A 112,196-nucleotide genomic window follows, 5' to 3' on the forward strand; every position below is an offset into this window, starting at 1 on the left:
AACCAGAGGAAAATTTTCCAGAACAGGCTGGGACGAACTAAGTTACGAATCCAGGGCAACATATTGATAGCCAACACCGCGTACGGTTTTGATGCGTTCTTCACCTTTGGAGTCAGGACCTAATTTTCGTCTTAGATTACTAATATGCATATCAATACTGCGGTCATATGCTTCCAGAGTACGGCCAAGACAACTTTCTGACAGGTCATCGCGACTGACCAGAGTGCCTGCGTTATTCATTAGTAAATATAAAATATCGAATTCGGTTGCGGTTAATTTAACCACTTCATTATTCAACAACACTTCACGTGAGGCTGGGTTGATATAAACATCGCCAAGATGGACTGACTGTAGTTTCTTTTGTTTGGAGCTGTAGACATTCTCTGTACGACGCAGGATAGTACGGATGCGGGCAGTCAATTCTCTGGGGTTGCAGGGCTTAGCGATGTAGTCGTCGGCACCGAGTTCGAGGCCTACAATGCGATCGATTTCATCGCCACGAGCAGTCAGCATCAGAATAGGCACTTGCGATTCTTTGCGTACCGTTTTCAAGACATCAAAGCCATTTAAATTCGGCAACATAACGTCTAGCACCATCAGATCAAAACTATGGTCAAGAATCATTTTGGCAGCAGTTGCCCCGTCATGGGCTAGTGCCACGTCAAAGCTTTCTTGAGTGAGATACTCCTGAAGCAATTGACATAGTTCAATATCATCATCAGCAAGTAGTAGTTTTGGCATAGTATTGATAACCGTATGGTACGAAAGGCAAGTTTAGCATGGACCAACAGTTAAAGTGTAAAGATTGGTCAGCAAGTTTTACATAAGCTTTACGCGCGGAACGTTATATATTTAAACTTTTAATGTTAAAAAGAGTCTATAGTGGATAACAAAAGCTTGCAAAGCATTCTTCATTGCAAGGATTCAGCAACCAGGAAATTTAGAAATAGGTTAGGAGTAAATTATGTTATTCAATAAAGCACTATCTGCATTAGCAATCGGAGCATCATTGATGATGTTTAACGTCAGTGCTGATGCTCGAAATCATGGTGAAATGCATGACAATCATTCCATGAAGCAGCATCATATGATGATGGAAAAGTTAGGCGTCAATGATGAGCAGCGTACAAAAATTGACAAACTCTATGAGCAACGAAAGGAAACGTTTAAAGCACATCAGGAGCAGATGCAGGAATTAATGCAGCAACAGCGCCATATGATGCAGCAAGATACTTTGGATAAAGCCAAGTTGCAAAATAACTTGCGTAAACAGGCTGACATCAAAGCTGAAATGATGGCAGGAAGACATCAACACTATATGGAAGTGCAGAAACACCTTAATGAAGAACAGCGTGCCAAAATGAAAGAGCTTAGAGAAGAAATGTATGAGATGCGTGAAGATATGCGTGAAAAGGCTCGGGAACGCGGAAAAGATAATCGTGGCTAATGTATAAACCTCTCCCCCTTAGTGTTTAAGAGCTAGCGTTTTGCCCCCTTAAGAAAGTTAATGCTAGTTTATCAACACTAACTTTATTTCAGAACTTCTCTGAAATGTTGCCACCTTCGGGTGGCTTTTTTTTGTTATCATGAAACTCCTTTCAATAAACATAAAAGCAAATGCAGGACAAAAGGCGAATTCAATCCGACTTAAATTGGCTCAAGGAAAGCCCTGATTTTCTATCGGTGGCGATTGTGAATGCCTTGCATGACTGTCAATTGCTGGATGCTAATGAACTGTTAGAAAAAGCGGTGATAGAAAGTGAAACATTTACTTTTGAACCCACTCATCGGCTGGGTGTTTATTTTGAGCAGTTGTGGCATCATCTGGTTCGCTCGAACTTATCGCTTAGCCTGCTACGTTCCAATCAGCAGGTAATTATTGATAAGCAGACGTTGGGTGAATTCGATTCCATTATCCAACGTTTAAACTCAAAGCAGGTTGTTCATTGCGAACTGGCGGTAAAGTTCTATTTGCAAATTGGCATTGGACAGCAAATGGCTGATTGGGTTGGGCCCAATTTGCGCGATCGTTTTGACCGAAAATTTCAGCGCTTGATGACTCATCAATTGGCTCTATCGACAAAGGCAGAAGTTAAGGATTGGCTGGAACAGGAACAACTGTTTATTGATCATATAGGTTTGCTAACTCGTGGCCGTTTATTCTATTCGATAGACAACTTTTCAGACCAAAGCTTCAAGCACCCAGCAGAGGTCGACCCGCAGCATTTAAAAGGCTTCTGGGCAACGCATCGTGAGTTTAAGGAATATCAAAGCCAGTCTGACTATGACTGGTATCAACTGCCACGAATGTATTGGTTATCAGAGCTGACAGCTGATGACTATTCGCAGGTGGACAAGCTTGGGCATTTAAATGAGCAACAGCTGTCAATGGTAGTTGCCATGAACAATGAGCGTGAGTTGATGCGTGGTTTTGTGGTCACTGATGAGTGGCTGGAAAGAGCTCGGCAAAGAGTTAAAGATTAGACTGAAAAATAAAAAAGCCCTGATGAGTTACCAGGGCTTTTGATAGACAATCAGCGCAGTCGATTATCAATCAGATGTTGCACGACCGATGGATCGGCAAGCGTTGAAGTATCACCAATACTGTCCACTTGGTTTTCTGCAATTTTACGCAGAATGCGGCGCATGATTTTTCCAGAGCGTGTTTTCGGCAAGTCAGGGGCCCATTGAATTTTATCCGGCTTAGCAATTGGACCAATTTCTTCAGTGATGATATCGATTAATTGTTGCTTAATTTCATCATTATACTCTACACCTTTTTTGAAGATAACGAAGGCATAGATCCCCTGGCCTTTAATATCGTGCGGATAGCCTACTACGGCAGACTCCGCAACTAACGGGTGCAGATCTAACGCGTTCTCAACTTCTGCAGTGCCCATGCGATGGCCGGATACATTAAGCACATCATCGACACGACCAGTAATCCAGTAGTAGCCATCTTCATCTCTATTAGCGCCGTCGCCAGTAAAGTAATAGCCTGAATATTGCGAGAAGTAAGTCTGGAAGAAGCGGTCATGGTCGCCATAAACGCTGCGCATTTGTCCAGGCCATGAGTCTTTCATGACCAGATAGCCGCTGGCTTTGCCTTCCAGTTCATTGCCATCCTGATCGAGGATAGCGGGCTGCACACCAAAGAATGGACGAGTGGCTGAGCCGGGTTTTAACGGAGTGGCACCAGGAAGCGGAGAAATCAAAATACCACCAGTTTCGGTTTGCCACCAAGTATCGACAATTGGGCAGCGCTCGTTGCCAACTACCTTGTAATACCATTCCCAGGCTTCTACATTGATTGGTTCACCGACACTGCCTAACAAACGCAATGATTTGCGTGACGTTGAGGTTACGGCATCATCGCCGACCGCCATCAGGGCGCGAATGGCGGTTGGAGCTGTGTAGAAGATATTAACCTTATGCTTATCAATAACCTGCCAGAACCGAGAAGGGCTTGGGTAGCTTGGCACACCTTCAAAAACTAACGTAGTAGCGCCGTTGGCCAGTGGTCCATAGAAGATGTAGGAATGACCAGTAATCCAGCCAGCATCGGCGGTACACCAGTAAATATCGCCTTCATGGTAATCAAAGATGTATTTGTGGGTCATGGCTACATGGAGCAAATAACCACCGGTCGTATGTAAAACCCCTTTGGGTGTGCCAGTAGAACCTGAGGTGTAAAGAATGAATAGTGGGTCTTCGGCGTCCATGGTTTCTACCTGGCATTCCGGCTCCATATCTTTCTTTAGCTCGTTATAATCAATATCGCGTTGATCATTCCATTGAATATCGGCCAGACGGTGTTTGATGACAAACACACTGTGTACGTCAGGACAATGCTGCAATGCTTTATCAGTATTCGCTTTCAAAGGAACTGTTTTACCGCCACGGACACCAGCATCAGCAGTGATCACCACGCGACAATCACTGTCTAAAATACGGCTCTTTAAAGCTTCAGGAGAAAAGCCACCGAAGACCACCGAATGAACTGCGCCAATACGCGCGCAAGCTAACATGGCAAAACCGACCTCGGGAATCATCGGCATATAGATACAGACTCGATCGCCTTTTTTAACGCCTCGACTCTTGAGTGCATTAGCCATTTTACAGACTTCATCGTGTAGTTCCTGATAGCTGATATAGCGCTGCTGATCAGGTTCGTCGCCTTCCCATATGATCGCCGTGTGGTCGGCTTTATCATTTAAATGGCGGTCAATACAGTTGTAGCTAACGTTTAATTTGCCACCTTCAAACCATTTTATTGACGCGGTTTTATAATCGACATTTTTAACGGTTTTCCATGGCTCAAACCAGTCAATGAATTCATGCGCCATGCGCGACCAGAACTTCTCCGGTTCTTGAACCGACTGTTGGTACATGCGCAAATATTGTGCTTCATCAATGTGTGGGGTATGAGTGCTGAATTGTTTTATTGGATAGGTTTTTGATTCAGACATAAGTGACTCCTAATGACATATCAGCTCAGCATAAAACAAAAATCCAAGGCAATAAAGTCTTTGACAGGAATAGTGATTATTAGTTGTTGTTATTAACTATAACTGATTGAAAAACAATAACTAACAAATAAAGTTGAGCCATTTTGGGTTGATTAAAGTGGTGCTAAATATTACTTGAGAGCAATGATTTAAAGAATAAGAGTGATATTGTCAATCAAACGAACTTTGTCCATAAATGCTGCAATCAGTATCACTAATTCTTTATCATCTTCCTGAGCGAGTTCAAGGTTATCCTGGCGAGCGATGTGCACATAGTCTGGTTTGAAGTTTTGCTCTTTTAAACGCTTGATTGCCGCTTGCTCTAGTGAACGATAATCGCGCTCACCATGGTCTATTTGCTGTTTCATCCAGCCCAGCGTTTGGTAGATAAAGGACGCCTGCTGTTTTTGTTCTGTGCTTAAATATCCGTTGCGTGAGCTCATGGCAAGACCATTATCTTCGCGGACAATCGGTGCAGCGATAATCTTAATATCGAAGTTTAGATCACTGGTCATACGGCGGATAATGGCCAGTTGCTGAAAGTCTTTTTGGCCGAATACTGCGCAATCTGGGCGCACCATATTAAAGAGTTTACTAACTACTGTGGTGACACCATCAAAATGGCCAGGACGAGATGCCCCGCAGTGATTGTTTCCTAATTCCGCTACCTGAACCTTGGTTAGGTTGGGCCACTGTGGGTAGACTTCTTTGACCTCCGGAGCAAATATAATATCCGCTCCTTCTGCTTCGAGTAATGCTTGATCTTGCTCGAAAGTGCGAGGGTAAGAATCAAAATCCTCGTTGGGCCCAAACTGAGTCGGGTTAACGAAAATACTGACCACTACAATGTCGGCATTTTGTTTAGCGGTTTGCACCAGGCTCAAATGGCCAGCATGCAAATTACCCATGGTCGGTACAAAGCCAATACGATGGCCCATGTCTCGGTGCGTTTGAATCAGGCGGCGCAGAGTTTCAACAGAGTTAACAACGATCATGTGTAACGCTCGCCTTTAATCAAAAGAGTGTTCAGCAGCTGGAAAGTTTTTCGCGCGAACTTCGCTGTGAAATAGCTCAAAAGCAGCTTTGATATCGCCTTTGGCATCGGCCATAAAATTGCGCACAAATTTGGCCTGGAAGGGCGAAATACCCAGCATGTCATGCAGTACCAGAACCTGGCCGTCAACATCAACGCCAGCACCAATGCCCATGACAGGGATGGTGAGTGATTCGGTGATTTGTTTGGCCAGACTTTGCGGCACGCACTCGAGCACTAACATGCGTGCGCCAGCGTCTTCCAGAGCTTTAGCATCAGCCAGCATTTGCTTGGCTTGTGCTGAATCACGCCCTTGAACCTTAAAGCCACCCAATGCATCCACCGATTGCGGTGTTAAGCCGAGGTGGGCACAGACCGGAATGCCACGTTCGGTTAGACCGGCAATAGTGTCGTGTAGCCAATCACCACCTTCCAACTTCACCATGTGAGCGCCAGCCTGCATAATCAGAGCTCCCGTATGGTAAGCCTGTTCTGGAGTGGCATAGCTCATATAGGGCATGTCACCAATTAACAGGCAGCGCTTGTTGCCGCGCGCTACACAGGCGATATGGTATTCCATGTCTTCAAGGGTCACCGGGACGGTGGTCTTTTGACCTTGAATCACGTTGCCCAATGAGTCGCCTATCAGAATGACATCGACACCGGCATCCGAAATGACGCCAGCAAAAGTGGCATCATAAGCCGTAATACAGCTGAATTTCTCGCCTTGTCGTTTCAATTGTTCGATATCGCTAATGGTCAGGGTTTTCATGATTCAATCTCGACTTACAGAGGATGAGGATTAAAATAATTGCGGCCAGTGGTGGTACTTTTTATTTGATCAAGCAACATATTAAAGTCTGCTTCATTTTCTACCAGATCGATGCCTGAAGCATTCACAATCAACAATGGCGATTCATCATAATAATAAAAGAAATCAGTATAAGCTTCGCATATGGTTTGCAAATAGTCTTTGGTTACAGGACTTTCTGAAGCGCGACCACGCTTTTTAATGCGCTCCAGCAGCACCGGTACAGAAGCCTGTAAATAAATGACCAGATCCGGCTTCGGCGCATCAATAGTGAGGTTCTGATAGACCTGTTCATATAATCTGAGCTCGTCCTGATCCAGCGTGGAACGGGCAAATAGACGATCTTTTTCCATCAAGTAGTCAGCTACACGAACTGGGCTGAACATGTCTGATTGGCGCACTTCCTGCAATTGACGCACACGCTGGAACAGGAAATACAGCTGCGTCGGCAGGGCGCCAGACTTAGGATCCTGGTAAAAGCGCTCAAGAAATGGATTCTCTTCCGCCTGCTCGAGAATTAAGTCGCTGCTTAATGCTTCGGACAGTCTGCGAGCCAGTGTGGTTTTGCCTACACCAATCGGGCCTTCGACGGCAATAAAGTTGTGTGGTATGGATAAAGTTACACTCACTCAAATACTCCTGGCTCAGGCATGTCTTTTTCAGAGATGCCAATGGTGATTCTTGTCATAGTTCAAGGCCACTAAATCATATTGTGGGCAATGGTCTAGTAATTCACTGACTATACTACCATCGGGAAGCGTCATTTCAGGACTTAGTTCAGCCAATGGTTTTAATACAAAATCCCTGTCTTTAATACCGTAGTGGGGCAGGGTTAAGCGGTCTGATTGCATGATTGTATGATCGTAGAGCAAGAGATCCAAATCTAATGTGCGGGCCCCCCAGCGTTCTTGGCGAACTCGCCCCTGTTGGTTTTCAATAGCTTGTAGCTGGTCGAGTAACTCTAATGGGGCAAAGCTGGTGACTAGCTTGGCTACGGCATTGATGAAAGGGGGTTGATCCTGGGGACCCATCGGAGCACTTTGATAGAGGCTCGAGTAACCCAGCAGATAACTATTGGGCAGTTGATCGAGCGCCAGCAAGGCTTGCTCAATTTGCTGAACTGGGTGGTTTAAATTGCTGCCAAGACCAATGTATGCAATAGAGCGTCTTGTCATAGAGTGACTTGCCATGGCTGTAATGACTTAATGCTTATTTTTGTTAGCGGGCTGACGCTTCTGATTGCGTGGCTTGCGTCGTCTGCGTTTTTTGCCGCTACCGGTTTTCTGTACCATCTGACGGCGGTCGTTGGCATCGGCTTCTTGAAACTTGGTCCACCAATCGGCCAGTTCTTTCTGGCGCGGATCGGATTGTGAACGCAGTAGCAAGAAGTCGTAAGCTGCTCGGAAGCGCGGATGCTCAAAAATACTCCAGGCTTTTTTGCCATGATGGGCAGGCAACCGCAATTGCATACTCCAGATATCTCGAATCACCAGGGAATAGCGGCGTGGGATAGAAATATGCTGGCTTTGTGCATTCAGCACGCGTGCCATGCTTTTGAAAAAGGCATCGTTAAAGTTGGTGCCTTTCTGCTGCAGAGCTTCAGTGCTTTCGAGCAGAGGCTGCCATAACATGACCGCCATTAAAAAGGCGGGATTGACGGTTTGCTCAGTGGCAATTCGTGTGTCGGTATTTTCCAGCGCATCAAGCAGCAATTGTTCTGTCGCTTGTGTTTGTGTCGAATCGTCATGCTTTAGAGCACGGTCAGTAGCTGGGAAGAGTGCGTGAAACAAACCGTATTCCCGCAATTTCTGGAAGGTCAGTTTGGCGGCACCGGCCAAGAACAGTTTGCGATACTCTTCCCATAGGCGAGCAGCTGGAACCTGTTCTAAAAAATGGGAAAGTTCAGCAACCGGTTTAAGCGTTTGCTGTTCGATGGTCAGATCAAGCTTGCAGGCCAGTCGAACCACACGCAACATGCGCACTGGATCTTCACGATAGCGCGTTTCCGGATCGCCTATCATGCGTAGCTGTCGCTTGCGCAGGTCAGCTAAGCCACCGCAAAAATCATGCACTGAGAAATCTTTAATATTGTAGTAAAGCGCATTGATGGTGAAATCGCGACGAATGGCATCTTCTTCAATATCGCCATAGACATTATCGCGCAGGATCATGCCTTCTTTGGCCTGTTGAATATTGTCATCACAATGGGCGCGGAAAGTGGCCACTTCAATCACATCGCGGCCAAACAGAATATGGGCCAATCTAAAACGACGGCCAACAATTCGGCAGTTGCGGAAAAGCTCTTTAACTTGTTCCGGCGTTGCATTAGTTGCAATATCAAAGTCTTTCGGGTGCAGTCCAAGTAATATATCGCGCACGCCACCGCCGACCAGAAAGGATTCAAAGCCAGCATTGCTCAAGCGGTATAAAACCTTTAAAGCATTGTCGCTGATATCTTTGCGTGAGATCGAATGTTGATCGCGCGAGATGATTTGGGTGTTGGCGCCTGCGCCAGGCGTTTCTGTAGCCGGGCTAGCAAACCAACGTTTAACAGACTTGATTATTGAACTCATAAAGTGTGAATTTGATAGTATGGGGCGATCATAGCACAAGCGCCTATCTAATTAATCTAAATAAAGAATTTGTTGGCTGGCGGGGATTTGGTCAATCCTGAACTGATTAACAGCATAATCCATAATTATAGCGGGCGCTTCCTGCTGCAATTCTTCTGGAATCGGCTGGCCCAGAAACCCCAGCGCACGACACAGAAGGTGTGAGGCCTGCTGACTATTGATGGCAGGAGCATGATTCTGTTTGGATAATTTATTGCCATCAGAGTTTATGGCTAATGGTAAATGATACCAATCGGGTGTTTTGGCCTGGAGTACTTCGTATAAACGCAGCTGTCGTGGGGTTGAATCCAGCAGGTCGCAACCGCGTACCACATGATCAATCTCTTGTTCGATATCATCGACGACGACTGCCAGTTGATAGGCGATGAGTCTATCCTTGCGGCGAATAGTAAAATCCTCACGATAAAGGGAATCATCAAACTGACATGCGCCCTGAATCTGGTCTTTGAAACTATAATCACCCAGTCCATGGCGAAGCCGAATCGAGACTTCATCCTCAAAGCTTAGACTTTTAGTGGCACAGATATTGGGATAATAGCCGTTACTGCTCAGTGACTTAATTTTTTTGCGAGTACAGTTGCAGGCATAGATGAGATCTTGCGATTGTAATTGCTCAATAATCTCTGCATAGCGATCCAGCTGTTGGCTCTGATAACTGATGTCGCCATCCCAGTACAAACCAAATGCTTCTAGCTGGTGCAAAATCATATCACTGGCACCGGCAACTTCGCGCGGCGGATCAATATCTTCAATACGCACTAACCATTGAGTGCTGCGAGATTTTGCGATCAGATAGCTACCGACGGCTGCTATCAGCGAGCCAAAGTGCAAGGGGCCAGAAGGAGAGGGTGCGAAACGTCCTGCCATAGCTAGGAGACAGTTAATGGCTTACAGTAGAAATGGGCAGACTAGAATACCTGCCCATGTCAATTAACTACCGTATTGTTTTTCTTTGATTTCTGCCAACGTTTTGCAGTCGATACAAAGCTCAGCAGTAGGACGCGCTTCAAGGCGACGAATACCGATTTCGATACCGCATGATTCGCAGTAACCATATTCATCATCATCGATCTTGTTCAGCGACTGAATAATTTTCTTCAGCAATTTGCGTTCGCGGTCACGGGTACGTAACTCAAGAGAGAATTCTTCTTCTTGTGCAGCACGGTCAACAGGATCCGGGAAGTTTGCTGCTTCGTCCTGCATGTGGTGCACAGTCCGATCAACCTCTTCCATCAATTGTTTTTTCCATGCCGACAGAATGTTACGAAAATGCTCATATTGAGCATCGTTCATATATTCTTCGCCTTTCTTCTCTTTATAGGGTTTAAGACCTAATTTCTCGAGGGTGCTATTTGTAACTGATTGTTTACGTGGCATCTAAGCAACGCTCCATTTCATATTAAAACCAGACGCCTCACGGCGCGCACTTGGCAAAAAAGCGAGCTGTAATAGGGCTCACTTTGAAAAAGTGAAACAGGGATATTATCCCTATGACTGACAATTGAAAAGCCTATTCTTTGTAAAAAGTGCAAAAAATAGCCTTTTATGGCCTAACTGACTGCATAACTCTATGAAAAATCAGGAATAATGACAGGCAGTTCTTTGTTTAAATAAATACTGGCGGGGCTGATATGGGTGTTATAGGCGATGATTTCAACCCCAGCCTTTGCAGCCTGATCTAATAACTTAGCATATTGTGGATCAATATGCGCAGCGGGGCTGACAGTTTTTATGCCCGTATGTTGTACCAGAAAGAAAAGTACTGCACGATGTCCTTGCTCAACCATAGCCATCAACTCACGCAGGTGCTTTTGTCCACGTGTGCTTATTGCATCGGGAAAGAAACCAGCACCGGTTTTAAAGTCGTTCCCTTGTTCGAGTAAAGTGACGGTTTTAATTTCCACATAGCAGTCAGCCTTGTCACTGGTCTCAAGCAGCAGATCGATACGACTATTTTCATCACCGTATTTCACTTCCTGTCTGACAGAGTCATAGCCGCTGAGCTGTTTGACGGTGTTGTCCGCAATCCCTTCCATCACAATTTGATTGGCCAGATGAGTATTAATGCAAATTATATGGCCAGCGGTCGTTTCATCTAAGACCCAGGTGTATTGATATTTGCGTTTTGGTTTTTTGGAATCAAGCAACCAAACGGTATCACCTTCTTGCCAGCAGTTTTTCATCGAGCCGGTATTGGGACAGTGAGCAATAAAGTCACCGTGTTTAGTGTTATGAACATCTGCAAGGAATCGTTTGTAGCGCTTTTTTAGAATGGCTTTTTCGAGTGGTGGTGAAAAATGCATGTCGGTTTGTTATTGGCGATTTTCAGCCCATTCTATCAGTTCTTTAATCGGGATGGGGCGACAGAATAAATAGCCTTGCATAAAGCCACATTTGTGTTTAAGCAGGTATTGATATTCTTCATTGGTTTCAACGCCTTCGGCGACCACTTCTATGTCCATCTCGGAGGTCATGCCTAATATACCGCGCGTAATAGCGGCGTTATGAGCATTCTGATGAATGTTACCAGTAAAAGTGCGGTCAATTTTGAGCTTATTAACCGGAAGCATGTTGAGATAACGCAAACTGGCAAAGCCGCTACCAAAATCATCAATGGCGACATCAAGCCCTAGCCGACGCAGTTCATGAAGCAGTTCATTAATATGGTCTGTATCATGTACCAATACATTTTCAGTAATCTCTACCGTGATTTCGCTGGGTCGAATCTTATAAGTCTTCAGTGTTTGAGCAATCTTTTCAATGAAGTCTTCGCGATAGAACTGAATGGGTGAAAAGTTAACGGAGACCGAATTAATGCCATAACGTTTGAGCTTAGCAACATCTTGGCAGGCTTGATCTAAAACCCACTCACTGATCGGGATAATCTGTCCTGTTCTTTCGGCGACCGGAATGAATTCCGCCGGAGAAATATAGCCCTTGGTAGGATGCTTCCAGCGGATCAGCGCTTCAACTCCTCCGATGCTGTTGTCGTGACTCATAATCGGCTGATAGAAAAGCTCAAACTGGTTCTGCAGAGTAGCCTCCTGCAGTTGGGCGCGAACGGCGACCTGTTGATCCACGTTAGTATTCAGTTCCGTGGTATGCCAGAAGATGTAGCTACCCCCGCGCTTTTTCGCCTCATACATGGCAATGTCTGCGCGCTGGATCAGTTCCATTGGGTGTTTGAATTCCTCCTCGCTGGTTGCAATACCAATGGCAGCGGAGAGTGAGACCTCAATATCATCTACCTTATAAGATTCGCCAATGCGGTCCAGTAATTTTCTGGCTAAGGCTTCAACTTGCTGACGATCAGAAAAGTCTTTAACGACCACCACAAATTCATCGCCACCAAAACGAGCCAGTAAATTGGGTTTGAGAATTTCGGAGTTAAGGCGCTCTGCAGTTTCAACCAGAACCTGATCACCAAACTCATGCCCTAAGCTGTCGTTAATGGGTTTAAAACCGTCAAGATCAATGAATAAGATATAGGCAATAGTAGAAGGGTCTTTATCTTTTACCAGCTCAATCAAATAACGTTCTAATGCCGAACGGTTTTTTAAATGAGTTAATGCATCATGCGAGGCATGAAACTCAAGCATTTCCTGGCGTTGGATGCGATCAGTGATATCGTTTTGTAGCCCAATAAAGTGGCTTACACTGCCGTTATTGTCTTTAACTGGCGAGATCAGAAGTTCGTTCCAGAATGGGGTGCCATCTTTTTTATAATTCTTAATAACCGTAGAGATTTCTTCCTGTTGTCGTAAAGCTTTACGAATCGCTTGTCGGGTTTCTTGATCGGTTTCCGGACCCTGTAAGAATCGGCAGTTTCTGCCAATGACTTCGTCTTGGCTGTAGCCTGTGATTTTCTCAAAGGCAGAGTTTATATAGATTGCTGGAAAGTCATCTGCACGGGCATCACTGATGAGAACACCATGGGTGCTTGATTCTACACTGCGCTCCAATATTTTGAGGCGCTCCTCGTTCTGTCTTTTTCGAGTCCAGTCAAGGGCAATACCATGCACACCTGTCACTTCGCCATCGACGATAATAGGCATGTTGGTGACATAAAGATGCAGTAGTTCACCTAAGCTGTTATGGCCCCTGATTTCATAGCGCTGTGGTATGCCTCGTCGAGCGGCTTCAAAGTGCTCGCGCGTTCTGGCGCGATCCTCTTCGACAACAGCCAGGTTGTAGTGATTTCCTATGAGCTCCTGCTCGTTAAGCTGCATCAGTTCGCAGCCTGCTTTATTGATACTGGTAAAGTTACCTTCCAAATCTAAAGTAAACACAGCTTCTGGATTATGGATAAATAAAGAGCGATTTTGTTGTTCAAAACGTTCACGCCTGATGCGATGTTGATGTTGTTCAATGATCAGTGCGGCCAGGTCGCGGCTACGCAATATCAGATCAAGTTCACTGTCTTTGGGCTCGCGGACTTTTCTGAAATAGACAGCGAAAGTACCAGCGGCTTTCTTATTTTCGCCAGTGAAAATGGGATGGGACCAACAGGCACGTAAATCATAGGCATGTATCAAGTCATGAAACTGATCAAAGCGACTATCAGCAAGCATATCGGGAACAACGACTGCTTTGCCCGTGGCGGCGGCTGTGCCACACCCACCAACGCCTTCTGCCACAGGTAGACCATCAAGTGCCTTTAAGAAACTTTGTGGGAGTTGGGGGGAAGCCAGGGAGATTAATGCTTGGCCTGTTTGATCGACCATCATTACTGAGCAAAGGGCATCGTCAATCTGGCTTTCAATCAGAGAGCAAATATCGTCGAGTTTATCTTCCAGGGATTTAAACTTTACGACTGAGTTTAAGGTTCTATATTGGGCGTTAAGCTGATTTCTGGTTAAGCTGGCTTCTTCGCTGGCTTTTTGCCAAAGGTAGATAGCGAGGATTAATCCGATGGATAATATAATGATGAGGATCAGCGGTAACCAAGCTGAAGAGAAACTGGATGTGAATGCCAAAACAGCAATTATCATTAATAATTATTCCCAACAATGCATTTTGTGAAGCGTCTCACAAAATCAGTATTAAGAATATTAGTTCAAAAAGCAATAGCTCTATTGCTAAATTAGAGGTTTGTTGGCTAGATGAGCGTTAGATGGCTCACAGAATGACTATTCAGCTAAATAGACTTTGCCGTTCTCCACTTCCAGCGGAACTTCACCAAGATGAGCCCCTGCACAGGGGCCTGCAACGCACTTGCCTGTCTCTGGTTCAAACAAGGCTCCGTGAGTAAAACACATTAAATATTGCTCATCGTCAGTCATAAACTGGTCATCCTGCCAGTTCAAATCGGTACCCGCGTGTGGGCAGCGATTAACGTAACCATAAACATTGAGGCCTCGGCGCACTACAATCAGATCACGGTCCTTATAAGGGAAGGCTTTCGCCTGACCATCTCGGATATCGGTAACTAAGCAAATGTGTGACATATCAGTAGTACTCGGAACCTTATGCTGTAATTGGATCAAAAGATTCTAAACAATGTTAGAATGAACTGATTCTAACAGTATACAAAACAGACGCAATAAAAAGCTTATTGGAGCTCTATGACAACGTTACTCTGGCTGATTGCCATTCCTCTTTTTGCTTATCTACTGTATCTAGTCGCCTTTTATTTTATCCAGCATCGGATGCTGTTTCCGCTACATGAACTTCCCCCGTCTGATCCAAACTTGATCAAGGATGTTGGTGGTGAACTGGTGCGGTTGTCTTTTTCAGCGGGGGAATTTGAGCTGGCATACTTGCCTCCGTTACAAAAGTTTAAGCAGCCTTTTCCAGTACTTATGATCGCCCATGGTAATGGTAATATTATTGATGATTGGGCACCGCGAGTCGATCATATGCGTGAACAGGGCTATGCAGTGGTGTTGGTGGAATATCCTGGTTATGGCCGTTGCGACGGTACTCCCAGCTTTGACAGCATCTCAGAAACCATGAACCTTGCCTATGAGTGGGTTGAGCAACAGGAACAGCTGGATAAAGATCGCATTGTATTATTGGGACGCTCAATGGGAGGAGGGGCAGTATTAACCTTAGTGCCAAAGCATAAGCCGATAGCGATTGTACTGATGTCCACTTACGCCAGCATTGTTGATCTGGCGTATAAGCGTTTGCTACCAGCTTTTTTAGTGCAACACCCTTTCGACAACGTAAAAGCTTTGTCCGAATATCAGGGCATGGTCTATTTGATTCACGGTAAAGCTGACAAAACAGTACCGATAGATGCGCTGCACAAACTTCTTACTGTGAAAGAAGATGCCACGCACCAGATTTATGAAACTGCACACGCCGATACACCAGGAGACTGGGATAAGTTCTGGCAAGAGTTGGAGCAGTTTTTGAAGCCGGTGGTTTTTAAAGAAAGAAAAGAGTAGTTCTTATTGTGTGGGGAGCATTGGCTTGATTTTGATCATTCGCCAATGAAACGTTTAAGCCTAAAATAGCAAAGAAAAATAGAGACAGTGATTGGGTGAGCTTCATCATATGTCCTCGTATTATAGTAGCCATCGAACATTATCATGCTGTTTCTGCTTTTAACATGGTGTAAAATAACCTATTCATTCAATTAAATACCCCGGAAAACGGTTTAATGACGCATAAAGATAGCCTGAGTGCACGCCTACCTACGCCTTGGGGCGACTTCATGATTCACGCGCTTGAGGCTGATGATGGGAAAGAGCATGTGGCTTTAACATTCGGCGACTGGAACAGTAAATCCCCAGTGTTAGCGCGCATCCATTCAGAATGTTTAACTGGCGATGCCTTGTTTAGCTTGCGTTGTGATTGCGGCTTTCAATTAAAAGCCGCCCTGCAAAAGATCGCGGAAGAGGGCGCTGGCGTATTACTGTATTTGCGTCAGGAAGGCCGTGGTATCGGCTTAACCAATAAAATTCGTGCCTACTCGTTACAAGATCAGGGCATGGATACGGTGCAGGCCAATGAGCATTTAGGCTTTGGTGCCGATGAGCGTGATTTTAAAGTCGCCTCAGATGCACTGGACCAGTTAGGCATCCAAAAAATCCGCTTGATGACCAATAACCCACGCAAAGTCAGCTCAATGATTGACGCGGGAATTGATGTGGTTGAGCGGGTCCCACTGAAATATGGTCATAATCCACATAATGAAGGTTATCTATCGACAAAACAGTCGAAACTGGGGCATTTGTTCTAGACACACAATTTAATAAGGATCGGTATGACACTTAGAGTTTTGTTATCAAAGGATAGCGCGCCTGCGCAATGGGGCGAGGGTGCTTTATTAAGCTACAAAGAAGATGCAGTCACTATTCACGCTGAAGGCTCCGACTTGGTACAAATGGCGGCCAGAAAATTGGTAAGCCAGGGCTTGTCCTTTTTTGCTTTAGAAGGTAATTGGGAACTAGAACAGCAATGGGCATTTTTTCAAGGTGCTTACGATCCTAAAATTGATGTGCAAATTGATTTTGCTGAATTATCTGATGACGACAACAAAGAGTTGGAAGCCCGCATTCAAGCCAGTCGCTGGATGCGTTCGATCGTTAATGAAACTCCTGAAGTGTTAGCGCCGCAAGTGTTAGCCCAAGAAGCTGCGGACTTTATCCAAAGTTTGGCGCCGGACAATGTTCGCTATCAAATCGTTTCTGGACAGGATCTTGAGAAACAAGGACATGTTGGTACTTGGGAAGTGGGACGTGGTAGCACCAGACCACCTGCCATACTAAAGCTTGAGTTTGACCCTAAAAACGATAGCTCGGCACCCGTAGCTGCATTAGTAGGCAAAGGAATCACCTTTGACAGCGGTGGTTATAGCATCAAGCAAAGTGCCGGAATGGTACATATGAAAGCCGATATGGGTGGTGCAGCGACAGTCACAGCGGGCTTAGCACTAGCGATTATGCGCGGCCTGGACAAGCCAGTTCACCTCTACCTGTGTTGTGCGGAAAACCTGATCAGTGGGCATGCCTACAAGCTAGGCGATATCATCTCATATCCAAATGGCGTTTCGGTTGAAATTCATAACACCGATGCTGAAGGCCGTTTGGTATTAGCCGATGGTCTATTGCTAGCCGGACAAACGGGCGCGCCATTAATTATTGATGCCGCAACGCTCACCGGAGCCGCAGTAACCGCAGTTGGTGAAGATTATAATGCGGTTTTTGCACTGGATGAGGATGAGCGCAATGATTACCTCAATGTTGCGCAAAGCGAAAATGAACGCCACTGGCCATTACCGCTGGAACCATTCCATGCCGCCAAATGCCCATCCAACTTTGCTGATACTGCCAATAGCCGTGCAGTAAAAGGTGGTGGACCAGGTGGCGCCAGCAATGCAGCCGGCTTCTTATCAAGGTTCGTGCCAAATGACGGTAAAGGCTGGGTTCACGTCGACCTTGCCGGAGCCTATAACGACAGCCCGACCGCTTATTTTTCCGCAGGCGGTACCGGTCATGGTTTCAGAACCATAGCTGGGAAGCTGTTGAAGTAATTCTGTGAGGTAATTATTTAGTCAGCTTTGTAAATAACATAAAGGGGAGTATCTATTTGCTCCCCTTTTATCGTTAAGTGACTTTTGAGAACGGTTTCTTTTTTAAACCCTGCCTTTTCCAGCATTTTTATTGAGGCGATATTGTTGGATGATGGCGGTCCAATGAGTTTATCGTAGCCTAGCTTATTAAAGCAGTAGTTCACCAGAGCATTTAAGGCTTCTGTCCCAGCCCCTTTCCCGATTGCTTCTTCCTTCATCATAACTCCTATTTCTCCTATCTTGAGCCGAGAAGCCCTTTCATTCATTTTTGCATTGACACCACAAAAGCCTAAAAGATTCAAAGTGGTTGTGTCTTCTATAGCAAATAGATAGTGTTTTTGGTCACTGCTATCATTAAGCCGTAAAAAGCGATCAAAGAGCGACACTGCCTCTGCTTCTGAAATTGGGTCAGAAATATGCTGCATTAGAATGTCATTAGTATAAATTCTAATAAACTCTTCCGAATCACTGGGTGAAATGAGTCGATAGTTAAAATGAGGACTGTTAAACAGGTATTCCATGGTATAAGGTTTGCAACGATAAAAAGAAATCATACTGGTGGTGACCTTTGAATACAATTGGGCAAAATATGGAGCAAAAAAAAACTCAGGGCCGTTTGGTTTGTGTCGGTCTTGGTATGACTTTAGGTGCGCATATCACTCCTGCTTCTTTGAAACAGATAGAGTCCGCAGATGTAGTGTTTATAGGAGCTTCAACAGGTATTGTCGAGGAGTGGGTGAAGTCTATCAATCCTAATACTATCAGCCTTCAGCCTTTTTATCAGGGCAGAAATTCTCGCAAAGAAACCTATGCCCAAATGATTGAAGCAATACTGGAGCAAGTTCGCTTAGGCAAGAATGTGTGCGGAGCATTCTACGGCCATCCGGGTGTTTTCGCCTTGGCACCAAGAAAGGCAATTAAGCAAGCCAGAGAGGAAGGCTATGACGCTTATATGGAGCCCGGAATCTCTGCAGAAGCCTGTTTATATGCGGATTTGGGCCTCGATCCAGGGGCAACAGGTTGCCAGCAATTTGAAACCAATCAATTTATGTTCTATAACAGACAAGTCGATACAGCGTCATTGCTGATATTATGGCAGGTGGGACTGGCGGGAGATAAGGAGTCAAGCAACTTCTCAACAACAAGAGAGAGCTTGCAACAACTGGTCGATAAGCTAGTTGAATACTACCCTCCTACTCATAGAATCATAGTATATGAAGCTAAGTTACTGGCAATAGATACTATTCGACAGGAAGAAATTGAATTAAGGAACTTACCAAAAGCAGAATTGAATATGAACTCAACACTGGTTATACCTGCGTACAAAAGATTAATTGACTTAAAACTATAACTTACTGTTAAATATGGGAAAATAACGAAGGAGTAACACATGAATAATATTGTAAACTTTTTATCTCAATTGGGGGCAAGCTCACAGTCATTAACTCAGGATGAAATCATTGAGTTAGCGGGAGAGCATCAACTAAGCGAACAGGAAATCCATGCCGTTCTGGAGCGCGATCATCAGAAGATCGCAGAGTTGCTTGATGCTCGGACTAATGTTTGTGGTCTTTTGCTTCCAGCAGAAGATGATGAAGATTCCGAGGATGACTCAAGCCGAGAAGAAGAAATAGCCGCTTGATATAAATTTTGAATAAAGGGATTTTTACATCGAACCTGATAAAGACTCTTTGCATCATTGCACTGAGTCTTTTCTTCTATTCTACCTCTGAAGCCAGCACTGCTCAGGTAACTAGTCTTGAGGAGCTGTTTAAAGCTGCTGATACCACTCGAAGCTCCGACCCTAAAGCATTTAATCAATATCTAGGTGAAATCAAACGTAGTTCTGATTCATTGACTCAGCAGCAGCAGGAGCTTTTATGGTTTTATGAAAGCTATGCAAAGGCTTATTCCGGCAACTATGAAGGAGCCATTAACGACTTAAAATCCTTAATTGAAAGCTCTAACAGTAAGCTAATGAAGTTTAGGGTAAGGACTTCGCTAGTAAACATTTTCTATATCACACGTAATTACCAAGAGTCTATCAGCAATGTGCAGACTTTAATTCAACAACTCCCCGAAATTGAAGATGCTGAGATTAGGCAGTTGGGCTTGATGGCAATAATCATGACCTATAAAGGTTTTAAGAAACATGAGCTTGCCTCAGAGTATGCTGATAAGTTAATGAAAGAAAAGCCTCAGGGTCGTAATCTCTGCTTTGCTAAGCAATTAAAGATTGAGTCCACCCAACAGATACAGCCTAAAAATATTAGCGAACACATGGTTCAGGAAGCTATTACTCAATGTGAAGCTGTTAATGAAATGATTGCTACTAGCCTGCTAAGAATAAGCTTTGCAAGATTATGGTTAGAAACAGACCCTGAAAAATCGATTAGTTATCTTAAGAAATATTCACAGCACGTAGAAAGCACTAAGTATCCTAGAGTCATTGCGGAATACTTTATTGTTCATGCAAGAGCCTTATGGAGCGCAAAGCAAACAGAAGAGGCTGTAAATAAAGCCACTCAAGCTTTAACTATCTCTCAAAATGAGGCGTTTATTCAACCCAAAGTGATGGCTTATGCATTGCTCTACGAAATAGAGAAAGCTGCGGGTAACTTTAAAATGGCGCTTGAATTTTATGAAAAATATTCTGAGGCCGATAAGGCTCAGATAAATGAAATCTTGGCGCAAGAAATGGCATATCAAATTGTTGAGCATCAAACTGCTGAAAAAGAACAAGAGATTAAATTATTGAACGAACAGAATAAAGTGCTCCAGCTTGAGCAAGATTTAGCAAAGAAAGACGCCACTAATAATCGTTTAGTATTAGCTTTGGTTATTGTGTTATTGGCAACTCTGGCTTTCTGGACATACCGCATCAAACGCCATCAAATTCGTTTGCGGAAACAGTCGCAAACGGACCAGCTAACGGGGCTAAGTTCACGCCATCATTTTTACGAAACTGCTAAAGCTATTTTGCATCGCAGTGAGCAGGAGAAACAGGATGTCGGGTTTATCCTGTTTGATATGGATTATTTTAAATCGGTCAATGATAAGTATGGACACTTAGTGGGTGATTGGGTGCTACAAAAAACTGCAGAAGTGGTTAAGGCCAGCTGTCGTCAGAATGACTTGGCGGGGCGTTTAGGCGGTGAGGAGTTTGCGATATTTTTACCAGCATGCAATCTTAGAAAAGCTGAGCAACTGGCTGAAATCTGTCGTAAGGCTGTGTCGCAAATAGACACCTCTGAAACAGGATATCGTTTTGACGTTTCTTCCAGTTTTGGAGTTACCAGTACCGAGCTGTCCGGTTATGACTTTATGGATTTAATTGCCGATGCTGATAAGGCCATGTATAGCGCTAAGAGCAAAGGACGAAACCAAATCGTGGTGGTGGATGGGTTTGTCAAAGACTTTGAGAAACTGATTTCATAATTAACTTTTTTCGTTACTTGAGCCTCAATCTTTAATCCCAAAAAATTGTTCTTTTATGGTCGGCTCATAAGTCGGCCACTCTTCAATCACTTCATAGTAAACTCCTTTCTGATTAAACTGGGATTCCATCAAGCAAAAATGATCAACCTTAAGTTGGTGGTGAACTGACTCAGTAATTTCTGACTGAATGGTGGCATCTCGATAGAGCGTAATGTGCGGACGGAAAGGTTTGGTCGATTGTTTGATATGGATACCCGCCTGTTTGAGGTTGCGGCTAATGTGTTGGTGCAACGCTGTAAGCTGGTCGTTTGGTATGACTTCGAGACACCCAACTTCGGCTTTGGGATAATAGGCAAACTGGTTCAATTCAATATCAAACGGCTTTATGGCCGGAATTTCAATAGTTTCCAGAATATCATCCAGTTGATTACGCGGGAGCTCACCTAAAAACAGTAGTGTAATGTGGAAATTATGAGGGCTCACGGGGCGCCCAGCAAACGGGCACTGCTTTTGTAATAGCTCCAGCTGGTTCTTGAGTTCCTGGGGAAGTTCTATGGCGAAAAAGAGACGTGTCATATTTTTGTCAGATTTTGTTAGAGATGGCATAACATTAGTGCTCTTGAATTTGCTACTATCATAGTCATGAGATTGATACCGATAAAGTGAAATGGCTAAAAAACCTGTTAAGAAAAGCGCAAAAACGTCTAAAAAGAAGCAACCGAAGAAAGTTAATCAGTCCTTCTGGCGCAGAATCCCTTGGAAAAAGGTGATTTGGCGAGGTGGTTTGATTTTCACAGCCTTATTTATTGCCTTTGTTATTTACTGCGACATGGTGATCAAGCGCCAGTTCGATGATAACCGTTGGCAGCTTCCGGCCAAAGTCTATGCTCAGCCCCTGGAGCTGATGAACGGCAAATCGTTGACGCCAACTCGTTTGGAGCAGGAATTGGAATTGTTGGGCTACCGTAAGGCAATTAAGGCTACGCGTGCTGGTGACTATGAAAAGTACGGTGATTACTACTATATTCATGTGCGCCCCTTTGCCTTTTGGGATGAGTCACAGGCAGCTCGTCAAATCGCTTTTAGTTTGCGTAACGGGCGCGTCAGCCAGTTGAAAGACCATGTGCTGGGTGAACCATTGCAAATGGCACGTCTGGACCCTTTGTTGATCGGGCAAATTTACCCCAATCGATTGGAGGATCGCATTCTGGTTAAGCTGGAACAGATCCCCGAGCATCTGATCAGAGCTTTAATCATTACTGAAGATCGCGATTTTTATGAGCATAGTGGTGTCTCGCCGAAAGCGATTGCACGTGCCCTATGGCATAACGTAACTTCTGATGGCGGTACACAGGGAGGCAGCACCATTACCCAGCAATTGGTTAAGAATTATTTCCTGACCAATGAGCGAAGCTTATGGCGCAAATTTCGTGAGGCGGTTATGTCGGTGCTGCTGGAAGTCCATTACGAAAAAGATGACATCCTCGAAGCCTATTTCAATGAAGTCTATTTTGGTCAGGATGGACCAAGAGCCATTCATGGGGTTGGCCTTGCCAGTAAGTTTTATTTTGATAAAGAAGTTGAGAATCTGACGCCAGCACAATCGGCATTACTGGTTGCTATCTTGAAGGGGCCGTCGGTTTATGACCCCAGACGTCATCCTGAGAATGCCATGAAGCGTCGAAATCTGGTTTTAGGCTTGATGCAACAGACGGGTGTGCTTAGCGAGCAGGAACTCAAGCAAGAAAAGCAAACCACCTTATCCCTGGTCAGAAAACCAAGCATTCATTTATCCAAAGTACCGGCCTTTATGGATTTGGTGCGTCGTCAATTGCAAGATTCCTATTCCGATGATGAATTAAACTCAGAAGGTCTAAATATTTTCACGACGCTTGATCCTGTAATCCAGATGTATAGTGAGCGCACGGTTGAAGAGTCAATTAATACTATTGAGAAACAAAGGCAACAGGAAGAAGGCACCCTGCAGGCAGCGGCAATAATCAGTGATAGCCAAAGTGGACACATTTTAGCGGTGATAGGTGACCGCAAAGCGGGTTACGCCGGTTACAACCGCGCGATTGATGCCAGACGGCAGATTGGTTCGGTAATCAAACCTTTTGTATTGCTGGCAGCATTGGAGCAGAACTCCAGTTATCACTTATCTTCCAGCGTTAGTGACTTCCCGCTGTCATTGAAACAACGTGACGGCAGTACTTGGCAGCCGAGAAACTTCGACCGTAACTTCCATGGTATGGTGCCGCTCTATCGTGCTCTCAGTGAGTCTTACAATGTGGCCATGGCACGATTAGGTCAGGAGGTAGGCGTACAGCGTCTGGCGGACTTTATTGAGCGCTCAGGGGTAGAGAAAGATGTTCGCCCACTGGATGCTTTGCCATTGGGCGTCTTAGAGCTAACTCCATTGGAGTTGCTGCAACTGTACCAATCAATTGCCAGCAACGGATTGCGTATTAAGCCATCTTCGATTGTCGCAGTCACTGACAACTCGGGCGGGTTGCTTGAGCGTTATCCTGTGGACTCCGAAAGAGTCGCCAGCGAAATCAATGTGTATCTGGTCAAGGCTGCCATGCAGTTAGCAGTAGAGCAGGGCACGGCCAAATATTTACAAAAGTCCAATCCGTTTACTTCCTTTGCTGGAAAAACAGGAACGACCAATGATCTTAAAGACTCCTGGTTTGTCGGTTTGTCTGGCGATCATTTGGCGGTAGTCTGGGTCGGACGTGATGATAATCAGGATGCGAATATCACCGGTTCAACCGCTGCATTACCAGTGTTCTCAGACATATTTGCTGGCATCAACACATCGCCCATAGACATGGGTTATCATGATAACATTGAGTGGAAGTTGGTGGATTACCGTAGCGGCTTGCTGGCAACCGATGACTGTCGAAATTCTGTCAGCGTACCCTACATCCGTGGGACAGCGCCAAAGGCTACGGCGGATTGCCAAAAAGACTTAAGTTTAGAAGTGAATAGTCTGGAAGAAACAAATCAGTGATAGAAAGTCTAGAATAGACGAATAGACAATAAGGAATTTTAATGAGTTTTATATTGAATGAGACTTTAGCAAAAGACGCGGTCGAGCTGGGTAATTTCAATTTATGTAAATTGTTGTGGATGAATGACAAGCAGTATCCATGGGCAATTCTGGTTCCACGCGTGAATGATATTCAAGAGCTGTATCAGTTAACCATTGCGCAACAAATTAATGCCATGGAAGAATCTAATTTTCTACTGCAAACCATGGCCAAAGTTTTCAAGGCCGATAAGATGAACGTAGCGGCACTGGGCAACATGGTGCCGCAGCTGCACATTCACCATATTGCGCGCTATAAAGATGATCCCGCCTGGCCAAGCCCAGTATGGGGTGTCAAGAAGGCGATTCACTATGGTGAGAATGAAATGATTAAAGAAGTCAGTCCATTATTAGCCAAACTGAAAGATAATTTTGGTTTTAGAGAAGTCTAATCGAAGTTTATTAGTGAACGAGGAGTTGGGTTACGAAGCATAGCTTCTAACCCAACCTATAAACGTAAAATAACTTAAGGATGAGAAAACTCAAGGACGTGAAAATTTAAAGTGCGGATTCTCTTTCCATACAACCTTGGTATCAACAGGTAAATCAGCAATCGCTTGAGCAATCACTTCTGAAAGCGAAACCAGATTCGGTACATCAATAATTTCTGCCTCATCATGAACCTGATGATAATGATCCTGGCCGCGCCACACCGAAATTGCATGCATTGGAATTCCGGTAATATCAGCCTGTTGACCGTGCTTAAAAACCTGCTCCACTTTTTGCTGGGTGAGATCCATTAAGGCAAAAGGCGCATTGTCGGAACGCATGAATAAACCCATCTGCGCAAAAGGATCGGCATCCAGTGACCAGCCTGCTTTAGCAAAATCATCCTGTAATAGCGCGAACAAATTGGAATACTGATTACCCGTCATCCAGGCGCTTTGTGGGTGTTCTTCGACTGGGGTTCCCACCAACTCAAACATAATACCCGTTTCAACTTTATTTAATGGCACCAGTGGGTTTTCGGCGAAATGCTTTGAACCTAACAGACCCATTTCTTCAGCATCCCAGGCAGCGATAATAATATTGAAAGGCAGTTTTTCTTTTTGGGTTAACAACTCGGCAATAACTAAACTGGCCACTACACCACTGGCATCATCATCGGCACCATTAAAAGTGATATCGCCTTCCAGCGCCGGGTTTTGACCAACGTGATCATAATGCGCACCGACCATGATGTACTTATCATTGTCGCATTGGCAATCAATGTAGCCGATGTAATTAACCGCATCGATTGAATTCCCTTTATGTTCAAAAGAAAACTCCTGGCGATAAGAATCGGTTTCTGGCAAAGGCTTCAGGCCGATAGCTTTAAAGCGCTGTTCAAGCCATGCATGAACCTGTTTCATTTCAGGAGTGCCCGTTTTGCGGCCTTTGAGCTCATCGCTGGCCAGAAAGTTGATCCATTGCTGAGCATGCTCCACTCTAGCTTCTTTGGCAGACTGCGGAACATTGTTAGCGCTGGCCGTTCTTGATAGAGAGAAGACTGCTAGCGTCAGGCTTAACAGCACAGCAAGGCTGGAGACAAAAACTGATTTCATTGTAGGTAATCCTTCGGTAATACGGATAACTGGTCTTGTACCAATTGAGTAGCGAGTGTCCAGTCTACCTGATCCGGGCTCTCAATATCCTTAGCAAGTTGTTGCAAAATGTTAGCCTGGACTGCACCACGACTTTGTGCCTGAGCATAAGGTATGTGATGGAACATGACCATTGAGTAGCGTGGAATAAATTGCTCAGGAAAGCGTTTCTCTAATTCAAAAGCGAGGGATTTCTTGAGGTGGAACTTGGGATCACGCACCGAATCACGCATCTCAATATAATTATCCAGCGCCATATCGGCAATCGCATTGGCGTTATCGCGACGTGCTTCATTAAAAGCTGGGAAAACTTTTTCCCAATCGTCGTCAAATTGATTCAATAAGGTGTTCAACTCTGCACAATCTTCAAAGCCGCAGTTCATGCCTTGTCCGTGGAAGGGCACGATGGCATGCGCCGCATCACCAAAAATCATGGCGTTACCATGGAACCATTTTTCGCTACGCACCGTACCCAGAACGCCTGTAGGATTATCAAAAAATAGATCCTTCAGGTTGGGCATTAAGTCATAAGCATCTTTGAAATATTTCTTGAAGAAGCTATCGACTTTTTCAGCTGTATTAAGATTGGCAAAACTGGCTTCGCCATTCTCTGTTGGCATAAACAGCGTGACAGTGAAGGAACCATCAAGGTTAGGCAACGCAATCACCATATAACCACCACGAGGCCAGATATGCAGGGCTTCCTTTTCAATCTGGAAGTGGCCAGCTTGATCGGCAGGAATGGTTAACTCTTTATAGTTATGTTCAAGTAGCTCGGAACTGAACTGACCAACCTTGGCTGCTTCCATAAATTGGCGTACTGGAGAACCAGCGCCATCGGTGGCCAGCAAAATGTCATAGCTTAAAGTTTGCTGTTGGCCGGTCATGGCATCTTCAAGGGTAAACATCTGCTTGTCGAAATCAATGTCGACCAAAGGGTGCTTGAAGTGGAAAGTGACATTACCAGTGGCTTCGGCTTCGTCGCGTAACAAGCTGACTAAGCCGGCACGGGACACCGAATAAATGACTTCTTCCGGACGCTGCCCATAAGCCTGGAATTGCAGTTCGCCTGCTTCGTCATGGAGCATGCGACCTTTCATGGGGATCAGTAGTTTTTCAACCTGGTCCATGATGCCAACTTGCTGCAAAGGACGTATACCACGATTGGCCAGCGCTAAATTGATCGAGCGGCCAGCCGGAATATCTTCCAGACGGATATCCGGCAGTTTTTCGTAAACATCGACTTTGTAACCACGTAGTCCCAAATAGATACTGGCCAGCGAACCAACCAGCCCCGCGCCTATGAGCGTGATGTGTTTATCTTGAGTTACTGACATGTCAACCTCACTGCAAACTATCTTTTAAGATAGCGACGAATCGGTACGCATCTTCGAAAGAATTATATAAAGGTACTGGTGCTACGCGAATGACATTCGGATGACGGAAATCGCAAGTAACGCCTGCCGCTTCGATACGATCAAATACGGTTTTACCATCAAGGCCATGCAAGTTCACAGTTAAGGATAACTGGCAACCGGAAGCACTTTCATCGGCAGGGGTTAAGATATTAATTTCATCCGCCAGTTCTTGTGCTAATAAGTCTCGCAGATAACGAGTCAGCTTTAATGACTTTTCGCGTAGGGCGTGAATGCCACCCGCTTCTTTGACTGTGTCCAATGATGCGCGAATGGCAGCTAAAGACAGAATAGGGGGGTTGGATACTTGCCACGCTTCTGCGCTCTGCATTGGCACAAACCGATTTTCCATTCTAAAACGAGACTCTTTGTCGTGTCCCCACCAGCCAGCAAATCGAGGTAGCTCTAAATTGGCGTGATGCTTTTCATGCACGAAACAACCGGCCACAGAACCCGGACCAGAGTTTAAGTATTTATAAGAACACCAGGCTGCAAAGTCCACATCCCAGTCATGCAAGCTCATCGGAATGTTGCCGGTAGCATGAGCCAAATCGAAACCCACCATACAGCCCTTGGCATGACCAGCTGCGGTAATGGCTTTCATGTCCAGAACCTGCCCTGTGTAATACTGAACGCCGGGCAACATGATTAGCGCAATCTCGTCACCGTGCAGTTCAATCAGGTTGAGCAGGTCTTCAGTCCGTAAAGTCTCTTCGCCTTCGCGTGGTTTTGCCAGAAGCATAGATTGGTCAGGATCAAAACCATGGAATCGGATCTGTGATTCAACCGCATAATGATCCGAAGGGAAGGCATGATCTTCAATCAGGATTTTATTGCGCGTTTGAGTAGGGCGATAAAAGCTGACCATCATGAAGTGCAAGTTTGCTGTCAAAGAATTCATGCAAACCACTTCTGTGTTTTTAGCACCGACTAATTTAGCTGACTCTTCGGTTAAAAACTCATGGTAGGGCATCCACGGGAAGTCACCGGAAAAGTGACCTTTAACGCCCAGCTTTTGCCACTGGCTTAGCTCATAGTTCAAGTATTCCTGTGTGCGCTTTGGCTGTAAGCCAAGCGAGTTACCGCACAAATAAATTTCATCATCACCATTGTCTTGCTTAGGAATATGAAATTGTTCGCGCATATGCTTTAACGGATCCTGCTGATCGAGGTGTTGCGCATGCTCAAGTGAAAAAATAGTGCTCATAATGGTTTCTTCTTAATGCTTTATTGTTCTTGTTCTGAATGTGTTTCAGAACATTCAATTAATGGGTAAAGAATCGGGCGGCTTGGTGCAGCGTCTAATTCAAATGCGGGTATTTGCAGGTTTAAGCAATAGATGCCATCAGTAATATCGTCTGGCACAAATATCATTTCGGTAATGGTTCTATCGCAACGTGCGGTGTCCGTCAGCTGATGACTATCAGCTTCCAAGTTCCAGTAAATATGATGATTGGTGAGATGACCTTTATCATACATTTTGTCCACTGAGGGGAAGTCTACCAATAAGTGCTTTATAGGACTGTCTGCCAGCCACTGCATCGCTTCTTGTGTGAAGAATGGTGGCTGATTGGTATCATCGTACCGGTATGACTTTTTAACATCATGATTGGGAACACAGCGAACGACTAAGCTCTCAATATTATTTAGAGTGTCTTTTTTGATAGCCTGCTGCAGTTGTGCCGTATCAATGACTCGATCAGCATCTTCAAGAGTTGGTCGATAGCTATCGTTAGTGGCTTCTGCCAACTTTGGCTCAATGCTGATCACGCAGGCTACAGATAGGCTATTATTAAAAATGGCGCCGACCGAGACCTTTTGGTCGCTGATATGATGAATCGATTCAGTATGGGTGCCATTGCAATGGGGAACCAATTGAATCGAGTCAACATTACAGCTTCCGCCCTTGGTGGTGTCGCCAATAAAACTGCCTGCTTGTAGTGGCTGTCGCTTGGCGGTTTCGGCATCAAAATGATTAGGCTGTTTACCATCAAAGTTTAAAGCAATCGCTATTGAGTGCGGATGTTCTATATCCACCTGATAACGCTTGCCCATAAACTCTGTGATTAGATTGAAGTTGCTCATTTGAGGAAGCGCCCTTTATCCAGATTGAGCCACTCAAGAGCTGTACCATGCAGTAAGCGATCCGAAATCGCTTTATCGTAGTTCATGGACTCGATCAGTTTACCCGGCTCAAGCTCACCTAATGGGAATGGATAATCAGTACCGAGCGCAAGTTTCTGCGGGCCCATTAATTCAACCAGATATTCCAGCATCTTTGGGTCATGCACCAGGGTATCAAGATATATTTGTTCAAGATATTTGCGAGGATGATGATCATTATCAACACGCATTAAATCGGGGCGCACTTCATAAGCATGCTCAATCCGACCAAGAGTTGCAGGAAAACTCCCTCCGCCATGAGCAAACGCAACACGTAAGTTGGGTAAGCGTTCTAACACGCCACCAAAAATCATTGAGCATATGGCCAGAGAACTTTCCGCAGGCATACCCACCAGCCAAGGCATCCAGTATTTTTGCATTTTCTCTTTGCCGACCATATCCCATGGGTGAACAAAAACGGCTGCGCCCAGTTCTTCAGCTGCCGCAAAAACTTCAAACAGGTTTTCATCGTTGAGATTCCAGTCATTAACATGCGAACCAATTTGTACGCCAGCCAGCCCCAGCTCTTTAACGCAACGCTCCAGCTCCTGAATGGCCAATTTAGGTGACTGCATCGGCAAAGTGCCAAGACCCACAAAGCGAGTAGGGTAACGCTCGACCACTTCAGCGATGTGGTCATTAAGAAAGCGCGATAAATCCAGTGTGTCTTCTGGCTTGGCCCAGTAGTTGAACATGATCGGTACGGTGGACAACACCTGCACGTGAACTCCGTGATGATCGCAGTCTTTCATGCGCACTTCCGGTGACCAGCAATTATCCTGAACTTCGCGGAAAAATTTACCGTCAACCATCATCCGTGCACAGTCGCACTTATGATGTTCCAGTTGAACAAAACCACCATAGCCGTAACGCTCTTTTAGATCAGGCCAGTTCTTGGGCAGAATATGAGTATGAATATCAATCTTTAAATCAGACATAAATTAAAGATCCAGTTTGTTTTGTTTAGGCATGACCGTACCGCATTTATCGCAGGTACGGTGCTCTTCGCTTTCTAAAAAGCGCTCGAAGACCGGTAGAAAATCTTTTTCCACATTGGTCAGTTGAAAATATTCTTCGTACAGTTTGTTATCGCAGTTTTCACAAAACCACATCAAACCATCTTTTTCATGCTCCAGTCGTTTACGCTCAACAACCAGGCCAATAGAATTGTCAAAGCGAACCGGCGAGTGCGGAACTCTGGGTGGCAACAGGAAAATCTCCCCCGCTTTAATCGGGTAATCAACGCGCTCGCCATTTTGAATAGTGCGCAGTTCCATTTCGCCTTCCAGCTGATAGAAAAACTCGGGGCCTTCATCATAATGAAAATCGCGGCGACCATTAGGACCACCAACAACCATCACAATAAAATCGTCCTGCTCGAAAACCTGTTTATTGCAAACTGGAGGTTGCAATAAATGGCGGTTTTCATCAATCCACTTTTGAAAGTTAAAAGGCGGAACCGGGGTTAATGTTTTTTCACTCATAGTGGTTCTCCTTAATCATCGTAAATGGTAGCGATGCATTTCAGCTCAATCGCAATCGGCGTTGGTAAAGAGCTAATCTCAATAGTGGTACGACAAGGCTGATTATCGGCAAAATATTCTGCGTAGATTTTATTGTAGGTTTTGAAATCCTCTTTCATATTGGTTAAGAAGACTTGCACATCGACCAACTGATCCCAGCTGGATCCTGAGTCTTCCAAAATGGCGCGAACATTATCAAAGACACTCCGGCATTGAGTTTCAATACAATAATCAGTGATATTGCCTTCATCATCCAAAGTGACACCAGGAATCTCCTTGCTGCCCTTTTTACGCGGGCCAACCCCTGATAAAAACAACAAGTGACCAACACGACGTGCATGGGGATATAAACCGACAGGTTCAGGGGCCGTCGAAGAAACAAATTTCTGACTCATAGAAACCTCAATCAAATTAGCTAGCTGATTTACAATTCAATAAGTTACAGCTCAGATACGGAGCAAACGTCTTGAAAGGCAGTAAATCAGTTACAATAATTAATGGTACAGTTAAATGAAAATACTAGGAAAAACAGGCGCGCGCAATCGGCGCAAGAAAGGAATGCGTATTCAATCGAGAATCCACTTGCAACCACCTTGGTGGGCAAAGATGAATCCTGATGTTTTTTGATGTGGAAAATAATGCATGGGCTCTTTTATAGCGGAAAAGGCCTTCTCAGGCAAGGGTGCTCAATGATTAGGGGTAGGGGCAGGCCAATGTGCCTGCCCGAAAACATCAATCCCTGAAATTCTTAAACTGAAACGGCTGGCCTAAATCTGCCTGTTTCACCAACGCCATCACCTGCTGCAAGTCATCGCGTTTTTTACCGGTCACGCGCAGTTCCTCGCCTTGAATGGCGGCTTGAACTTTTAATTTAGAGTCTTTTATCAGTTTGACGATCTTCTTGGCAATATCCTTTTCAATACCTTGCTTGAAATTGGCAGTCTTGTAAAAGGTCTTACCGGAATGGGTCGCGTCATCGGTGATATCCAATGCATTGGTATCAATATCACGTTTCACGCAGGCCTTATAAAGAATATCGATCATTTGGTCGACCTGGAACTCGGCTTCCGCTGTAATCTTGATGCTCTCGCCGGTCTGCTCAAAACTCGCATCCACCCCGCGGAAATCAAATCGAGTCGATAGCTCACGGTTCGCATTATCAACGGTGTTAGTAATCTCGTGTTTATCCACTTCAGAGACAATATCAAAAGAAGGCATGGTTAATCCTATCTATCAAATAAAGAATAGCCGCTATTATAAGGCAAAATTATCCGCAGACCAGTTTTGCGGTATTAGTTTTCTTGCCCGTAGGCTGGTGATGCACCCAAGGAGCAGCTTCAACGAAGTGAGTGCCTACGTTTTAGACATAACTATAAAACATTGCTCTAAACGTAGGTTGGTGATGAGCGAAGCGAATCCCAACAATACATTTGATACTAGGCTCTGTTGGGATTCGCTTCGCTCATCACCAACCTACAAGAAAAATAATGTATAGATGAAAAGGTGTATTTGTGACCAGTTCTACAACAACAAGCAAGCCACGTCATTTACCTTGAACCAGCACAAGTGACTTTTGTCAGATAATTGTTAATAATCAGTCACACATAAATCATAAAACAGGGTGTAGGTTATGTCTTTCACACAACGAGCAAATCGTAAAACTATTATCAGCATACTGGTTAGCGCTGCTTTACTAAGCGCAGGCTGTCAGCAAGAAGAAGAAAAGCAAGAGAGTCAGGAAGTTGTCGAGCAGGAAGAAGTGACGGTTGATTCTGCCATCTCCAAGGAGCAGTCTACCAAGCAGCAGGAAGAAGCGACGCCTGGCATGCTGTTCGATAAAATTACCACGACTTTATTTGCCGCCCGACCAATGGACGCGACCATGTATGGTGTCAGTGAGGAGGTCGCTGGTGGCTATTATCAGGATAAATTACCCGATTACTCGCCTGCCGCCGAAAAGGCATTACGTCAGGGTTTGCGTCACTATGCTGATCAGCTGGCTACGCTGAAATCAGACACAATCCAGGGCGAGGAGAACCGTCAAGTGGTCATCGATCTGGCTCAATACTATTCAGGTGACAAGAAGTTTGATATTGGCTTCATTGATGGCTGGATGGGCCACTCGCCCTTTATCGTCAGTCAAATTAATGGCCCAGCCATTGATGTGCCTAACCTGCTGCAAAACAATCACCCGATTAAAAACGAGCAAAATGCCAAAGACTATATCGCCAGGCTGGAGCAGTTCGGCGACATGATTGAAAGCGTTAAGAGTAAAGTGCTTGCTGATGCTGAGCAAGGCTGGATACCGCCCAAGGTCATCATCAATGGTGCTCTTAATTTCCTTAACGGCTTTATCGCGGCAGAACCTGAGAAACATGCTCTGGTGACTAATTTACAGACCAAGCTGGATAAACTGGATATTCCAGAAAAGACCAAGGAAGAGATGATGTTTGATGCGGTCAGCATCACCAAAACTACCATCTATCCGGCCTATAAAAACCTGGCCATGGTGATGGAAGATTTACTAGAAACGGCACCCGAAGAGTCAGGCATCTGGGCGCAACCGAATGGCGCTGAGTTTTATCGTTACGCAGTCAGTGAGCTCGGCGATACGGATTTGACGCCGGAAGATGTACATCAGATTGGCCTTGATGAAGTGGAGCGGATCACTGCTGAAATGGATGCGATTCTACAATCGGAAGGTTACAAGGAAGGCACTGTTGGCCAGCGTATGGCAGCCTTGAATGACGAAGATCGATTCATTTACGAAGATTCAGATGAAGGCCGCCAGAAGTTATTGGACGACCTCAATGGCATGCTTGCTGACATCAATGAAGTGATGCCAACCCGCTTTGCAACCATTCCTCCCTATGACGTGGAAATTCGTCGCATACCGGTTGAGCGCCAGGACGGCGCGCCGGGCGGTCAATATACGCCACCACCGCTGGATGGATCTGAACCAGGTATTTACTGGATTAACCTCAAGGACATGAAAGCCAATCCGAAGTTTGATTTGAAGACGCTGACTTATCATGAAGCTAACCCTGGGCACCATTGGCAGATTGCTTTGAATATGGCGCAGGAAAGCCTGCCGCTGATTCGTCGAATCGCTCCGTACAATGCCTATGTGGAAGGCTGGGCTTTATACTCAGAGTTAGTGGCCTGGGAAATGGGCATGTATAAAGATGACCCTTATGGTGATCTGGGGCGCTTAAAGGCAGAACTGTTCCGCGCGGTGCGCTTAGTGGTTGATACCGGCTTGCACCATAAAAAATGGACTCGCGAACAGGCCATTCAGTATATGTCCGAAAAAACCGGCACGGCCCAATCCAGCGTTGTTTCAGAAATCGAGCGCTACATGGTATGGCCGGGGCAGGCTTTAGGATACAAACTCGGTATGCTGAATATTGTAGAGCAACGTGAAAAAGCTAAAGAAGAACTCGGTGAAGCATTCGATATTAAAGAGTTCCATGACCTCGTATTACTCGGTGGTGCTGTTCCAATGTCGGTGCTCAACGACAAAATTGATGCCTGGATTGAAAGCAAGAAACCGAAGTACTAAAGCGTGAGTAAGCGGATGGTAGGGGCGGCCCAATGTGGCCGCCTTTTTTTATTTGTTATCTCGCCGCTTTATGTAGCTTTTTGAGAAGTAGGCTGGTGATGAGCGTAGCGAATCCCAGCACTTTGGGCATGTTTGAAACGGTCTTGCTGGGATTCGCTACGCTCATCACCAGCCTACAAATATTATCCTGCGGACCATGCCGCAATCCCAAGGCAACACCCCAACGTATTGTCATTCCGGCCTACGAGCCGGAATCTGCTCTTTGTAATATTCTAAGCCACAGCAAATATGCCGATCTTGTGTAAGATATATCTCACAATTCATCATGCAATCGCTGAAAACACATCAAAAATCCAATGCAAATATGAAAATCAAAGGGTTACAAGATATTGCACCTTGTCAAGACTCTCGAAATTCATAATATAACTCCTGCTTATATGGAATAAGCGAACAATCAACAAGGAGTAAGTTTTATGAAAAAAAGTTACCTAAATACAAAAAAATGTGCAGTGTTGGGTGCAGTGGTTTCTGCGCTAACATTTGCCTCACTACCCACCATGGCATCTATGAATAACTCAAAAGGAATTGAATCATTAGCCAAAGAAGCCCAAAGCATTGTCCAGGGAAAAGTCATGAAAATTGACTACAAGGATTCTGTTGAAGGCATTCCTCATACGTTCGTAACCTACCAGATTGAAGATGATGTGCAGGGTCTGCAAAAAGGTCGTCAAGTAACGCTACGCTTTATTGGCGGCATCAAAAAAATCAGTGACACTCAGTACGATGTGCTTGAAGTGTCGAATGTTCCTGAGTTCAATGTTGGCGAAGAGAACATTTTAATGATTGCAGAGAAAAGCGATGGTCAATGCCCATTGGTTCGCTGTTCAGAAGGCTTCTTCAAAGTGAAAAGTGGCGAAGTATTTACTGAAAGCGGCAAACCCGTGCAAATCGGTAAGTCTGCTGAGCGTGCGCAGCGTCCGGTAGCTATGGATGATGAACAAGGCGAGATTGCCGGTAAGACTTTACCAGCGCAAGCTCAAGCAAAAGGTGCATCGGTACAGCAGTTCAAGAAAGTGGTTCAGTCTGCTATGAAAGGTAAGCCAGCTAAAGAAATCAAGAGCGCGAATATGGCTCAAAGATTCTCGGCGGCGATTCCTACCGCTATGCCAGCACCAGCTGTTCCAGCGCGAGCTAAGCAGTCCGCTCAAGACATCATCGATGATGTTGACCATCAATAATCACTACTTCACGGAGGAAGTACAATGAAGAAGTTAATTTTAATCTCTAGCGTAATCGCTGCATCGTTTTTAGGAATGGAAACTCAAGCAGCAACTTTGGATACATCATGTAATGGTGTATATAAAAAATGGAACACCAATAGCGTGACCTATCGCGCCAGCTCTGTGGGCTTCCCATCGGGCAATGATTACCGCACAGCATTAGGTCATGTCATTACTCAATTCAACAAAAACCCCAGTAAAATCCGTTTTTCCATGCAATATGGCGATACATCAGTAGGCATGAACAATGGGCAAAACGAAGTCTGGTGGTCAAGCAGCATCAGCGCACCAGCAGTTGCCTACACCTGGAGTTCATGTCGCTGGTTCTTTGGTTGGAGTAATAATATCTCTGAATCAGATATTGTGTTCAAGAACACTGTAAACTATACACCGGGTGTTGAGTACGGTATTCGTGCACGTGCTGAGAATTTAATCCCTTATGGCGGTGCATCACGTCCGTTTAAAACCACAGCTTTGCATGAGTTTGGTCATGGCGCAGGCTTAGGTCATGAAAATGGTCGCTACAGCATCATGGGCCAGGATTGGGACCACATTCATCGTAACTACGTCTATGCTTTAGCCTACATGGGCGAAGATGCGAACTATGGTCTGCGTCAGCTGTACGGTAACAATGCCGGCAATGTCCAGGACGTCGGTTTAGTCCATTGGAAATACAGTGGCGCAAGTGGTGCTTACAGCTCGCACATTCGCACTAAGCTGTACAACACATCTGGCGTAGAACTGCCATACAGCTTTGTTAATGGCGAACGTCGCTACAACGTCAGCAAGGGCCAGCAAGTGCGCATGGAGTTAACCTACGAAAATAATGGTGAATCAGGTCAGGCACCAACGATTTACTACTATGTTTCAACCAATAACTTCATCAGCACCGCTGATACTCTGATTGCAAGCACCTCATTTGCATTGCAGCCAGAAGGTAGCGTCTATACTTCAACCAGAACGGTAACCATTCCATCGACGTTGAACTCAGGCCAGAACTACTTCTTAGGTGGCTTGTTAGATCCAAACAACACCATCGCTGAAGTAGAAGAAAGCAACAACGCAACCTACATTCCGATTCGCGTGAATTAATTATCGAAAAGTAGGTAGGGGCGGCCCAATGTGCCCGCCCAATATTTTTTATAAAGAAGGGCAGACACACAGGTCTGCCCCTACCAAAAAAATCAACGATCCGTAACAGGATTGATACCAACTTCATGTTTTGTTATTCCGGCCTCCGAGCCGGAATCTGCTTTTGGTTGTAGGCCTGAATGACTAGCTTTAGGGTATACACCTAACCAAATATACCGTCATCCCGCGGTTTAACCGCGGGATCCAGTGACTTTCAAGGGAGATCAGATCGGAGGCCGGAATGACAAGCCAGAGTGCTTGCTACCGATACTTCACACACACATTCTTTGCTTCAGTGAAGAATCTCAAAGCTTCCAATCCACCTTCGCGGCCAACGCCTGAGCTTTTTACCCCACCAAAAGGTGTACGCAAATCACGCAGTAACCAGCAGTTGATCCAGACGATGCCGGCTTCGATTTCTTTGGCGACGCGGTGCGCACGTTTCAGATCGTTGGTCCAGACACTCGAAGCCAAACCATATTCAGTACCGTTAGCGAGCATAATCGCTTCGTCGTCGGTATCAAATGGCATGATGGTGCAGACTGGGCCAAAAATTTCTTCTTGGTTCGTACGGCAATGATTGGTTAAGCCGTCGATAACGGTTGGCTCAACAAAGTAACCATTTTCGCAACGGCCTTTTAAAGTTACCTGATTGCCGCCAGTTAACACGGTGCCGCCTTCTTCCTGCGCCAGTTCAATGTAGGAGAGTACTTTTTCCATGTGCGCTTTGGAAACCAGCGCTCCATGTTGGGTGTCAGCTTCTAGCGGATCGCCAATCTTGATTTGTTTTACTTTCTCAATGAAAGCTTGCTTAAACTTATCGTAAATGGAGCGCTCAATATAAATTCGCGAACCACATAAACAAATCTGTCCCTGATTCGAAAAGGCTGCGCGTACTACATTCTCGACCGTATCTTCAAAGTCGCAATCGGCAAATACCAAAGTTGGGTTTTTACCACCCAATTCCAGCGATAATTTCTTGAACATACCCGCGGTGACTTTGGTAATTTGTGCGCCAGTTGCGGTGCCGCCGGTAAAGCTAATCGCCTTGATTTTAGGGTGGGTAGTCAATGGGCCACCGATACTCGGGCCTGTGCCGTGCAGAATATTAAGCACACCATCAGGCAAGCCAGCTTCAACGCACAGCTTAGAAAATAGGAAGGCAGTCATTGGCGTGATTTCTGATGGCTTGGCAATGACTGCGTTACCGCTCGCCAATGCTGGTGCGATTTTCCAGGTGAATAAATAGAGCGGTAGATTCCAGGGAGAGATACAACCGACCACGCCAATCGGATCGCGCAGCGTATAGTTAATGGCGACATCTTCCATGGCATGGCTTTCGCTGGAGAACTGAGTAATGGCGTGCGCAAAAAAGCGGATGTTAGCCGAGGCGCGATAAATATCAACATTCTTGGCCAGCGTAATCGGCTTGCCGTTATCAATGGCTTCGGCTTGCGCCAACATGTCCGCATTGGCGTCGATGATATCCGCCAGATGACACAAAATTTCAGCGCGTTTCTCAAGCGGAGTATTGGCCCAGCCTTTCTGCGCATGTTCAGCGGCAACAACTGCCTGCTCTAAATCATGCTCATCCGAGTTAGGGATTTTGCTATAAACCTGCCCAGTGGCCGGTTCAACATTATCAATGTATTGACCGGCAAACGGATCGAGCAATTGGCCATTAACGTAGTTCTTGATGATTTGCATAGTGGTTCTCTAGTGCTGATTACAGACAGCTGGTGCGTCCGCCATCTACCGGTAAATTAATACCCGTAATATAAGCCGCCGCGGGCGAAGCTAAAAACGCTACCGCATTAGCAAACTCTTCCGGCTCACCGAAACGACGCATCGGAATGATCGACTTTTCTTCCTCTTCCATCTCCTCGATGGAAACGCCTTGCTTATTCGCCTTGTTTTGAATAATGGCTTCCAAACGCACCGTGTTAGTCGCACCCGGCAATACATTATTGACCGTGATATTAAACTGGCCCAGCTCATTAGCTAACGTCTTTGCCCAGTTGGCTACCGCACCGCGGACTGTGTTCGACACGCCCAGACCATGCAAAGGTTGCTTAACCGAAGTCGAAATCACATTGATGATACGCCCATAAGATGCTTCTTTCATACCCGGCAACAACAACTTCATCAATTCATGATTACAGATCAAATGCTGGTTGAAAGCCGCCAGAAAATCATCCGTTTCCGCGGCGTTAGCAGGGCCCGGCGCAGGACCGCCCGTATTATTAACCAGAATCTCAACCAATTGACCATGCTTTAAAAACTCAGCCACCGTCGCCTTAACCTGCTCAGGATAAGCAAAATCCGCTACCAGAACCGCATGCTTCTGACCTTTGGACTTATCCAGTCCATCGCGCACCGCCTCAAGCTTCGCCTTATTCCGCGCCAAAAGAATCACCGACGCACCCTGCGACGCCAACTGCTCCGCAATCGCCTTACCCATGCCCTGACTCGAACCACAGACCAAAGCACTTTTACCCGTTAAATCTAAATTCATCATAGGAAATCATCGAATTCTGTAAAAAGAAGCATTTAAGCATATTTCGGGAGGGATTTTAATCGGTTTGGTGCGCAAGAGGTTTGGTGGTAGATTATCAATGAATAGAGCTAATCAAGATAAAAGAGTAAATAATGAGAACAATTTCAATTCAAGTTCAGCCAGATAAAGTGCCAAACCTTGAACTTGAGAAGATAAATCAGTTATTCAAAGAAATAAAAAAGAATACTTTGGTTGAAAGAGCATATTTTGACGAAGGGAATGATCAAGGGCGTTATATGAACTTTAACTACGATTCAAATGATGTTCAGTCCCTTTGGGCAGAAATACAAGATGTACTATACAAAAGCGAATCAATAAGTAAGGACTTGTTTCAGTGCTCAATGGTTATGTGTTCTGGTGAGAATGGCTGGGATGACTACAAGCTTTTACATCACTTCGATTCAACCGTTGCATTAGATGATTTTAGGTAACGTAGGGTGCGTCGTGACGCACCATTTATTAATTTATTAAAAAACTATTGAGCTAAAAAAATCCCGCATTGCTGCGGGATTTTTTTATGGCTTTAAAGTAATGCTTTTCTTACTGCACTCAAGGTTAACTCTAGTTCTTTTTCGCCATGGGCTGCGGAGACGAAGCCTGCTTCGAACGCGGACGGTGCCAGGTAGATGTGTTGGTCTAGCATGGCGTGGTAGAACTTTTTGAAGCGTTCTAGATCGCCGTTGGCGACTTGCTGGTAGCTGGTGACGGTTTCGGCGTCGTTGAAGAAGAAGCCGAACATGGAGCCGACATGATTGGTGGTGAATGGGATGCTTGCTTCGTGGGCTATCGCGCGCATCCCGTCTGCCAGTTGTTCGGTGTAGTCGAACAGTGGCTGGTAAAAGCCTGGTTTGGATAGCTCGTTCAAGGCGGCAAGGCCTGCGGCCATGGCCACTGGGTTGCCTGATAAAGTGCCTGCCTGATAGACGGGGCCAAGTGGTGCCAGCTGTTCGAAGATTTCTTTTTTACCACCAAAGGCACCGACTGGCATACCGCCGCCGATGACTTTGCCTAAACAGGTCATGTCGGGTTTGATGTTGTAATAACCTTGCGCGCCATCCACGCCCATTCTGAAGCCGGTCATGACTTCATCGAAAATCAATACGGCACCATGTCGGTCACACAGTTCGCGCAGTCCTTCGAGGAATCCCGGAACTGGCGGAATACAGTTCATGTTACCGGCGATGGGTTCGACGATAATACAGGCGACGTCATCGCCAAATTCTGACAATAGCGCTTTGACGCTATCAAGGTTATTAAACTCGGCCGTTAAGGTGTGCTTGGCAAAATCTGCTGGCACGCCCGGTGAAGTCGGCTCACCAAGGGTTAATGCGCCAGAACCTGCTTTTACCAACAGGCAGTCGGCGTGGCCGTGGTAACAGCCTTCAAACTTGATGATTTTGTCGCGACGGGTGTAACCACGCGCCAGACGAATCGCGCTCATGGTCGCTTCGGTACCCGAGTTAACCATGCGCACCATTTCAATCGATGGAATCAATTCGCAGATCTTGTCTGCCATTTCGACTTCCACTTCGGTGGGCGCGCCGTAGCTCAAACCTTTTTCAGCCGCTTTAATCACAGCTTCTAAAATCGCCGGGTGATTGTGGCCAAGAATCATTGGCCCCCATGAGCCAACGTAATCGATGTAATGTTTATTGTCGACTGAGGTGAAGTATGCACCGTTCGCAGACTTGAAGAAAATCGGAGTGCCACCAACGCCGTTGAAAGCACGAACAGGAGAGTTGACGCCACCAGGAATGTGCTGCTTGGCGCGATTAAATAATTGATCTGATGTGGTCATAAAAATTCCGATAATTGGGTATAAAAATTGAGGTACGAATTAAAGCTTGTTCGAGTGCCAGCTGACCGGAGCTTCGTGTTGACTGAGCTTGTCTTCAACGCCCAGCACTAACGCGAACAAGGCCATGCGCACTTTGACGCCGAAATAGGCCTGGCGAAAGATTGCCAGATTAGGATTATCATTCATGTCATCGCTCAGCTCATTGGCTTCCGGACGCGAGTCGCGTGGTAGCGGATGCATGATGATGGTGTTCGGGTCGCAGAGTTTTTCATAAAGCGATTGGTTGAGGCGGTATTTGCCGCGATAGAGATCCGCTTCGCGTTGCGTTTCGAAGCGCTCTTCCTGAATGCGTGTCTGGTAAATAACGTCTTGGGTATGCAGGCCCTCTTCAAGGCTGTCGGTGATGGTGACGCGATGGCTGTGCTTGTCGCACACCGCCAATACTTTTTCTGGCATGGCCAGTGCATTGGGCGCGACAAAGGTGAAGTCCACATTGGGGAAGACACACAACAATTGGGTCAGCGAGTGCACCGTGCGACCGTTTTTCAAGTCGCCCATCATGGCGATGCGCAGCTTTTCGGTGCCTTTATGAATGCGGTTCAGCTCATTGAAGATGGTGTAGATATCGAGCAGGGCTTGGGTAGGGTGTTCATTCGGGCCGTCACCGCCATTAATCACCGGGATTTTGCTGCCTGCGGCAAATTCTGCTACTGACCCCGCTTGTGGATGGCGCATCGCCACTACGTCTGCATAAGTTGCTAGCACTTGAGCCGTATCGTACAGAGATTCGCCTTTTGCTAACGAGGAAGTGGACATGCCGACCGTTTCGCGGACATGACCGCCAAGCAGGTTAAAGGCAGTGCCAAAACTGATGCGGGTGCGGGTGCTGGGTTCGAAGAACATATTGGCAAGCACCGCGCCATCAAGAACGCGGCAGCTTTTCTCGCGAGCCACATAAGGGTGCATTAAATCAGCAACTTGAAGGATTCGCTCAACCGCTTCGCGGTCTAATTGATCAATGGAGAGAATATGTTGGCCTTGAAAAACCATGCGTGCACCCAAATGTTTGTTATGACTTTTAAGTTGGCGCAATTCTAACATGAAGTTAGCCAATTGGTGTATTTTTGCGCCTCGCAGACCCAATTAAAGGCCTATAACTCCCTGTTTATGCGCCATTTTCTGGCGCTTCATCTAGTAATTGCGCACAAAATGCTTACAATGTGGGCCTGAAAAGCCCATATAGACACAGATTCGAGAGGTTTAGCTGGTGGAATATAGAAAATACCGTTGCCTGGTGTGTGACTTTGTTTATGACGAAGAACTAGGCTGGGAAGAAGACGGCATCGCGCCCGGAACTCGCTGGGAAGATGTGCCAGAAGACTGGTACTGCCCGGACTGCGGCGTCGGCAAAGAAGATTTTGAGTTAATGACTGACGAGTTCAAGAAAAGTCTTTAAGCGATAGATTTTGTTAAGAAGCCTCCGACTGGAGGCTTTTTTGTTTAGTAGCCAGCGTTAGCGCCAATAATCATGAGTATGACTGCCATTAATAGCACTATCGATGAAATAGTAACACCTAGTATTGGAAGTAGCTTTTTATAACCTTTCTGTACCAGAGCCCCAATACCAATGCCAATAGCCGCCAAACTTAGAACCATAAAAAAGATTAAGAATAAGCCAGTAACTATCGCTAAGGTAGATTCTGGGTCAATGCCACCATAGGTGTTGGCTTCGGCTACACCTGCAATGATGAAGCAAATAATTAAACCGAACGGCGCAATTAACCCCAAGACAAATGTTGTGATACCCAAGCCAGAATGTTTTAGTTGTTCCATGTTTTTACTCTCTTATTTTTGATGAAGTGACTAAGAGTAATTAAGTCGTTGAGAAATGGCAAGTTGATATAGAGGGGGCGATGTAGGCTGAGCTCTAAAACTAGGGCAACCACATTGGGTTGCCCCTACCAACAAATAAAACCTTACTCAACTCCATGTCATTCACCACAGGCATTCCTTATTAGTCACCCGCGAAGGCGGGAATCCATAGCTCTTGTAGGGTGTGCCTTAGCACACCTTAATATTAGACAGAACTTTCTTAGTGAGTTTCAATCTGAAGGTTTAATGTAAAAATACAATTAATACAAAGGAACCTATTCATGGAAAAAACAAAAATAGCATTAATCATTGTTCTACTGTTGATTGTCTCTGCTTTGTTGGTAGTAACTGTGTTTAGTAGGGAAAATTCTGAGGCAGTTATCTCTGCTAAACAAGTTGAAGATGAGGAGGCTTACTCGCAGCTCGAATCCATAAAACCTGATAGCCAAGACGTTACTATTGAAAAACAAATTGATGAAAGTGATGTTACGAAGGTTGAAGATATAGCCGACGATTCTATAAACGCACCCAATGAAGAATCTCCACCTTCAGGAGTGGACATTAAGACTGACCATGAGCAAGTGGCAGAGCAGTTTGAAAATGAAGAGGAGGATTACCACTGGTCTGGATATTGGCAAAATGAATTGCAAACTATTGTACTATTTGTTGGAGCAAAAGCTTTTGTAGAAAACGCTGAAGTTGAGTGTAAATCATCCACCTGCGAAGTCTCGGTTGAGCTTAGTGTTAAAGGGCCACAGAATACGGTTGAAGCGGTAGGCGCCTTGTCTGATGAGTTTGCCCAGAGGGAGTTGAAGTTTGTACCAGCGTCAATTGATCCTGAGAGTGGGGAGATTGTGTTTTATACCCAGCCAGGGGATATACCTGAATAGGTTTGTTGGGCGAGATGTCGGTGCGCTCAAAACTTTAAACACCTACAGGCCTGGGTAGGGGCGGGCCAATGTGCCCGCCCAGAGATATAGAACCAGAGCAACCACACTGGGTTGCCCCTACCCAAATGTGTGCGTAGGGACAAGTCATGACTTGTCCGTACAGAAACAGCCAGTTTAATTCAAACGACTCAACTGCTTATCATGCCATTTGCTCAAGGTGAGCAATGCAATAATAGCGCCGAGTAAACACCACCACATGTCGGACTGGGTATCCCAGACGTAGCCTTGGGTGCCGAGGAATGATTCGGCGGCTTCGTCGGAGAGTAGGGCGACCCACCATTCAATCAGTTCGTAGAAGGCGCTGAAGCCGAGGCAGAAGCTGATGATGAAGAAGGTACGCCATTTGGCGTTGTTGAAGACGTTGAGACGGATGGTGATTTCGCGAGCAATCATGGCGGGGACGAAGCCTTGCACAAAGTGCCCTAGTTTGTCGTAGTTGTTGCGCTCCCAGCCGAACCATTGTTTCATGTCGTCGAACAGCGGCACTTCAGCATAAGTGTAGTGGCCGCCGACGATTAAAATGAGGCTGTGAATTAATATTAATATATACAGCATTGGCGTCAGTGGGAAACGTTTGTAGGTCATGCCCAGCGCTATAAAGCCAAGTACTGCGGGAGCGACTTCCAGCCCCCAGGTTGGATAATCTTTTGGGCCTATCCCTGACCAGATTAATACGGCCATGAAAATGGCAATCCAGATGCTGATAGCTACTTTATTATTTTGCATGGCCGTTTCGTTCCTTAATCGTCTTTCTTGTCTTCGGTGTTGGTATCGAAGTCTTTTGCGTCATGGCGTTCGTGCAATTGCTCATGTGGCTCACCCCAGGTGCGATTGACCATGCGACCACGTTTGACCGCATCACGTCCCGCTATTTCTTTCGCCCAACGCATTACATGCTTATAGGTGTCGGCCTGCAAAAACTCTGCCGCTTCATAGACTTCGCCTAGTAGCAGACAGCCGTACCAGGGCCAAATCGCCATATCGGCAATGGTGTATTCATCGCCACAAATGTATTGGTTGTTGGCCAGACGCTTATCCAGAACATCCAGTTGGCGCTTGGTTTCCATGGTGAATCGGTCAATACAGTATTCAAGTTTGATGGGTGCGTATTTAAAGAAATGACCAAAGCCACCGCCGACATAGGGTGCGCTACCCACTTGCCAGAATAACCAGGACAACAATTCAGCGCGTTGCTCAGGCTTGCTCGGCAGAAAGGCATCAAATTTTTCAGCCAGATATAACAGAATAGCGCCTGACTCGAAAATACGAGTCGCTGGGTTGGTGCTGTTATCGACCATGGCCGGAATTTTTGAATTAGGATTAACCTGCACAAAGCCGCTACTGAACTGATCACCTTCGCTGATATCGATAAGATAGGCATCGTATTCTGCTTCTTTGATGCCTTTAGCTAACAACTCTTCCAGCAGAATGGTCACTTTAACGCCATTGGGTGTCGCCAAAGAATACAACTGTAGTGGGTGTTTACCTACTGGCAAATCTTTAGCGTGAGTGGGGCCAGAGATGGGACGATTTATCTTGGCAAATTTACCGCCGCCATCCTTCTCCCATTGCCAGACTTTGGGTGGGGTATAGTCGGAAGTATTACTCATATGCTTCTCCTGACATCATTATTTTTGAATAAATCTAAAGCTAGCATAATGCCATCGTCATATCATTAACACCATCAAGGCTATGAAATAATGGATATGCGTGCTGGTCATGGTATAAAAGTATAAAAATATGGAATAAATTCGTTAACTCCTCGTTAAACCACTGAGAACGACAACAAGAGGGCAAGGTCATTGTCGCAGGAATTGATTGATTACAGTCGAAAGGCCCTGATTTTTGCGGTGCAATTATTGGGTAGCCAGAGTGATGCTGAGGATGTGGTGCAGGCCAGTGTAGAAAAGGCTCTGGCGCATCCAAAGGCACCCAAAGGAGGTATCGATTTACAGAAATGGCTTTACCGTGTTGTGCGTAATGCAGCGATCGATCGGATTCGGCAATTGTCGCGAGAAGATGAGCTGGATACTGAGCAGCAAAGTTCGCCGACTCAGTCGCCGGAAAGACATCTTGAGCAACTGCAAATTAAAACGCGACTGATGACAGCCTTGAATGCTTTGCCTTTGATGCAGAGAGAGTTGATTGTGTTGCGCGATTATCATGGTAATAGCTATGAGGATATTGCGGAAATATTAGCGATTCCGGCTGGCACTGTGATGTCGAGACTGCATCGGGCACGAATGGCATTGCGAGAACTTTTGAAAAACGAATTGAATGAGGTGAATCATGAATCTGTGTGATAAAACCCAGGAATTAATCAGCGGTTATATCGATCATGAGTTGAACCAACAGGATCGACAAAGAGTGCGTGTGCATATTGAATCATGCGACCAATGCCGAGCTGTGTATGACGATTTATTGGCGATTAAGCAGGAGATGGGTAATTTACAATACCCGGAATGCGAGGAGGCACAATTGGACAAAATTATTAAGGAGCCAGTAGCCAACGGTATGGCGTTAGTGGGCTGGATTATTTTAATTATCGGCTTTGTCGGTTTTATGGTGTGGCAACTATTTACCTTCTACACCGAACCGTCAGTTCCATTCTGGGTAAAAGCGGGTGTCTTTTTGATAGAAGCTGGTGTGCTGTTATTATTGGGTAGTGTGTTACGCCAACGAATTATTGCCCTTAAAACAGACAAATATAAGAACGTTAAATTTTAATAGAAGGAATAAAACAATGAGCGATATTGAAGTCTATACAGTGGAGCAAGTACCTGGCCATAAGGTTAGTAAAGTAATCGGTTTGGTGCGTGGTAATTCCGTGCGTACACGCCATGTGGGCAAAGATATTCTGGCAGGCTTACGTAACCTGGTTGGTGGTGAAGTGCATGAATACACCAAGCTGATGGCGGAAAGCCGAGAGCAGGCTATTGACCGCATGTGTGACGAAGCCAGAATGCTCGGTGCAAACGCTGTCGTCGGCGTGCGTTTCGAAACCTCCATGATCGCGAGCATGGCTGCTGAGTTGTTAGCCTTTGGCACAGCGGTGGTGATGGAAAAGGAATAAATTTAAATTCATAAAAAAGGAATCTTCATGAAAGTGTTTAAATTAGTATTCGTGCTGGGACTGCTGGTATTTGCACAAAAGAGTTTGACTAACGATAAATACCTGGTCCTTAAAGGCAAGATTTTGAGTCTAGAAAATACTGGTTTGTCAAAGATGAATTGTGATGTAAGCCTTTGCATGAATTATTACTTTCGCTACAACATAAAGGTTACCGATAGCCTACAAAGTAATCTTCAAAAGGAGATTAAAGCAGTAAGTTATCAGCATTCAGCGGAGTATTATTATGGATCAAAAGAATATCTATTTGTTTTGACTCCAATTAATAATGAGCAGACTATAAGACTTCTTGGAGCGAGCTATTATATTGAGGAAAAAGCGGGAAAGACGTCCGAATTTTGTTTGCAAAAGTCATTTAAGGATTATGCTGGATATGCTTTTGAAAAGAGAGCTTCATCAGAAAAGTGTATTACAGATGAAATTGTATTTAGGGACATGAAATACCTTATGCTTCGTGAGGCTGAGAATAAAGTAATTGAGTTTCTGGAGGCGGAGAAAACGTTACTCGAATTTGAAGTTCTATCGATGGATAAACAAGGGAAACTTTATTATGCGGAAGAGGAAGAGCCTACCACTTGCACGAAGGAAGAGCGAAATAGTTACGATGTAGATAAAATAATGCAATGCTATTCTTGGGAAGATAATGATGTAGCTGTCTTGGAGTTCAAAATAAAGAGAGGAAGTTCATCTCAGGTTGTGTTGCTGATCAACAATGAATTAGAAAGGCTGCCATTTACAAATATAAAATCAGATATTGTAGTTGAGACCAAAGATGATATTGAGACAGTGCGCTGGACCTATGAGATTTTATAAAACTGTAACAAATTAAGGAAATACCACTCTAACTTACATCAGTTCATTGTATGTAAAGGACATTGACTAAATTTTCATTGGCTTTTATGCATACTGAATCCATCCTTGAATAATGGTGTGAGTTAGATGAAAAATGTTTTAATTTTTATTATCACCGTGCTGGTCGTCGCTGGACTGGCTTTTGTGATGATGCGAGCTCAATCTGCAAGCCTGTCCAAGCAACCCTTTGTTAATAAAGAAAAACCTGAAAACCTTGAGCAGGATATGCCAGCGACCAAGCATGTGGATACCATTGTGCTGGGCGAGGGTTGTTTCTGGGGTGCTGAGAAGCGTTTGGAAGCGCTACCAGGTGTTATCGATGCCGAAGTGGGTTATGCCGATGGGCGTGGCCATCCGGCGACTTATGCTGAAATCACCAAATCCAAACATAAGCTCAATCCAGATAATTATGCGGAAGTGGTTAAAGTGACTTTTAATCCGCAACAAATCAGTCTTGAAACCATTATCAAAGATTATTTCGAGTCTCATGATCCGACTCAATTAAATCGTCAGGGAAACGATGTCGGAACTCAATACCGTTCCACCATTTTGATCAATAGTCCTGAGCAGGAAAAAATTGCCAATCGTTTAAAAGACGAGTTTCAGGAACTTATGAGCAAAGCCGGTTACGGCAAGATTGTTACCGTGATCAAGCCGCTTGATAAATTTCACCCAGCAGAAGATTATCATCAGGATTACTTGCGCAAAAATCCGAATGGATATTGCCCTGACTTTTCCACCGGTGTGACTTTTGACGGCAAGCAGGAGCTTGATGAAGTCGATAACAGCACCTTGTTAAGCGGCAAGCAGATTGTGATTGTCGATTCGCAGGACTATTGCCCTTATTGCGAGAAATTCAAAAAGGATGTGGCTAATGATTATCAGGGCACCATTCCGATGACGTTCCGCTATGCTTCTCAACTGGATGGATTGGAAGTGACGACACCAACCTGGGCAACACCGACCATCCTGTTTATTGAAAATGGCAAAGAGGCTTTAGGCTATCAGGGCTATTTATCAGCCAAAGAATTCTACAAAGCGCTGGGCTACTTCAAGCTAGGTGATTCGGAGGCTTTCAATGTGGCGTTTCAGAAAGGCACCGATGGACGTTTCTGTAAGCAATATGAAATTTTCAAAGATACACCGGACGGTGTTTTTGTCGATAAGCTGAGTGGGCAGCCATTGTTTGATACCCGCGATAGATTTAACTCAGGAACAGGCTGGTTATCATTCACCAAGCCGGTTGACGGCGCTGTAACCTATCATGAAGATAACAGCATGGGCATGCAGCGCACCGAACTTCGCTCTGCTTCGACAGGCATTCATTTGGGGCATGTGTTCGATGATGGCCCTAATGGCAAGCAACGTTATTGCATCAACGCCACAGTCTTGGAGTTTGTGCCCAGAGAGAAGTTGTAATAGCTGTTAACAGAATTGGTCATAATTACGCAGGATTTTGTCCGATAAATTAGGTAGTATCATTCCATCAACTGGGGAATGGCACTATCTAAATGAACAATATCAAACAGTTTGTGCATGAGTTCTGGGTCTTTGGCTTGAAGCAGGCCTATGCCTGTATGTTCGGTGGCTTCTTGCTGGGGGTGATGCTGATCACCAAGTACTGGTATCCGATTGATGGTCTGCACCGCTACGACTTTATTTTCCTGGCCGCAATTTTGTTCCAAGTTTTTATGTTGTTGTTTAAGCTGGAAACCTGGAAAGAGGCCTTGGTTATCATCGTCTTCCACCTTGTCGCAACGGTGATGGAGTTATTTAAGACTTCCGATGCCATTCAGTCCTGGCACTATCCTGAAGAATTTATCTTTGGTATCGCCAATGTGCCATTATTTACTGGCTTTATGTACAGTGCGGTAGGCAGCTATCTGGCACGCGTCTGGCGTATCTTCGATTTCCGTTACAGTAATTATCCACCCAAATGGACAACGGTTATTTTAGTCACCGCTGTCTATATTAACTTCTTTACTCACCATTATTGGTATGACTTACGTTGGGTGATTTTGGTAGTCACTTTTTATCTGTTCTTCAGTACCCAGATTCATTTCAAGGTGATTAAAACCCACCGCAAAATGCCATTGCTGTTTGGCTGGTTTCTGGTCGCGCTCTTTATCTGGTTCGCTGAGAATATTGCTACTTACGCCAACATCTGGCTTTACCCCAACCAAAAAGAAGCCTGGCAAATGGTACCTCTTGCTAAGCTGTCTTCGTGGTATTTATTAATGTTGCTGAGTTTTGTATTGGTGACTTTGGTTAATCGAATTAAATTGCCGATGCAAATGCCTGGAACTAAAAAGGCTTCACAATCGCCAGAATCAGAGCTCCCAGCAGAATCAGAACCGGTAACTCGTTAAAGACTCGGAAATAGGTTTGGCTTTTGTTGCAGCTGCCGTCGGCAAATTGCTTTTGGTACATGCCGCAGATGAAGTGATAAATAATTAATAAAACGATTAGTGTCATCTTGGCGTGGAACCAGCCTGAGTTCATGTAGTAGCTCCAATTGTAGGAGGCGAGCCACAGGCCAAAGATAACGGTCAAGACCATGAAAGGTGTGATAAAGCGATACAGCTTACGCGCCATAATATTAAGCTGATTAAAAGCACCGTCATTTTCAGTCATCGCCAGATTGACGAAAATTCGCGGTAAATAAAAAATGCCGGCAAACCAGGCAACCATAAAAAAGATATGAAAAGTTTTAATCCACAACATGCGTTTCGCCTTATGGTTTTTTTGAGTAGACGTATTGGTCAGTAATCATATCGCGGGTGATAACACCATAAATACGCTCTTGTCCGTCGTGTGTGATCCGGTACACATAAGCCGCTGACATTTTCGCCTGTTCCATCTTGTCGAAAGTCTCTTCAAGCGTCGCCTGTAGCGTGATCGATACCAGGTTCTGACGATTAGCCGGTATTTTTAGCAGATTAATGACTTTACGTTTTTGTTCGGCGTCAGGTTTTGGCGTTTCTTCACGCTGCTTTTCTTCGCGCTCCATCATATAGCGAACCAGATCGCTGGCGACCATCATGGATGTCACATGCTCATCTTCCATAACCAGAACCCAGCGCGGTTTGTCTTTGAGTGCAACTTCGATTTCGTCCGGTGTGGAGCGGAAGTTAAGTGTTGCAATGCTGCGTGACATAACGCCAGCTACACCAATACTGCGCAGTACCTGTTTGATTGGACTGACGCGCAAGTCGAGGCCGCGGTCGGTCATCTGAGTTTCCCAGAACGACTGTTGCTTGAACAGCTGGGTCACAACCAGGTTGCCGATTACGATAGAAAACATGCCCGGGAAAATAATATTCGGGTTATTGGTCAGTTCCAATAAAGCCATCAAGGCAGCCAGCGGCGCTTGTAGTACTGCGCCCATTACAGTTGCCATGCCAATCATGGCATAGAATCCTTCGAAGCTAGCTTGGTCGGGGAATAGTTCGCCACCGATATTGCCCATGACGCCACCGAGCATAGCGCCCATAAACAGGGCTGGGCCGATGACCCCACCGGGCAATGACAATCCCGAACAGATGATGGTTGCTATCAGCTTACCGACTAACGCCAGGGCTAAAATTGTTAATGCTAGTTCTCCTTGCAAGGCGCCATTAACCGAGTCGTAACCAATCCCCATGACCTGAGGAATACCAATGGCAATGATGCCAACACTGGTACCGGCGACGGTGGTTTTGAGCCATACAGGCCATTCTCGCGAAATCTGTCTGACTTTGCGGGTAGCCATGATAAAGATGCTGGCGAAGACTCCCCCGGCAAAACCCACCAGTAGAAAATAGGGCATTTCCCACAGCGATTGAATGTCCAACTTGGAAGGTACATCAAACGAGGCACCGTCACCAAACACCAGGCGAGTTAAAATGGCACCGGCCACAGAGGCCAGAATAATCGGAATAAAGCTTGCAACCGCGTATTCCATGATGATGATTTCCATGGCGAAAATCACCCCGGCCAGCGGTGTGTTAAAGTTCGCAGAGATGGCGGCAGCACAACCACAACCAACCAGAATACGGGTGCTGTTGTTGGGTAGTTTCAGTTTTTGCCCAACCCAGCTGGCTGAGGCGGAGCCTAGGTGAATGCCAGGCCCCTCACGACCAACCGATTGGCCCGAAGCAATCGTCAGTCCACCCAAAATAAATTGTACAAAAGCGTTTTGTGGCGGTAAGTGGCCCTGGTGATAACTCATACGCTCCAATACATGGGATACTCCGACTTGACGATGTTCAGGTTTCAGTTTCTGTAACAGCAAACCTACTATCAGGCCGCCAATGGTAGGCAATAATAATCGATACAACCAGTCCATAGTTTCGTAATCGGTGTTGCTATTGGGGTCGGTTGCCCAGAGAACCAGCGAGCTTTCGGTGAAGAGTCGAAACAGGATGTTCGAACCACCGGCCAGGAGTCCACAAATTAATCCAATAACCGCCATCAGGGCTAATGCGTCAAAGCCCCCAAGTCGTAATCGTAAGCGGTCGATCAGTGTCATTGGCGTTGTGAGTTTGTGATAAGTTTTGTTCCCTGCGATGAATTATTTTGCTTTAATCGCAATGTATCGTCGCTTCGGCGTTAGCTAAAAAAATTAGCCATTGTATTCAATTAGTTACATAATAAGAAAATGCAGCCTTAAGAACAAACGATTTCAACGATTTATGACTAAAGATTCCCATCAGCCTGATTATATTATCCGTAAACGTCGCACAACCAGTTGGTATTGGGTTTGGGCGACTATCATCCTTATTCTGTTATTGGGTGCTTTAGCTCTTGGTTACTGGCTTAGTGAGCGCCAATATCGGAGCTTTGGCTCTGCTAATGAGCGCCTCGTTAATATACGAACACAGCTGGAAGAGGCAAATAACAGCAAGATTCATTGGCAGCAACAATATCAAGTTGAACATCAGGTTACGGCTGCGCTGAAAAAAGACATACAAAAGCTAAATACTCAGATTCATAATCTGGAAAAAGAAAAACAGGCTTTTTTACGTATATTCGATCCCAATGCTGTAGAAAGTGGCTTGCAAATCGCTAGCTTTATATGGGAATCTGTTGCAGGGAACGCGAATCAATTTAATTTTAGATTAATGTTGATTCAAGCGGGTCAACAGCAAAGAGATGTTTCTGGTTCGTTCAAAATTCTGTTGGTAGGTAAAGAAAACGGCAAAGAAAAAAGTTACAGTTTGCAGGAGCTAGAAGCGCTTTCTCAGCAAGAGACTCAATTCAAGTTCCGCTATGTTTCAAGCCATAGAGGAACATTTAATATTCCGGAAGGTTTTGAACCTGAGCTGGTTCGGGTTCAAGCAACATCTTCTGGTCGTGGTGGTGAAACTATATTGCAGGATTTTCCATGGCAAGTTGTTTTACAACAGCAAATTCCGAATGAGAATGAGGTAGAGAACGAGAATGTGGGGTAATAAAAGTAAATCACATAATGTAGATACACTGATAGCAGAAGGAACCAGCATCAAAGGTGACCTGACTTTTGAGGGCGCTTTGTTTGTCGATGGAGTGATAGAAGGTGATATTCATGGTACTAATCAAGAGCAGTCCGTTTTATCGGTGGGCGTTCATGGTAGAGTTGAAGGTAATATTGAAGCACCCTTCGTCATTATTTTCGGTCAAGTGGATGGCGATGTGCGTGTGTCGCAAAAAGTCCAGTTAAAACCCGGGGCAAAAGTGAACGGCGACTTATACTATAAAATAATTGAAATGAATGCTGGTGCTACCGTCAATGGTAAAATGGTTAATGTTGGTCAACCGCATGCACTTGAGCATAAGCCTGATCGCAGCGAAGTCGTTTCAGAGGCGAAAGTCAGCAAGGAGCAATCGGATGATAAAAAGTCTAAAGATGAGACCATGCAGTCGGATGATAATAGCGCTGTAAGAGCCTGATTGTAACGCCTGGTTCGAGTAGGGCGGCTGTTATGTAAAATTGAGACGTCTATCCTTCGGAAGGCGTCTTTTTTATGGGTTCTCAATTTCTTTTATCTAGTATATCTACTATTCTCTTGAGATCTTGAAGTTAACCCCCCATATTCGGGTATAATAGAGTTATTAATGTGTTTAGGTAAAATTGAATGTCAATTACAGTAACAGAAGCTGCAAGTCGTAAAGTTAAGCAATTGATCGATGAAGAGCAGAACGATCAGCTAAAATTACGTGTCTTTGTGACAGGCGGTGGTTGTTCAGGCTTTCAGTATGGCTTTACTTTCGATGAAAAGCAGAATGATAACGACATGGCGATTGAGCAGGATGGCGTTAAAATTGTGATCGATGCGCTAAGCTTTCAATATTTGATGGGCTCTGAAGTCGACTACACCGAAGGCTTGCAAGGCTCTCGCTTCATCATTAGCAATCCACAGGCAAAAACAACCTGTGGTTGCGGTTCATCATTCTCAATATAAGCCAAAAATAAAGGTTAAAGATTGAAATGCCAATGGTCTAGCACCATTGGCATTTTTTGTGTCCGGGTGTAAGGCTTTGCTTTGGTTAAGCTGGGTAAATGCTGCCAAGGATAGTTTCTTGATGAGCACCGGTGACTGCGGGAAGGTTGCCTGATAGGTTATTGAGGCAACGGTGTGCCAGCCAGGCAAAGGCCATGGCTTCAATCCAGTCAGGCGCAATACCAAAGTCTTGTGACGTTTTAATCTCAAAGCCCTTCAGGTGTTCCTTAAGACTTTGCTGTAATACAGGGTTATAAGCACCGCCACCACACAAGATGACAGTCCCGTTATGTGTATGTTGTTGTATTGCTTCACTAACAGTCTGCGTGGTTAATTCCAACAAAGTTGCCTGAATATCTTGGGGGCTGAACGGGTCAATTGAATATTGTTTGAGCCACCCCAGGTTGAAGTGTTCGCGGCCAGTGCTTTTGGGGTACGGCTTTGCAAAATAAGGGTCTTCTTTAAACGCTTTCAATAGTTCAGGTAACACACTGCCTTGCTGAGCCCATTGGCCATTGTGGTCATAACTTTTATTCTGATGCAGTGCAATCCACTGATCCATCAAGGTGTTGGCTGGTCCTGTATCATAGCCCACAACCTCTTTGCCCTGAGCCGGTAAATAAGTGATATTAGCTATCCCACCTAAGTTAACAACCACTCGGTCTTGTTGCGGATTATGCAAAATTGCTTGATGAAATGCTGGAACAAGAGGCGCGCCCTGGCCGCCATAAACCATGTCACGAGTACGAAAGTCGGCAACGGTAGTGATGCCAGTTCGTGCTGCAATGCTGTGCGGATTGCCAATCTGGATGGTGAAAGGATGATAGGCATCAGGCCTGTGACGAATGGTCTGTCCATGACTGCCTATGGCCGTAATGTCATTCTTCGAATACTCACTATCTTTGAGCAGTTCATCTACGGCTTCAGCAAATAGCTCTCCCAATTCGCGATCCAGCAACGCCATTTCCTCTATCGGATCGTGCGTGTATTCAGCATTACTGATTGAGTGGATCTGTTGCTGGATGACGTTGGGAAAAGATAGGGTCTTGCTATGTATCAGCTGGATAGGGTTTGAGGAAGAGCTGTCGATGTTGCAAAGTACCGCGTCGATTGCATCAACGCTGGTACCCGACATCAAGCCAATATAATAGGCCATTTAGATTTACTTTTGCAGCTTGCTGTTATTGTTTCTGTCGTTGTTACTTGCGCTTGGCTCGTTTAAACGTGCGAAATAAGTAGTACGTTCAGTTTCAAGCTGTGCGATTAAAGGTTTGCTTTGCTCTCTGAAGCGCTCCATTTCGTTTTTCGGAACAGGGGCTGCGTGAGGCAATTTTACTGTTCTAGGATTACGGTGAACTCCGTTTACTACAAACTCATAATGCAGGTGCGGTGCTTGTGACATGCCGGTTGAACCAACATAGCCAATGATTTGTCCCTGCTTAACTCGTTCGCCAGAATTTACGGCGCGCTTAGAGAAGTGCAAATATTTGGTGGTAATGTTATTGCCGTGTTTAATGAAAACATAGTTACCATTGTATTTATTGTAAGCCGAGTTGATTACACGACCATCTCCAGCTGCGCGAACTGGTGTACCAATTGGCGCTCGATAATCAACCCCACGGTGTGGTTTGACACGTTTCTGAATAGGGTGGAAGCGCTTTGGATTAAAGTTAGAGCTGACGTAGTTAAACTGTAACGGTGCACGAAGGAACGACTTGCGTAGTGCTTTACCTTCGGGTGTGTAATATGCGGTGCGATCATTTAAGTCAGTGTAGCGAACGGCAGCAAAGGAGTCGCCCTGGTTGGTGAACTCGGCAGACAGGATGTTGCCATAACCAACTTTTTCGCCATCAATAAATTTTTCTTCATAAAGTACCGAGAAGCTATCGTCTTTGCGAATTTCTAAGGCAAAGTCGATGTCGTATTCAAATACACCAGCCAATTCCATAATCACGCCGTCGGGCAGGCCAGCCTCTTTACCTGCCATGTAAAAACTGCTGGTAATTGTGGCGGTTGCAAAACGAGTTTTAAATTCAATTTCTTTTTCGTCGATGGCAACGTCGAATTCTTTGTCTGCTAATTTAGTGACTTGCAAGGTTTCGCTAACGCTGTATGGATAGCGAAGACCAAGAAAGCTGCTGTCGTCGTTAGCAGCAAACTCTAACGTATGGCCTGGACGAATTTTCTTAAGAATATCGATTTTCTCATCGCTCAGCATCATATAGTGTAAGTCAGATGCGCTATAGCCTTTGCGCTTGAAAATTTTAGCCAGGCTATCACCATTTTCGACGGTAAGACTTTCCCATTGAATTTGCGGTTCTTGTGGTTCTGGTTCAACAACTTCTTCTACAATTTCTTGTTTATAGGCGGCGCTTTCACGGCTTGCTTTTAATGCGATTTCAGTCAGGGATAGCTTTTCTGAAGCGTCATCCTCGATAGGTTGATTTTCCATAGGCAGACCTTCATCAGTCATTAGATCTGATGATAAGCTGGTTTGGGTTTCGTCCGGTGAAAGGTTTAATTGAAGGATTTCAGTATCTTGCTGGTTTTTTTGCTCTGACTCTTCTCCTGGAGTCATCTTTATGAAGCTGGTCACTGCTAAAAGAGCGATAAACGTGGCAGAAAATAGCAAAACGCCCTTTCGACGCGTTTTTTTACGCGCAAAGAGTGGTTTGCTTTTATTAAAGCCTTTGTAATCTCGGTTAATCATCACGTTACTTAAGAAGTTGGTTGAACATATTTTGCGCAATAACCTTAACCATAATAGGTGTTTTGGTCAATGTAAAATGATAAAAACGGGCCGTTTTTTCGTTTCAAGATCGAAAAGTGTGAAAAAGACGATATTTTGTGAACTGTGTCGCGGCGCTTCTAGAAGTGCAAATTCGTTGCATCCTTGAGGTTTTCGTGTATCTTTGTGCCCAATGTAAATAGAGGAAATACGAGACAATGACTGATGTTCAAGCGGCTTTCGCAGAAATTAAGCGAGGCGCCGAAGAAATCCTGTTAGAAGACGAATTACTTAAGAAACTCAAATCGGGTAAGCCATTGAAAATCAAGGCTGGCTTTGACCCGACCGCGCCTGATTTGCATTTGGGGCATACGGTTTTGATCAATAAATTGCGTCAATTCCAGCAATTCGGACATGAGGTTATTTTCCTGATCGGTGATTTTACCGGCATGATCGGTGATCCGACCGGTAAGAACGCTACGCGGAAACCGCTAACTCGGGAAGACGTGCTTGCTAACGCCGAAACCTATAAAGAACAGGTATTCAAAATACTCGATCCAGCAAAAACCACCATCGCATTCAATTCTGAGTGGTGTGAGAAGCTGGGTGCTGCAGGCATGATCAAGCTCGCATCACATAGTACCGTGGCACGTATGCTGGAGCGTGATGATTTCAAAAAGCGCTATGGAAATGAACAGCCGATTGCAATTCATGAGTTTCTATATCCTCTTGTTCAAGGCTACGATTCAGTCGCATTGGAGTCTGATGTAGAGTTGGGTGGTACCGATCAGAGATTTAACCTGCTGATGGGGCGTGAGTTACAAAAGCATTATGGTCAACGTCCGCAAACTGTATTAATGATGCCTTTATTAGAAGGTTTGGATGGCGTGCAGAAAATGTCCAAGTCGCTCGGTAATTATGTGGGGATCACAGAAGCGCCAGGTGTCATGTACCAGAAACTGCTATCTATTCCAGACAGTATGATGTGGCGTTACTTTGAACTGCTTTCTTTCCGTCCATTGCCAGAAATTGATGAGCTCAAGCAGCAAGTTGAGCAGGGCGCTAATCCGCGAGACATTAAAATTGAGCTGGCAAAAGAAATCATTGAGCGCTTCCATGACAAAGACGCTGCGGACAATGCACATAAAGCAGCCGGCAATATTATTAAAGAAGGCGAAGTGCCTGAAGGAACGCCAGAAGTTGAGGTTGATATGGAGGGTGCAGAACATTTCCCTATTGGCGCAACCATTAACCGTGCCGGATTAGCGAGTAACTCAGCTCAGGCTAAAGACATGCTTAAAAATGGACGTGTTAAAGTTGACTGGGAAGTGGTTGAGCCATCATTAATGCTTAAACCGGGTAAATATCTTATTCAGGCAGGTAAAAAGAAGATTGCCTATGTAACTTTGAAGTAGTTCACGTTTCTTCTGGCTTTCGTCAGACTCCTTTACAAGAAGCTCGCCCCTGGCGGGCTTTTTTGTATTTAGCGCCCTGAAAATGGCATAAAAAGTATTCAATTAAATTCCAGTATTTTATAGGCTAGCTCAGTTGCATGGGGCAACACGGAATTATGGAAATAATAATACTGGAGAACAATTAATGAAAAACAAGTTTAAACTATCTAGCCTGGCTCTTCTTGGCGCCACTCTAACGCTACCTTCAACTTTACTAGCAGAATCCTATATTGTCTTAACCAAAGGCAACAAGATAGATACATCGCTTATTCAGGAGATTGAAGCGCAAGGTGCAACGGTAACCGCTCAGTTGCCACAAGTAGGCATGTTGATGATTGATAGTGACAATGGAGACATTCGTGAGCGCTTAAGTAGTAACGCAAAGATTCAAACAACTTTCTCTGATCTCAACCTTCAATACGTGACTCCTTCTGAGCAAACGTTACCTGAGATTAGTTTTGGAGAGCTATCAATCAATCCGCCAGCTTCTGGAAATGACGATTTCTACTTTGATCTGCAGTGGGGACATGATGCAGTCAATGCACCAGAAGCTTGGCAAGCCGGTGTTAAAGGTCAAGGTGTGAGAGTTGCGGTATTAGATAGTGGCATTATGTCGACTCATCCGGATTTAGCTCCTAACCTGAATACAGCTCTTAGTACTTCCTTTATAAATGGAGAAGCTTATAACAGCCCTGCAGGTTCTCATGGAACGCACGTTGCAGGAACGATTGCTGCGGCCGACAATGCATTTGGTACCATCGGAGTGGCGCCTGAAGCGGAAATTGTAACGGTTAAGGTATTGTCGGGAGTATCTGGTAGTGGCCCATTCTCATCAATTTTTCAAGGTATGGTTTATGCCGCTGATATTGATGCTGATGTCATTAATATGAGTCTGGGAGCTGATATTCCGCGTAACTGTACTTTCGATGGTGTGCATCAACCTGCCAAAGACTGTGCAGATTTATTTACTGCCCTAAATCGTGTGACACATTATGTGAATAAGAAAGGTAGTGTAATTATCGCTGCTGCTGGTAATGATGGTCGCGATCTTAATCATGATGCAACATTAAAAGCCTTCCCTGCAGAGGGTAATCACGTGATCTCTGTTTCTTCATTAGGACCAGTCGGTTGGGGTTTAGATACTTCTGCTAATCTTGATGTTATGGCCAGTTACTCAAACTATGGGAAAAACGGGATTGATATAGCGGGGCCCGGCGGAAACTACGATCTCTTCTTTACCTATGGCAATGCACCCTGTAACGGTCCTGTTTTGCCAGGATTTACTTGTTACGTATATGACATGGTCTTAAGTACCACACCAGGTGGTTGGGGTTGGAATGCCGGAACCAGCATGGCATCACCGCATGTTGCTGGTATTGCGGCTTTAATTATCAGTGAAAATGGTGGTAGCATGTCGCCTGTTGAAGTTGAACGAGAGTTAATCAAGCGTTCAGAAGATATTAATCAACCCGGCAAAGATGATGAAACTGGACATGGTCGAGCGTCTTCTGGTTACTAATATTTAATCGTAACGTTATAGTAAAAAGGTCACTGCGGTGGCCTTTTTTAATGTTTGTATTAAAAATAGACGATAACAGTCTGATTTATAGGCATTTTGATTGCAAAATGAGCGGTTAGAAATAAATTTAAAAAAACTTTCAAAAAGTGCTTGCGAAGTGGAAAAGGGTGCTTATAATGCGCACCACTTTCGAGGCATAAGTGCTTGGGAAGAAGTCCAGGAAGGGCGGTTTCAAAGGTGTTAAAAAAATGTTTTTGAAAAGGTGTTGACAGGAAGTTGAGGCGCACTATAATGCGCGCCGGCTCTGAGGAAACTCGGAGGCATTTCCAGGGAGAGAAATGGTTGATAATTGTTTGTTTAACAGAAAGTTAAAAAAGATTATCAAAAGCAGTTGACAGGAGGTTAGGGCGATATATAATGTGCGCCCACTTGAGCGGAGCAAGTTCTTCGTCAAGACGTTCTTTAACAGATAGATAAGACAATTTGTGTGGGCACTTATGTCGATGATGTAATCCATTTATCGATTGAGTGACCAACACCCTGAAAGACAATTCGTTCTATTTATAGGACAAAGATGTAATTCAAAGTTGGTGATTCGTCGAGTCAAGATATACCGAAGGTTTCGGCCTTCAAGAAAACTTAAACTGAAGAGTTTGATCATGGCTCAGATTGAACGCTGGCGGTATGCTTAACACATGCAAGTCGAACGGTAACATGAAAAAGCTTGCTTTTTTGATGACGAGTGGCGGACGGGTGAGTAACACGTAGGAATCTACCGAGTAGCGGGGGATAGCCCGGAGAAATCCGGATTAATACCGCATGTGCACTTCGGTGTAAAGAGGGCCTCTTCTTGAACGCTCTCACTATTCGATGAGCCTGCGTCAGATTAGCTTGTTGGTGGGGTAATGGCCTACCAAGGCGACGATCTGTAGCTGGTCTGAGAGGATGATCAGCCACACTGGGACTGAGACACGGCCCAGACTCCTACGGGAGGCAGCAGTGGGGAATATTGGACAATGGGCGCAAGCCTGATCCAGCAATACCGCGTGTGTGAAGAAGGCCTTCGGGTTGTAAAGCACTTTCAATAGGGAGGAAGGCTTAATGGTTAATACCCATTGAGATTGACGTTACCTATAGAAGAAGCACCGGCTAACTCCGTGCCAGCAGCCGCGGTAATACGGAGGGTGCAAGCGTTAATCGGAATTACTGGGCGTAAAGCGCGCGTAGGCGGATGATTAAGTCAGATGTGAAAGCCCCGGGCTCAACCTGGGAACTGCATTTGAGACTGGTCGTCTAGAGTACAGAAGAGGGGGGTGGAATTCCAGGTGTAGCGGTGAAATGCGTAGAGATCTGGAGGAACATCAGTGGCGAAGGCGACCCCCTGGGCTGATACTGACGCTGAGGTGCGAAAGCGTGGGTAGCGAACAGGATTAGATACCCTGGTAGTCCACGCCGTAAACGATGTCTATTAGCTGTTGGGTATATTAAAATACTTAGTGGCGCAGCTAACGCGATAAATAGACCGCCTGGGGAGTACGGCCGCAAGGTTAAAACTCAAATGAATTGACGGGGGCCCGCACAAGCGGTGGAGCATGTGGTTTAATTCGATGCAACGCGAAGAACCTTACCAGGTCTTGACATCCAGAGAACTTTCCAGAGATGGATTGGTGCCTTCGGGAACTCTGAGACAGGTGCTGCATGGCTGTCGTCAGCTCGTGTCGTGAGATGTTGGGTTAAGTCCCGTAACGAGCGCAACCCTTGTCCTTAGTTGCTAACATTAAGTTGAGAACTCTAAGGAGACTGCCGGTGACAAACCGGAGGAAGGTGGGGACGACGTCAAGTCATCATGGCCCTTACGACCTGGGCTACACACGTGCTACAATGGGCAGTACAGAGGGTTGCCAACCCGCGAGGGGGAGCTAATCTCACAAAGCTGTTCGTAGTCCGGATTGTTCTCTGCAACTCGAGAACATGAAGTCGGAATCGCTAGTAATCGTGGATCAGAATGCCACGGTGAATACGTTCCCGGGCCTTGTACACACCGCCCGTCACACCATGGGAGTTGTTTGCACCAGAAGTAGCTAGCTTAACATTGGGCGGTTACCACGGTGTGGTCAATGACTGGGGTGAAGTCGTAACAAGGTAGCCGTAGGGGAACCTGCGGCTGGATCACCTCCTTACAGACTAAGATTACGTAAATCTCATAAGTGTTCACACAAATTGTCTTATCCAAGAAACTTGATCGGTTGTGCAGACCATAAGTGTCTGTAACAAGACAGATAATAGGTCTGTAGCTCAGCAGGTTACAGAACACCCCTTGCTTTAGGGTAAGAGCGGTGAGGTCGGCATGCCGACCAGCGTTGAGCACAACCTACTATAAATAATAGGTCTGTAGCTCAGCTGGTTAGAGCGCACCCCTGATAAGGGTGAGGTCGGCAGTTCAAGTCTGCCCAGACCTACCATTTTTGCTTTCTACATCGTTTATTGCTCTGTCGCTTATTGGTAATAAGCTTCCGTCGCAACGGCCTCGTAGAAATCAAAAAACCTTTATTAGTAAGGTTTAACGCAGATGTTTTGTTAGCTGGCAAGGCTCGCGACGAACAATTGAAGGAGTTACCTCAGGGTAATGACTGAAAGCGTGAGGAGTAGCAACACAGCCAGGTAGTAAAACACCAAGTTAAAATGGGGCTATAGCTCAGCTGGGAGAGCGCCTGCCTTGCACGCAGGAGGTCAGCGGTTCGATCCCGCTTAGCTCCACCATTTCCGATCAAGGGTTAGAAGTATCAAGATGAATGAGTAGACTTATTCATCTGGGTATTTATGGCCAGAACAAGTTCTTTAACAATTTGGTAGAAGCTAGTAAAAAAATTTGTAAGCAAATTTGTATTCATCATGTTAGCGATATTTATCATAAGTCGGATAGATATCGAAGTAATAACTAGGTTGTTTGCATTATGTGATCTCAAACTATTTGGGGTTATATAGTCAAGTGACTAAGAGCATGCGGTGGATGCCTAGGCGACAGAAGGCGATGAAGGACGTGGTAGTCTGCGATAAGCCTCGGGGAGTTGACAACAAACGTTATATCCGAGGATTTCCGAATGGGGAAACCCAGCCAGTATAAGCTGGTTATCAATAACTGAATACATAGGTTATTGAGGCGAACGCGGGGAACTGAAACATCTAAGTACCCGTAGGAACAGAAATCAACCGAGATTCCGTTAGTAGCGGCGAGCGAACGCGGATTAGCCCTTAAGCTTCTAATGAGTTAGTGGAACAGTCTGGAAAGTCTGGCGATACAGGGTGATAGCCCCGTACACGAAAGCGAATTGGAAGTGAAAACGAGTAGGTCGGGACACGTGTTATCTTGACTGAACATGGGGGGACCATCCTCCAAGGCTAAATACTCTCTGTCGACCGATAGTGAACCAGTACCGTGAGGGAAAGGCGAAAAGAACCCCAGTGAGGGGAGTGAAATAGACCCTGAAACCGCATGCTTACAAGCAGTGGAAGCACGATTTAGTCGTGTGACTGCGTACCTTTTGTATAATGGGTCAGCGACTTACTCTTCAGTAGCGAGGTTAACCGAATAGGGGAGCCGTAGGGAAACCGAGTCTTAATAGGGCGCTCAGTTGCTGGAGGTAGACCCGAAACCCGGTGATCTATCCATGGTCAGGTTGAAGGTTGGGTAACACCAACTGGAGGACCGAACCCACTTATGTTGCAAAATGAGGGGATGAACTGTGGATCGGAGTGAAAGGCTAATCAAACCGGGAGATAGCTGGTTCTCCTCGAAATCTATTTAGGTAGAGCCTCACGTATTACCCTAGGGGGTAGAGCACTGTTTCGGCTAGGGGGTCATCCCGACTTACCAACCCGATGCAAACTCCGAATACCTAGGAGTACAGCGTGGGAGACACACGGCGGGTGCTAACGTCCGTCGTGGAAAGGGAAACAACCCAGACCGCCAGCTAAGGTCCCAAAGTTATCGCTAAGTGGGAAACGATGTGGGAAGGCTTAGACAGCTAGGAGGTTGGCTTAGAAGCAGCCACCCTTTAAAGAAAGCGTAATAGCTCACTAGTCGAGTCGGCCTGCGCGGAAGATGTAACGGGGCTAAGCGATACACCGAAGCTGCGGAATATACTTTTAGTATATTGGTAGAGGAGCGTTCTGTAAGCCGTTGAAGGTGACTTGAGAAGGTTGCTGGAGGTATCAGAAGTGCGAATGCTGACATGAGTAACGTTAATGCGGGTGAAAAACCCGCACGCCGGAAGACCAAGGGTTCCTGTTCGACGTTAATCGGAGCAGGGTGAGTCGACCCCTAAGGCGAGGCAGAGATGCGTAGTCGATGGGAAACAGGTTAATATTCCTGTACCGGTGTATATTGTGATGGAGAGACGGAGAAGGCTAGGCCAGCGCGGCGACGGTTGTCCGCGTTTAAGGTGGTAGGCTTGGGACTTAGGAAAATCCGGGTCCCTTTAAGGCCGAGAGCTGATGACGAAGTCCCACGGGACTGAAGTGGTTGATGCCAGGCTTCCAGGAAAATCTTCTAAACTTCAGATATACACCGATCGTACCCCAAACCAACACTGGTGGTCAGGTAGAGAATACTAAGGCGCTTGAGAGAACTCGGGTGAAGGAACTAGGCAAAATGGCACCGTAACTTCGGGAGAAGGTGCGCCGGTTTTGGTGATAGGACTTGCTCCTTGAGCTGAGACCGGTCGAAGATACCAGGTGGCTGCGACTGTTTATCAAAAACACAGCACTCTGCAAACACGAAAGTGGACGTATAGGGTGTGACGCCTGCCCGGTGCCGGAAGGTTAATTGATGGGGTTATTCTTCGGAAGAAGCTCTTGATCGAAGCCCCGGTAAACGGCGGCCGTAACTATAACGGTCCTAAGGTAGCGAAATTCCTTGTCGGGTAAGTTCCGACCTGCACGAATGGCGTAACGACGGCCACACTGTCTCCACCCGAGACTCAGTGAAATTGAAATCGCAGTGAAGATGCTGTGTACCCGCGGCTAGACGGAAAGACCCCGTGAACCTTTACTACAGCTTCACACTGGACTTAGAACCTGCTTGTGTAGGATAGCTGGGAGACTTTGAAGCATGCACGCCAGTGTGTGTGGAGTCGCCCTTGAAATACCAGCCTGGTATGTTTTGAGTTCTAACTCAGGTCCGTTATCCGGATCGAGGACAGTGTGTGGTGGGTAGTTTGACTGGGGCGGTCTCCTCCCAAAGAGTAACGGAGGAGCACGAAGGTTGGCTAATCATGGTCGGAAATCATGAGGTTAGTGTAATGGCACAAGCCAGCTTAACTGCGAGACTGACACGTCGAGCAGGTACGAAAGTAGGTCATAGTGATCCGGTGGTTCTGTATGGAAGGGCCATCGCTCAACGGATAAAAGGTACTCCGGGGATAACAGGCTGATACTACCCAAGAGTTCATATCGACGGTAGTGTTTGGCACCTCGATGTCGGCTCATCTCATCCTGGGGCTGTAGCCGGTCCCAAGGGTATGGCTGTTCGCCATTTAAAGAGGTACGCGAGCTGGGTTCAGAACGTCGTGAGACAGTTCGGTCCCTATCTGCCGTGGGCGTTGGAGATTTGAGAGGAGCTGCTCCTAGTACGAGAGGACCGGAGTGGACGAACCTCTGGTGTTCCGGTTGTCACGCCAGTGGCATTGCCGGGTAGCTATGTTCGGACAGGATAACCGCTGAAAGCATCTAAGCGGGAAGCCCCCCTCAAGATGAGATCTCCCTGAGACTTTAAGTCTCCTGAAGAGCCGTTGTAGACTACGACGTTGATAGGTCAGGTGTGGAAGCGTTGCGAGACGTTAAGCTAACTGATACTAATTGCTCGAGAGACTTGACTATATAACACCCAAGTGGTTTGTTATGTAGGCACCAACTTAGAAACAATTATTAACACCGGATATGGTGAATACTGCATACGAATTGAATACTACTTCTGCCAAATTGAAAGACTTGTAGCAAGCATAAATACTCAACGTTTTATGCTTGGCGACAATAGAGAGTTGGAACCACCTGATCCCATCCCGAACTCAGAAGTGAAACGACTCATCGCCGATGGTAGTGTGGGGCTTCCCCATGTGAGAGTAGGTCATCGCCAAGCGCTTATAATGAAAAAGCCCTAGCAGCAATGCTAGGGCTTTTTTGTTATAGGGTTGAGATAATCTTTTTTACATCAATAGGACAAGGTGCTGGTGATATGCACGTATATTGCAAATAACGTCTCATTTTTAAGCTTGCTCCCTGACCAGAAACTGCTCCTTGCTTTTCTTGCACTCCCACCATCCTTGGTGGTCGTAGGCGACCGACAGCCTTGCTTTACCAGGCTGGAGGGAATACCTTTAGGTATCATCGCCAAGCGCTTAATCAAAAACCCCGTCCGCAAGGTCGGGGTTTTTTATTGCCTGCAAGAAAGAGAGTATATGGAAGTGTATCCTGTCGACCAGAAACTGCTCCCTGCGTTTCTGGCACTTCCACCATCCCTGGCGGTCGTGTGACAAATTTGCTCCAGGCAAATTTGAAAGCCCGAAGGGCGGCCTCGAAGAGGCGAGTATCAAGGATGATACGAGTAGAGGCAGACTATTGCTCCTCGGCAATAGCTCCTGCATTGCTCTACCTCCTGCGCCCATGCAGTCGTACATAAAGTGATGAAGTAATGTCTTGTGACGAGGCAATGCAATGGATTACCTGTTACCTTTAGCTGAACCTGATCCGCTGAACTCCTCCTGTGTTGCTCTACCTCCGCATCCCTGGAGTGGGGTATTATCGAAACTTCCACCATCCCAAGTAGTTGTAGCTGACCGACTGCCCTGATTGCAATGGTGGAGGGGATCCTTTTCGGTAATTCCAAATGAAATAGCTATTCCATGTTGCGAATAAGCCCTAACTGTAGATATCGTGTTATATTTAAATGAACTCGTGGGGTTATTGAGGAGAGTGGTATGGCTATATCTATTGCTGACTTGTGGTTACCAATATTACTGAGTGGTTTATTTGCGTGGATTGCTAGCGCATTAATCCATATGCTTATTAAGTATCATAATTCTGATTACCAAAAATTGAATAATGAAGATGACATTGCAAAAGCAATAGCGGAAGGGAAGTCGAAAGTTGGATTTTATACATTGCCACACTGTGCTGACTTCAAGGAAATGGAAGACCCAAAAGTACAGCAACGATTTAAAGACGGCCCAGTTGCGATTGTTACGATCATTCAAAATGGGTTGCCTCCAATGGGTAAGTTACTAATACAGCAACTTTTATTTTTTGTTATTGGTAGCCTTTTAATTGGGTATATTGGCTCAATTGGGATGGTTGCAGGTGCACCAACTGGGGATATTTTCCGACTTTTATTTGTTGCTGGATTTATTTGCTTTGGATGGGCATCTATACCTTATAGCATCTGGTTTGGTCATCCTTGGTCTGTAACAAGTAAGTATTTGATGGATGCTATTATTTACGCGGTTGTGGTTGCCTCGACATTTTGCTGGCTTTGGCCTAAGGATATATAAAGAATAGAGGTACTAGAAAGGCTATGTCATGGATAGCACAATTAGCTGTGAGGGATAAAAAAAGGCCTCAGTAGAGGCCTTTTTTTTTACTTACTTTTTGAATTTTGGCTTATCACTTTTAGCTCTAGGTTTGCCTTTATCTTTGCCCTTTCCTTTATATTTCTGACTGTCGCCTTTACTGGCTTTTTGATCACCTATGACGGTTAGGTTCATAGGTCTTCCGGCTACATAAGCTTTACTGAGAATCTGTAAGACTTCTTTGGGCATGCCTGCTGGTAGATCTACCGTGGTGAATTCATCAAAAATATCGATGCGGCCAATATATTCACTATCTATCTCAGCTTCATTGGCGATGGCGCCGACGATGTTGCTGACTTTGACATTGTGGCTGTGGCCAGCTTCAATTTTAAAGCGTTCCATTTCAATGTCTGGGTGTGCTTTAAGCGGTTGTGCGTAAGGTGAAAAACTTCTGTCGCTACCACGCTTAGAGCCCTCATCACGGCCTTTGCGATCACGTCTATCGCTTCTTTCAGGTCTATCAGCTCTTTCGCTTCGCTCTTTCTTTGGTTTTGGAAGTTCTTTAAGAATTAGTTCATCGCCACCCGCCATTTTAGCAAGTGCTGCTGCAATGGTTTGAGGATCAGTATCCGTTTTTTCTTCAAGCTTATGGACAAACTGCTTGAAGAAACTTAGATCAGCATTTTCGATTGTGTTTATAACGTTGCGCTCAAAGCGGCTCATGCGTTGCTCATTGATATTATCAATGCTTGGCATTTGCATTTCAGTAATCGGTTGGTTAGTTGCACGCTCAATAGCTTTCAACATGCGGCGTTCGCGATGGGCTACAAATAAGATGGCATTACCACTGCGACCTGCACGGCCTGTACGACCAATACGGTGAACATAAGATTCGGTGTCGTAAGGAATGTCATAGTTAACAACATGGCTGATACGTTCTACATCAAGTCCACGTGCTGCAACATCGGTTGCGATAAGAATGTCTATTTGACCTTTTTTTAACTTTTCTACGATGCGTTCACGGGTGGTCTGAGCAATATCGCCATTTAAAGGTTCTGCTCTAAAACCGCGTGCCGTTAATTTGTCGGCAAGTTCAGTGGTCGCAATTTTGGTACGCACGAAAATAATCATGCCGTCGAATTCTTCAGTTTCAAGAACGCGAGTTAAGGCATCCAGCTTATGTATACCACTGACTAACCAATAGCGTTGGTTAATAGTCGTTGCGGTACTGGTTTTGGTCTGAATTTTAATATGCTCGGGATTGTCTAAATACTTCTCGGCAACCTTCTTAATTTCTTTTGGCATGGTGGCGGAGAATAGGGCGATTTGGCGAGTCGGAGGAGTATGACCTAATACCCACTCAACATCATCAATAAAGCCCATGCGTAACATCTCGTCGGCTTCATCCAATACCAGAGCTTTGAGATTGTCTAGTTTTAGCGTGCCGCGGCGAATATGATCCATAACACGGCCAGGTGTACCGACAACGATTTGGGCGCCACGCTTAAGTTGGCGTAACTGTATGTCGTATTTCTGACCACCATAAATAGGAAGTACGTTTAGACCTGGCATGTTTTTGGCGTAAGTTTGGCAAGCTTCAGCAACCTGAATCGCAAGCTCCCGAGTAGGGGCTAGTACCAGTAATTGAGTTTTATTATCTTTAGCATCAAGCTTGGAAAGCATCGGTAAAGCAAAAGCCGCCGTTTTACCGGTACCAGTTTGTGCCTGGCCGATAATGTCTTTACCAGACATAAGGACTGGTATGCTCGCGCTTTGAATTGGTGAAGGTTGCTCGTAGCCAACTTGCTTAATAGATTTTAATACAGCAGGCGAAAGTCCCAGTTCGTCAAAACTGGAAATGGTTTGATCTTGTGTCATCAGTGTTACCTATAAAAACATGAAGAGCGAATTTGCTCGAATAAGCGTAGGCCAACTGAAAACCCAATTTCAAAAGATACAACAATCGCGGAATAATCGTAGAAAGGATGTACTGAACTGACCACTTGCTTAACGGGGGCGATTATACACAAAATTTAAGGCAGGTGTTAGTGCTATCGCAGCCAGGTCAAACGATTAAATGAGATTGCTTTAATTGGCACAATCTGACATTCTTTAAAAAAAACGAAACATGGGGAGTGCTTATGAGGTATCTGGGGATTGCTTTACTGTTCTTGGTGTTAAGTGGCTGCTGGTCGCAAGATGAAATGTTACGCATACAAAAGAATGGCGATATAACAATGGCAATTATTGTAATGCCTGACTGGGAGTTCACGACTAAAGAGGAGGTTGATTCTAAAGCTGCTCGTTATGAAGAGGAGATGCGCAAAGCCGGTTGGAAGCTACACAAAAGTACCGAGACGTTGTCAAATGGCGAGTTTAATCTACACTATGTGCTAAGCGGTAATTTACACAAGGTTGGTGCAAAAACCTCTTTTTATGAGATTGTTTCGCGTAACTCAAAGGAAATTAATATCAAGTTTTTAACCCCGCGTATAGACGAGGAAAGAGTGTACCGGAAACTCTATTTTGATTACTCGATTGCAAATACCGCCACAGTATTCGACAAAAATAAAAGCCTCGTCCAAGAAGTTGAGACGGTCAATGAGCAAAATACCTACATTATTACTCTTTAAATTACTCAGAGTATAAGAAAAGCTGATTGTATTTCTCAGCTTTTCTTATACATCAGCTATTGTTTATAAATTTTACCGTCTTTCATGACAAATGAGACATTCTGCAATAGTTTAATGTCCTCTGCTGGATTACCTTCCACCGCGATAATATCGGCTAATTTTCCTTTAGCAATTACTCCAATTTGGTCATTACCCAGCAATTCTGCAGAGGTTACTGTGGCGCTTTGGATAGCTGCCATGGCCGGCATGCCTGCTTCAACCATATATTCAAATTCTTTGCCATTATCGCCATGTGCTGAAACACCACTGTCTGTACCAAAAGCAATCTTGACTCCATAGTCATAGGCTTCACCAAAAGTGTTCTGGATCAAAGGTCCTACCGCACGCGCTTTTGGACGAACGATTTCGGGGAAGTACCCCTCGATTTCAGCTTTTTCGGCGACAAACTTACCGGCAATGACAGTTGGCACATAATAAGTACCATTCTTTTTCATGGCCCGCATAACTTCTTTATCCATGTAGGTGCCATGTTCGATGCTGGTAATGCCTGCTTCAATCGCGCGGAGCATGCCTTCTTTACCATGCGCATGGGCTGCGACATGCATACCGTAATCTTTGGCGGTATCAATAATGGACTTCAACTCTACCACTGTAAACTGAGGGTTCTGACCGCTCTTGGCCAAACTGAGTACGCCACCTGTTGCGGTAACTTTAATAAAGTCGGCGCCTTCCTTGTAACGTTGACGGACTGCCTTTTTAGCATCTTCCACGCTGTTGACTACACCTTCTTTAGGGCCTGGATCGCCCATCAGCTTCGCATTAACACCGTTGGTGGGGTCGGCATGGCCACCGGTCGAAGCTAGCGATTTCCCCGCTGAATAAATACGAGGTCCGTCAACCCAGCCTTGATTGATGGCATTGCGCAAAGAAATAGTAACATTATAGCTGTCACCTGGATTACGCACGGTGGTAAATCCTGCGAGTAAGGTACGCATGCCATACTCTTGTGCGCGGAAGGCCAGATCGGCTGGGTTCAGGGTGAAGCCTTCAACATAAGCAGTAGGGCTCATTTCACCATCAAGGTGAACATGCATATCCATCAAACCCGGCAAGCAGGTTTTATTGCTCAGGTCGATAAATGAATTGGTTGCAGGTTTGTTGGTGGTCACTTCTGAAACTTTATTACCAGTAACCTGGATAAAGTGCTCACCTAATACCTCGCCTGCTTGAGTGTCAATCAGGCTGCCACAATGCAACCAGGTCGACTTAGCTGCTCCATCCTTTGCAAAGCCTGGGCTCATGGCGGTGGATGCAATCAAAGTGGCTATCGCCAGAGTAGTCTTAGTGATATTCATACTAGTCCCCATTCAGTTAGTGGATACAGGAATACCTTAATTCAAAGCAGAGTGCAATCTGGGGTGAGGAAGGCGTCTACAAAAAACTGTAACTAACTGTGACAGAGGCAAATTCAGGAGAATAGTATTTCAAACAGCTTTTGGTACAATGCAGACAACTTAAATTCTAATCAGAACAGGCAATATTCCTTGGTTAACTCCGTTCCTGCTTCATTGAAGCCTTTTAATACCTTTGGCGTTGAGGCTACTTGTGATGAGCTAATCAGCTTTAATGATGAGCAGTCTATTCAAAATTGGCTTAAAGCAGAAAAGCCTGCGCTTGATTCGTTGTTTATTCTTGGTGGCGGTAGCAACCTGTTATTGCTAGGGCACATTCCGCTGACCTTTTTACAGGCTAACATTCAGGGAATAGAGTACTGTGAGCAAGAAAATGACCATGTTGTGTTGGTAACGGCTGGCGCCGGAGTTAATTGGCACCAGCTGGTATTGGATAGTTTAGATCAAGGCTACACAGGTCTAGAGAATTTGTCCTTGATTCCCGGCAATGTTGGTGCAGCCCCGATTCAGAACATTGGAGCTTATGGGGTTGAGCTACAAGACTTGTTTGTCAGTTTGCGCGCGATTGAGTTAGCGACAGGCAAGCTTAAAGAGTTTGCGGTAGAAGACTGCCAATTTGGTTACCGCGACAGTATTTTTAAGAAAGAATTGAGAGGGCATTTTGTTATCACGCAGGTGACCTTGCGGTTAAGTAAGAAGCTTCAACCAAATATTGAGTATGGTCCCTTAAAGCAATTATTCGCCGATGAACCTGTGGTCACCGCAAAACAGGTCAGCAATGCCGTGATAGCTATCCGGCAAAGTAAATTGCCCGATCCCACTCAGCTTGGTAATGCCGGTTCTTTCTTCAAAAATCCCGTCGTAACCGAAGAGCAATATCAGACATTACTGGATGCTTTTCCAGAATTGGTCGCTTACCCGGTAGGCTCTGGACACTATAAAATCGCCGCAGGCTGGTTAATCGAAAAGGCTGGCTTAAAGGGGTATCGCAAGGGTGATGCCGGGGTGCATGAAAAGCAGGCTTTGGTTCTGGTCAATTATGGGCATGCAAGCGGACAGGATATTTTGCAGGTTGCAAAGCAGGTGCGAGATAAGGTCCTGGAGCTATTTGGGGTTAAGTTAGAGCCCGAAGTGTGGATTGTTGGCGAGCAGAAGATATTTTCATCATGACAGAACATCGCGATCAACAGTTAAGACAACTGATATCCTTGCTAAAGGATGGTGACTTTCATTCAGGTCAGAAATTGGCGGATGAGCTGTCGGTGAGTCGTGCTTATGTGTGGAAGTTAATGCAGCAGTTAGAATCCTTAGGGCTTGAATTCGAGTCGGTTACGCGCAAGGGCTATCGACTGCTCAAGCCGCTTGAGTTGCTGGAAGCAGAAAGTTTACAGCAAGCAATGGCAAATGAGGGCATGTCTGATTGGCAGTGTGATGTTCTGTTATTAACCGACTCAACCAATGAACAATTAAAAGGTGCGGGCTTTTGTCATAAAAAAGTACTTGCTGCTGAACATCAATCAGCGGGTCGCGGTCGGCGTGGCCGACAATGGGTGTCGCCGTTAGCCAGCAACCTTTATTGGTCTGTTGGCTGGCAAACCCAGATGCCAGTACAGCAATTAGGCGGTTTAAGTCTGGTAGTTGGCCTGGCGATCATTAAGGCGTTAGGTCGCTTGGGCATTGAAGGCGTACAGCTCAAGTGGCCAAACGATATTCGCTTCCAGAGAAAAAAACTGGGCGGCATTTTGATAGAGTTGTCTGGCGATGTGGCAGGCGCTTTGCAGGTGGTTATTGGCGTTGGTTTAAATATGCAGATGGGAAGCACGCTGGCTCAATCTATCGAGCAAGAGTGGATGAATGTTAATGATCTAGCTCCTGATGTCAGTCGTCAGCAGGTTTTAGCGAAGACGATTGTTGAATTAAATCAAGCACTAGATCTCTTTGAGCAAAAGGGTTTTGCGGCATTCCAAGAGTCATGGAAAGAGGTTGATGAATGCTTTGGTCAAAAGGTCAGTATTTTGCAGCAAAAGCAGGAGTTGAAAGGTATTGGTGCAGGAGTGGATGCCACCGGAGCATTGTTGTTGCAAACGGGGCAGGGGCTGGTTCCAATCTATGCCGGTGAAGTTAGCTTGCGTTTCAGAGCTTAGCGAAGGAGTTTACCAGGAATGATTTTACTAATTGATATAGGTAATTCTCGTAGTAAGTGGGCGCTTACCAATGAGGTGTCTGGTATCAACTGGCAAGCTTCGGGGCAATGGAGTAATCAAGGCTTTGCAGAAGCTCATTGGTTGGCAGAGCTTAATGCCATTAAAGCAACTGTGATTCAAGAGTTTAGCGCAAAGGTTGAAGCCATTGCCATTAGCTGTGTCGCAAACGAGGACGTCTGGAAGCTGCTACAAGGCTATTGTGAGCAAGTATTCGGGATAAGCCCCCATTTACCTCAATCTTCATCGGAATATCAAAGCCAACAGGGTGGCGTATTAGTCAATAGTTATAAAGTTGCTGAAGCGCTAGGTATTGATCGTTGGCTGGCCATGATTGCAGCTTGTGAAATAATGCCAATGGGGTTTGCCACTATCGATGCTGGAACGGCTATCACCTTAGATGTAGTTGATAGCAATGGTCAGCACCTGGGCGGTCATATTATTCCAGGCCAGAAGTTAATGACCTCGAGCTTGCTGGGGGATACGGGGCGCATTGCCTGGAGCGCACAACACAATCGAGAGGCGCAACCTGATAGTGAATGGCTGGCTACTAATACGCAGCAGGCAATCGAGCAGGGGGCATTGTATGCCAGTGTCGCTTATTTAGAACACTTGATAGACAAATTATGCCACCAGTTTCAACTGGAAACTGTAATTGTGACAGGCGGTGATGCAGAACAATTAATCAGTTTGCTCAATCCAGATTTCAAAAAGTACCTCAACTACAAAAAAGATCTGGTTTTACAGGGACTTTTCTACTGGTTTATCAATAATTCGGCTAAAAAAACGGCAGATAAAGCCAATTCATAGGCAATTTGAAAAAAATCATAAAAAAGCATTGCCAAACCAAAATGAGGTAGCTAAAATTCCCGCCACTTAATGACATGCCCCAGGCATGATGATTAAGCCGGCTTAGCTCAGTAGGTAGAGCAACTGACTTGTAATCAGTAGGTCGCCAGTTCGATTCCGGCAGCCGGCACCATTATTCTAAAGGGTTGCATTGCAACCCTTAGTATTAAGCAGGTAGAGTAAAGATTACTACTTGCAATTACTGCAACAAATTGGCATCATGCGCGCTCTTTTGAGCAGACATGTTTGCTCAAGTCCTGGAGGGGTTCCCGAGCGGCCAAAGGGATCAGACTGTAAATCTGACGCGAAAGCTTCGCTGGTTCGAATCCAGCCCCCTCCACCATTTTTCACCCGGTCAGCAATTTCCATCAGTGACAACTGAGTCAGGCTGACTGGTAGCGAACGATTGTTCGTATGCTTTATCACAGTGTGGATATAGCGCGGGTATAGTTCAATGGTAGAACCTCAGCCTTCCAAGCTGATGATGCGGGTTCGATCCCCGCTACCCGCTCCAATAACTGTATCAAACAATTTGCCGATATAGCTCAGTAGGTAGAGCACTCCCTTGGTAAGGGAGAGGTCAGCAGTTCAAATCTGCTTATCGGCACCAGCTTTGTCTGGGTAGCTTTATCGAGGCAAACATATAGGGTGCAGGGTGCAGGTACGAGTTACGTACGACCCGGTAGACACCCGTTTTAACATTGGAACTTAAAACGCGGATATTCCGGGAGGCTATATAATGGCTAAAGAAAAATTTGAACGTAACAAACCGCACGTAAACGTAGGCACTATTGGCCACGTTGACCACGGTAAAACGACTTTGACAGCAGCAATCTGTACTGTATTGGCAAAAGTATACGGCGGTGCCGCTCGTGCCTTCGCAGATATCGATAATGCTCCAGAAGAAAAAGAGCGTGGTATCACGATTTCAACATCACACGTTGAATACGAAACTCCAGCTCGTCACTACGCGCACGTAGACTGCCCAGGCCACGCTGACTATGTTAAAAACATGATCACCGGTGCTGCACAGATGGACGGCGCGATTTTGGTTGTATCAGCTGCAGACGGCCCGATGCCACAGACTCGTGAGCACATCTTGTTATCACGTCAGGTCGGCGTACCTAAGATCATCGTATTCTTGAACAAATGCGACATGGTAGACGACGAAGAGTTGTTAGAGCTAGTTGAGATGGAAGTTCGTGAATTGCTAGACCAATACGAATTCCCAGGTGACGACACGCCAATCATCCGTGGTTCAGCGTTGAAAGCGTTGGAAGGCGATGAAGGCCCATTAGGCCAAGAAGCTATCGTAGCTTTAGGTGAAGCGCTTGATACTTACATCCCAGAGCCAGAGCGTGCGATTGACAAACCATTCTTGTTGCCAATCGAAGACGTCTTCTCAATCTCAGGTCGTGGTACGGTAGTAACTGGCCGTGTTGAGAGCGGTGTGGTTAAAGTTGGTGAAGAAATCGAAATCGTTGGTATCAAAGATACGACTAAAACAACGGTAACCGGTGTTGAGATGTTCCGTAAATTGCTTGACCAAGGTGAAGCAGGGGACAACGTAGGTGTACTACTACGTGGTACTAAGCGTGATGAAGTTGAACGTGGTCAGGTATTGGCACACGTTGGCACTATCAACCCGCACACTCGTTTCGAAGCCGAAGTATACGTGCTATCGAAAGAAGAAGGTGGTCGTCATACTCCATTCTTCAAAGGCTATCGTCCACAGTTCTACTTCCGTACAACTGACGTAACGGGTGCTTGTGAACTACCAGAAGGCGTAGAGATGGTTATGCCAGGTGATAACATCAAAATGAACGTAGAGTTGATCGCACCGATTGCGATGGACGAAGGTTTGCGCTTTGCGATCCGTGAAGGCGGTCGTACAGTAGGCGCTGGTGTTGTTGCTAAAATTCTTGAATAATCAATTGCAATTCAAATAAGGCAGGGTATAATTCCCTGCCTTAATTTTTGACAATCAGTTTTAGGCCAGTAGTTCAATTGGTAGAGCGTCGGTCTCCAAAACCGAAAGTTGGGGGTTCGAGTCCCTCCTGGCCTGCCACTTTACCTTTTAGCGAAAGTTAAGTGGCTGATACTAAAGGTTTATTTCATGAGCGCACAGGCGACAAATACAGGTTCTAAATTAGACGGTTTGAAGTGGTTCTTTGCATTCGCATTGATTGCGGGTGGCATTGTAGGCTTCAATTATTTGTCTGAAGAGTCAATTTTAATTCGCACGGGCATAGTTTTAGTGTCGGTGATTCTGGCTATTGTGGTTGCTATGGCAACAGCGAAAGGCCAGGCGTTTTGGAAGTTTGCTCGTGAAGCGCGCACAGAGCTGCGCAAAGTTATTTGGCCAACATCAAATGAGACTGTTAAAACAACGATTATGGTAATCATTATGGTTATCCTTTTAGGTCTGTTTTTGGCGTTGATCGATTGGCTTATAAATAGCTTCTTAATTAGTCCGATTATCGGCTAGGGGTTCTTGCATGGCACTACGTTGGTACGTTGTACAAGCCTTTTCAGGCTACGAAAACAAAGTCAAAACCATGCTGGAAGAGCGTATTCAGCTAGCAGGTTTGGAAGACAAGTTTGGTGAAGTTCTGGTTCCTACTGAAGAAGTAGTAGAAATGAGAGCGGGCCAGAAAAGACGTAGTGAGCGCAAGTTTTTCCCAGGTTATGTCTTAGTTCAAATGGAAATGGACGAGGAATCATGGCAGGTTGTCCGAAATACACCTCGCGTAATGGGTTTCATCGGTGGTACATCAGACCGCCCGGCTCCCATTAGTGAGAAAGAAGCCAATGCGATTCTAAATCGTATTGAAGACAGTGGTGACAAGCCTAAGCCAAAAGTATTGTTTGAGCCCGGCGAAATGGTTCGGGTTACTGATGGTCCGTTTGCGGACTTTAACGGCGTCGTAGAGTCGGTAAACTATGAGAAAAGCCGTTTGCAAGTGTCTGTCTCTATCTTTGGACGCTCAACTCCTGTAGAATTGGAGTTCGGCCAAGTCGAGAAAGGCTAGGCAGATACAAATTAATTTAGCGTATCTCTGTTTGGGAAACCAACACGGGGAGCGCTTTATTGTCTTTGTAAAAAAGGCACATTTTTGTACGTTTTTGTTAATTAGGGGAGCTAGTAAAGCTAGCGCTTGAACCCAAATAGAGGTGAAACATGGCTAAGAAAGTCGAAGCTTATATTAAGCTACAAGTAGCAGCCGGTATGGCTAATCCAAGTCCGCCAGTTGGTCCTGCATTGGGTCAGCATGGTGTGAACATCATGGAATTCTGTAAAGCTTTTAACGCGCAAACAGAAAAACTGGAAAAGGGTCTCCCTACTCCGGTAGTAATCACTGTTTACAATGATCGTAGCTTTACATTCATTACTAAAACTCCTCCAGCGTCAGTTCTAATTAAAAAAGCATTAGGCTTAAAGTCTGGTAGTGCAACTCCTAACACTAAGAAAGTGGGCAAGATTACTCGCGCTCAGTTAGAAGAGATTGCTACAACTAAAGAGCCTGATTTAACTGCTGCGGATATGGATGCAGCTGTTAAGACAATCGCTGGCACAGCACGCTCAATGGGCGTCGACGTAGAGGGTTAAGATAATGGCTAAAATTTCAAAACGTATTCGCGCTATCAACGAAAAAGTTGCTGGTCGCACAGTCTTTTCAGCTGAAGAAGCTATTCAGTTGTTGAAAGAAGTTTCTACTGTCAAGTTCGACGAGAGTCTTGAAGTTGCTATAAATCTTGGTATCGACCCACGTAAATCTGATCAGGTTGTTCGTGGCGCTACCGTTCTTCCAAATGGTACGGGCAAAGATGTTCGCGTTGCTGTATTCACAAACAATGTGGATGAAGCAAAAGCCGCTGGTGCAGATATCGCCGGTATGGAAGATTTAGCTGAAGAAGTTAAGAAAGGTAACTTAAACTTTGACGTTGTAATTGCTAGCCCAGACGCAATGCGTGTGGTTGGTCAATTAGGTCAAATCTTAGGTCCTCGTGGCTTAATGCCAAACCCAAAAGTGGGTACGGTAACTGCTGACGTCGCAACTGCAGTTAAAAATGCCAAAGCTGGTCAGGTTCAATACCGCGCTGATAAAAACGGTATCGTTCACGCTGCAATTGGCAAAGTAACATTTGAAAGCAATGCGCTTCTAGAAAACTTAACCAGTTTGCTAATCGCATTGAAGAAAGCTAAGCCGGCTTCATCTAAAGGCACCTATATGAAGAAAATTTCTCTTTCTTCAACTATGGGTCCTGGTTTAGCAATCGATCAGTCAAGCTTATCGCTTAAAGACTGATTATAAAGGCTTTGGGTTTCCTGGGGTGTGAAAGCAATTCAGGGAACCGTCAAAGACCGTAGGTACTGGTGAATCGCTTATCGATATTGATTACGACCAACTGGTTTAATATTTGCCTACGCAGACGGTGAGACCTTGATGAAACTTTTTAAGTGGAATCGTTCACCGTAACTCAAAGGATAAGGCTTGCCTTATCAAACGTAAAACTCGACCGGAGCGAAAGCAAAGGTTCGAAAAACTGGAGGTGAACTAGTGGCACTTAGACTTGAAGGCAAAAAGGCGATTGTTACTGAAATTAATACAGTAGCAAAAGATGCCCTTTCAGCCGTAGTAGCTGAGTACCGCGGTTTAACAGTAGAGCAGATGACTGCGCTTCGTGTGAAAGCACGTGAAAGCAATGTTTATGTTCGTGTTATTCGTAACACGTTAGCTCGTCGTGCTGTTGAAGACACTGAGTTCGCTTGTATGCAAGATGCATTAACTGGTCCTTTAGTTTATGCGTTCTCAATCGATGCACCTGGTGCAGCGGCGCGTCTTTTTAAAGACTTCGCAAAAGAGAACAAACAGCTTGAAGTAACTGGTATTGCTATTGGTGGTGAGTTACATGGTCCTGAGCGTCTAGACGCTGTGGCTGCCTTGCCAACAAGAGACGAAGCACTTGCTACATTGATGATGGTTATGAACGCGCCTATCACAAAACTTGCTCGTACTTTCAAAGAAGTACCGACCAAGGTTACTCGTGTGGTTGCTGCTGTTCGCGATCAAAAACAAGCGGCTTAAGACTCTTAGTTCGAGATCTGTTTAACCGTAGTTTTAACATTTTGTTAATTTTAATTTTAAATACCCAGGAGACTAGAAATGGCTCTATCTAAAGATGATATCTTGAACGCTATTGCTGAAATGAGCGTAATGGAAGTTGTTGAACTTGTTGAAGCAATGGAAGAAAAATTCGGTGTATCTGCTGCCGCTGCTGTTGCAGTAGCTGGCCCAGCTGCTGGCGGTGACGCTGGTGCAGCTGCAGAGCAAACTGAGTTTGACGTTGTAATGAAAAGCTTTGGCGGTAACAAAGTAGCTGTAATTAAAGCTATCCGCGGCATCACTGGTCTTGGTTTGAAAGAAGCTAAAGACATGGTTGAAGGCGCTCCTGTTGCTGTTAAAGAAGGTGTTGAGAAAGCTGAAGCAGAAGACATCAAGAAGCAATTGGAAGAAGCTGGCGCTGAAGTTGAAGTCAAGTAATAAGTTTATTACTTGGTGTCAGTTTTCGACAGCAAACAGTCCAAAATGGCTGGTGACTTTGTCACCGGCCTTTTTGCCGTTTTAACGGCAAGTGGTTAAGAGCCACACAAAGTAGAAAATTCTACGCAATATATCACTGGTTAAAAGCTAGCTAGCCGAGGAACCCGCATGGCATATTCATACACTGAGAAAAAACGAATCCGCAAGGATTTTGGTCGACGTTCCAATATTCTCGATGTGCCCTATCTTTTGGCAATCCAAAAAGATTCATACCGTGAATTTCTTGAGCCAAAGAGCGAAGAGGATTCAGGTTTGGACTCAGCGTTCAGGTCTATTTTCCCAATTGAAAGTTATTCAGGTAACGCTGCACTGGAATACGTTGGATATTCATTAGGCGAACCTGTCTTCAACGTAAAAGAATGTCAAATTCGTGGCATAACTTATGCTGCGCCGCTACGCGTAAAAATCCGCTTGGTCATTTATGATAAAGACTCTAAGACCAAAAAAGTAAAGGATATTCGCGAGCAAGAAGTATTTATGGGCGAATTACCGCTAATGACAGAAAACGGTACTTTCGTTATTAACGGTACTGAGCGTGTTATTGTTTCCCAGTTACACCGTAGTCCTGGTGTGTTCTTCGATTCTGATCGAGGTAAAACACACAGCTCTGGTAAATTGCTGTATCAAGCTCGTGTTATCCCTTACCGTGGTTCATGGTTGGATTTCGAGTTTGATCCAAAAGATATGCTTTACGTGCGCATCGACCGTCGCCGTAAATTGCCTGCTTCTATTATTTTACGCTCTTTGGGTTACAACACCCAGGACATGCTGGACATGTTCTTTGAGCGCAATAACTTCTACATCACCAAAAAAGGCGAGGTTCAGCTCGAACTGATTCCTTCGCGTTTGCGTGGTGAAACTGCCACCTTTGAAATCAAGGTTAAAGGCAAAGTAGTTGTTGAAGAGGGTCGTCGTATTACCCCTCGACATATTGCTCAATTAGAAAAAGCGGGAACTAAAAAGCTAGATGTTCCAACTGAGTACATTTACGGACGCGCACTAGCTGCTGATATCATCGATAAAGAATCAGGCGAGATTATTGCTGAAGCTAATGCTGAAATCACAGAAGAAATTCTAGAGAAAATGATAGAGTCAGGTGTGACAGAAGTCCCTACTCTGTATACAAATGACTTGGATCATGGTCCATACATGTCCGATACATTGCGTATTGATTCGACACGTACACCGCTTGAAGCAAAAGTTGAAATTTATCGCATGATGCGTCCTGGCGAACCGCCAACGCAAGATGCAGCTGAAGCATTATTCGAGAACCTGTTCTTTAATCAGGAACGTTATGACTTGTCTCGCGTTGGTCGAATGAAATTCAACCGTCGTGTTGGTCGTGATGAAATTGAAGGTGAAGGTACTCTTTCAAATGATGACATTATCGCAGTTATCAAAGCTCTGATTAATATCAGAAATGGTAACGATACTGTTGATGATATTGACCACTTGGGAAATCGTCGTATTCGTTGTGTTGGCGAAATGGCCGAAAATCAGTTCCGTGTTGGTTTGGTTCGTGTTGAGCGTGCTGTCAAAGAGCGTTTATCACAAGCAGAAAGTGAAAACTTGATGCCACAAGATTTGATTAATGCCAAGCCTGTCTCTGCAGCGGTAAAAGAATTCTTTGGTTCTAGTCAGTTATCTCAGTTTATGGATCAAAACAATCCGTTATCTGAGGTTACTCACAAGCGCCGCGTATCCGCATTAGGCCCTGGTGGTTTGACGCGTGAGCGTGCAGGCTTTGAGGTTCGAGACGTACACCCAACGCACTATGGTCGTGTGTGTCCGATTGAAACCCCTGAGGGTCCAAACATTGGTTTGATTAATTCCTTGTCATGTTACGCAAGAACCAACCAATATGGTTTCCTCGAAACTCCATATCGACGCGTTGCAGATGGTAAACCAACGGCTGATGTCGATTACTTATCTGCTATTGATGAAGGTAAGTTTGTCATCGCTCAGGCGAATGCTAACCTTGATAAGAACGGTGCTTTCTCTGACGACTTAGTACCTTCTCGTTATCAGGGCGAGTTTATGCTTGCCACTCCTGAGCAAGTTCAATATATGGATGTTTCTCCTCAGCAGATCGTATCGGTTGCGGCGAGTATGATTCCATTCCTTGAGCACGATGATGCGAACCGTGCATTGATGGGTTCAAACATGCAACGTCAGGCAGTTCCAACATTGCGTGCTGAGAAGCCGTTAGTTGGTACTGGTATGGAACGTACTGTAGCGGTTGACTCGGGCGTTGTTGTTGCAGCGAAACGTGGCGGTGTGGTTGATCAGGTTGATGCAAGTCGTGTTGTTATTCGTGTTAACGAAGACGAAGTGGGTGATAACGACTCTGGTGTTGATATTTACAACTTCACTAAGTACACACGCTCAAACCAAAATACCTGTATCAATCAACGTCCTATTGTTAAGCAAGGCGATATTGTTGCTCGTGGTGATGTATTGGCAGATGGTCCTTCAACTGATTTAGGTGAGTTGGCTCTTGGTCAAAACATGCGCGTAGCATTCATGCCTTGGAATGGTTACAACTTTGAGGATTCGATCCTAATCTCTGAAAATGTGGTTCAAGAAGATCGTTTCACCAGTATCCATATTCAGGAACTAACCTGTATCTCTCGTGATACTAAGCTTGGTCCTGAAGAAATTACAGCTGACATACCTAATGTTGGTGAAAGTGCACTGAGCAAGCTTGATGAGTCAGGTATCGTTTATATCGGTGCTGAAGTAAAGCCAGGTGACATTCTGGTAGGTAAAGTGACTCCAAAAGGTGAAACACAGTTAACTCCAGAAGAGAAGTTATTGCGTGCCATCTTTGGTGAAAAAGCTTCAGACGTCAAAGATACGTCGTTGCGCGTGGGCACTTCGACTCACGGAACGGTCATTGATGTACAGGTCTTTACTCGTGATGGTGTTGAAAAAGACACTCGTGCAAAAGAAATTGAAAATTCTGAAGTTGCACACGCTAAGAAAGACTTGAATGATGAATTCCGTATCTTGGCCGAAAGCATTTACCAGCGTGCTCGTAATCTTGTTATGGGTTGTGTTGGCGAGAAAGGGCCGAATAAATTCAAGAAAGGCAGCAAAATTACTGCTGACTACTTGGACAGTCTTGAGCCTGCTCAATATCTTGAGATTCAGCTACGTGTTGAGGAAAAGCAGCAAGCCTTAGAAAGCCTGGCTAACTATCTTGCTGAACAACGCAAAGAATACGACAAGAAATTTGAGGTGCAAAAGCTAAAAATTACTCAAGGCGACGATTTAGCACCAGGTGTTCAAAAGATCGTAAAAGTTTACTTGGCAGTGAAACGTCGTATTCAGCCGGGTGATAAAATGGCTGGCCGTCACGGTAACAAAGGTGTTATTTCAACTATTGTTCCGATAGAAGATATGCCATATGACGAAAATGGTGATCCAGTAGATATCGTGTTGAATCCATTGGGTGTTCCTTCGCGTATGAATATTGGTCAGATCCTTGAAACTCACTTAGGTTGGGCCGCTAAAGGTGTGGGCTTAAAAATTGGAGAGTTACTGGATACCGGTAAAGCACCAAAAACAGTTCGTACTTTCTTGAATAAAGTTTATAACCATCGCGATGATAAAGCTGTCGATCTGTCAGAAATGACGGATGAAGAAGTCATGACAATGGCCAGTAATTTACGTGGTGGTGTGCCTATGGCTACCCCGGTATTTGATGGTGCCACTGAAGAAGATATTCATGCAATGCTTGAGTTGGGTGAGTTATCTAAAACCGGCCAATCATGGTTATACGATGGCCGAACAGGTGACCGTTTCGAACGCCCAGTTACAGTAGGTTACATGTATATGCTGAAACTGAACCACTTAATTGATGACAAGATGCATGCCCGTTCTACAGGGTCATACAGCTTGGTTACTCAGCAACCGTTAGGTGGTAAAGCTCAATTCGGTGGTCAGCGTTTCGGTGAGATGGAAGTGTGGGCATTGGAAGCTTATGGTGCTGCATATACCTTGCAAGAGATGCTTACTGTTAAGTCAGATGATGTGAATGGTCGAACCCGCATGTATAAGAATATTGTGGACGGTGATCATCGCATGGAGCCTGGAATGCCTGAGTCGTTTAATGTACTGACTAAGGAAATCCGCTCGCTGGCGATCAATATTGAGCTTGAGCACGAAGAGTAAGCGGTAGGCGACTCCATCAAGCCCCACAGTAGCTGTGGGGTCATTTGGGTAAAGGTTTTAACTCCATTAGGAGAGCGATTGTGAAAGACTTATTAAATTTTATTAAGCAGCAGAGCCAATCAGAAGAGTTCGATGCTATTCGGATTAACTTAGCATCACCAGAACAGATCCGTTCTTGGTCTTTTGGCGAAGTGAAAAAACCTGAAACAATAAACTATCGTACCTTTAAGCCGGAACGTGACGGTTTATTTTGTGCCAAAATTTTTGGCCCTGTTAAAGATTACGAATGTTTGTGTGGAAAGTACAAGCGTTTAAAGCACCGCGGCATCATCTGTGAAAAGTGTGGTGTTGAGGTTACTTTAACTAAAGTGCGTCGTGAGCGTATGGGTCACATTGACCTGGCATGCCCGGTTGCACATATTTGGTTCTTGAAATCATTACCAAGCCGTATCGGTATGTTGCTTGATATGACATTGCGTGATATTGAGCGGATTTTGTATTTTGAGGCATTCGTTGTGACCGAGCCAGGTATGACGACTTTAGAAGCCGGCCAGCTATTGAGCGAAGAAGGCTACTTAGATGCTTTAGAAGAATTTGGTGATGACTTTGAAGCTAAGATGGGTGCTGAAGCTATCAGTGCCTTGCTTGATCTGATTGATTTAAAAGAAGAAGCTCATCGTATTCGTGAGGAAGAAATTCCATCGACAAATTCGGAAACGAAGTTAAAGAAACTAAGCAAACGCTTAAAGCTTCTTGAAGCATTCCTTGAGTCAGGCAATGATCCGCAGTGGATGATTATGACTGTGTTGCCAGTTCTTCCACCTGATTTACGTCCTTTGGTTCCATTGGATGGTGGTCGATTTGCAACATCTGACTTAAACGACTTATATCGTCGGGTGATTAACCGTAACAACCGTTTACGTCGTCTGCTTGACCTGAATGCGCCTGACATTATTGTCCGTAACGAAAAGCGTATGTTGCAGGAGTCTGTTGACGCCCTGCTAGATAACGGTCGTCGTGGCCGTGCAATTACCGGTACTAATAAACGTCCATTAAAATCGCTTGCTGATATGATTAAAGGTAAGCAAGGTCGTTTCCGTCAAAACCTTTTAGGTAAGCGTGTCGATTACTCCGGTCGTTCGGTTATCGTTGTTGGTCCAACACTTAAATTGCACCAATGCGGTTTGCCAAAGAAAATGGCACTGGAACTATTTAAACCATTTATCTATAGCAAGCTTGAGCTTCGTGGTTTAGCGACAACGATTAAAGCTGCTAAGAAAATGGTTGAGCGTGAAGAAGCGGTAGTTTGGGATATTCTGGAAGAAGTCATTCGTGAACACCCAGTATTATTAAACCGTGCACCGACACTTCACCGTTTAGGTATTCAGGCATTTGAACCAGTACTGATTGAAGGTAAAGCGATTCAGTTACACCCACTAGTCTGTGTTGCGTACAACGCTGACTTCGATGGTGACCAAATGGCGGTACACGTTCCATTGACGATCGAAGCTCAACTTGAGTCACGTGCGTTGATGATGTCTACCAACAATATCTTATCCCCTGCAAATGGTGAGCCGATCATTGTTCCAACTCAGGACGTTGTATTAGGTCTCTACTACTTAACGCGTGATCGCGTTAACGCGAAAGGCGAAGGCATGATCTTCTCAGACGCTGATGAAGTTCAGCGCGCCTATGCAAATGGGGTCGTTGATTTACATGCCAAAGTTAAAGTGCGTTTGCCAATGGTTGATATTGATGAAGAGGGCAATAAAACTGCTCGCATCGAATTGGCAGAAACTACCGTAGGTCGTTCGTTATTGTGGGGAATCGTTCCGGATGGCATCAGCTTTGAGCTAGTGAACAAGGCGATGACCAAGAAAGCGATTTCTAAGTTAGTGAATACCTGTTATCGCGAGTGTGGGTTAAAAGCCACGGTTATCTTTGCTGACCAATTAATGTATATGGGCTTCACTTATGCTACACGCTCTGGTACTTCGGTTGGTATCGAGGATATGGCGATTCCAGATGCTAAAGCAGAAATTATTGAAGCTGCAGAAAAAGAAGTTGCAGAAATTCAGGAACAATTTAACTCTGGTTTGGTAACTCAAGGTGAGCGCTACAACAAAGTAGTCGATATCTGGTCGCATACCAATGAAAAAGTTGCCAAGGCAATGATGGACTTTATTGGCACTGAAGAGTTGGTTGATAAGGATGGTAATACAGTTCGCCAGCCTTCGTTTAACTCAATCTTTATGATGGCTGATTCCGGCGCTCGTGGTAGTGCAGCTCAGATTCGTCAGCTTGCTGGTATGCGTGGCTTGATGGCTAAACCAGATGGCTCGATTATTGAGATGCCAATTACGGCAAACTTCCGTGAGGGTCTGGATGTATCTCAGTACTTTATTTCGACACACGGTGCGCGTAAAGGTTTGGCCGATACCGCATTGAAAACTGCGAACTCAGGTTACCTAACTCGTCGCTTGGTTGATGTTGCTCAAGATATGGTTATCACTGAGCATGATTGTGGAACAACCAATGGTATCTTCATGTCACCTCTCATTGAAGGTGGTGATGTTGTAGAAGGTTTGGGCGAACGAGTATTGGGCCGAGTCATCGCTGAAGAGGTGTATACGCCAGGTACAGATGATGTTCTAGCTGAAGCCGGCACATTAATCGATGAAAAATGGGTTGAGATTTTAGAGCAAAACTCTGTTGATCAGGTTCGGGTACGTTCGGTTATTACCTGTGAAACTCGCACTGGTGTTTGTGCAGCCTGTTATGGTCGTGATTTGGCTCGAGGTCATATCATCAATCAAGGTGAGGCAGTTGGTGTTATTGCTGCTCAGTCTATTGGTGAGCCGGGTACCCAGTTAACGATGCGTACCTTCCACATTGGTGGTGCTGCATCTCGTGCCTCTGCCGATAATAATGTTCAAATCAAAAATGACGGTGTTATTCGTCTTAAGAATGCTAAGACCGTAGAGCGTCAGGATGGCAAGCTGGTTATCGTATCTCGTTCATCAGAATTGAATATTGTTGACGAGTATGGTCGTGAGCGAGAGCGTTATAAGATTCCTTATGGTGCTGTACTGAGTACCAAGGAAGCTGAAAAAGCAAAAGGTGGCGATATTGTCGCTAACTGGGATCCGCATACGCACCCCATTATTGCTGAGCTTGACGGTAAGATTCAGTTCCTCGATATGCATGAGGGCGTCAATATTGAGCGACAAACTGATGAGTTAACAGGTTTGAGCTCTATTGTAATTACTGAGAACAAGCAACGCAGTGGCAGTAAAAGTACTGATGTTAAGCCTGCTATTAAACTGATTGATAAGAAAGGTAAAGATCTTTATATCCCAGGTACAGAAATGCCTGCGGTATACTTCTTACCAGCCAACGCTATTGTGAGCTTGGAAGATGGTGCAGAGGTTAATATTGGTGATGCGATTGCACGTATTCCTCAAGAAAGCTCAAAAACAAAAGATATTACCGGTGGTCTGCCACGTGTGGCTGACCTGTTTGAAGCTCGTAAACCGAAAGAACCAGCAATTCTAGCTGAGATTTCAGGTACGGTGAGCTTTGGTAAAGAGACCAAAGGTAAGCGTCGCTTAGTCATCACTCCCCAAGACGGTGGCGATACCTATGAAGAGCTAATTCCTAAATGGCGTCAACTTAACGTGTTCGAAGGCGAGAAAGTTGAGAAAGGTGAGGTGGTATCTGACGGTGCAGATAACCCGCACGATATCTTGCGCCTGAAAGGAATTACAGAGCTTGCTCGTTACATTGTTAACGAAGTGCAAGAAGTCTATCGTCTGCAAGGCGTAGGCATTAACGATAAGCACATCGAAGTGATTATTCGCCAGATGTTGCGTAAGTGTATTGTCACTAACCCAGGCGACTCTCGCTTCCTAAAAGGTGATCAGATGGAAGTTGTCAGAGTTCTTGAGGAAAATGACAAGCTAAATGAGGCTAATAAAGACCAGGTACAGTTTGAGCGAGTACTAATGGGTATTACTAAAGCTTCATTGGCAACTGAGTCCTTTATTTCTGCTGCTTCCTTCCAGGAAACAACGCGCGTACTTACCGAAGCGGCTGTAAACGGTAAGACTGATGACTTACGTGGCTTGAAAGAGAACGTTATTGTAGGTCGTCTAATTCCTGCTGGTACAGGTTTGACCTACCATGCAGAACGTCGCCGCAAGCGTGCAGATTCACTAATAGAAGATTTAGGGCCTACAGCAGATGAGGTTGAGCAGGCGTTATCTGACGAGCTCAGCTCCATGAATGAGGGTGAGGACTGATTGAGTATCGGTTTGGTTAAATGATCAAACTTTAGCCAAGCTTGACTTTAAATCGTGTCCTCTTTAGAATAGCGCGCCCTAGAGTTATCGGCGCGCAAGATTAGCGTGAACTAGATATAGAGATTTTATTCAATGGCTACAATTAATCAGCTAGTAAGAAAACCTCGCAAGAAGCAGGTAAAAAAGACAAACGTTCCTGCATTGGAAGCTTGTCCGCAACGTCGTGGCGTTTGTACCCGTGTTTACACCACTACGCCTAAAAAGCCAAACTCGGCTTTGCGTAAAGTAGCTCGTGTACGCCTAACTAACGGGTATGAAGTTTCTTCATACATCGGTGGTGAAGGCCACAACCTACAAGAGCACAGTGTTGTACTTATCCGTGGCGGTCGTGTAAAAGATTTGCCTGGTGTACGTTATCACTGTGTGCGCGGTACGCTTGACCTTGCAGGTGTTAAGGATCGTAAGCAGGGCCGTTCTAAGTACGGTGCTAAGCGACCAAAAGGATAATTTCCTATTGCTGCGTTAATTGATTTTTTATTTCAGCAACTCGTTGGACTCAACGCCAACTTCGCTTCATAAAAAATCAATTGCCTTGCACTAGAAAATTAACAGTAAGTTATTGTTTAACTTACTTTGGTTTTAATATCTTTGACATATTGAAGCCATACAATTAGAGAATAGTCTAGTAGCTGACCGTCCGGTCGGCTATTTCACTATGTGAGTAAGGCCAGATAAGAAATGTAACTGCTTATTCTGGATTGTCCTGAAGTTACACATGCATGAGGAAAATTTAACATGCCAAGAAGACGTGTTGTCGCGAAACGCGAAATCCTTCCTGATCCTAAGTTCGGAAGTGAATTGTTAGCGAAGTTCATTAACGTTTTGATGCAAGATGGTAAAAAATCTACTGCTGAGAAAATCGTTTATGGTGCTTTGGACATTATCACTGAGAAAAAATCAGGCGAAGAATCATTAGAATTATTTGAGAAAGGCTTGGATAACATTCGCCCTATGGTGGAAGTTAAGTCTCGCCGTGTTGGTGGTTCTACTTATCAAGTTCCTGTTGAAGTGCGTCCTGCGCGTCAAACAGCACTAGCCATGCGTTGGTTAACTGAAGCTGCTCGTAAGCGTAGTGAAAAGTCCATGCGTGAGCGTTTAGCTGGCGAAGTACTTGATGCATTGGAAGGCCGTGGTTCAGCTGTTAAGAAGCGTGAAGATATTCACCGCATGGCTGAAGCAAACAAAGCTTTCTCACATTTCCGTTGGTAATCCAAGGAGTTTATTGTGGCACGTAAAACCCCTATTGAGAGATATCGTAATGTCGGTATCTGTGCTCACGTAGATGCGGGTAAAACTACTACTACTGAGCGTATTCTTTTCTACACAGGTCTTTCACATAAGATCGGTGAGGTGCACGATGGCGCTGCTACCATGGACTGGATGGAGCAGGAGCAAGAGCGTGGTATTACTATTACTTCCGCTGCTACTACTACCTTCTGGCGTGGTATGCAAGCTCAGTTTGATGAGCACCGTATTAACATTATTGATACTCCTGGACACGTTGATTTTACCATTGAGGTAGAGCGTTCGTTACGTGTTTTGGATGGTGCTGTTGTTGTATTGTGTGGTTCGTCAGGCGTCCAGCCCCAAACTGAAACAGTATGGCGTCAAGCAAATAAGTACGAAGTTCCACGTATGGTATTCGTTAACAAAATGGACCGTACTGGTGCTGACTACTTAAACGTTGTAAAGCAATTGAAAGAGCGTTTGAATGCTAATCCTGTTCCAATGCAATTAACCATTGGCTCAGAAGATGATTTGACCGGTGTCGTCGATCTCGTAAAGATGAAAGCTATCATCTGGAACGAAGAAGACATGGGAATGACTTTTGAATATCAGGATGTTCCAGCGGACCTTCAAGCTAAGTGTGAAGAGTTGCGCATGGAAATGGTTGAAGCAGCAGCTGAAGCTACTGAAGAATTGATGGAAAAATATTTGGAAGGCGGTGAGCTAACCGAAGAAGAAATCAAAATGGGTATTCGTAAGCGTACACTTGCTAACGAAATTATCCCCGTATTTGGTGGTTCTGCATTTAAGAACAAAGGTGTTCAAGCGGTATTAGACGCAATCGTTGAATACATGCCTTCGCCAAAAGAAGTTAAAGCGATTCAGGGTACGGTTGATGATGAAGGCGAGGAATTTGAAATTCGTGAAGCTGATGACAGCGCACCATTTTCAGCTCTAGCGTTCAAAATTGCCACTGACCCATTTGTTGGTACCTTAACCTTCTTCCGTGTTTATTCTGGTGTTATTAATTCTGGTGACAGCATTTATAACTCAGTTAAGCAAAAGAAAGAGCGTATTGGTCGTATCGTTCAGATGCATGCTAATAGCCGTGAAGAAATCAAAGAAGTTCGCGCAGGCGATATCGCTGCTGGCGTAGGTTTTAAAGATGTTACAACAGGTGACACTCTGTGTGATCTTGACCATAAGATCATCCTTGAGCGTATGGAGTTCCCTGAGCCGGTAATTTCGGTAGCAGTTGAGCCTAAAACTAAAGCTGACCAAGAGAAAATGGGTATTGCTTTAGGTAAATTGGCGCAAGAAGATCCGTCATTCCGAGTACGTACCGATGAAGAATCAGGCCAAACCATTATTTCTGGTATGGGTGAGCTTCACTTAGACATTCTCGTAGATCGTATGAAGCGTGAATTTAAGGTTGAAGCTAACATTGGTGCTCCTCAGGTTGCTTACCGTGAGTCGATTCGTAATACCGTTGAAGTCGAAGGCAAATTCGTACGTCAATCAGGTGGTCGCGGTCAGTATGGTCATGTTTGGGTTAAACTTGAACCGCAAGAAGTTGGCACAGGCTTTGTATTTGAAAATGCCATCGTTGGTGGTGTTGTTCCAAAAGAATACATTGGTGCAGTTTCTAAGGGTATTGAAGAGCAGCTAGAAAACGGTATTCTCGCCGGTTACCCTGTGTTAGACGTTAAAGCAACACTTTATGATGGTTCTTACCATGATGTTGACTCGAATGAAATGGCGTTTAAGATTGCTGGTAGTTTGGCTGTTAAAAACGCAGCGAAAACTGCTAATCCAGCATTGCTAGAGCCAATGATGAAGGTTGAAGTTGTAACGCCTGAAGAGTACATGGGCGATGTTATGGGTGACCTTAACCGCCGCCGTGGTCTTGTGAAAGGTATGGGCGAAAATGCCTCCGGCAAAGTAATTGATGCTGAAGTACCGCTTTCTGAAATGTTTGGTTACGCTACCGACGTGCGCAGTTTGTCGCAAGGTCGTGCTAGCTTCACCATGGAGTTCGCTCACTATGCAGAAGCTCCAACGAACATTGCAGAAGCGATTATGAGCAAGAATTCTTAATTTTTTATTATTGAAACATTAGTTCCAAACTTTAATTAGAGGAATTGAAAATGGCTAAAGAAAAATTTGAACGTAATAAACCGCACGTAAACGTAGGCACTATTGGCCACGTTGACCACGGTAAAACGACTTTGACAGCAGCAATCTGTACTGTATTGGCAAAAGTATACGGCGGTGCCGCTCGTGCCTTCGCAGATATCGATAATGCTCCAGAAGAAAAAGAGCGTGGTATCACGATTTCAACATCACACGTTGAGTACGAAACTCCAGCTCGTCACTACGCGCACGTAGACTGCCCAGGCCACGCTGACTATGTTAAAAACATGATCACCGGTGCTGCACAGATGGACGGCGCGATTTTGGTTGTATCAGCTGCAGACGGCCCGATGCCACAGACACGTGAGCACATCTTGTTATCACGTCAGGTAGGCGTACCTAAGATCATCGTATTCTTGAACAAATGCGACATGGTAGACGACGAAGAGTTGTTAGAGCTAGTTGAGATGGAAGTTCGTGAATTGCTAGACCAATACGAATTCCCAGGTGACGACACGCCAATCATCCGTGGTTCAGCGTTGAAAGCGTTGGAAGGCGATGAAGGCCCATTAGGCCAAGAAGCTATCGTAGCTTTAGGCGAAGCGCTTGATACTTACATCCCAGAGCCAGAGCGTGCGATTGACAAACCATTCTTGTTGCCAATTGAAGACGTCTTCTCAATCTCAGGTCGTGGTACGGTAGTAACTGGCCGTGTTGAGAGCGGTGTGGTTAAAGTTGGTGAAGAAATCGAAATCGTTGGTATCAAAGATACGACTAAAACAACGGTAACCGGTGTTGAGATGTTCCGTAAATTGCTTGACCAAGGTGAAGCAGGGGACAACGTAGGTGTACTACTACGTGGTACTAAGCGTGATGAAGTTGAACGTGGTCAGGTATTGGCACACGTTGGCACTATCAACCCGCACACTCGTTTCGAAGCCGAAGTATACGTGCTATCGAAAGAAGAAGGTGGTCGTCATACTCCATTCTTCAAAGGCTATCGTCCACAGTTCTACTTCCGTACAACTGACGTAACGGGTGCTTGTGAACTACCAGAAGGCGTAGAGATGGTTATGCCAGGTGATAACATCAAAATGAACGTAGAGTTGATCGCACCGATTGCGATGGACGAAGGTTTGCGCTTTGCGATCCGTGAAGGCGGTCGTACAGTAGGCGCTGGTGTTGTTGCTAAAATTCTTGCTTAAGCAATAAGCACTTATAATTAAAGCGAGCACGGCATGTGCTCGCTTTTTTTATAAAACAGCTGTTAAAGCAGAAAAGCCGATTTATTGGTTAAAAGGGTTGTCATAGCCTGTCTTTTGCCATATAATTCGCGTCCCTTTGTAGGCGTAACGGCCACTATTAGGGTAGTTCTTTAAGATGCAGTATCATATTTACGCTAAGTAACTTGTTGATATTGCACACAACAGGCTCGATTTGAGTCTGATTAAAGTTTGGTAACCGCACCCCTCGTCAGTAGCAGGGTGGAGCGGTTTTTTATGTTCTTTAATTTTTAAAAGTGGAGTTCTTTGCAATGGCAAAGCAACGTATTCGAATCAGATTGAAAGCGTTTGATCATAAGTTGATTGACCAATCGACTTCAGAGATCGTAAATACCGCTAAACGTACAGGTGCTCAGGTAAAAGGTCCTATCCCTTTACCAACTCGTAAAGAGCGTTTCACCATCCTGGTTTCTCCGCACGTAAATAAAGATGCGCGTGATCAGTATGAAATTCGTACGCATAAGCGTTTGGTGGACATCATCGAGCCAACAGAAAAAACAGTTGATGCTTTGATGAAGTTGGATTTGGCTGCTGGTGTTGATGTTCAAATTAGCCTTTCTTAAGGCAACACTAGAAGCAAGGTAGATAACCATTTCGGTTGAGGTTTATAAAACATGGCTATCGGAATAGTAGGTATAAAACGAGGAATGACTCGTGTCTTCACTGAAGACGGCGTGTCGATCCCGGTTACCGTAGTAGAAGCCGATCCAAACCGCATCGCGCAGTTGAAAACAACTGACGTTGACGGTTATGAAGCGGTCCAGATTACTACAGGAAGCCGTAAGGCAAACCGCATCAGTAAGGCGGAAGCTGGACATTATAAGAAAGCTGGCGTTGAAGCAGGTCGCAGTTTATGGGAGTTCCGTGTGAATTCTTTGGACGGCTTTGAAGTTGGTGGCGTAGTTAAAGTTGATATCTTTGAAGCGGGTCAAAAAGTTGACGTGACAGGTACCTCTAAAGGTAAAGGTTACGCTGGCGTAATTAAGCGCTGGAACTTCCGTGGTCAAGATTCTACGCACGGTAACTCTTTGTCACACCGTGCTCCAGGTTCTATTGGTCAAAACCAAACTCCTGGTCGCGTATTTAAAGGCAAAAAGATGTCAGGTCATATGGGTGCTGAGCGTGTAACGGTACAAACTCTCGAAGTTGTACGTGTTGATGCTGAGCGCAATTTGTTGTTAATCAAAGGTGCCGTCCCAGGCGCTACCGGTGGTGACGTTATCGTACGTCCTGCTGAGAAAGCCTAGGCCAAGAGGAGTTGACTATGGAACTTAGTTTAACATCTGGCGGCGCAATCAAGGTTTCTGAAGTGGCTTTTGGTCGTGAGTTTAACGAATCATTAGTTCACCAAGTGGTCGTTGCTTATTTAGCGGCTGCTCGTGCCGGTACTCGTGCACAGAAGAACCGTAGCGCTGTTAGCGGTGGTGGTAAGAAACCATGGCGTCAAAAAGGTACAGGTCGTGCCCGTGCTGGTACTATCCGTAGCCCATTATGGCGTAAAGGTGGTGTTACTTTTGCCGCGCAACCACAAGACTACACGCAAAAAGTTAACCGCAAGATGTATCGCGGTGCGATCCAGAGCATTCTTTCTGAGTTGGTTCGTCAAGAACGTTTAATCGTTGTTGAAGACTTCTCAGTTTCTGCGCCAAAAACGAAAGAGTTGGCGGCTAAGTTGAAAGAGCTGGATGTAAAAGAAGCATTAATCGTAACAGATTCTGTTGATGAGAATTTGTTCTTAGCTTCACGCAACTTGTATAAAGTTGACGTGCGCGACGTGAACGCACTTGACCCAGTCAGCCTAATTGGTTTTGACAAGGTGATCATGACGGTTCCTGCGATTAAGAAAGTAGAGGAGATGTTAGGATGAACCAAGAGCGTATCTTAAAAGTTCTTCTGGCCCCTCACGTTTCAGAGAAAGCAACAATTTTGGCTGAGCGCGATGGTCAGTTTGTATTTAAAGTGGCCAAAGATGCTAATAAGCGTGAAATTAAGAAAGCCGTTGAAACCTTGTTTGAGGTTGAAGTGGAATCTGTTCGCACTTTGAACATGAAAGGTAAGCGTAAGCGTTTTGGTCTTGTAGAAGGCCGTCGTCCAAATTGGAAGAAAGCTTACGTATCATTGAAGCCTGGTCAAGACCTTGACTTTGCAGGCGGCGAGTAAGAAGGAGACAAGTAAATGGCAATTGTAAAAGCTAAACCAACTTCTCCCGGACGCCGCTTTGTAATCAAAGTGGTCAATCCAGACTTGCACAAGGGTAAACCTGAAGCAAGTTTGCTAGAGAAGAAATCAAAAAATGGTGGTCGTAACAACAATGGTCGCATTACAGTGCGTCACGTTGGTGGTGGTCATAAGCAACATTACCGTGTTATCGACTTCAAACGTAATAAAGATGGTATCCCAGCGAAAGTTGAGCGTCTTGAGTATGATCCAAACCGGAGTGCGCACATTGCCTTGGTTTGTTATTCAGATGGTGAGCGTCGTTACATTATCGCTCCAAAAGGTTTGAAAGCTGGTGATCCAGTCATTTCTGGCGATGCAGCACCTATTAAAACGGGTAACACATTGCCAATGCGTAATATTCCGGTTGGTACTATTGTTCATAACATTGAACTTAAACCTGGAAAAGGTGCGCAAATGGCTCGTAGCGCGGGTGCTTACGCACAAATCGTTGCACGTGGCAGTGCATACGTAACTCTACGTTTGCGTTCGGGCGAAATGCGTAAAGTGCTTTCAGAGTGTCGCGCCACAATTGGTGAAGTAGGCAACTCTGAGCATATGTTGCGCAGCCTGGGTAAAGCTGGTGCTAAGCGCTGGCGTGGTGTTCGCCCAACAGTTCGAGGCGTCGCGATGAACCCAGTAGACCACCCACATGGTGGTGGTGAAGGTCGTACTTCTGGTGGTCGTCATCCTGTTTCTCCATGGGGTGTTCCAACCAAAGGTAAGAAAACCCGTAGTAATAAGCGCACTGACAAGCTAATTGTCCGTCGCCGTAACAAACGATAGAGGATAGCACTGTGGCACGTTCGTTAAAGAAAGGCCCATTCATTGACCTTCATTTATTGAAGAAGGTTGAAGAAGCTGCGGCCTCTGGTAACAAGAAACCGATTAAAACGTGGTCTCGTCGTTCAACCGTTTTTCCAGAAATGGTTGGCTTGACGATTGCCGTTCACAATGGTCGTCAACACGTACCTGTTTTCGTTAATGAAGACATGGTAGGTCATAAGTTAGGTGAGTTTGTATTGACTCGTGCTTACTTTGGCCATGATGTTGACAAGAAAGCCAAGAAGAAGAAGTAAGGCGAGGAGTGAAAGATGGAAGTAGCAGCTAAATTGCGCAATGCTAGCATCTCGGCACAGAAAATGCGTCTCGTCGCCGATCAGATTCGTGGCTTGCCTGTAGAGAAAGCGTTGAACGTTCTTGAGTTTAGCCCAAAAAAGGCCGCTCGATTAATTAAGAAAGTTCTTGAGTCTGCGATTGCTAACGCTGAGCATAATGAAGGTGCAGATATCGACGAGTTGAAAGTTTCAACTGTATTCGTTGATGAAGGCCCAACTGCCAAGCGTATGCGTCCGCGCGCTAAAGGTCGTGGTGACCGTATATTGAAGCGTTCTAGCCACGTAACCGTTAAAGTATCGGATAACTAGGAGAAGGTAATGGGTCAAAAAGTACATCCTACTGGTATCCGCTTAGGTATCGTAAAGAAGCATACTGCAACTTGGTATGCTGAGCGCGGCGATTTTGCGGACTACCTTGAAAGTGATATCAACATCCGTAAGTGGTTGTTCAAAGAATTGAAGAATGCTTCTATATCACGTGTTGATATAGAGCGTCCTACAAAAGCAATCCGTGTGACTATTCACACAGCACGCCCAGGTATTGTCATCGGTAAGAAAGGTGAAGATATTGAGAAATTACGTGCAAAGATTGCTGACATGGCAGGTGTTTCAGCCCAAGTATCTGTAGAGCAAGTTCGTAAGCCTGAGTTGGATGCCCAGCTTGTAGGTGACAATGTTGCTCAACAGCTTGAGCGCCGTGTGATGTTCCGTCGTGCCATGAAGCGCGCGGTACAGAACGCAATGCGTCTTGGTGCTGAAGGTATCAAAATCGAAGTAAGTGGTCGTTTAGGTGGCGCCGAGATTGCTCGTACTGAGTGGTATCGTGAAGGTCGTGTACCGTTGCATACATTGCGTGCGGACATTGACTACGCAACTTCAGAAGCTTTGACGACTTACGGAATCATCGGCATTAAAGTATGGATTTTCAAAGGTGAAGTTCTTCCTGGCCAAGAAAAAGTTGAGCCAAAAGAAGATAAGAAACCTCGCCGCAGAAAACCTGCTCCTAAAGCTAAGAAATAGGGGTGAGCAAGTATGTTATTGCCAAAAAGAACTAAATATCGCAAGCAGCATAAGCTGCGTAACCGTGGCACAGTAGCTCATGATGTGAGCTTCGGTGAATTCGGTTTGAAAGCGACAGGTCGCGGTCGTATGACAGCTCGCCAAATTGAGGCAGCTCGTCGTGCAATGACCCGTCATATGAAACGTGCCGGTAAGGTTTACATTCGTGTATTTCCGGATAAGCCAATTACCAAAAAGCCTCTCGAAGTTCGTATGGGTAAAGGTAAAGGTAGCGTTGAGTACTGGGTTGCACAAATTCAGCCAGGCCGTATGTTGTATGAAGTTGAGGGTATTTCGGAGGATTTAGCACGCGAAGCATTTGCTTTGGCTGCGGCAAAACTTCCTTTCAAAACTACCTTTGTTAAACGGACGGTGATGTAATGAAAGCGACAGAATTGAAAGATAAGAGCGTTGAAGAGCTCAACGTTGCGTTGCATGAGTTGTTACAAGATCAATTCAAGCTACGTATGGAAAAGGCTACGGGCCAAATGACTGAAACGCACAAATTGCGCGAACTTCGTCGTGACATCGCCCGTGTTAAAACCATCATCAACCAAAAGGCGGGTTCATAATGAGCACTGATACTATTCAACGCACATTACAGGGCAAAGTCATCAGCGATAAGATGGATAAATCTATCACTGTATTGATTGAGCGCCAGGTAAAGCACCCGCTATATGGTAAGTTCATCAAGCGTTCTACTAAGATCCATGCGCATGATGAAACTAACGAGTGCAAAACGGGTGATGTTGTCCGAATCGTTGAGTGTCGTCCTATCTCTAAGTCCAAGTCATTTAAATTGGTAGAGATAGTAGAGCGCGGCAACTAAATTTGGAAATGCTAACCTCGGGTAAATAGTTTTTCTCGGGGTTAGGAATTTAAGTAATTTAATGGTATACTCTCGCGCCATTTTAGCGCGGGTTTAAGCGGAGAAAACCATGATCCAGATGCAATCAATACTAGACGTAGCTGATAACTCAGGCGCTCGTCGAGTAATGTGTATTAAAGTACTGGGTGGTTCGCATCGCCGTTACGCCAACATTGGTGACGTAATCAAAGTGAGCGTAAAAGAAGCGATTCCACGCGGTAAGGTCAAGAAAGGTGACGTTTTAAATGCAGTAGTGGTGCGTACCCGTAAGGGTGTGCGTCGTCCAGACGGTTCTTTGATCCGTTTTGATGGCAATGCTGCTGTTATTTTGAACAACAACTTACAGCCGATTGGTACTCGTATCTTTGGACCTGTTACTCGTGAACTACGTGGTGACAAGTTTATGAAGATCGTGTCTTTGGCACCGGAAGTACTGTAGAGAGACGAGAATCATGCAAAAGATTAAAAGTGGCGACGAAGTCATCGTAATCGCAGGCAAAGATAAAGGTAAGCGTGGTAATGTTAAGCGCGTTTTATCTAATGGCCGCGTGATTGTTGATGGCATCAATCTGGTGAAGAAACACACCAAGCCAAGTCAAAATCCGGATGGTTCTATCAATGAAGGTGGAATTGTCGATAAAGAAGCATCGTTAGACATGTCTAACTTAGCGATTTATAACCCATCTACTGGCAAAGCAGATCGAGTAGGCTTCAAAGTAGAAGATGGTAAGAAATCACGCTTCTTTAAGAAAACTGGCGAAGCAATTTAATTTGTTAATATTCAGGTAATTAATGATGGCGAAACTGCACAACTTTTACAAAGAAACTGTAGTACCTCAACTTCTAGAGAAGTTTGAGTACAAGTCAGTTATGCAAGTCCCACGCATTACCAAGATCACATTAAACATGGGTCTGGGTGAAGCTATTGCGGACAAGAAAATTCTTGAGCACGCAGTCAACGATATGACAGCTATCTCAGGCCAAAAACCGATCATCACAAAAGCACGCAAGTCTATTGCAGGCTTTAAAATTCGTGATGATTATCCAATTGGCTGTAAAGTGACTCTGCGTGGCGAGCGTATGTGGGAATTCCTTGAGAGATTCGTTTCTATTGCGATTCCACGTATTCGTGACTTCCGTGGTTTGAATCCAAAATCTTTCGACGGTCGTGGTAACTACTCTGTTGGTATCAAGGAACAAATCATTTTCCCTGAAATCGACTACGATAAAGTAGATAAAATCCGCGGCATGGATATTACTATCACAACCACGGCAATTACCAATGACGAAGGTCGCGCATTATTAGATGCGTTTAACTTCCCATTGAAATCATAAGGGGCACGCTATGGCTAAAACATCAATGATTGAGCGTGAATTAAAGCGTGCAAAGACTGTAGAAAAGTACGCTGCAAAACGCGCTGAGCTTAAAGCAATCATCAAGAATCCTAATTCTTCAGAAGAAGAAGTTTGGGAAGCTCAGGTGAAGCTTCAAAAGCTACCACGTAATGCAAATCCTGTGCGTCAACGTAATCGTTGTCGTGTAACTGGACGTCCACATGCTTACTTACGCAAATTCGGCTTATGCCGTAATAAGCTTCGCGAGCATGCTATGAAAGGTGACGTTCCTGGTTTGGTTAAGGCTAGCTGGTAAGGCTTAGGAGAATCACAATGAGTATGCAAGATCCAATTGCAGATATGTTGACTCGAATTCGTAACGGCCAGACCGCTGCGAAGAAAAATGTCGCTATTCCTGCATCAAAATTAAAGAAAGCTATCGCTCAAGTATTAGTGGATGAAGGTTTCATCGCTGGCTTTAGTGTAGAAGAAGGTCCAAAACCGACCATGACTGTTGAGTTGAAATATTACCAGGGTCGTCCGGTTATCGAAGAATTGAAACGTGTAAGTCGTCCTAGTCTACGTATCTATAAGAAAGTAGATGAGCTTCCAAAAGTTATTGGTGGTTTAGGCGTTGCGATCATTTCTACTTCTAAAGGTGTTATGACTGACCGCGCGGCCCGTAAAAATGGCCACGGCGGTGAAGTTCTTTGCACTGTAGCGTAAGGGGAGAATAAAGATGTCACGTGTAGCAAAAAGCGCTGTATCTATCCCTTCAGGTGTTGAAGTAAACATCAAAGATGGCGTGATCAGTGTAAAAGGTTCAAAAGGTCAGCTAGAACAAGCTTTACATTCTGACGTTGAATTAAAAGTTGAAGATGGTGAGATTTCATTCGCACCTTCAACTGGCGTCGAAAGTTGGGCTATGGCTGGTACATATCGTGCACTTATAAATAACATGATTACAGGCGTTACAAATGGTTTTGAAAAGAAACTACAGCTTGTAGGTGTTGGTTATCGTGCACAGGTTCAAGGTAAAAAATTGAACTTAAGCCTAGGTTTCTCTCACCCAGTAGAGTTCGAAGCACCAGAGGGCATCACTATTGAAGCGCCTTCTCAAACAGAATTGCTTGTTAAAGGTGCTGACAAACAAGTAGTGGGTCAGGTTGCGGCAAACATTCGTGCCTATCGTCCACCAGAGCCATATAAAGGCAAAGGTGTTCGTTATGCTGACGAGCGTATTGTTCGTAAAGAAGCCAAGAAGAAATAGTAGGGCAGGGTTATGAAGAAGAAAATTCAACGTTTGCGTCGTGCGGCTAAAAGTCGTGCCAAAATGCATGAACTAGGCGTTAACCGTCTAGTTATTAACAGAACCCCTCGCCACATTTACGCACAAGTAATCAGCGGTGAGAACGGTAATGTGATCGCTAGCGCTTCGACTGTCGAGAAGGCAGTTCGCGGTGACGTTAAGTCTACAGGTAACGTGGATGCTGCAAAGCATATCGGAACCTTGGTAGCCGAGCGTGCCTTGGAAGCGGGTGTAAAGCAGGTTGCTTTCGACCGTAGTGGTTTTAAATATCATGGTCGCGTTCAAGCTTTGGCTGATGCGGCTCGTGAGAAAGGCTTACAATTCTAAGGTGTGAAGCATGGCAAAAGATATGAATAACCAAGAAGGTTTAGTTGAGAAATTGGTCAACGTAAACCGCGTTGCCAAGGTGGTTAAAGGTGGTCGTATTTTCGGCTTCACAGCTTTAACTGTTGTTGGTGATGGTAAAGGTAAAGTTGGCTTTGGTCGTGGTAAAGCAAAAGAAGTTCCTGTTGCGATTCAAAAAGCAATGGAACAGGCTCGTCGTAATATGATTCAGGTTGAATTAAAAGACGGTCATACTTTGCAACACGCAGTAAAAGCAGCGCACGGTGCATCTAAAGTGTATATGCAACCAGCCTCTGAAGGTACTGGTATTATCGCAGGTGGTGCGATGCGTGCGGTATTCGAAGTGCTAGGTATCCAAAATATTTTGGCAAAAAGCATTGGCTCTACAAACCCAATTAATATCGTGCGTGCCACGATTAATGGTTTGAAGCAAATGACTTCTCCAGAAGATATGGCTGCCAAGCGTGGTAAAACTGTTGAAGAGATTTTGGACTAAGACCATGGCAAAGAAAATGATGAAAGTAACGCAGACGCGTTCAAGCATCGGTCGCTTGGAAAGCCATAAGGCTAGCTTGCGTGGCCTAGGTTTGCGTCGTATCGGTCATACGGTAGAAGTTGAAGACACTGCTTCGACTCGCGGTATGGTAAATCAAGTTTACTACATGGTTAGTGTAGAGGAGTAATATCATGCGTTTAAATACATTGATGCCAGCTCCTGGTAGTAAAAAAGATCGCAAACGTGTAGGTCGCGGTATCGGTTCTACTGATGGTAAAACTGCTGGTCGTGGTCACAAAGGTCAGAAATCACGTTCTGGTGGTTTCAATAAGATCGGTTTTGAAGGCGGTCAGATGCCATTGAAACAACGTTTGCCTAAGTTTGGTTTTAAATCGCGTAAAGCTTTAGTTAGTGCGGAAATTCGTTTAGACGAGCTAGCAAAAGTTGAAGGTGAAGTGGTTGATATGTTGAGCTTGAAAAAGGCTGGACTTATTAAAAACAGCATCGAAAACGTGAAAATCATGCTATCAGGTAACATTGAACGTGCCGTGACAGTTACAGGCGGCGTACGTGTTAGCAAAGGCGCTAAAGCTGCTATTGAAGCAGCTGGTGGAAAGGTTGAAGAATAATGGCATTATCACCACAGCAAACAGGTAAAGGCGGTGGTTTAGGTGAGCTCAAACAGCGTTTGCTGTTTGTGCTCATGGCTATTATTGTTTTTCGGATTGGCTCTTTTATTCCAGTCCCAGGTGTTGAAGGTGAAGCTCTACAAGCATATTTAGCAAATATGGGCGGAACTATCTTTACGATGTTCAACGTGTTCTCAGGTGGTGCGCTTGAGCGTGCTTCCGTTTTTGCATTGGGTATTATGCCGTACATTTCGGCCTCTATTATCATGCAGATTCTGAGCTTTGTTGATCCGCGCCTGAAAGAGATCAAGAAGGAAGGCGAAAGCGGCCGCCGTAAAATTAATCAATACACTCGTTACTTGACTGTTGCTCTTGCAACAATACAAGCAATTGGTATGTCTACTCAGTTACCAGAATTAATACCTGGTTTAGTTGAAAACCCCGATTTTTCTTTTTTCTTTATCGCGGTTGTAACTTTGGTAACAGGAACTATGTTCTTGATGTGGTTGGGTGAGCAAATTACTGAACGCGGTATTGGTAACGGTATTTCTATCATCATATTGGTAGGTATCGTCGCGGGCTTCCCTCAAGCTATTTCTCAGATTTTCTCTGAGGCATACGATGGAGACCGTAATATTCTTGGTGTTCTTGTATTCGGTGTTTTCGCACTAGCGGTAGTTTACTTTATCGTTTGGTTTGAACGCGCACAGCGTCGTATAACCATTAACTATGCAAAGCGTCAGCAAGGCAACAAAGTATTCGCAGCACAAAGTAGCTTCTTGCCAATGAAGCTCAATATGGCGGGTGTTATTCCGGCAATCTTTGCATCGAGCATCGTGCTATTCCCAGGTACTTTATTATCCTGGTTTGGTAGCGGTTCGGGTGAAGTAACCTGGTTGACCACTTTGTCACAAAATCTGCAGCCCGGTAAACCTGTATACATCATGTTGTATGCGTTGGGAATTATCTTCTTTGCATTCTTTTATACTGCATTGACGCAAAACCCTCGAGATACTGCAGACAACTTAAAGAAGTCAGGTGCATTTATTCCAGGTATTCGTCCTGGTCAACAAACAGCACAATACCTTGATAAAGTCACAACACGTTTGACTTTCTGGGGTGCCCTCTATATGACGGCTGTGTGTTTGATGCCAGAATTCCTGATCCTGATCTTTAAATACCCGTTCTACTTCGGTGGAACTTCACTGCTGATCATTGTTGTTGTAGCTATAGATTTTATGGCTCAGGTGCAATCACACTTGATGTCGCAACAATATGATTCAGTACTTAAGAAAGCGAATCTTAAGAAACAGGGCCCGTCGGGTCGTGTTCGTCGCTAAAGCATGTTGGAGTAGCAAATGAAAGTTCGTGCTTCTGTAAAAAAAATGTGCCGTAACTGCAAAGTGATTCGTCGTCACGGCAGTGTTCGCGTTATCTGTACTGACCCACGCCATAAACAGCGTCAAGGTTAGTCATATAATTGGTTGATTTTTAGGCGTGATGTGGCTAGAATACGCGGCCTTTCACGCCTGCTTATTTTAATTAGGAGAATTTGTTAAATGGCTCGTATAGCTGGTATTAACATTCCGGTACATAAGCATGCTGATGTCGCATTGACCGCTATCTATGGTATCGGTCGTCCTCGTGCACAAAAAATTTGTGCTGCTGCAGGAGTTGAAACTACTGCAAAGATCAAAGATTTGAACGAAGACCAAATTGAGAATCTACGTAACGAGGTGAGCAAATTTACCGTTGAAGGTGATTTGCGTCGCGAAATCAACATGAATATTAAACGTTTGATGGACTTGGGTTGTTTCCGTGGTATCCGTCATCGTCGTAACCTGCCATTGCGCGGTCAACGTACGAAGACTAATGCCCGAACCCGTAAAGGTCCTCGTAAACCAATCAAGAAATAATGGTTATGGTGGAATAACACATGGCGAAATCACCTCGTACTACCAAGAAGAAAGTTAAAAAGCACGTTGTCGATGGTATGGCGCATATTCATGCGTCGTTTAACAATACTATCGTAACGATCACAGACCGTCAGGGTAATGCTCTTGCATGGGCAACTTCGGGTGGTTCTGGCTTCCGTGGTTCACGTAAATCGACACCATTTGCTGCACAGGTAGCCGCTGATCGCGCTGCTCAAGTAGTAAAAGAAATGGGTATGAAGAACGTTGAAGTTTTTGTTAAAGGTCCTGGACCTGGTCGTGAGTCAGCAGTGCGTGCTTTAAATGCAGCTGGTTTCAAGATCACTAACATTACTGACGTGACACCTATTCCTCACAATGGTTGTCGTCCGCCTAAAAAGCGTCGTGTATAAGAGATTAACGGGAGTTTGAAATGGCTAGATATCTAGGTCCAAAACTCAAATTGTCGCGTCGTGAAGGTGTCGATTTAGGACACAAATCAGGCGTTCGCGCAATTGAGACAAAATGTAAAATTGAAGTAGCCCCTGGTCAGCATGGCGCGCGTCGTAGCCGTCTTTCTGACTATGGTTTACAGTTACGTGAAAAGCAAAAAGTTCGTCGTATTTACGGCGTGCTTGAGCGTCAATTCCGCAACTACTACAAAGAAGCTGATCGTCTAAAAGGTGCGACAGGTGTAAACTTGTTACAACTTTTGGAATCTCGCTTGGATAATGTTGTTTATCGTATGGGTTATGCTGCTACTCGCGGTGAAGCTCGTCAATTAGTTAGCCACAAGGCTATCTTGATAAACGGCGAAACAGTCAATATTCCTTCTTACACAGTTAAGGCTGAAGACGTTGTTTCTGTTCGTGAGAAATCACAAAAACAGGCACGTATTGTTGCTGCACTGGAATTGGCTGGACAGCGTGACAAGCCCGAGTGGCTTGAAGTTGATGCCAAGAAAATGGAAGGTCAATTTAAGCGTGTACCAGAGCGCTCTGAACTTGACGCCAGCATCAATGAGAATCTAATCGTAGAGTTGTACTCTAAGTAATTTTAATCCTTGAGAGGGATCATATGTCAGCGACTGAATTTCTGACTCCGCGCCAAATTAAGGTGGAATCAAGCGAAGGCACAAAAGCCCGAGTAGTATTAGAGCCTTTCGAACGCGGTTTTGGACACACTTTGGGTAACTCATTGCGTCGCATCTTGCTATCTTCTATGCCAGGTGCTGCAGTGACAGAAGTAGAAATCGACGGTGTTCTTCACGAGTACTCAGCTATTGAGGGCGTTCAAGAAGACGTTATCGATATCCTTTTGAACTTAAAAGGGTTGGCTGTTCGCCTTGAAGATAAAGAAGTAGCTACTTTAACTCTTCAGAAAAAAGGTGAAGGCGTCGTGACTGCTGCTGACATTGAAGAAGTATCAGGTACTGAAGTGGTCAACAAAGATCACTACATTGCCACCTTGAATAAAGGTGGTGCATTAAATATGCGCATCAAAATTCGCCTAGGTCGCGGTTACGAGGCTTCAAATACTCGTAAACAGCCTGAAGGTGAAGACAAACCAATTGGTGTATTACAAGTTGATGCTTCTTTCAGCCCAATGAAAAAAGTTTCATACACGGTCGAATCGGCTCGTGTTGAACAGCGTACAGATTTGGATAAGCTTGTCCTTGATCTTGAAACAAATGGGACTATTGACCCAGAAGAAGCGATTCGCCGAAGCGCGACCATTCTTCAGGAACAATTAGCAGCATTCGTTGATTTAAAAGATGAAAAACAAGCTGAACCTGAAAAAGAAGAGCCAGAAATCGACCCAATTTTATTGCGTCCGGTAGATGACCTTGAACTGACTGTACGTTCTGCAAATTGCCTTAAGACTGAGAACATCCATTATATTGGTGACTTGGTACAGCGCACTGAAGTGGAGTTACTTAAGACTCCAAATCTTGGTAAGAAGTCTTTGACAGAAATTAAAGATGTTCTTGCGTCACGAGGTTTATCTTTGGGTATGCGTTTAGAGAATTGGCCACCATCAAGTATTCTTGGTGACTAAGTCTCAGTAGTAAGAATTAGGCGCAGGCTTCGTCTTGCGCCTTTTTATTCATAGCTTGCTATGAATATATTGGTAATTTTTTGAATTCATTCAGATAGTTACCTGATTGGTCAATAGACAATCTATTGGTTAGTGTTAGCTATAAAGTAATTTAGCAGCTAAGAAAGCTTTTGTAGTACTAAAGCAGGCTACAATTAAATAGAGTGAGGAACTCAATATGCGTCATCAAAAATCAGGTCGTAAATTAAATCGTAACAGCTCACACCGTAAAGCTATGTTCCGTAACATGACATCGTCATTAATTGAACATGAGCTTATTCGTACTACTTTGCCAAAAGCAAAAGAACTACGTCGTGTAGCTGAGCCTTTGATTACTCTTGCTAAAAAGGACACTGTAGCGAATCGTCGACTAGCTTTTGCTCGTCTTCGCAACAATGCTACCGTTGCTAAGCTTTTCGCTGAGCTTGGTCCTCGTTACCAGGAGCGCCCAGGTGGTTACTTGCGTATCCTTAAGTGTGGCAATCGCCCAGGCGATAATGCACCTATGGCATACGTTGAATTAGTTGACCGCCCAGTGGTTGAAGACGATGTCGATTTAGACGAAGTAGTTACTGAAGAGTAATTCTTTGTTGTGACATTAAAAAGCCCGCTTACGCGGGCTTTTTTGTGGTCGTAAGTTATCAGTTAAAAGCCTAGAGTGACTAATGCCAGCTGCCGAGTATTAAGCCAAACATAGTGAACTGTACAATATGGTAGCCGCCATCAATCAGTAAGTGGCGAAGTGTTCTATTGCTAAATTGGTAGGTTATGCCCAGTCCTAGAAACACTAGGGCACCGATTAAACCAGATATTGTTAAGGCATAAATAAGTTCGGGAGCCGGGCCAAGTAAATCTGCAACAATGAAAACTGCTATCAGTGAGAATGTAAAGCTAAGGATAAATACGCTGGGTTTTTGTTTGATATCCTCAGCCTTTATTTGCATTTCTTGGAGCCACATTTTCCCAAAAAGTAAGGGGGAATACCAAAGGCCTCCTATCGCAAACGATAATAATGCCGCAACGAATACCGCATAATAATTGATGTCTGACATGCCTTTTCCCCACTAATTAGTTTTTATACTCATAGCTTATCACAAATACAGCGGTAACAATCTGCTATAGTTTTACATGAAGTATGTAGCCTTCGAAGTATTCAGGCTCATTACAATACCATTCATGCAGATCGCAATCGTGCTTTGCTATAACTCTTTCTGACAAATCAAAGAAGGGTTGTCTGCCAGGGTCTGCGAGAAGGATATGCTTAACGCCTGCCTGTTTGGCTCGATTAATGAGGTTGTAATGAATATTGGCCAGATCGTCCCAGAAACAAATATCTGTTCCAAAAACGACATCGTATCCTTTCAATATCTTTTTAGTTATTTTTTCGAAGCTTAGTGTTTGTGTTTGAATTTCTACCTGATTGAGGGCGGCTTGCAATTCAAGGAATGGAAACACTTCATTGTCACGGTCAGTGCCTGTTACCTGGCATCCTGCATGATGAGCACAAAATATGCTGGTTGGCCCCCAGCCGCAGCCCAGCTCGAGCAATTTGCTTTTAGAACTGAGAAGTTTGCTATGCAAGAAGTAGTCCATGAGCAGAAAACTACTACTCCAGGTTTTGTGTCCATGAATGGATGGGGTGTAATACTTCTTCAGCTTTTTAACCAAGCGGTGCTTATTTTCCAGCAGTAATATCCCGTATGCTTGAAAAATATGGTCTTCTGGTAGCGTTTGTAATTCAGGCATAGTTAAATTCTGTGATTAAGGCTAGCCGGTCAGTTTAAGGGCTTCTACATAATTTGTTAAGTGTCAGTAAGCTAAACTTGCAGCTGTGTCTAACTATTTCGGAATACAGGGATTGTTTGTTACACTCTGTGCAATACAACCTAAATCATATCGATATGGGCACCCATAAAGGTCATCATCATCTTAACGATGATGAGTCACACGGTAGAAATGTAGCTAGCAAAAAACATCTGCTCTGGTCATTGATGTTGACCGGTAGCTTTATGGTTATTGAGGTAATAGGCGGCATCGTTTCTGGTTCGCTAGCGTTGCTGGCCGATGCCGGGCACATGCTGACGGATACCGCAGCATTGTTACTAGCCTACTCAGCACTCTATTTTGCCAGCAAGCCTGCCGACAGTAAAAGAACCTTTGGCTACGGACGGTTACAGGTGCTCGCTGCCTACACCAACGGTGTTTTTCTTATTCTGTTGACCGGATGGATAGTCTGGGAGGCCATACAGCGCTTCATCGAACCGAACCCAATTCAAAGTGTTAGTATGTTTACAGTGGCAGTGATTGGCTTGTTGGTGAATGTACTGGTGTTTAAAATTTTACATAGCGCGGGTGAGTCTAATATCAATATCCGCAGCGCCCTGCTGCATGTGTTGGGTGATTTGCTCGGCTCGGTGGGAGCCATTATTGCTGCTATTATTATATGGATATGGGGAGTGCTATGGGTTGACCCTTTGCTGTCATTGTTTGTGTCCGCTCTTATTCTACGTAGCGCATACCATATTATTAAAGATGCGTCGCATATTTTGCTGGAGGGAGCCCCGATTGAGTTGAGTTTGAAGGCGATACGAACTGACTTAATGCAACTGGATGGCGTTGAAGATATTCATCACATGCATGCCTGGTGCCTGAGCGAAGATGAATTAATGATGACGTTTCATGCGGTACTGGATAAGGATGTTGATAGTGATACTTTGCTGGAGAAGATGTTGGTGTTACTGGAGCAAGAGCATGGAGTCGGGCATGCTACCATTCAAGTTGAAGTTAGCAACTGTCTGGTGAAAGATGAGATTTGCGGCTTAGGTTAGTATAGTTACTTTTGGGCCTCTAATAAAAAGCCTCGCTGATTTTCAATGCCTTCAAGGCGTCTAGCCAGTTTGTGTTGCAGCTCCTGTAAGCTTTTAGATTGAGGAGCGGTTTCTTTGACCAGCTTTTCCGCATCCGTGGTGTATTTGGATAAGGTGCTGATGAGTTCTTTGAGTTGTTGGTTAGTAAAGAACATGCCTTTTTGAAACAGGCTACGTTTAATGCGGTTGAATAAATCAATTTCTTGGCGGTTGTGTTCGTAGAAGAGGTCAATGCCTAGCTTCTTAACCCAGCTGCTAATGGTCTGGTCTTTGTTTTCTGAGTAGACAATAATAGTGGCTCGCTCGGACATGCTGCTTTTTATTTTACGGAGTGATGGGTAGCCGAGCGCATTATTGAGTGCAACAACAACGATTCGAATCTGTGGACGGTTAAGACGAATATAGTTCAAGGCGCCTTTATAGTCAGTCAAATACTGATAATCGTGGCCGGCAGTCGTTAACTGTTGCGCAGTATTAGCTAAAATTTCACGAGTGTCGTCGACGAGAAGAATGGCGCTCATAAATGAATTAATATATGTTAACAAAAGTTAAGGTAACTATTTGATTTATTTTACCATTGATTGTTGCCAGGTATATTTATTTTTAATAAAAAAGAGAAAATTGTGAGAGGTAACAGGTTTGCCGGTGAAGTTGTTAAGTTTATTGACAAGCTGTGTCTTGTTATTAATGGTTAAGGGATGTGCATCTTTTCAGCCAGATAATGCCAATGATGCCTGCAGCGTTTTAGAAGATGAGGGCTGGTATGAAGCTGCTCTGGACTCTCAGGAGCGCTGGGGCACGCCTATTCATGTTCAAATAGCGATCATGCATCAGGAATCCAAATTTCAAAAAAATATTCGCCCAGCTCGGAAATGGTATCTAGGTTTTATTCCTGGCTTTAGGCCTTCTAATGCATACGGTTATGCGCAAGCGTTAGAAGGAACCTGGGATGCCTATCGTGATTCAACAGGCAATCACGGTGCTAAGCGTGATAATTTTGATGATGCGATTGATTTTATTGGTTGGTACACCTACCACAGTCATAAAAATTTGGGGATCTCAAAATGGGATGCTCGTGAACAATATCTTGCTTACCATGAAGGGTGGGGAGGTTATAAGCGCAAAACCTATAATTCGAAAGGGTGGCTCATTAAGGTGGCGGACAAAGTCAAAGCGCAATCATTAATGTATGCCGCTCAATATAAGCAATGCCAAGCTGAACTGGAGTCAAATCGAGGCTGGTTTTAGATCTGCTTTTTGAATCCAGGGTTATAACTATTAATTATCTATTTTGTAAGACATTTAAGCATCGTATAGGTTAAAATAGCGCCACTTTCTAAATGCCAAATGGCATTAAATTTGATTAATATAATTGAGGTTTAACACATGTTGGGCAACACCACGCCACTAAAAGAGTTTGATCCTGAACTTTTCGCATCGATGGAAGCTGAGAAAAAGCGCCAAGAAGAGCACATTGAGTTGATCGCGTCTGAAAACTATACCAGTCAGCGCGTGATGGAAGCCCAAGGTTCTGTGTTAACCAACAAGTACGCCGAAGGTTATCCGGACAAGCGTTACTACGGTGGCTGTGAGTATGTGGATGTTGCTGAAAAACTTGCTATTGAGCGCCTGAAAGAACTGTTTGGTGCTGATTACGCCAATGTGCAACCTCACTCTGGCTCGCAGGCAAATGCTGCTGTTTATATGGCTTTAGTCAAACCGGGTGATACCATTTTAGGTATGAGCTTGTCGGACGGTGGGCACTTAACCCATGGTTCAAAAGTTAATTTTTCAGGCAAAATTTACCATTCAATTGAATACGGCGTTGATGAGAATGGCTTTATTGATTATGCGCAAGTTGAAGCTTTGGCGCTTGAGCATAAACCTAAAATGATCGTGGCTGGCTTCTCAGCTTATTCACGTGTTGTTGATTGGGCCAAGTTCCGTGAAATCGCCGATAAAGTGGGTGCTTTCCTGTTTGTGGATATGGCACACGTTGCTGGTCTCATTGCTGCGGGTGAATATCCAAATCCAGTGCCTTACGCAGATGTGGTGACTTCAACTACCCACAAAACACTTGCTGGCCCTCGCGGCGGTATTATTATTGCTCGTTCCAATCCTGACCTTGAGAAAAAGCTAAATTCAGCTGTATTTCCCGGCGGTCAGGGTGGTCCTTTGATGCACGTTATTGCAGCTAAAGCAGTCGCTTTTAAAGAAGCTTTGAGTGATGAGTTCAAAGCTATTCAAAAGCAGGTCAAGATAAATGCCCAGGCAATGACTAAAGTATTAATGGAGCGTGGCTATAAAATCGTTTCCGGCGGTACCGACAATCACTTATTCCTGATTGATTTAATCGATAAGGACATTACTGGCAAAGACGCTGAGGCTGCTTTAGGTCGAGCCAATATCACGGTCAACAAAAATACCGTACCTAATGAGCCACGTTCTCCTTTCGTAACTAGTGGTTTGCGTATGGGGACACCA

At 45.0% G+C, this 112,196-nt stretch carries 115 protein-coding genes, 7 tRNA genes and 3 rRNA genes (2 of these 125 cut by a window edge); 86 read left to right on the forward strand and 39 right to left on the reverse strand.

Translation table 11 applies throughout. The features are described 5' to 3' along the window. Together ACYTXU_RS00265 and ACYTXU_RS00270 are read right to left on the reverse strand one after the other, a co-directional pair. Positions 1-104, reverse strand: the beginning of a protein-coding gene (locus tag ACYTXU_RS00265; protein WP_462207503.1) for an ATP-binding protein. The gene continues 1,342 nt to the left of window position 1, outside the view; the window shows 104 of its 1,446 coding nt (coding positions 1-104); the start codon lies at positions 102-104; the stop codon falls past the left edge of the window. Then, on the reverse strand, positions 43-741 hold the full coding sequence (locus tag ACYTXU_RS00270; RefSeq protein ID WP_462207504.1) for a response regulator: 699 nt from the start codon (positions 739-741) through the stop codon (positions 43-45). Before ACYTXU_RS00270 ends, ACYTXU_RS00265 begins: the two co-directional genes overlap by 62 nt. A 223-nt stretch (positions 742-964) precedes the next feature. Between ACYTXU_RS00270 and ACYTXU_RS00275 the strand changes: the two genes are divergently transcribed. Then, on the forward strand, positions 965-1,447 hold the full coding sequence (locus ACYTXU_RS00275; RefSeq protein WP_462207505.1) for a Spy/CpxP family protein refolding chaperone: 483 nt from the start codon (positions 965-967) through the stop codon (positions 1,445-1,447). A gap of 170 nt (positions 1,448-1,617) precedes the next feature. Beyond that, positions 1,618-2,484 (forward strand): DUF1853 family protein, encoded by an 867-nt coding sequence (locus ACYTXU_RS00280; protein WP_462207506.1) that lies wholly within the window; start codon positions 1,618-1,620, stop codon positions 2,482-2,484. Positions 2,485-2,534: 50 nt separating this feature from the next. Here ACYTXU_RS00280 and acs read toward each other — a convergent pair whose 3' ends face one another. The 11 genes from acs to ACYTXU_RS00335 form a co-directional block, all read right to left on the reverse strand. Beyond that, the gene (gene acs / locus ACYTXU_RS00285) at positions 2,535-4,469 is read right to left on the reverse strand and encodes an acetate--CoA ligase (protein ID WP_462207508.1); all 1,935 of its coding nucleotides are present in this window, start codon (positions 4,467-4,469) and stop codon (positions 2,535-2,537) included. Positions 4,470-4,657: 188 nt separating this feature from the next. Continuing rightward, positions 4,658-5,503 (reverse strand): pantoate--beta-alanine ligase, encoded by an 846-nt coding sequence (panC, locus tag ACYTXU_RS00290; RefSeq protein WP_462207509.1) that lies wholly within the window; start codon positions 5,501-5,503, stop codon positions 4,658-4,660. Between the two features lie 15 nt (positions 5,504-5,518). Continuing rightward, a complete protein-coding gene (panB, locus tag ACYTXU_RS00295) occupies positions 5,519-6,313 on the reverse strand; it encodes a 3-methyl-2-oxobutanoate hydroxymethyltransferase (RefSeq protein ID WP_462207510.1) in 795 nt (264 codons plus the stop codon). A 14-nt stretch (positions 6,314-6,327) separates the two neighbouring features. Next, positions 6,328-6,981, reverse strand: coding sequence for a deoxynucleoside kinase (locus ACYTXU_RS00300; RefSeq protein ID WP_462207511.1), 654 nt, complete (start codon positions 6,979-6,981; stop codon positions 6,328-6,330). Positions 6,982-7,011: 30 nt separating this feature from the next. Continuing rightward, positions 7,012-7,527, reverse strand: a complete 516-nt coding sequence (gene folK / locus ACYTXU_RS00305; protein WP_462207513.1) for a 2-amino-4-hydroxy-6-hydroxymethyldihydropteridine diphosphokinase — start codon at positions 7,525-7,527, stop codon at positions 7,012-7,014. 27 nt (positions 7,528-7,554) lie between these two features. Next, positions 7,555-8,925, reverse strand: a complete 1,371-nt coding sequence (gene pcnB / locus ACYTXU_RS00310; protein ID WP_462207515.1) for a polynucleotide adenylyltransferase PcnB — start codon at positions 8,923-8,925, stop codon at positions 7,555-7,557. A 51-nt stretch (positions 8,926-8,976) separates the two neighbouring features. Next, on the reverse strand, positions 8,977-9,852 hold the full coding sequence (gene gluQRS, locus ACYTXU_RS00315) for a tRNA glutamyl-Q(34) synthetase GluQRS (RefSeq protein ID WP_462207516.1): 876 nt from the start codon (positions 9,850-9,852) through the stop codon (positions 8,977-8,979). A 63-nt stretch (positions 9,853-9,915) separates the two neighbouring features. Then, positions 9,916-10,362: an RNA polymerase-binding protein DksA gene (gene dksA / locus ACYTXU_RS00320; protein ID WP_462207518.1), complete on the reverse strand. Its 447-nt coding sequence runs from the start codon at positions 10,360-10,362 to the stop codon at positions 9,916-9,918. Positions 10,363-10,553: 191 nt separating this feature from the next. Next, a complete protein-coding gene (sfsA, locus tag ACYTXU_RS00325) occupies positions 10,554-11,288 on the reverse strand; it encodes a DNA/RNA nuclease SfsA (RefSeq protein ID WP_462207520.1) in 735 nt (244 codons plus the stop codon). 9 nt (positions 11,289-11,297) lie between these two features. Continuing rightward, positions 11,298-13,976 (reverse strand): bifunctional diguanylate cyclase/phosphodiesterase, encoded by a 2,679-nt coding sequence (locus tag ACYTXU_RS00330; RefSeq protein WP_462207521.1) that lies wholly within the window; start codon positions 13,974-13,976, stop codon positions 11,298-11,300. Between the two features lie 138 nt (positions 13,977-14,114). After that, positions 14,115-14,432 carry a Rieske (2Fe-2S) protein gene (locus ACYTXU_RS00335; RefSeq protein WP_462207522.1) on the reverse strand — a complete coding sequence of 106 codons (318 nt, stop codon included), beginning with the start codon at positions 14,430-14,432 and terminating at the stop codon, positions 14,115-14,117. 117 nt (positions 14,433-14,549) lie between these two features. On the opposite strand from ACYTXU_RS00335, the gene ACYTXU_RS00340 reads away from it, so the two are divergent. The 3 genes from ACYTXU_RS00340 (at position 14,550) to pepB (ending at position 17,467) form a co-directional block, all read left to right on the forward strand. Beyond that, positions 14,550-15,377 (forward strand): alpha/beta hydrolase, encoded by an 828-nt coding sequence (locus ACYTXU_RS00340; RefSeq protein ID WP_462207524.1) that lies wholly within the window; start codon positions 14,550-14,552, stop codon positions 15,375-15,377. Positions 15,378-15,592: 215 nt separating this feature from the next. Further along, positions 15,593-16,174 (forward strand): GTP cyclohydrolase II, encoded by a 582-nt coding sequence (gene ribA, locus ACYTXU_RS00345; RefSeq protein WP_462207525.1) that lies wholly within the window; start codon positions 15,593-15,595, stop codon positions 16,172-16,174. Between the two features lie 24 nt (positions 16,175-16,198). Continuing rightward, positions 16,199-17,467: an aminopeptidase PepB gene (gene pepB, locus ACYTXU_RS00350; protein ID WP_462207526.1), complete on the forward strand. Its 1,269-nt coding sequence runs from the start codon at positions 16,199-16,201 to the stop codon at positions 17,465-17,467. Positions 17,468-17,484: 17 nt separating this feature from the next. On the opposite strand, the gene ACYTXU_RS00355 is transcribed toward pepB, so the two are convergent. Then, complete coding sequence (locus ACYTXU_RS00355; RefSeq protein WP_462207527.1) at positions 17,485-18,060, reverse strand: GNAT family N-acetyltransferase; 576 nt, start codon at positions 18,058-18,060, stop codon at positions 17,485-17,487. A 35-nt stretch (positions 18,061-18,095) separates the two neighbouring features. Between ACYTXU_RS00355 and ACYTXU_RS00360 the strand changes: the two genes are divergently transcribed. From ACYTXU_RS00360 to ACYTXU_RS00370, 3 genes are read left to right on the forward strand one after another with little or no spacing between them, the layout of a single operon-like run. Continuing rightward, complete coding sequence (locus tag ACYTXU_RS00360) at positions 18,096-18,857, forward strand: SAM-dependent methyltransferase (RefSeq protein WP_462207529.1); 762 nt, start codon at positions 18,096-18,098, stop codon at positions 18,855-18,857. Between the two features lie 39 nt (positions 18,858-18,896). Next, on the forward strand, positions 18,897-19,148 hold the full coding sequence (locus ACYTXU_RS00365; RefSeq protein ID WP_462207530.1) for a hypothetical protein: 252 nt from the start codon (positions 18,897-18,899) through the stop codon (positions 19,146-19,148). 8 nt (positions 19,149-19,156) lie between these two features. After that, the gene (locus ACYTXU_RS00370) at positions 19,157-20,944 is read left to right on the forward strand and encodes a tetratricopeptide repeat-containing diguanylate cyclase (protein ID WP_462207532.1); all 1,788 of its coding nucleotides are present in this window, start codon (positions 19,157-19,159) and stop codon (positions 20,942-20,944) included. Between the two features lie 24 nt (positions 20,945-20,968). Here the strand turns inward: ACYTXU_RS00370 and thpR are convergent, their stop codons facing one another. After that, positions 20,969-21,520, reverse strand: coding sequence for an RNA 2',3'-cyclic phosphodiesterase (gene thpR, locus ACYTXU_RS00375; RefSeq protein ID WP_462207533.1), 552 nt, complete (start codon positions 21,518-21,520; stop codon positions 20,969-20,971). A gap of 91 nt (positions 21,521-21,611) precedes the next feature. Between thpR and mrcB the strand changes: the two genes are divergently transcribed. Both mrcB and ACYTXU_RS00385 read left to right on the forward strand, forming a co-directional pair. Then, a complete protein-coding gene (gene mrcB / locus ACYTXU_RS00380; protein ID WP_462207534.1) occupies positions 21,612-23,960 on the forward strand; it encodes a penicillin-binding protein 1B in 2,349 nt (782 codons plus the stop codon). A gap of 41 nt (positions 23,961-24,001) precedes the next feature. Further along, positions 24,002-24,430, forward strand: a complete 429-nt coding sequence (locus ACYTXU_RS00385; protein ID WP_462207536.1) for an HIT domain-containing protein — start codon at positions 24,002-24,004, stop codon at positions 24,428-24,430. Between the two features lie 90 nt (positions 24,431-24,520). Here the strand turns inward: ACYTXU_RS00385 and ACYTXU_RS00390 are convergent, their stop codons facing one another. From ACYTXU_RS00390 to ACYTXU_RS00425, 8 genes are all read right to left on the reverse strand, one after another. Continuing rightward, positions 24,521-25,582 (reverse strand): M20/M25/M40 family metallo-hydrolase, encoded by a 1,062-nt coding sequence (locus ACYTXU_RS00390; protein WP_462207537.1) that lies wholly within the window; start codon positions 25,580-25,582, stop codon positions 24,521-24,523. Next, positions 25,579-26,958 carry an FAD-dependent oxidoreductase gene (locus ACYTXU_RS00395; protein ID WP_462207538.1) on the reverse strand — a complete coding sequence of 460 codons (1,380 nt, stop codon included), beginning with the start codon at positions 26,956-26,958 and terminating at the stop codon, positions 25,579-25,581. Before ACYTXU_RS00395 ends, ACYTXU_RS00390 begins: the two co-directional genes overlap by 4 nt. 7 nt (positions 26,959-26,965) lie before the next feature. Then, the gene (gene kynU, locus ACYTXU_RS00400; RefSeq protein ID WP_462207540.1) at positions 26,966-28,243 is read right to left on the reverse strand and encodes a kynureninase; all 1,278 of its coding nucleotides are present in this window, start codon (positions 28,241-28,243) and stop codon (positions 26,966-26,968) included. A gap of 20 nt (positions 28,244-28,263) precedes the next feature. Then, complete coding sequence (locus tag ACYTXU_RS00405; protein WP_462207541.1) at positions 28,264-29,121, reverse strand: cyclase family protein; 858 nt, start codon at positions 29,119-29,121, stop codon at positions 28,264-28,266. Beyond that, positions 29,118-30,137, reverse strand: a complete 1,020-nt coding sequence (locus ACYTXU_RS00410) for an amidohydrolase family protein (RefSeq protein WP_462207543.1) — start codon at positions 30,135-30,137, stop codon at positions 29,118-29,120. Before ACYTXU_RS00410 ends, ACYTXU_RS00405 begins: the two co-directional genes overlap by 4 nt. 3 nt (positions 30,138-30,140) lie before the next feature. Next, on the reverse strand, positions 30,141-30,683 hold the full coding sequence (locus ACYTXU_RS00415; protein ID WP_462207545.1) for a 3-hydroxyanthranilate 3,4-dioxygenase: 543 nt from the start codon (positions 30,681-30,683) through the stop codon (positions 30,141-30,143). Between the two features lie 11 nt (positions 30,684-30,694). Beyond that, positions 30,695-31,117, reverse strand: a complete 423-nt coding sequence (locus tag ACYTXU_RS00420; RefSeq protein WP_462207547.1) for a RidA family protein — start codon at positions 31,115-31,117, stop codon at positions 30,695-30,697. A gap of 337 nt (positions 31,118-31,454) precedes the next feature. Next, entirely contained in the window at positions 31,455-31,940 is a 486-nt protein-coding gene (locus tag ACYTXU_RS00425; protein ID WP_462207549.1) for a YajQ family cyclic di-GMP-binding protein, read from the reverse strand. 412 nt (positions 31,941-32,352) lie between these two features. Here ACYTXU_RS00425 and ACYTXU_RS00430 point away from each other — a divergent pair, with 412 nt between their 5' ends. The 3 genes from ACYTXU_RS00430 to ACYTXU_RS00440 all read left to right on the forward strand — a co-directional run bounded on the left by ACYTXU_RS00430 (position 32,353) and on the right by ACYTXU_RS00440 (position 36,656). After that, positions 32,353-34,284 (forward strand): DUF885 domain-containing protein, encoded by a 1,932-nt coding sequence (locus ACYTXU_RS00430; protein ID WP_462207550.1) that lies wholly within the window; start codon positions 32,353-32,355, stop codon positions 34,282-34,284. Between the two features lie 473 nt (positions 34,285-34,757). Continuing rightward, entirely contained in the window at positions 34,758-35,522 is a 765-nt protein-coding gene (locus tag ACYTXU_RS00435; RefSeq protein ID WP_462207552.1) for a hypothetical protein, read from the forward strand. A gap of 24 nt (positions 35,523-35,546) precedes the next feature. Further along, on the forward strand, positions 35,547-36,656 hold the full coding sequence (locus ACYTXU_RS00440) for a zinc metalloprotease (RefSeq protein WP_462207553.1): 1,110 nt from the start codon (positions 35,547-35,549) through the stop codon (positions 36,654-36,656). 300 nt (positions 36,657-36,956) lie between these two features. On the opposite strand, the gene ACYTXU_RS00445 is transcribed toward ACYTXU_RS00440, so the two are convergent. Then, positions 36,957-38,402 carry an aldehyde dehydrogenase gene (locus ACYTXU_RS00445; protein WP_462207554.1) on the reverse strand — a complete coding sequence of 482 codons (1,446 nt, stop codon included), beginning with the start codon at positions 38,400-38,402 and terminating at the stop codon, positions 36,957-36,959. Positions 38,403-38,421: 19 nt separating this feature from the next. After that, positions 38,422-39,210, reverse strand: coding sequence for an SDR family oxidoreductase (locus tag ACYTXU_RS00450; protein ID WP_462209445.1), 789 nt, complete (start codon positions 39,208-39,210; stop codon positions 38,422-38,424). Between the two features lie 134 nt (positions 39,211-39,344). On the opposite strand from ACYTXU_RS00450, the gene ACYTXU_RS00455 reads away from it, so the two are divergent. Continuing rightward, a complete protein-coding gene (locus tag ACYTXU_RS00455; protein ID WP_462207556.1) occupies positions 39,345-39,683 on the forward strand; it encodes a hypothetical protein in 339 nt (112 codons plus the stop codon). Between the two features lie 92 nt (positions 39,684-39,775). Here ACYTXU_RS00455 and hemL read toward each other — a convergent pair whose 3' ends face one another. Continuing rightward, complete coding sequence (gene hemL, locus ACYTXU_RS00460) at positions 39,776-41,050, reverse strand: glutamate-1-semialdehyde 2,1-aminomutase (RefSeq protein ID WP_462207557.1); 1,275 nt, start codon at positions 41,048-41,050, stop codon at positions 39,776-39,778. A 39-nt stretch (positions 41,051-41,089) separates the two neighbouring features. After that, positions 41,090-42,151 carry an aspartate carbamoyltransferase gene (locus ACYTXU_RS00465; RefSeq protein WP_462207559.1) on the reverse strand — a complete coding sequence of 354 codons (1,062 nt, stop codon included), beginning with the start codon at positions 42,149-42,151 and terminating at the stop codon, positions 41,090-41,092. Between the two features lie 166 nt (positions 42,152-42,317). On the opposite strand from ACYTXU_RS00465, the gene ACYTXU_RS00470 reads away from it, so the two are divergent. Beyond that, positions 42,318-42,506: a rubredoxin gene (locus ACYTXU_RS00470; protein WP_012800329.1), complete on the forward strand. Its 189-nt coding sequence runs from the start codon at positions 42,318-42,320 to the stop codon at positions 42,504-42,506. Positions 42,507-42,550: 44 nt separating this feature from the next. On the opposite strand, the gene ACYTXU_RS00475 is transcribed toward ACYTXU_RS00470, so the two are convergent. Continuing rightward, the gene (locus tag ACYTXU_RS00475; RefSeq protein WP_462207561.1) at positions 42,551-42,883 is read right to left on the reverse strand and encodes a hypothetical protein; all 333 of its coding nucleotides are present in this window, start codon (positions 42,881-42,883) and stop codon (positions 42,551-42,553) included. A 320-nt stretch (positions 42,884-43,203) separates the two neighbouring features. Here ACYTXU_RS00475 and ACYTXU_RS00480 point away from each other — a divergent pair, with 320 nt between their 5' ends. Further along, positions 43,204-43,812, forward strand: coding sequence for a hypothetical protein (locus tag ACYTXU_RS00480; RefSeq protein ID WP_462207562.1), 609 nt, complete (start codon positions 43,204-43,206; stop codon positions 43,810-43,812). Positions 43,813-43,986: 174 nt separating this feature from the next. On the opposite strand, the gene ACYTXU_RS00485 is transcribed toward ACYTXU_RS00480, so the two are convergent. Together ACYTXU_RS00485 and yghU are read right to left on the reverse strand one after the other, a co-directional pair. Beyond that, entirely contained in the window at positions 43,987-44,598 is a 612-nt protein-coding gene (locus ACYTXU_RS00485) for a DUF2238 domain-containing protein (RefSeq protein WP_462207564.1), read from the reverse strand. 14 nt (positions 44,599-44,612) lie between these two features. Then, positions 44,613-45,482: a glutathione-dependent disulfide-bond oxidoreductase gene (yghU, locus tag ACYTXU_RS00490; RefSeq protein ID WP_462207565.1), complete on the reverse strand. Its 870-nt coding sequence runs from the start codon at positions 45,480-45,482 to the stop codon at positions 44,613-44,615. A gap of 192 nt (positions 45,483-45,674) precedes the next feature. Between yghU and ACYTXU_RS00495 the strand changes: the two genes are divergently transcribed. The 6 genes from ACYTXU_RS00495 (at position 45,675) to ACYTXU_RS00520 (ending at position 50,223) form a co-directional block, all read left to right on the forward strand. Further along, complete coding sequence (locus tag ACYTXU_RS00495) at positions 45,675-46,175, forward strand: RNA polymerase sigma factor (protein WP_462207567.1); 501 nt, start codon at positions 45,675-45,677, stop codon at positions 46,173-46,175. Beyond that, on the forward strand, positions 46,162-46,599 hold the full coding sequence (locus ACYTXU_RS00500) for an anti-sigma factor family protein (protein ID WP_462207569.1): 438 nt from the start codon (positions 46,162-46,164) through the stop codon (positions 46,597-46,599). Before ACYTXU_RS00495 ends, ACYTXU_RS00500 begins: the two co-directional genes overlap by 14 nt. A gap of 16 nt (positions 46,600-46,615) precedes the next feature. Beyond that, positions 46,616-46,945 (forward strand): YbjQ family protein, encoded by a 330-nt coding sequence (locus tag ACYTXU_RS00505; RefSeq protein WP_290623555.1) that lies wholly within the window; start codon positions 46,616-46,618, stop codon positions 46,943-46,945. Between the two features lie 27 nt (positions 46,946-46,972). Continuing rightward, a complete protein-coding gene (locus ACYTXU_RS00510) occupies positions 46,973-47,815 on the forward strand; it encodes a hypothetical protein (protein ID WP_462207571.1) in 843 nt (280 codons plus the stop codon). Positions 47,816-47,941: 126 nt separating this feature from the next. Beyond that, positions 47,942-49,273, forward strand: a complete 1,332-nt coding sequence (gene msrA, locus ACYTXU_RS00515; protein WP_462207572.1) for a peptide-methionine (S)-S-oxide reductase MsrA — start codon at positions 47,942-47,944, stop codon at positions 49,271-49,273. A gap of 92 nt (positions 49,274-49,365) precedes the next feature. Then, positions 49,366-50,223 (forward strand): DUF817 domain-containing protein, encoded by an 858-nt coding sequence (locus ACYTXU_RS00520; RefSeq protein ID WP_462207574.1) that lies wholly within the window; start codon positions 49,366-49,368, stop codon positions 50,221-50,223. Here the strand turns inward: ACYTXU_RS00520 and ACYTXU_RS00525 are convergent. Both ACYTXU_RS00525 and ACYTXU_RS00530 read right to left on the reverse strand, forming a co-directional pair. Continuing rightward, entirely contained in the window at positions 50,159-50,578 is a 420-nt protein-coding gene (locus tag ACYTXU_RS00525; RefSeq protein ID WP_462207576.1) for a CopD family protein, read from the reverse strand. The two genes, ACYTXU_RS00520 and ACYTXU_RS00525, sit on opposite strands and share 65 nt — an antisense overlap. Positions 50,579-50,588: 10 nt before the next feature. Beyond that, a complete protein-coding gene (locus ACYTXU_RS00530) occupies positions 50,589-52,364 on the reverse strand; it encodes a chloride channel protein (RefSeq protein ID WP_462207578.1) in 1,776 nt (591 codons plus the stop codon). A gap of 163 nt (positions 52,365-52,527) precedes the next feature. Between ACYTXU_RS00530 and ACYTXU_RS00535 the strand changes: the two genes are divergently transcribed. The 3 genes from ACYTXU_RS00535 (at position 52,528) to erpA (ending at position 54,276) form a co-directional block, all read left to right on the forward strand. Next, complete coding sequence (locus tag ACYTXU_RS00535; protein ID WP_462207580.1) at positions 52,528-53,286, forward strand: DUF6776 family protein; 759 nt, start codon at positions 52,528-52,530, stop codon at positions 53,284-53,286. Next, the gene (locus tag ACYTXU_RS00540) at positions 53,276-53,764 is read left to right on the forward strand and encodes a bactofilin family protein (RefSeq protein WP_462207581.1); all 489 of its coding nucleotides are present in this window, start codon (positions 53,276-53,278) and stop codon (positions 53,762-53,764) included. Before ACYTXU_RS00535 ends, ACYTXU_RS00540 begins: the two co-directional genes overlap by 11 nt. Before the next feature lie 185 nt (positions 53,765-53,949). After that, positions 53,950-54,276: an iron-sulfur cluster insertion protein ErpA gene (erpA, locus tag ACYTXU_RS00545; RefSeq protein WP_462207582.1), complete on the forward strand. Its 327-nt coding sequence runs from the start codon at positions 53,950-53,952 to the stop codon at positions 54,274-54,276. An 85-nt stretch (positions 54,277-54,361) separates the two neighbouring features. Here erpA and ACYTXU_RS00550 read toward each other — a convergent pair whose 3' ends face one another. Together ACYTXU_RS00550 and ACYTXU_RS00555 are read right to left on the reverse strand one after the other, a co-directional pair. Then, complete coding sequence (locus ACYTXU_RS00550; RefSeq protein WP_462207584.1) at positions 54,362-55,471, reverse strand: anhydro-N-acetylmuramic acid kinase; 1,110 nt, start codon at positions 55,469-55,471, stop codon at positions 54,362-54,364. 6 nt (positions 55,472-55,477) lie between these two features. Then, entirely contained in the window at positions 55,478-57,025 is a 1,548-nt protein-coding gene (locus tag ACYTXU_RS00555; RefSeq protein ID WP_462207586.1) for a peptidoglycan DD-metalloendopeptidase family protein, read from the reverse strand. Between the two features lie 236 nt (positions 57,026-57,261). Between ACYTXU_RS00555 and tyrS the strand changes: the two genes are divergently transcribed. From tyrS to ACYTXU_RS00595, 8 genes are all read left to right on the forward strand, one after another. Beyond that, positions 57,262-58,458: a tyrosine--tRNA ligase gene (tyrS, locus tag ACYTXU_RS00560; RefSeq protein ID WP_462207587.1), complete on the forward strand. Its 1,197-nt coding sequence runs from the start codon at positions 57,262-57,264 to the stop codon at positions 58,456-58,458. A gap of 184 nt (positions 58,459-58,642) precedes the next feature. After that, the gene (locus ACYTXU_RS00565; RefSeq protein ID WP_462207589.1) at positions 58,643-60,016 is read left to right on the forward strand and encodes a S8 family peptidase; all 1,374 of its coding nucleotides are present in this window, start codon (positions 58,643-58,645) and stop codon (positions 60,014-60,016) included. 641 nt (positions 60,017-60,657) lie between these two features. After that, positions 60,658-62,196 (forward strand): 16S ribosomal RNA (locus ACYTXU_RS00570). Positions 62,197-62,401: 205 nt separating this feature from the next. Then, positions 62,402-62,478 (forward strand) — tRNA-Ile (locus tag ACYTXU_RS00575). A 222-nt stretch (positions 62,479-62,700) separates the two neighbouring features. Beyond that, positions 62,701-62,776: transfer RNA gene (locus ACYTXU_RS00580), tRNA-Ala, on the forward strand. A gap of 223 nt (positions 62,777-62,999) precedes the next feature. Next, a 23S ribosomal RNA gene (locus tag ACYTXU_RS00585) occupies positions 63,000-65,893 on the forward strand. A 143-nt stretch (positions 65,894-66,036) separates the two neighbouring features. Further along, positions 66,037-66,152 (forward strand): 5S ribosomal RNA (gene rrf, locus ACYTXU_RS00590). The 16S, 23S and 5S rRNA genes sit together here with 2 tRNA genes alongside, the layout of an rRNA operon. Before the next feature lie 838 nt (positions 66,153-66,990). Then, the gene (locus tag ACYTXU_RS00595; RefSeq protein ID WP_462207591.1) at positions 66,991-67,560 is read left to right on the forward strand and encodes a hypothetical protein; all 570 of its coding nucleotides are present in this window, start codon (positions 66,991-66,993) and stop codon (positions 67,558-67,560) included. 90 nt (positions 67,561-67,650) lie between these two features. Here the strand turns inward: ACYTXU_RS00595 and ACYTXU_RS00600 are convergent, their stop codons facing one another. Then, on the reverse strand, positions 67,651-69,456 hold the full coding sequence (locus ACYTXU_RS00600; protein WP_462207592.1) for a DEAD/DEAH box helicase: 1,806 nt from the start codon (positions 69,454-69,456) through the stop codon (positions 67,651-67,653). A 263-nt stretch (positions 69,457-69,719) separates the two neighbouring features. On the opposite strand from ACYTXU_RS00600, the gene ACYTXU_RS00605 reads away from it, so the two are divergent. After that, positions 69,720-70,211, forward strand: a complete 492-nt coding sequence (locus tag ACYTXU_RS00605; protein WP_462207593.1) for a hypothetical protein — start codon at positions 69,720-69,722, stop codon at positions 70,209-70,211. A gap of 56 nt (positions 70,212-70,267) precedes the next feature. On the opposite strand, the gene ACYTXU_RS00610 is transcribed toward ACYTXU_RS00605, so the two are convergent. Then, complete coding sequence (locus ACYTXU_RS00610) at positions 70,268-71,566, reverse strand: metal-dependent hydrolase family protein (protein WP_462207594.1); 1,299 nt, start codon at positions 71,564-71,566, stop codon at positions 70,268-70,270. Positions 71,567-71,755: 189 nt separating this feature from the next. On the opposite strand from ACYTXU_RS00610, the gene murB reads away from it, so the two are divergent. The 49 genes from murB (at position 71,756) to rplQ (ending at position 107,428) form a co-directional block, all read left to right on the forward strand. After that, a complete protein-coding gene (murB, locus tag ACYTXU_RS00615) occupies positions 71,756-72,793 on the forward strand; it encodes a UDP-N-acetylmuramate dehydrogenase (RefSeq protein ID WP_462207596.1) in 1,038 nt (345 codons plus the stop codon). Further along, positions 72,790-73,767, forward strand: coding sequence for a bifunctional biotin--[acetyl-CoA-carboxylase] ligase/biotin operon repressor BirA (gene birA, locus ACYTXU_RS00620; RefSeq protein WP_462207597.1), 978 nt, complete (start codon positions 72,790-72,792; stop codon positions 73,765-73,767). The genes murB and birA overlap by 4 nt, the downstream gene beginning before the upstream one ends. A gap of 18 nt (positions 73,768-73,785) precedes the next feature. Further along, positions 73,786-74,634 carry a type III pantothenate kinase gene (locus ACYTXU_RS00625; RefSeq protein WP_462207598.1) on the forward strand — a complete coding sequence of 283 codons (849 nt, stop codon included), beginning with the start codon at positions 73,786-73,788 and terminating at the stop codon, positions 74,632-74,634. A gap of 96 nt (positions 74,635-74,730) precedes the next feature. Beyond that, positions 74,731-74,806, forward strand: a tRNA-Thr gene (locus tag ACYTXU_RS00630). A 126-nt stretch (positions 74,807-74,932) separates the two neighbouring features. Continuing rightward, positions 74,933-75,016 (forward strand) — tRNA-Tyr (locus ACYTXU_RS00635). A gap of 97 nt (positions 75,017-75,113) precedes the next feature. Next, a tRNA-Gly gene (locus ACYTXU_RS00640) sits at positions 75,114-75,187 on the forward strand. A gap of 20 nt (positions 75,188-75,207) precedes the next feature. Continuing rightward, a tRNA-Thr gene (locus tag ACYTXU_RS00645) sits at positions 75,208-75,283 on the forward strand. A gap of 129 nt (positions 75,284-75,412) precedes the next feature. Further along, positions 75,413-76,603 (forward strand): elongation factor Tu, encoded by a 1,191-nt coding sequence (gene tuf / locus ACYTXU_RS00650; RefSeq protein WP_012800358.1) that lies wholly within the window; start codon positions 75,413-75,415, stop codon positions 76,601-76,603. Positions 76,604-76,665: 62 nt separating this feature from the next. Then, positions 76,666-76,741, forward strand: a tRNA-Trp gene (locus ACYTXU_RS00655). A gap of 48 nt (positions 76,742-76,789) precedes the next feature. Beyond that, a complete protein-coding gene (gene secE, locus ACYTXU_RS00660) occupies positions 76,790-77,161 on the forward strand; it encodes a preprotein translocase subunit SecE (protein WP_462207600.1) in 372 nt (123 codons plus the stop codon). Between the two features lie 10 nt (positions 77,162-77,171). Further along, positions 77,172-77,705 (forward strand): transcription termination/antitermination protein NusG, encoded by a 534-nt coding sequence (gene nusG / locus ACYTXU_RS00665; protein WP_462207601.1) that lies wholly within the window; start codon positions 77,172-77,174, stop codon positions 77,703-77,705. A gap of 149 nt (positions 77,706-77,854) precedes the next feature. Then, complete coding sequence (gene rplK / locus ACYTXU_RS00670) at positions 77,855-78,283, forward strand: 50S ribosomal protein L11 (RefSeq protein ID WP_012800361.1); 429 nt, start codon at positions 77,855-77,857, stop codon at positions 78,281-78,283. Between the two features lie 4 nt (positions 78,284-78,287). After that, entirely contained in the window at positions 78,288-78,983 is a 696-nt protein-coding gene (rplA, locus tag ACYTXU_RS00675; RefSeq protein ID WP_462207604.1) for a 50S ribosomal protein L1, read from the forward strand. 252 nt (positions 78,984-79,235) lie between these two features. Further along, positions 79,236-79,763 (forward strand): 50S ribosomal protein L10, encoded by a 528-nt coding sequence (gene rplJ / locus ACYTXU_RS00680; protein WP_331890623.1) that lies wholly within the window; start codon positions 79,236-79,238, stop codon positions 79,761-79,763. Positions 79,764-79,841: 78 nt separating this feature from the next. Next, positions 79,842-80,219 carry a 50S ribosomal protein L7/L12 gene (gene rplL / locus ACYTXU_RS00685; RefSeq protein ID WP_012800364.1) on the forward strand — a complete coding sequence of 126 codons (378 nt, stop codon included), beginning with the start codon at positions 79,842-79,844 and terminating at the stop codon, positions 80,217-80,219. Positions 80,220-80,387: 168 nt separating this feature from the next. After that, on the forward strand, positions 80,388-84,455 hold the full coding sequence (gene rpoB / locus ACYTXU_RS00690) for a DNA-directed RNA polymerase subunit beta (RefSeq protein ID WP_462207605.1): 4,068 nt from the start codon (positions 80,388-80,390) through the stop codon (positions 84,453-84,455). Positions 84,456-84,535: 80 nt separating this feature from the next. After that, positions 84,536-88,756, forward strand: coding sequence for a DNA-directed RNA polymerase subunit beta' (rpoC, locus tag ACYTXU_RS00695; RefSeq protein WP_462207607.1), 4,221 nt, complete (start codon positions 84,536-84,538; stop codon positions 88,754-88,756). A gap of 132 nt (positions 88,757-88,888) precedes the next feature. After that, positions 88,889-89,263: a 30S ribosomal protein S12 gene (gene rpsL, locus ACYTXU_RS00700; RefSeq protein WP_018625110.1), complete on the forward strand. Its 375-nt coding sequence runs from the start codon at positions 88,889-88,891 to the stop codon at positions 89,261-89,263. A 288-nt stretch (positions 89,264-89,551) separates the two neighbouring features. Next, on the forward strand, positions 89,552-90,025 hold the full coding sequence (gene rpsG / locus ACYTXU_RS00705; protein ID WP_462207608.1) for a 30S ribosomal protein S7: 474 nt from the start codon (positions 89,552-89,554) through the stop codon (positions 90,023-90,025). A gap of 15 nt (positions 90,026-90,040) precedes the next feature. Then, the gene (fusA, locus tag ACYTXU_RS00710; RefSeq protein ID WP_462207610.1) at positions 90,041-92,140 is read left to right on the forward strand and encodes an elongation factor G; all 2,100 of its coding nucleotides are present in this window, start codon (positions 90,041-90,043) and stop codon (positions 92,138-92,140) included. A gap of 50 nt (positions 92,141-92,190) precedes the next feature. Continuing rightward, positions 92,191-93,381 (forward strand): elongation factor Tu, encoded by a 1,191-nt coding sequence (tuf, locus tag ACYTXU_RS00715; RefSeq protein ID WP_462207611.1) that lies wholly within the window; start codon positions 92,191-92,193, stop codon positions 93,379-93,381. A 329-nt stretch (positions 93,382-93,710) separates the two neighbouring features. Then, a complete protein-coding gene (gene rpsJ / locus ACYTXU_RS00720; protein ID WP_012800370.1) occupies positions 93,711-94,022 on the forward strand; it encodes a 30S ribosomal protein S10 in 312 nt (103 codons plus the stop codon). Positions 94,023-94,073: 51 nt separating this feature from the next. Further along, positions 94,074-94,706, forward strand: a complete 633-nt coding sequence (gene rplC, locus ACYTXU_RS00725; RefSeq protein ID WP_012800371.1) for a 50S ribosomal protein L3 — start codon at positions 94,074-94,076, stop codon at positions 94,704-94,706. Positions 94,707-94,723: 17 nt separating this feature from the next. Continuing rightward, a complete protein-coding gene (gene rplD / locus ACYTXU_RS00730; RefSeq protein ID WP_012800372.1) occupies positions 94,724-95,326 on the forward strand; it encodes a 50S ribosomal protein L4 in 603 nt (200 codons plus the stop codon). Continuing rightward, the gene (rplW, locus tag ACYTXU_RS00735; protein ID WP_012800373.1) at positions 95,323-95,619 is read left to right on the forward strand and encodes a 50S ribosomal protein L23; all 297 of its coding nucleotides are present in this window, start codon (positions 95,323-95,325) and stop codon (positions 95,617-95,619) included. The genes rplD and rplW overlap by 4 nt, the downstream gene beginning before the upstream one ends. A gap of 15 nt (positions 95,620-95,634) precedes the next feature. Further along, a complete protein-coding gene (gene rplB / locus ACYTXU_RS00740) occupies positions 95,635-96,462 on the forward strand; it encodes a 50S ribosomal protein L2 (RefSeq protein ID WP_462207613.1) in 828 nt (275 codons plus the stop codon). Between the two features lie 11 nt (positions 96,463-96,473). Then, positions 96,474-96,755, forward strand: coding sequence for a 30S ribosomal protein S19 (rpsS, locus tag ACYTXU_RS00745; RefSeq protein ID WP_462207615.1), 282 nt, complete (start codon positions 96,474-96,476; stop codon positions 96,753-96,755). A gap of 15 nt (positions 96,756-96,770) precedes the next feature. After that, positions 96,771-97,103: a 50S ribosomal protein L22 gene (rplV, locus tag ACYTXU_RS00750; RefSeq protein WP_012800376.1), complete on the forward strand. Its 333-nt coding sequence runs from the start codon at positions 96,771-96,773 to the stop codon at positions 97,101-97,103. Between the two features lie 9 nt (positions 97,104-97,112). After that, positions 97,113-97,814: a 30S ribosomal protein S3 gene (gene rpsC, locus ACYTXU_RS00755; RefSeq protein ID WP_462207616.1), complete on the forward strand. Its 702-nt coding sequence runs from the start codon at positions 97,113-97,115 to the stop codon at positions 97,812-97,814. A 12-nt stretch (positions 97,815-97,826) separates the two neighbouring features. Beyond that, entirely contained in the window at positions 97,827-98,234 is a 408-nt protein-coding gene (rplP, locus tag ACYTXU_RS00760; protein ID WP_012800378.1) for a 50S ribosomal protein L16, read from the forward strand. Then, a complete protein-coding gene (rpmC, locus tag ACYTXU_RS00765; RefSeq protein WP_462207618.1) occupies positions 98,234-98,425 on the forward strand; it encodes a 50S ribosomal protein L29 in 192 nt (63 codons plus the stop codon). The genes rplP and rpmC overlap by 1 nt, the downstream gene beginning before the upstream one ends. Beyond that, positions 98,425-98,682 (forward strand): 30S ribosomal protein S17, encoded by a 258-nt coding sequence (rpsQ, locus tag ACYTXU_RS00770; protein WP_462207620.1) that lies wholly within the window; start codon positions 98,425-98,427, stop codon positions 98,680-98,682. Before rpmC ends, rpsQ begins: the two co-directional genes overlap by 1 nt. A 109-nt stretch (positions 98,683-98,791) precedes the next feature. Further along, on the forward strand, positions 98,792-99,160 hold the full coding sequence (rplN, locus tag ACYTXU_RS00775; protein WP_462207622.1) for a 50S ribosomal protein L14: 369 nt from the start codon (positions 98,792-98,794) through the stop codon (positions 99,158-99,160). Between the two features lie 13 nt (positions 99,161-99,173). After that, positions 99,174-99,491 carry a 50S ribosomal protein L24 gene (rplX, locus tag ACYTXU_RS00780; protein ID WP_462207624.1) on the forward strand — a complete coding sequence of 106 codons (318 nt, stop codon included), beginning with the start codon at positions 99,174-99,176 and terminating at the stop codon, positions 99,489-99,491. A gap of 25 nt (positions 99,492-99,516) precedes the next feature. After that, entirely contained in the window at positions 99,517-100,056 is a 540-nt protein-coding gene (gene rplE, locus ACYTXU_RS00785) for a 50S ribosomal protein L5 (protein WP_462209337.1), read from the forward strand. A 10-nt stretch (positions 100,057-100,066) separates the two neighbouring features. Beyond that, positions 100,067-100,372, forward strand: coding sequence for a 30S ribosomal protein S14 (gene rpsN / locus ACYTXU_RS00790; RefSeq protein WP_018625125.1), 306 nt, complete (start codon positions 100,067-100,069; stop codon positions 100,370-100,372). A gap of 17 nt (positions 100,373-100,389) precedes the next feature. Then, on the forward strand, positions 100,390-100,782 hold the full coding sequence (rpsH, locus tag ACYTXU_RS00795; RefSeq protein ID WP_462207626.1) for a 30S ribosomal protein S8: 393 nt from the start codon (positions 100,390-100,392) through the stop codon (positions 100,780-100,782). 13 nt (positions 100,783-100,795) lie between these two features. Beyond that, positions 100,796-101,326: a 50S ribosomal protein L6 gene (gene rplF / locus ACYTXU_RS00800; protein ID WP_462207627.1), complete on the forward strand. Its 531-nt coding sequence runs from the start codon at positions 100,796-100,798 to the stop codon at positions 101,324-101,326. A 12-nt stretch (positions 101,327-101,338) separates the two neighbouring features. Beyond that, a complete protein-coding gene (gene rplR, locus ACYTXU_RS00805) occupies positions 101,339-101,692 on the forward strand; it encodes a 50S ribosomal protein L18 (RefSeq protein WP_462207629.1) in 354 nt (117 codons plus the stop codon). 10 nt (positions 101,693-101,702) lie between these two features. Continuing rightward, on the forward strand, positions 101,703-102,206 hold the full coding sequence (rpsE, locus tag ACYTXU_RS00810; RefSeq protein ID WP_012800388.1) for a 30S ribosomal protein S5: 504 nt from the start codon (positions 101,703-101,705) through the stop codon (positions 102,204-102,206). A gap of 4 nt (positions 102,207-102,210) precedes the next feature. Then, positions 102,211-102,393 carry a 50S ribosomal protein L30 gene (gene rpmD, locus ACYTXU_RS00815; RefSeq protein WP_462207630.1) on the forward strand — a complete coding sequence of 61 codons (183 nt, stop codon included), beginning with the start codon at positions 102,211-102,213 and terminating at the stop codon, positions 102,391-102,393. Positions 102,394-102,397: 4 nt separating this feature from the next. Continuing rightward, positions 102,398-102,835, forward strand: coding sequence for a 50S ribosomal protein L15 (rplO, locus tag ACYTXU_RS00820; RefSeq protein ID WP_462207632.1), 438 nt, complete (start codon positions 102,398-102,400; stop codon positions 102,833-102,835). Further along, positions 102,835-104,175 (forward strand): preprotein translocase subunit SecY, encoded by a 1,341-nt coding sequence (gene secY / locus ACYTXU_RS00825; protein ID WP_462207633.1) that lies wholly within the window; start codon positions 102,835-102,837, stop codon positions 104,173-104,175. The genes rplO and secY overlap by 1 nt, the downstream gene beginning before the upstream one ends. A gap of 18 nt (positions 104,176-104,193) precedes the next feature. Next, positions 104,194-104,307, forward strand: a complete 114-nt coding sequence (gene rpmJ, locus ACYTXU_RS00830; protein ID WP_012800392.1) for a 50S ribosomal protein L36 — start codon at positions 104,194-104,196, stop codon at positions 104,305-104,307. Positions 104,308-104,394: 87 nt separating this feature from the next. Beyond that, positions 104,395-104,751 (forward strand): 30S ribosomal protein S13, encoded by a 357-nt coding sequence (rpsM, locus tag ACYTXU_RS00835; protein WP_462207635.1) that lies wholly within the window; start codon positions 104,395-104,397, stop codon positions 104,749-104,751. 20 nt (positions 104,752-104,771) lie between these two features. Then, a complete protein-coding gene (gene rpsK, locus ACYTXU_RS00840) occupies positions 104,772-105,161 on the forward strand; it encodes a 30S ribosomal protein S11 (RefSeq protein ID WP_012800394.1) in 390 nt (129 codons plus the stop codon). Between the two features lie 20 nt (positions 105,162-105,181). Next, positions 105,182-105,802 carry a 30S ribosomal protein S4 gene (gene rpsD / locus ACYTXU_RS00845; protein WP_462207636.1) on the forward strand — a complete coding sequence of 207 codons (621 nt, stop codon included), beginning with the start codon at positions 105,182-105,184 and terminating at the stop codon, positions 105,800-105,802. Positions 105,803-105,825: 23 nt separating this feature from the next. Then, positions 105,826-106,806, forward strand: a complete 981-nt coding sequence (locus ACYTXU_RS00850) for a DNA-directed RNA polymerase subunit alpha (protein WP_462207638.1) — start codon at positions 105,826-105,828, stop codon at positions 106,804-106,806. A gap of 217 nt (positions 106,807-107,023) precedes the next feature. Beyond that, entirely contained in the window at positions 107,024-107,428 is a 405-nt protein-coding gene (gene rplQ / locus ACYTXU_RS00855; protein WP_462207639.1) for a 50S ribosomal protein L17, read from the forward strand. A gap of 79 nt (positions 107,429-107,507) precedes the next feature. Here rplQ and ACYTXU_RS00860 read toward each other — a convergent pair whose 3' ends face one another. After that, on the reverse strand, positions 107,508-107,897 hold the full coding sequence (locus ACYTXU_RS00860) for a DUF1761 domain-containing protein (RefSeq protein ID WP_462207641.1): 390 nt from the start codon (positions 107,895-107,897) through the stop codon (positions 107,508-107,510). 64 nt (positions 107,898-107,961) lie between these two features. Then, positions 107,962-108,591, reverse strand: coding sequence for a class I SAM-dependent methyltransferase (locus tag ACYTXU_RS00865; RefSeq protein ID WP_462207643.1), 630 nt, complete (start codon positions 108,589-108,591; stop codon positions 107,962-107,964). A gap of 116 nt (positions 108,592-108,707) precedes the next feature. On the opposite strand from ACYTXU_RS00865, the gene ACYTXU_RS00870 reads away from it, so the two are divergent. Then, entirely contained in the window at positions 108,708-109,673 is a 966-nt protein-coding gene (locus tag ACYTXU_RS00870; RefSeq protein WP_462207645.1) for a cation diffusion facilitator family transporter, read from the forward strand. Positions 109,674-109,678: 5 nt separating this feature from the next. On the opposite strand, the gene ACYTXU_RS00875 is transcribed toward ACYTXU_RS00870, so the two are convergent. Then, positions 109,679-110,233 (reverse strand): PleD family two-component system response regulator, encoded by a 555-nt coding sequence (locus tag ACYTXU_RS00875; RefSeq protein ID WP_462207646.1) that lies wholly within the window; start codon positions 110,231-110,233, stop codon positions 109,679-109,681. Between the two features lie 118 nt (positions 110,234-110,351). On the opposite strand from ACYTXU_RS00875, the gene ACYTXU_RS00880 reads away from it, so the two are divergent. After that, a complete protein-coding gene (locus tag ACYTXU_RS00880) occupies positions 110,352-110,960 on the forward strand; it encodes a transglycosylase SLT domain-containing protein (protein WP_462207648.1) in 609 nt (202 codons plus the stop codon). 138 nt (positions 110,961-111,098) lie between these two features. Continuing rightward, positions 111,099-112,196, forward strand: the 5' portion of a protein-coding gene (glyA, locus tag ACYTXU_RS00885) for a serine hydroxymethyltransferase (RefSeq protein ID WP_462207649.1). Its footprint extends 156 nt past the window's final position; 1,098 of the gene's 1,254 nt are visible here — the first part of the coding sequence; its start codon is at positions 111,099-111,101; its stop codon lies off the right edge, out of view.

The organism is Kangiella sp. M94 (genome assembly GCF_054926195.1).

What these genes read in the sequence shown, in the direction of transcription:
- ACYTXU_RS00270 (WP_462207504.1), bottom strand. Translation starts at nt 741, where the DNA reads ATGCCAAAACTACTACTTGCTGATGATGATATTGAACTATGTCAATTG.
- ACYTXU_RS00275 (WP_462207505.1), top strand. Translation starts at nt 965, where the DNA reads ATGTTATTCAATAAAGCACTATCTGCATTAGCAATCGGAGCATCATTG.
- ACYTXU_RS00280 (WP_462207506.1), top strand. Translation starts at nt 1,618, where the DNA reads ATGCAGGACAAAAGGCGAATTCAATCCGACTTAAATTGGCTCAAGGAA.
- acs (WP_462207508.1), bottom strand. Translation starts at nt 4,469, where the DNA reads ATGTCTGAATCAAAAACCTATCCAATAAAACAATTCAGCACTCATACC.
- panC (WP_462207509.1), bottom strand. Translation starts at nt 5,503, where the DNA reads ATGATCGTTGTTAACTCTGTTGAAACTCTGCGCCGCCTGATTCAAACG.
- panB (WP_462207510.1), bottom strand. Translation starts at nt 6,313, where the DNA reads ATGAAAACCCTGACCATTAGCGATATCGAACAATTGAAACGACAAGGC.
- folK (WP_462207513.1), bottom strand. Translation starts at nt 7,527, where the DNA reads ATGACAAGACGCTCTATTGCATACATTGGTCTTGGCAGCAATTTAAAC.
- pcnB (WP_462207515.1), bottom strand. Translation starts at nt 8,925, where the DNA reads ATGAGTTCAATAATCAAGTCTGTTAAACGTTGGTTTGCTAGCCCGGCT.
- gluQRS (WP_462207516.1), bottom strand. Translation starts at nt 9,852, where the DNA reads ATGGCAGGACGTTTCGCACCCTCTCCTTCTGGCCCCTTGCACTTTGGC.
- dksA (WP_462207518.1), bottom strand. Translation starts at nt 10,362, where the DNA reads ATGCCACGTAAACAATCAGTTACAAATAGCACCCTCGAGAAATTAGGT.
- sfsA (WP_462207520.1), bottom strand. Translation starts at nt 11,288, where the DNA reads ATGCATTTTTCACCACCACTCGAAAAAGCCATTCTAAAAAAGCGCTAC.
- ACYTXU_RS00330 (WP_462207521.1), bottom strand. Translation starts at nt 13,976, where the DNA reads ATGATAATTGCTGTTTTGGCATTCACATCCAGTTTCTCTTCAGCTTGG.
- ACYTXU_RS00335 (WP_462207522.1), bottom strand. Translation starts at nt 14,432, where the DNA reads ATGTCACACATTTGCTTAGTTACCGATATCCGAGATGGTCAGGCGAAA.
- ACYTXU_RS00340 (WP_462207524.1), top strand. Translation starts at nt 14,550, where the DNA reads ATGACAACGTTACTCTGGCTGATTGCCATTCCTCTTTTTGCTTATCTA.
- ribA (WP_462207525.1), top strand. Translation starts at nt 15,593, where the DNA reads ATGACGCATAAAGATAGCCTGAGTGCACGCCTACCTACGCCTTGGGGC.
- pepB (WP_462207526.1), top strand. Translation starts at nt 16,199, where the DNA reads ATGACACTTAGAGTTTTGTTATCAAAGGATAGCGCGCCTGCGCAATGG.
- ACYTXU_RS00355 (WP_462207527.1), bottom strand. Translation starts at nt 18,060, where the DNA reads ATGATTTCTTTTTATCGTTGCAAACCTTATACCATGGAATACCTGTTT.
- ACYTXU_RS00360 (WP_462207529.1), top strand. Translation starts at nt 18,096, where the DNA reads ATGGAGCAAAAAAAAACTCAGGGCCGTTTGGTTTGTGTCGGTCTTGGT.
- ACYTXU_RS00365 (WP_462207530.1), top strand. Translation starts at nt 18,897, where the DNA reads ATGAATAATATTGTAAACTTTTTATCTCAATTGGGGGCAAGCTCACAG.
- thpR (WP_462207533.1), bottom strand. Translation starts at nt 21,520, where the DNA reads ATGACACGTCTCTTTTTCGCCATAGAACTTCCCCAGGAACTCAAGAAC.
- mrcB (WP_462207534.1), top strand. Translation starts at nt 21,612, where the DNA reads ATGGCTAAAAAACCTGTTAAGAAAAGCGCAAAAACGTCTAAAAAGAAG.
- ACYTXU_RS00385 (WP_462207536.1), top strand. Translation starts at nt 24,002, where the DNA reads ATGAGTTTTATATTGAATGAGACTTTAGCAAAAGACGCGGTCGAGCTG.
- ACYTXU_RS00390 (WP_462207537.1), bottom strand. Translation starts at nt 25,582, where the DNA reads ATGAAATCAGTTTTTGTCTCCAGCCTTGCTGTGCTGTTAAGCCTGACG.
- ACYTXU_RS00395 (WP_462207538.1), bottom strand. Translation starts at nt 26,958, where the DNA reads ATGTCAGTAACTCAAGATAAACACATCACGCTCATAGGCGCGGGGCTG.
- kynU (WP_462207540.1), bottom strand. Translation starts at nt 28,243, where the DNA reads ATGAGCACTATTTTTTCACTTGAGCATGCGCAACACCTCGATCAGCAG.
- ACYTXU_RS00405 (WP_462207541.1), bottom strand. Translation starts at nt 29,121, where the DNA reads ATGAGCAACTTCAATCTAATCACAGAGTTTATGGGCAAGCGTTATCAG.
- ACYTXU_RS00410 (WP_462207543.1), bottom strand. Translation starts at nt 30,137, where the DNA reads ATGTCTGATTTAAAGATTGATATTCATACTCATATTCTGCCCAAGAAC.
- ACYTXU_RS00415 (WP_462207545.1), bottom strand. Translation starts at nt 30,683, where the DNA reads ATGAGTGAAAAAACATTAACCCCGGTTCCGCCTTTTAACTTTCAAAAG.
- ACYTXU_RS00420 (WP_462207547.1), bottom strand. Translation starts at nt 31,117, where the DNA reads ATGAGTCAGAAATTTGTTTCTTCGACGGCCCCTGAACCTGTCGGTTTA.
- ACYTXU_RS00425 (WP_462207549.1), bottom strand. Translation starts at nt 31,940, where the DNA reads ATGCCTTCTTTTGATATTGTCTCTGAAGTGGATAAACACGAGATTACT.
- ACYTXU_RS00430 (WP_462207550.1), top strand. Translation starts at nt 32,353, where the DNA reads ATGTCTTTCACACAACGAGCAAATCGTAAAACTATTATCAGCATACTG.
- ACYTXU_RS00435 (WP_462207552.1), top strand. Translation starts at nt 34,758, where the DNA reads ATGAAAAAAAGTTACCTAAATACAAAAAAATGTGCAGTGTTGGGTGCA.
- ACYTXU_RS00440 (WP_462207553.1), top strand. Translation starts at nt 35,547, where the DNA reads ATGAAGAAGTTAATTTTAATCTCTAGCGTAATCGCTGCATCGTTTTTA.
- ACYTXU_RS00445 (WP_462207554.1), bottom strand. Translation starts at nt 38,402, where the DNA reads ATGCAAATCATCAAGAACTACGTTAATGGCCAATTGCTCGATCCGTTT.
- ACYTXU_RS00450 (WP_462209445.1), bottom strand. Translation starts at nt 39,210, where the DNA reads ATGAATTTAGATTTAACGGGTAAAAGTGCTTTGGTCTGTGGTTCGAGT.
- ACYTXU_RS00455 (WP_462207556.1), top strand. Translation starts at nt 39,345, where the DNA reads ATGAGAACAATTTCAATTCAAGTTCAGCCAGATAAAGTGCCAAACCTT.
- hemL (WP_462207557.1), bottom strand. Translation starts at nt 41,050, where the DNA reads ATGACCACATCAGATCAATTATTTAATCGCGCCAAGCAGCACATTCCT.
- ACYTXU_RS00465 (WP_462207559.1), bottom strand. Translation starts at nt 42,151, where the DNA reads ATGTTAGAATTGCGCCAACTTAAAAGTCATAACAAACATTTGGGTGCA.
- ACYTXU_RS00475 (WP_462207561.1), bottom strand. Translation starts at nt 42,883, where the DNA reads ATGGAACAACTAAAACATTCTGGCTTGGGTATCACAACATTTGTCTTG.
- ACYTXU_RS00480 (WP_462207562.1), top strand. Translation starts at nt 43,204, where the DNA reads ATGGAAAAAACAAAAATAGCATTAATCATTGTTCTACTGTTGATTGTC.
- ACYTXU_RS00485 (WP_462207564.1), bottom strand. Translation starts at nt 44,598, where the DNA reads ATGCAAAATAATAAAGTAGCTATCAGCATCTGGATTGCCATTTTCATG.
- yghU (WP_462207565.1), bottom strand. Translation starts at nt 45,482, where the DNA reads ATGAGTAATACTTCCGACTATACCCCACCCAAAGTCTGGCAATGGGAG.
- ACYTXU_RS00500 (WP_462207569.1), top strand. Translation starts at nt 46,162, where the DNA reads ATGAATCTGTGTGATAAAACCCAGGAATTAATCAGCGGTTATATCGAT.
- ACYTXU_RS00505 (WP_290623555.1), top strand. Translation starts at nt 46,616, where the DNA reads ATGAGCGATATTGAAGTCTATACAGTGGAGCAAGTACCTGGCCATAAG.
- ACYTXU_RS00510 (WP_462207571.1), top strand. Translation starts at nt 46,973, where the DNA reads ATGAAAGTGTTTAAATTAGTATTCGTGCTGGGACTGCTGGTATTTGCA.
- msrA (WP_462207572.1), top strand. Translation starts at nt 47,942, where the DNA reads ATGAAAAATGTTTTAATTTTTATTATCACCGTGCTGGTCGTCGCTGGA.
- ACYTXU_RS00520 (WP_462207574.1), top strand. Translation starts at nt 49,366, where the DNA reads ATGAACAATATCAAACAGTTTGTGCATGAGTTCTGGGTCTTTGGCTTG.
- ACYTXU_RS00525 (WP_462207576.1), bottom strand. Translation starts at nt 50,578, where the DNA reads ATGTTGTGGATTAAAACTTTTCATATCTTTTTTATGGTTGCCTGGTTT.
- ACYTXU_RS00530 (WP_462207578.1), bottom strand. Translation starts at nt 52,364, where the DNA reads ATGACACTGATCGACCGCTTACGATTACGACTTGGGGGCTTTGACGCA.
- ACYTXU_RS00535 (WP_462207580.1), top strand. Translation starts at nt 52,528, where the DNA reads ATGACTAAAGATTCCCATCAGCCTGATTATATTATCCGTAAACGTCGC.
- ACYTXU_RS00540 (WP_462207581.1), top strand. Translation starts at nt 53,276, where the DNA reads ATGTGGGGTAATAAAAGTAAATCACATAATGTAGATACACTGATAGCA.
- erpA (WP_462207582.1), top strand. Translation starts at nt 53,950, where the DNA reads ATGTCAATTACAGTAACAGAAGCTGCAAGTCGTAAAGTTAAGCAATTG.
- ACYTXU_RS00550 (WP_462207584.1), bottom strand. Translation starts at nt 55,471, where the DNA reads ATGGCCTATTATATTGGCTTGATGTCGGGTACCAGCGTTGATGCAATC.
- ACYTXU_RS00555 (WP_462207586.1), bottom strand. Translation starts at nt 57,025, where the DNA reads ATGATTAACCGAGATTACAAAGGCTTTAATAAAAGCAAACCACTCTTT.
- tyrS (WP_462207587.1), top strand. Translation starts at nt 57,262, where the DNA reads ATGACTGATGTTCAAGCGGCTTTCGCAGAAATTAAGCGAGGCGCCGAA.
- ACYTXU_RS00565 (WP_462207589.1), top strand. Translation starts at nt 58,643, where the DNA reads ATGAAAAACAAGTTTAAACTATCTAGCCTGGCTCTTCTTGGCGCCACT.
- ACYTXU_RS00595 (WP_462207591.1), top strand. Translation starts at nt 66,991, where the DNA reads ATGGCTATATCTATTGCTGACTTGTGGTTACCAATATTACTGAGTGGT.
- ACYTXU_RS00600 (WP_462207592.1), bottom strand. Translation starts at nt 69,456, where the DNA reads ATGACACAAGATCAAACCATTTCCAGTTTTGACGAACTGGGACTTTCG.
- ACYTXU_RS00605 (WP_462207593.1), top strand. Translation starts at nt 69,720, where the DNA reads ATGAGGTATCTGGGGATTGCTTTACTGTTCTTGGTGTTAAGTGGCTGC.
- ACYTXU_RS00610 (WP_462207594.1), bottom strand. Translation starts at nt 71,566, where the DNA reads ATGAATATCACTAAGACTACTCTGGCGATAGCCACTTTGATTGCATCC.
- birA (WP_462207597.1), top strand. Translation starts at nt 72,790, where the DNA reads ATGACAGAACATCGCGATCAACAGTTAAGACAACTGATATCCTTGCTA.
- ACYTXU_RS00625 (WP_462207598.1), top strand. Translation starts at nt 73,786, where the DNA reads ATGATTTTACTAATTGATATAGGTAATTCTCGTAGTAAGTGGGCGCTT.
- tuf (WP_012800358.1), top strand. Translation starts at nt 75,413, where the DNA reads ATGGCTAAAGAAAAATTTGAACGTAACAAACCGCACGTAAACGTAGGC.
- secE (WP_462207600.1), top strand. Translation starts at nt 76,790, where the DNA reads ATGAGCGCACAGGCGACAAATACAGGTTCTAAATTAGACGGTTTGAAG.
- nusG (WP_462207601.1), top strand. Translation starts at nt 77,172, where the DNA reads ATGGCACTACGTTGGTACGTTGTACAAGCCTTTTCAGGCTACGAAAAC.
- rplK (WP_012800361.1), top strand. Translation starts at nt 77,855, where the DNA reads ATGGCTAAGAAAGTCGAAGCTTATATTAAGCTACAAGTAGCAGCCGGT.
- rplA (WP_462207604.1), top strand. Translation starts at nt 78,288, where the DNA reads ATGGCTAAAATTTCAAAACGTATTCGCGCTATCAACGAAAAAGTTGCT.
- rplL (WP_012800364.1), top strand. Translation starts at nt 79,842, where the DNA reads ATGGCTCTATCTAAAGATGATATCTTGAACGCTATTGCTGAAATGAGC.
- rpoB (WP_462207605.1), top strand. Translation starts at nt 80,388, where the DNA reads ATGGCATATTCATACACTGAGAAAAAACGAATCCGCAAGGATTTTGGT.
- rpsL (WP_018625110.1), top strand. Translation starts at nt 88,889, where the DNA reads ATGGCTACAATTAATCAGCTAGTAAGAAAACCTCGCAAGAAGCAGGTA.
- rpsG (WP_462207608.1), top strand. Translation starts at nt 89,552, where the DNA reads ATGCCAAGAAGACGTGTTGTCGCGAAACGCGAAATCCTTCCTGATCCT.
- tuf (WP_462207611.1), top strand. Translation starts at nt 92,191, where the DNA reads ATGGCTAAAGAAAAATTTGAACGTAATAAACCGCACGTAAACGTAGGC.
- rpsJ (WP_012800370.1), top strand. Translation starts at nt 93,711, where the DNA reads ATGGCAAAGCAACGTATTCGAATCAGATTGAAAGCGTTTGATCATAAG.
- rplC (WP_012800371.1), top strand. Translation starts at nt 94,074, where the DNA reads ATGGCTATCGGAATAGTAGGTATAAAACGAGGAATGACTCGTGTCTTC.
- rplD (WP_012800372.1), top strand. Translation starts at nt 94,724, where the DNA reads ATGGAACTTAGTTTAACATCTGGCGGCGCAATCAAGGTTTCTGAAGTG.
- rplW (WP_012800373.1), top strand. Translation starts at nt 95,323, where the DNA reads ATGAACCAAGAGCGTATCTTAAAAGTTCTTCTGGCCCCTCACGTTTCA.
- rplB (WP_462207613.1), top strand. Translation starts at nt 95,635, where the DNA reads ATGGCAATTGTAAAAGCTAAACCAACTTCTCCCGGACGCCGCTTTGTA.
- rplV (WP_012800376.1), top strand. Translation starts at nt 96,771, where the DNA reads ATGGAAGTAGCAGCTAAATTGCGCAATGCTAGCATCTCGGCACAGAAA.
- rpsC (WP_462207616.1), top strand. Translation starts at nt 97,113, where the DNA reads ATGGGTCAAAAAGTACATCCTACTGGTATCCGCTTAGGTATCGTAAAG.
- rplP (WP_012800378.1), top strand. Translation starts at nt 97,827, where the DNA reads ATGTTATTGCCAAAAAGAACTAAATATCGCAAGCAGCATAAGCTGCGT.
- rpmC (WP_462207618.1), top strand. Translation starts at nt 98,234, where the DNA reads ATGAAAGCGACAGAATTGAAAGATAAGAGCGTTGAAGAGCTCAACGTT.
- rpsQ (WP_462207620.1), top strand. Translation starts at nt 98,425, where the DNA reads ATGAGCACTGATACTATTCAACGCACATTACAGGGCAAAGTCATCAGC.
- rplN (WP_462207622.1), top strand. Translation starts at nt 98,792, where the DNA reads ATGATCCAGATGCAATCAATACTAGACGTAGCTGATAACTCAGGCGCT.
- rplX (WP_462207624.1), top strand. Translation starts at nt 99,174, where the DNA reads ATGCAAAAGATTAAAAGTGGCGACGAAGTCATCGTAATCGCAGGCAAA.
- rplE (WP_462209337.1), top strand. Translation starts at nt 99,517, where the DNA reads ATGGCGAAACTGCACAACTTTTACAAAGAAACTGTAGTACCTCAACTT.
- rpsN (WP_018625125.1), top strand. Translation starts at nt 100,067, where the DNA reads ATGGCTAAAACATCAATGATTGAGCGTGAATTAAAGCGTGCAAAGACT.
- rpsH (WP_462207626.1), top strand. Translation starts at nt 100,390, where the DNA reads ATGAGTATGCAAGATCCAATTGCAGATATGTTGACTCGAATTCGTAAC.
- rplF (WP_462207627.1), top strand. Translation starts at nt 100,796, where the DNA reads ATGTCACGTGTAGCAAAAAGCGCTGTATCTATCCCTTCAGGTGTTGAA.
- rplR (WP_462207629.1), top strand. Translation starts at nt 101,339, where the DNA reads ATGAAGAAGAAAATTCAACGTTTGCGTCGTGCGGCTAAAAGTCGTGCC.
- rpsE (WP_012800388.1), top strand. Translation starts at nt 101,703, where the DNA reads ATGGCAAAAGATATGAATAACCAAGAAGGTTTAGTTGAGAAATTGGTC.
- rpmD (WP_462207630.1), top strand. Translation starts at nt 102,211, where the DNA reads ATGGCAAAGAAAATGATGAAAGTAACGCAGACGCGTTCAAGCATCGGT.
- rplO (WP_462207632.1), top strand. Translation starts at nt 102,398, where the DNA reads ATGCGTTTAAATACATTGATGCCAGCTCCTGGTAGTAAAAAAGATCGC.
- secY (WP_462207633.1), top strand. Translation starts at nt 102,835, where the DNA reads ATGGCATTATCACCACAGCAAACAGGTAAAGGCGGTGGTTTAGGTGAG.
- rpmJ (WP_012800392.1), top strand. Translation starts at nt 104,194, where the DNA reads ATGAAAGTTCGTGCTTCTGTAAAAAAAATGTGCCGTAACTGCAAAGTG.
- rpsM (WP_462207635.1), top strand. Translation starts at nt 104,395, where the DNA reads ATGGCTCGTATAGCTGGTATTAACATTCCGGTACATAAGCATGCTGAT.
- rpsK (WP_012800394.1), top strand. Translation starts at nt 104,772, where the DNA reads ATGGCGAAATCACCTCGTACTACCAAGAAGAAAGTTAAAAAGCACGTT.
- rpsD (WP_462207636.1), top strand. Translation starts at nt 105,182, where the DNA reads ATGGCTAGATATCTAGGTCCAAAACTCAAATTGTCGCGTCGTGAAGGT.
- ACYTXU_RS00850 (WP_462207638.1), top strand. Translation starts at nt 105,826, where the DNA reads ATGTCAGCGACTGAATTTCTGACTCCGCGCCAAATTAAGGTGGAATCA.
- rplQ (WP_462207639.1), top strand. Translation starts at nt 107,024, where the DNA reads ATGCGTCATCAAAAATCAGGTCGTAAATTAAATCGTAACAGCTCACAC.
- ACYTXU_RS00860 (WP_462207641.1), bottom strand. Translation starts at nt 107,897, where the DNA reads ATGTCAGACATCAATTATTATGCGGTATTCGTTGCGGCATTATTATCG.
- ACYTXU_RS00865 (WP_462207643.1), bottom strand. Translation starts at nt 108,591, where the DNA reads ATGCCTGAATTACAAACGCTACCAGAAGACCATATTTTTCAAGCATAC.
- ACYTXU_RS00875 (WP_462207646.1), bottom strand. Translation starts at nt 110,233, where the DNA reads ATGAGCGCCATTCTTCTCGTCGACGACACTCGTGAAATTTTAGCTAAT.